Source organism: Pseudomonas sp. SAR267 (assembly GCF_052077595.1).
GTDB lineage: Bacteria > Pseudomonadota > Gammaproteobacteria > Pseudomonadales > Pseudomonadaceae > Aquipseudomonas > Aquipseudomonas vlassakiae.
Genome location: NZ_JBQIHU010000001.1, coordinates 942417 through 1056797, shown reverse-complemented (window position 1 = coordinate 1056797; position 114381 = coordinate 942417). Strand labels below are relative to the sequence as shown.

General features: G+C 63.3%; 99 protein-coding genes, 5 tRNA genes and 2 pseudogenes (1 of these 106 cut by a window edge). 55 read left to right on the top strand and 51 right to left on the bottom strand.

The window, feature by feature from the left end; all coding sequences use genetic code 11:
* Nucleotides 1-215: the 5' portion of an SOS response-associated peptidase family protein gene (locus ACTORR_RS05290; RefSeq protein ID WP_441343572.1), read on the bottom strand. Its footprint begins 490 nt before the window's first position; 215 of the gene's 705 nt are visible here — the first part of the coding sequence; it begins with the start codon at nt 213-215; its stop codon lies beyond the left edge, outside the window.
* Between the two features lie 200 nt (nt 216-415).
* Between ACTORR_RS05290 and ACTORR_RS05285 the strand changes: the two are divergent.
* Nucleotides 416-744 (top strand): annotated as a pseudogene (locus tag ACTORR_RS05285) (LexA family protein).
* Here the strand turns inward: ACTORR_RS05285 and ACTORR_RS05280 are convergent.
* From ACTORR_RS05280 to ACTORR_RS05270, 3 genes are all read right to left on the bottom strand, one after another.
* Nucleotides 741-1943 carry an MFS transporter gene (locus ACTORR_RS05280; RefSeq protein ID WP_313364969.1) on the bottom strand — a complete coding sequence of 401 codons (1203 nt, stop codon included), beginning with the start codon at nt 1941-1943 and terminating at the stop codon, nt 741-743. The pseudogene ACTORR_RS05285 and the gene ACTORR_RS05280 sit on opposite strands and share 4 nt — an antisense overlap.
* A 235-nt stretch (nt 1944-2178) precedes the next feature.
* Complete coding sequence (locus ACTORR_RS05275) at nt 2179-3462, bottom strand: arsenic transporter (RefSeq protein ID WP_054883534.1); 1284 nt, start codon at nt 3460-3462, stop codon at nt 2179-2181.
* A 155-nt stretch (nt 3463-3617) separates the two neighbouring features.
* Nucleotides 3618-4193: a biliverdin-producing heme oxygenase gene (locus ACTORR_RS05270; protein ID WP_054883535.1), complete on the bottom strand. Its 576-nt coding sequence runs from the start codon at nt 4191-4193 to the stop codon at nt 3618-3620.
* A 140-nt stretch (nt 4194-4333) separates the two neighbouring features.
* Here ACTORR_RS05270 and ACTORR_RS05265 point away from each other — a divergent pair, with 140 nt between their 5' ends.
* The gene (locus ACTORR_RS05265) at nt 4334-4873 is read left to right on the top strand and encodes a histidine phosphatase family protein (RefSeq protein WP_313364972.1); all 540 of its coding nucleotides are present in this window, start codon (nt 4334-4336) and stop codon (nt 4871-4873) included.
* Nucleotides 4874-4892: 19 nt separating this feature from the next.
* On the opposite strand, the gene ACTORR_RS05260 is transcribed toward ACTORR_RS05265, so the two are convergent.
* From ACTORR_RS05260 to ACTORR_RS05245, 4 genes and pseudogenes are all read right to left on the bottom strand, one after another.
* Complete coding sequence (locus tag ACTORR_RS05260) at nt 4893-5678, bottom strand: sulfite exporter TauE/SafE family protein (RefSeq protein ID WP_176506190.1); 786 nt, start codon at nt 5676-5678, stop codon at nt 4893-4895.
* Between the two features lie 171 nt (nt 5679-5849).
* On the bottom strand, nt 5850-6590 hold the full coding sequence (locus tag ACTORR_RS05255; protein WP_371263233.1) for a methyl-accepting chemotaxis protein: 741 nt from the start codon (nt 6588-6590) through the stop codon (nt 5850-5852).
* A gap of 117 nt (nt 6591-6707) precedes the next feature.
* Nucleotides 6708-7736 (bottom strand): annotated as a pseudogene (gene mcpA / locus ACTORR_RS05250) (methyl-accepting chemotaxis protein McpA); the annotation flags it as partial.
* 144 nt (nt 7737-7880) lie between these two features.
* Nucleotides 7881-8759 (bottom strand): LysR family transcriptional regulator, encoded by an 879-nt coding sequence (locus tag ACTORR_RS05245; RefSeq protein ID WP_054883538.1) that lies wholly within the window; start codon nt 8757-8759, stop codon nt 7881-7883.
* A gap of 98 nt (nt 8760-8857) precedes the next feature.
* On the opposite strand from ACTORR_RS05245, the gene ACTORR_RS05240 reads away from it, so the two are divergent.
* Entirely contained in the window at nt 8858-9286 is a 429-nt protein-coding gene (locus tag ACTORR_RS05240) for a PACE efflux transporter (protein WP_054883539.1), read from the top strand.
* Nucleotides 9287-9404: 118 nt separating this feature from the next.
* Here the strand turns inward: ACTORR_RS05240 and ACTORR_RS05235 are convergent, their stop codons facing one another.
* The 8 genes from ACTORR_RS05235 to folD all read right to left on the bottom strand — a co-directional run bounded on the left by ACTORR_RS05235 (nt 9405) and on the right by folD (nt 21174).
* A complete protein-coding gene (locus tag ACTORR_RS05235; RefSeq protein WP_054883540.1) occupies nt 9405-10469 on the bottom strand; it encodes a hypothetical protein in 1065 nt (354 codons plus the stop codon).
* Between the two features lie 87 nt (nt 10470-10556).
* On the bottom strand, nt 10557-11237 hold the full coding sequence (locus tag ACTORR_RS05230) for a GntR family transcriptional regulator (RefSeq protein WP_313364970.1): 681 nt from the start codon (nt 11235-11237) through the stop codon (nt 10557-10559).
* 16 nt (nt 11238-11253) lie between these two features.
* Nucleotides 11254-11958, bottom strand: a complete 705-nt coding sequence (locus ACTORR_RS05225) for a FadR/GntR family transcriptional regulator (RefSeq protein WP_099815307.1) — start codon at nt 11956-11958, stop codon at nt 11254-11256.
* A gap of 44 nt (nt 11959-12002) precedes the next feature.
* Nucleotides 12003-13313: a C4-dicarboxylate transporter DctA gene (locus ACTORR_RS05220; protein ID WP_099815308.1), complete on the bottom strand. Its 1311-nt coding sequence runs from the start codon at nt 13311-13313 to the stop codon at nt 12003-12005.
* 302 nt (nt 13314-13615) lie between these two features.
* Entirely contained in the window at nt 13616-18418 is a 4803-nt protein-coding gene (locus ACTORR_RS05215; RefSeq protein WP_313364971.1) for a dermonecrotic toxin domain-containing protein, read from the bottom strand.
* 66 nt (nt 18419-18484) lie between these two features.
* A complete protein-coding gene (locus ACTORR_RS05210) occupies nt 18485-18976 on the bottom strand; it encodes an Lrp/AsnC family transcriptional regulator (RefSeq protein WP_054883545.1) in 492 nt (163 codons plus the stop codon).
* A gap of 75 nt (nt 18977-19051) precedes the next feature.
* Nucleotides 19052-20116 (bottom strand): ornithine cyclodeaminase, encoded by a 1065-nt coding sequence (locus tag ACTORR_RS05205; RefSeq protein ID WP_054883546.1) that lies wholly within the window; start codon nt 20114-20116, stop codon nt 19052-19054.
* 203 nt (nt 20117-20319) lie between these two features.
* The gene (gene folD, locus ACTORR_RS05200) at nt 20320-21174 is read right to left on the bottom strand and encodes a bifunctional methylenetetrahydrofolate dehydrogenase/methenyltetrahydrofolate cyclohydrolase FolD (RefSeq protein WP_054883547.1); all 855 of its coding nucleotides are present in this window, start codon (nt 21172-21174) and stop codon (nt 20320-20322) included.
* 270 nt (nt 21175-21444) lie between these two features.
* On the opposite strand from folD, the gene ACTORR_RS05195 reads away from it, so the two are divergent.
* From ACTORR_RS05195 to ACTORR_RS05145, 11 genes are all read left to right on the top strand, one after another.
* Nucleotides 21445-21521 (top strand) — tRNA-Arg (locus ACTORR_RS05195).
* Nucleotides 21522-21564: 43 nt separating this feature from the next.
* Nucleotides 21565-21640: transfer RNA gene (locus ACTORR_RS05190), tRNA-His, on the top strand.
* 57 nt (nt 21641-21697) lie between these two features.
* Nucleotides 21698-21782: transfer RNA gene (locus tag ACTORR_RS05185), tRNA-Leu, on the top strand.
* Between the two features lie 36 nt (nt 21783-21818).
* Nucleotides 21819-21894 (top strand) — tRNA-His (locus ACTORR_RS05180).
* Between the two features lie 258 nt (nt 21895-22152).
* The gene (locus ACTORR_RS05175; protein WP_054883548.1) at nt 22153-22452 is read left to right on the top strand and encodes a DUF6388 family protein; all 300 of its coding nucleotides are present in this window, start codon (nt 22153-22155) and stop codon (nt 22450-22452) included.
* A 248-nt stretch (nt 22453-22700) separates the two neighbouring features.
* Nucleotides 22701-24014, top strand: a complete 1314-nt coding sequence (gene tig, locus ACTORR_RS05170) for a trigger factor (protein WP_176507439.1) — start codon at nt 22701-22703, stop codon at nt 24012-24014.
* 91 nt (nt 24015-24105) lie between these two features.
* The gene (gene clpP, locus ACTORR_RS05165; protein WP_003259400.1) at nt 24106-24747 is read left to right on the top strand and encodes an ATP-dependent Clp endopeptidase proteolytic subunit ClpP; all 642 of its coding nucleotides are present in this window, start codon (nt 24106-24108) and stop codon (nt 24745-24747) included.
* A gap of 108 nt (nt 24748-24855) precedes the next feature.
* Complete coding sequence (clpX, locus tag ACTORR_RS05160) at nt 24856-26139, top strand: ATP-dependent Clp protease ATP-binding subunit ClpX (RefSeq protein WP_054883550.1); 1284 nt, start codon at nt 24856-24858, stop codon at nt 26137-26139.
* A gap of 165 nt (nt 26140-26304) precedes the next feature.
* Nucleotides 26305-28701: an endopeptidase La gene (lon, locus tag ACTORR_RS05155; RefSeq protein ID WP_099815310.1), complete on the top strand. Its 2397-nt coding sequence runs from the start codon at nt 26305-26307 to the stop codon at nt 28699-28701.
* Between the two features lie 152 nt (nt 28702-28853).
* Nucleotides 28854-29126 carry a nucleoid-associated protein HU-beta gene (gene hupB / locus ACTORR_RS05150; RefSeq protein ID WP_054883552.1) on the top strand — a complete coding sequence of 91 codons (273 nt, stop codon included), beginning with the start codon at nt 28854-28856 and terminating at the stop codon, nt 29124-29126.
* Nucleotides 29127-29309: 183 nt separating this feature from the next.
* Nucleotides 29310-31181, top strand: a complete 1872-nt coding sequence (locus ACTORR_RS05145) for a SurA N-terminal domain-containing protein (protein ID WP_313364904.1) — start codon at nt 29310-29312, stop codon at nt 31179-31181.
* A gap of 167 nt (nt 31182-31348) precedes the next feature.
* Here the strand turns inward: ACTORR_RS05145 and ACTORR_RS05140 are convergent, their stop codons facing one another.
* Entirely contained in the window at nt 31349-32389 is a 1041-nt protein-coding gene (locus tag ACTORR_RS05140) for a patatin-like phospholipase family protein (RefSeq protein WP_099815312.1), read from the bottom strand.
* 167 nt (nt 32390-32556) lie between these two features.
* Here ACTORR_RS05140 and ACTORR_RS05135 point away from each other — a divergent pair, with 167 nt between their 5' ends.
* From ACTORR_RS05135 to ACTORR_RS05125, 3 genes are all read left to right on the top strand, one after another.
* On the top strand, nt 32557-32835 hold the full coding sequence (locus ACTORR_RS05135; RefSeq protein WP_054883555.1) for a hypothetical protein: 279 nt from the start codon (nt 32557-32559) through the stop codon (nt 32833-32835).
* A gap of 14 nt (nt 32836-32849) precedes the next feature.
* Nucleotides 32850-33617 carry a CHAD domain-containing protein gene (locus ACTORR_RS05130; RefSeq protein WP_313364903.1) on the top strand — a complete coding sequence of 256 codons (768 nt, stop codon included), beginning with the start codon at nt 32850-32852 and terminating at the stop codon, nt 33615-33617.
* A gap of 87 nt (nt 33618-33704) precedes the next feature.
* Nucleotides 33705-34502: an acyl-CoA thioesterase gene (locus ACTORR_RS05125; RefSeq protein WP_441343571.1), complete on the top strand. Its 798-nt coding sequence runs from the start codon at nt 33705-33707 to the stop codon at nt 34500-34502.
* Between the two features lie 3 nt (nt 34503-34505).
* On the opposite strand, the gene ACTORR_RS05120 is transcribed toward ACTORR_RS05125, so the two are convergent.
* The 3 genes from ACTORR_RS05120 to ACTORR_RS05110 all read right to left on the bottom strand — a co-directional run bounded on the left by ACTORR_RS05120 (nt 34506) and on the right by ACTORR_RS05110 (nt 37326).
* Nucleotides 34506-34874, bottom strand: coding sequence for an Mpo1-like protein (locus ACTORR_RS05120; RefSeq protein ID WP_313364902.1), 369 nt, complete (start codon nt 34872-34874; stop codon nt 34506-34508).
* An 87-nt stretch (nt 34875-34961) separates the two neighbouring features.
* The gene (locus ACTORR_RS05115) at nt 34962-36440 is read right to left on the bottom strand and encodes a methyl-accepting chemotaxis protein (RefSeq protein WP_313364901.1); all 1479 of its coding nucleotides are present in this window, start codon (nt 36438-36440) and stop codon (nt 34962-34964) included.
* Between the two features lie 88 nt (nt 36441-36528).
* Nucleotides 36529-37326 (bottom strand): TatD family hydrolase, encoded by a 798-nt coding sequence (locus ACTORR_RS05110; RefSeq protein ID WP_099815316.1) that lies wholly within the window; start codon nt 37324-37326, stop codon nt 36529-36531.
* 158 nt (nt 37327-37484) lie between these two features.
* Here ACTORR_RS05110 and ACTORR_RS05105 point away from each other — a divergent pair, with 158 nt between their 5' ends.
* From ACTORR_RS05105 to greB, 3 genes are all read left to right on the top strand, one after another.
* Nucleotides 37485-38891 carry a transglycosylase SLT domain-containing protein gene (locus ACTORR_RS05105; RefSeq protein ID WP_262108486.1) on the top strand — a complete coding sequence of 469 codons (1407 nt, stop codon included), beginning with the start codon at nt 37485-37487 and terminating at the stop codon, nt 38889-38891.
* A gap of 205 nt (nt 38892-39096) precedes the next feature.
* Complete coding sequence (locus ACTORR_RS05100) at nt 39097-39405, top strand: hypothetical protein (RefSeq protein WP_054883562.1); 309 nt, start codon at nt 39097-39099, stop codon at nt 39403-39405.
* Between the two features lie 11 nt (nt 39406-39416).
* The gene (gene greB / locus ACTORR_RS05095; protein ID WP_313364900.1) at nt 39417-39890 is read left to right on the top strand and encodes a transcription elongation factor GreB; all 474 of its coding nucleotides are present in this window, start codon (nt 39417-39419) and stop codon (nt 39888-39890) included.
* A 124-nt stretch (nt 39891-40014) separates the two neighbouring features.
* On the opposite strand, the gene ACTORR_RS05090 is transcribed toward greB, so the two are convergent.
* Together ACTORR_RS05090 and ACTORR_RS05085 are read right to left on the bottom strand one after the other, a co-directional pair.
* On the bottom strand, nt 40015-42522 hold the full coding sequence (locus ACTORR_RS05090; RefSeq protein ID WP_099815318.1) for an ABC transporter permease: 2508 nt from the start codon (nt 42520-42522) through the stop codon (nt 40015-40017).
* On the bottom strand, nt 42522-43205 hold the full coding sequence (locus ACTORR_RS05085) for an ABC transporter ATP-binding protein (RefSeq protein ID WP_054883565.1): 684 nt from the start codon (nt 43203-43205) through the stop codon (nt 42522-42524). The genes ACTORR_RS05090 and ACTORR_RS05085 overlap by 1 nt, the downstream gene beginning before the upstream one ends.
* A 10-nt stretch (nt 43206-43215) precedes the next feature.
* Here ACTORR_RS05085 and ACTORR_RS05080 point away from each other — a divergent pair, with 10 nt between their 5' ends.
* The 3 genes from ACTORR_RS05080 (at nt 43216) to ACTORR_RS05070 (ending at nt 45270) form a co-directional block, all read left to right on the top strand.
* Entirely contained in the window at nt 43216-43821 is a 606-nt protein-coding gene (locus ACTORR_RS05080; RefSeq protein ID WP_054883566.1) for an arylesterase, read from the top strand.
* Nucleotides 43822-43879: 58 nt separating this feature from the next.
* Nucleotides 43880-44161, top strand: a complete 282-nt coding sequence (locus tag ACTORR_RS05075; RefSeq protein WP_054883567.1) for a hypothetical protein — start codon at nt 43880-43882, stop codon at nt 44159-44161.
* Between the two features lie 131 nt (nt 44162-44292).
* A complete protein-coding gene (locus ACTORR_RS05070; RefSeq protein WP_054883568.1) occupies nt 44293-45270 on the top strand; it encodes a L,D-transpeptidase family protein in 978 nt (325 codons plus the stop codon).
* 138 nt (nt 45271-45408) lie between these two features.
* Here the strand turns inward: ACTORR_RS05070 and oprI are convergent, their stop codons facing one another.
* Complete coding sequence (gene oprI / locus ACTORR_RS05065) at nt 45409-45660, bottom strand: outer membrane lipoprotei OprI (protein ID WP_003259780.1); 252 nt, start codon at nt 45658-45660, stop codon at nt 45409-45411.
* Between the two features lie 520 nt (nt 45661-46180).
* Between oprI and ACTORR_RS05060 the strand changes: the two genes are divergently transcribed.
* Nucleotides 46181-46462, top strand: coding sequence for a GNAT family N-acetyltransferase (locus ACTORR_RS05060; protein ID WP_008095521.1), 282 nt, complete (start codon nt 46181-46183; stop codon nt 46460-46462).
* A 64-nt stretch (nt 46463-46526) separates the two neighbouring features.
* Here the strand turns inward: ACTORR_RS05060 and ACTORR_RS05055 are convergent, their stop codons facing one another.
* Nucleotides 46527-47603 carry a 3-deoxy-7-phosphoheptulonate synthase gene (locus ACTORR_RS05055; protein WP_054883569.1) on the bottom strand — a complete coding sequence of 359 codons (1077 nt, stop codon included), beginning with the start codon at nt 47601-47603 and terminating at the stop codon, nt 46527-46529.
* A gap of 200 nt (nt 47604-47803) precedes the next feature.
* Between ACTORR_RS05055 and ACTORR_RS05050 the strand changes: the two genes are divergently transcribed.
* From ACTORR_RS05050 to cysB, 3 genes are all read left to right on the top strand, one after another.
* A complete protein-coding gene (locus tag ACTORR_RS05050) occupies nt 47804-48751 on the top strand; it encodes a putative 2-dehydropantoate 2-reductase (RefSeq protein ID WP_054883570.1) in 948 nt (315 codons plus the stop codon).
* A gap of 103 nt (nt 48752-48854) precedes the next feature.
* On the top strand, nt 48855-49352 hold the full coding sequence (locus ACTORR_RS05045) for a universal stress protein (protein ID WP_054883571.1): 498 nt from the start codon (nt 48855-48857) through the stop codon (nt 49350-49352).
* Nucleotides 49353-49481: 129 nt separating this feature from the next.
* Entirely contained in the window at nt 49482-50456 is a 975-nt protein-coding gene (gene cysB, locus ACTORR_RS05040) for an HTH-type transcriptional regulator CysB (RefSeq protein ID WP_033699078.1), read from the top strand.
* Between the two features lie 54 nt (nt 50457-50510).
* On the opposite strand, the gene ACTORR_RS05035 is transcribed toward cysB, so the two are convergent.
* The 5 genes from ACTORR_RS05035 to rloA form a co-directional block, all read right to left on the bottom strand.
* A complete protein-coding gene (locus tag ACTORR_RS05035) occupies nt 50511-51245 on the bottom strand; it encodes a phosphoadenylyl-sulfate reductase (RefSeq protein ID WP_054883572.1) in 735 nt (244 codons plus the stop codon).
* Between the two features lie 89 nt (nt 51246-51334).
* Nucleotides 51335-52678 carry an aminodeoxychorismate synthase component I gene (gene pabB / locus ACTORR_RS05030; RefSeq protein ID WP_313365181.1) on the bottom strand — a complete coding sequence of 448 codons (1344 nt, stop codon included), beginning with the start codon at nt 52676-52678 and terminating at the stop codon, nt 51335-51337.
* A 224-nt stretch (nt 52679-52902) separates the two neighbouring features.
* Complete coding sequence (locus ACTORR_RS05025; RefSeq protein WP_054883574.1) at nt 52903-53883, bottom strand: alpha-L-glutamate ligase-like protein; 981 nt, start codon at nt 53881-53883, stop codon at nt 52903-52905.
* The gene (gene rloB / locus ACTORR_RS05020) at nt 53883-55418 is read right to left on the bottom strand and encodes an osmotic stress tolerance membrane protein RloB (protein WP_186600904.1); all 1536 of its coding nucleotides are present in this window, start codon (nt 55416-55418) and stop codon (nt 53883-53885) included. The genes ACTORR_RS05025 and rloB overlap by 1 nt, the downstream gene beginning before the upstream one ends.
* Nucleotides 55419-55423: 5 nt before the next feature.
* Nucleotides 55424-55960: a retropepsin-like aspartic peptidase RloA gene (rloA, locus tag ACTORR_RS05015; protein ID WP_054883576.1), complete on the bottom strand. Its 537-nt coding sequence runs from the start codon at nt 55958-55960 to the stop codon at nt 55424-55426.
* 299 nt (nt 55961-56259) lie between these two features.
* On the opposite strand from rloA, the gene ACTORR_RS05010 reads away from it, so the two are divergent.
* From ACTORR_RS05010 to prpD, 6 genes are all read left to right on the top strand, one after another.
* Nucleotides 56260-56976 (top strand): GntR family transcriptional regulator, encoded by a 717-nt coding sequence (locus tag ACTORR_RS05010; protein WP_054883577.1) that lies wholly within the window; start codon nt 56260-56262, stop codon nt 56974-56976.
* Nucleotides 56973-57863 (top strand): methylisocitrate lyase, encoded by an 891-nt coding sequence (gene prpB / locus ACTORR_RS05005; RefSeq protein ID WP_054883578.1) that lies wholly within the window; start codon nt 56973-56975, stop codon nt 57861-57863. Before ACTORR_RS05010 ends, prpB begins: the two co-directional genes overlap by 4 nt.
* Nucleotides 57864-57924: 61 nt before the next feature.
* On the top strand, nt 57925-59052 hold the full coding sequence (prpC, locus tag ACTORR_RS05000; protein WP_054883579.1) for a bifunctional 2-methylcitrate synthase/citrate synthase: 1128 nt from the start codon (nt 57925-57927) through the stop codon (nt 59050-59052).
* A gap of 164 nt (nt 59053-59216) precedes the next feature.
* On the top strand, nt 59217-61805 hold the full coding sequence (gene acnD, locus ACTORR_RS04995) for a Fe/S-dependent 2-methylisocitrate dehydratase AcnD (protein WP_313365182.1): 2589 nt from the start codon (nt 59217-59219) through the stop codon (nt 61803-61805).
* 13 nt (nt 61806-61818) lie between these two features.
* Nucleotides 61819-63009: a 2-methylaconitate cis-trans isomerase PrpF gene (prpF, locus tag ACTORR_RS04990; RefSeq protein WP_054883581.1), complete on the top strand. Its 1191-nt coding sequence runs from the start codon at nt 61819-61821 to the stop codon at nt 63007-63009.
* Between the two features lie 170 nt (nt 63010-63179).
* Nucleotides 63180-64664, top strand: coding sequence for a 2-methylcitrate dehydratase (prpD, locus tag ACTORR_RS04985; protein ID WP_054883582.1), 1485 nt, complete (start codon nt 63180-63182; stop codon nt 64662-64664).
* Between the two features lie 176 nt (nt 64665-64840).
* Here the strand turns inward: prpD and acnB are convergent, their stop codons facing one another.
* Complete coding sequence (gene acnB / locus ACTORR_RS04980) at nt 64841-67450, bottom strand: bifunctional aconitate hydratase 2/2-methylisocitrate dehydratase (RefSeq protein WP_054883583.1); 2610 nt, start codon at nt 67448-67450, stop codon at nt 64841-64843.
* 404 nt (nt 67451-67854) lie between these two features.
* Here acnB and ACTORR_RS04975 point away from each other — a divergent pair, with 404 nt between their 5' ends.
* Complete coding sequence (locus tag ACTORR_RS04975) at nt 67855-68322, top strand: DUF1289 domain-containing protein (RefSeq protein WP_099815325.1); 468 nt, start codon at nt 67855-67857, stop codon at nt 68320-68322.
* Between the two features lie 71 nt (nt 68323-68393).
* Nucleotides 68394-69017, top strand: a complete 624-nt coding sequence (locus tag ACTORR_RS04970) for a hypothetical protein (RefSeq protein ID WP_313364549.1) — start codon at nt 68394-68396, stop codon at nt 69015-69017.
* Nucleotide 69018: 1 nt separating this feature from the next.
* On the opposite strand, the gene queD is transcribed toward ACTORR_RS04970, so the two are convergent.
* Together queD and ACTORR_RS04960 are read right to left on the bottom strand one after the other, a co-directional pair.
* Nucleotides 69019-69375, bottom strand: a complete 357-nt coding sequence (gene queD / locus ACTORR_RS04965; RefSeq protein WP_099815324.1) for a 6-carboxytetrahydropterin synthase QueD — start codon at nt 69373-69375, stop codon at nt 69019-69021.
* Nucleotides 69376-69428: 53 nt separating this feature from the next.
* Nucleotides 69429-70508 (bottom strand): patatin-like phospholipase family protein, encoded by a 1080-nt coding sequence (locus ACTORR_RS04960; protein WP_313364548.1) that lies wholly within the window; start codon nt 70506-70508, stop codon nt 69429-69431.
* A 152-nt stretch (nt 70509-70660) separates the two neighbouring features.
* Between ACTORR_RS04960 and ACTORR_RS04955 the strand changes: the two genes are divergently transcribed.
* From ACTORR_RS04955 to ACTORR_RS04935, 5 genes are all read left to right on the top strand, one after another.
* The gene (locus ACTORR_RS04955; protein WP_054883648.1) at nt 70661-70969 is read left to right on the top strand and encodes a PepSY domain-containing protein; all 309 of its coding nucleotides are present in this window, start codon (nt 70661-70663) and stop codon (nt 70967-70969) included.
* Complete coding sequence (locus ACTORR_RS04950; protein WP_054883649.1) at nt 70969-71283, top strand: PepSY domain-containing protein; 315 nt, start codon at nt 70969-70971, stop codon at nt 71281-71283. The genes ACTORR_RS04955 and ACTORR_RS04950 overlap by 1 nt, the downstream gene beginning before the upstream one ends.
* Before the next feature lies 1 nt (nt 71284).
* Entirely contained in the window at nt 71285-71953 is a 669-nt protein-coding gene (locus ACTORR_RS04945) for a response regulator transcription factor (RefSeq protein WP_054883650.1), read from the top strand.
* The gene (locus ACTORR_RS04940) at nt 71950-73269 is read left to right on the top strand and encodes an ATP-binding protein (protein ID WP_441343568.1); all 1320 of its coding nucleotides are present in this window, start codon (nt 71950-71952) and stop codon (nt 73267-73269) included. Before ACTORR_RS04945 ends, ACTORR_RS04940 begins: the two co-directional genes overlap by 4 nt.
* Before the next feature lie 151 nt (nt 73270-73420).
* A complete protein-coding gene (locus ACTORR_RS04935; protein ID WP_313364546.1) occupies nt 73421-74578 on the top strand; it encodes an HPP family protein in 1158 nt (385 codons plus the stop codon).
* Here ACTORR_RS04935 and ACTORR_RS04930 read toward each other — a convergent pair.
* A complete protein-coding gene (locus ACTORR_RS04930) occupies nt 74552-75418 on the bottom strand; it encodes a LysR family transcriptional regulator (RefSeq protein WP_054883653.1) in 867 nt (288 codons plus the stop codon). The two genes, ACTORR_RS04935 and ACTORR_RS04930, sit on opposite strands and share 27 nt — an antisense overlap.
* A 180-nt stretch (nt 75419-75598) precedes the next feature.
* Between ACTORR_RS04930 and ACTORR_RS04925 the strand changes: the two genes are divergently transcribed.
* Entirely contained in the window at nt 75599-77488 is a 1890-nt protein-coding gene (locus ACTORR_RS04925) for a propionyl-CoA synthetase (RefSeq protein ID WP_313364552.1), read from the top strand.
* Between the two features lie 110 nt (nt 77489-77598).
* On the opposite strand, the gene zapE is transcribed toward ACTORR_RS04925, so the two are convergent.
* The gene (zapE, locus tag ACTORR_RS04920; RefSeq protein ID WP_313364545.1) at nt 77599-78675 is read right to left on the bottom strand and encodes a cell division protein ZapE; all 1077 of its coding nucleotides are present in this window, start codon (nt 78673-78675) and stop codon (nt 77599-77601) included.
* Between the two features lie 105 nt (nt 78676-78780).
* Nucleotides 78781-79023 carry a hypothetical protein gene (locus ACTORR_RS04915; RefSeq protein ID WP_054883655.1) on the bottom strand — a complete coding sequence of 81 codons (243 nt, stop codon included), beginning with the start codon at nt 79021-79023 and terminating at the stop codon, nt 78781-78783.
* A 271-nt stretch (nt 79024-79294) separates the two neighbouring features.
* On the opposite strand from ACTORR_RS04915, the gene ACTORR_RS04910 reads away from it, so the two are divergent.
* Nucleotides 79295-79369, top strand: a tRNA-Gln gene (locus tag ACTORR_RS04910).
* A gap of 129 nt (nt 79370-79498) precedes the next feature.
* Here the strand turns inward: ACTORR_RS04910 and ACTORR_RS04905 are convergent.
* The 3 genes from ACTORR_RS04905 to ACTORR_RS04895 are packed head-to-tail and all read right to left on the bottom strand — an operon-like array spanning nt 79499 to nt 84626.
* Nucleotides 79499-81886 carry a response regulator gene (locus tag ACTORR_RS04905; RefSeq protein ID WP_441343567.1) on the bottom strand — a complete coding sequence of 796 codons (2388 nt, stop codon included), beginning with the start codon at nt 81884-81886 and terminating at the stop codon, nt 79499-79501.
* Between the two features lie 13 nt (nt 81887-81899).
* Nucleotides 81900-82361 carry a response regulator gene (locus tag ACTORR_RS04900; RefSeq protein ID WP_054886264.1) on the bottom strand — a complete coding sequence of 154 codons (462 nt, stop codon included), beginning with the start codon at nt 82359-82361 and terminating at the stop codon, nt 81900-81902.
* 15 nt (nt 82362-82376) lie between these two features.
* Complete coding sequence (locus ACTORR_RS04895; RefSeq protein WP_313364543.1) at nt 82377-84626, bottom strand: ATP-binding protein; 2250 nt, start codon at nt 84624-84626, stop codon at nt 82377-82379.
* Nucleotides 84627-84897: 271 nt separating this feature from the next.
* Between ACTORR_RS04895 and ACTORR_RS04890 the strand changes: the two genes are divergently transcribed.
* From ACTORR_RS04890 to ACTORR_RS04860, 7 genes are all read left to right on the top strand, one after another.
* Nucleotides 84898-85425 (top strand): Csu type fimbrial protein, encoded by a 528-nt coding sequence (locus ACTORR_RS04890; protein ID WP_054886266.1) that lies wholly within the window; start codon nt 84898-84900, stop codon nt 85423-85425.
* Nucleotides 85426-85443: 18 nt separating this feature from the next.
* Nucleotides 85444-85980 (top strand): Csu type fimbrial protein, encoded by a 537-nt coding sequence (locus ACTORR_RS04885; RefSeq protein WP_186601152.1) that lies wholly within the window; start codon nt 85444-85446, stop codon nt 85978-85980.
* A gap of 19 nt (nt 85981-85999) precedes the next feature.
* Nucleotides 86000-86533 carry a Csu type fimbrial protein gene (locus tag ACTORR_RS04880; RefSeq protein WP_313364542.1) on the top strand — a complete coding sequence of 178 codons (534 nt, stop codon included), beginning with the start codon at nt 86000-86002 and terminating at the stop codon, nt 86531-86533.
* Nucleotides 86534-86548: 15 nt separating this feature from the next.
* Entirely contained in the window at nt 86549-87052 is a 504-nt protein-coding gene (locus tag ACTORR_RS04875; protein ID WP_313364541.1) for a Csu type fimbrial protein, read from the top strand.
* A 39-nt stretch (nt 87053-87091) separates the two neighbouring features.
* On the top strand, nt 87092-87868 hold the full coding sequence (locus tag ACTORR_RS04870; protein ID WP_313364540.1) for a fimbrial biogenesis chaperone: 777 nt from the start codon (nt 87092-87094) through the stop codon (nt 87866-87868).
* Nucleotides 87869-88033: 165 nt separating this feature from the next.
* Nucleotides 88034-90274 (top strand): fimbria/pilus outer membrane usher protein, encoded by a 2241-nt coding sequence (locus ACTORR_RS04865; RefSeq protein WP_313364551.1) that lies wholly within the window; start codon nt 88034-88036, stop codon nt 90272-90274.
* Nucleotides 90271-91230, top strand: coding sequence for a Csu type fimbrial protein (locus tag ACTORR_RS04860; RefSeq protein ID WP_441343566.1), 960 nt, complete (start codon nt 90271-90273; stop codon nt 91228-91230). Before ACTORR_RS04865 ends, ACTORR_RS04860 begins: the two co-directional genes overlap by 4 nt.
* Nucleotides 91231-91348: 118 nt before the next feature.
* Here ACTORR_RS04860 and ACTORR_RS04855 read toward each other — a convergent pair whose 3' ends face one another.
* Nucleotides 91349-92497 carry a M14 family metallopeptidase gene (locus ACTORR_RS04855; RefSeq protein WP_313364538.1) on the bottom strand — a complete coding sequence of 383 codons (1149 nt, stop codon included), beginning with the start codon at nt 92495-92497 and terminating at the stop codon, nt 91349-91351.
* A gap of 196 nt (nt 92498-92693) precedes the next feature.
* Between ACTORR_RS04855 and ACTORR_RS04850 the strand changes: the two genes are divergently transcribed.
* The gene (locus ACTORR_RS04850) at nt 92694-93908 is read left to right on the top strand and encodes an MFS transporter (protein ID WP_313364537.1); all 1215 of its coding nucleotides are present in this window, start codon (nt 92694-92696) and stop codon (nt 93906-93908) included.
* Here ACTORR_RS04850 and ACTORR_RS04845 read toward each other — a convergent pair.
* Nucleotides 93888-94403, bottom strand: a complete 516-nt coding sequence (locus ACTORR_RS04845; protein WP_099815373.1) for a DUF4880 domain-containing protein — start codon at nt 94401-94403, stop codon at nt 93888-93890. The genes ACTORR_RS04850 and ACTORR_RS04845 overlap by 21 nt on opposite strands.
* A 433-nt stretch (nt 94404-94836) precedes the next feature.
* Entirely contained in the window at nt 94837-95148 is a 312-nt protein-coding gene (locus ACTORR_RS04840) for a DUF6124 family protein (protein ID WP_054886275.1), read from the bottom strand.
* An 87-nt stretch (nt 95149-95235) separates the two neighbouring features.
* Between ACTORR_RS04840 and ACTORR_RS04835 the strand changes: the two genes are divergently transcribed.
* Nucleotides 95236-95943, top strand: coding sequence for a LexA family transcriptional regulator (locus tag ACTORR_RS04835; RefSeq protein WP_054886276.1), 708 nt, complete (start codon nt 95236-95238; stop codon nt 95941-95943).
* Between the two features lie 33 nt (nt 95944-95976).
* Here the strand turns inward: ACTORR_RS04835 and ACTORR_RS04830 are convergent, their stop codons facing one another.
* Genes ACTORR_RS04830 through ACTORR_RS04815 form a run of 4 tightly spaced genes read right to left on the bottom strand, consistent with a single transcriptional unit; the run spans nt 95977 to nt 101535 of the window.
* On the bottom strand, nt 95977-97929 hold the full coding sequence (locus ACTORR_RS04830) for an acetyl/propionyl/methylcrotonyl-CoA carboxylase subunit alpha (RefSeq protein WP_313364536.1): 1953 nt from the start codon (nt 97927-97929) through the stop codon (nt 95977-95979).
* Nucleotides 97926-98741, bottom strand: coding sequence for a gamma-carboxygeranoyl-CoA hydratase (locus ACTORR_RS04825; RefSeq protein ID WP_054886278.1), 816 nt, complete (start codon nt 98739-98741; stop codon nt 97926-97928). The genes ACTORR_RS04830 and ACTORR_RS04825 overlap by 4 nt, the downstream gene beginning before the upstream one ends.
* Before the next feature lie 3 nt (nt 98742-98744).
* Complete coding sequence (locus ACTORR_RS04820; RefSeq protein WP_441343564.1) at nt 98745-100352, bottom strand: carboxyl transferase domain-containing protein; 1608 nt, start codon at nt 100350-100352, stop codon at nt 98745-98747.
* 19 nt (nt 100353-100371) lie between these two features.
* The gene (locus tag ACTORR_RS04815; protein ID WP_054886280.1) at nt 100372-101535 is read right to left on the bottom strand and encodes an isovaleryl-CoA dehydrogenase; all 1164 of its coding nucleotides are present in this window, start codon (nt 101533-101535) and stop codon (nt 100372-100374) included.
* Nucleotides 101536-101857: 322 nt separating this feature from the next.
* Here ACTORR_RS04815 and ACTORR_RS04810 point away from each other — a divergent pair, with 322 nt between their 5' ends.
* Complete coding sequence (locus ACTORR_RS04810) at nt 101858-103534, top strand: AMP-binding protein (RefSeq protein ID WP_313365021.1); 1677 nt, start codon at nt 101858-101860, stop codon at nt 103532-103534.
* Between the two features lie 51 nt (nt 103535-103585).
* Here the strand turns inward: ACTORR_RS04810 and ACTORR_RS04805 are convergent, their stop codons facing one another.
* The 5 genes from ACTORR_RS04805 to ACTORR_RS04785 form a co-directional block, all read right to left on the bottom strand.
* Nucleotides 103586-103846 (bottom strand): hypothetical protein, encoded by a 261-nt coding sequence (locus ACTORR_RS04805; RefSeq protein ID WP_054886282.1) that lies wholly within the window; start codon nt 103844-103846, stop codon nt 103586-103588.
* Between the two features lie 59 nt (nt 103847-103905).
* Nucleotides 103906-104136, bottom strand: coding sequence for an acyl carrier protein (gene acpP / locus ACTORR_RS04800; RefSeq protein ID WP_054886283.1), 231 nt, complete (start codon nt 104134-104136; stop codon nt 103906-103908).
* A 266-nt stretch (nt 104137-104402) separates the two neighbouring features.
* Nucleotides 104403-104534 (bottom strand): hypothetical protein, encoded by a 132-nt coding sequence (locus ACTORR_RS04795; protein ID WP_256218664.1) that lies wholly within the window; start codon nt 104532-104534, stop codon nt 104403-104405.
* A 219-nt stretch (nt 104535-104753) separates the two neighbouring features.
* Nucleotides 104754-104990 (bottom strand): hypothetical protein, encoded by a 237-nt coding sequence (locus ACTORR_RS04790; RefSeq protein WP_256218665.1) that lies wholly within the window; start codon nt 104988-104990, stop codon nt 104754-104756.
* A gap of 97 nt (nt 104991-105087) precedes the next feature.
* Nucleotides 105088-105249, bottom strand: a complete 162-nt coding sequence (locus ACTORR_RS04785; RefSeq protein ID WP_177332413.1) for a hypothetical protein — start codon at nt 105247-105249, stop codon at nt 105088-105090.
* Between the two features lie 152 nt (nt 105250-105401).
* Between ACTORR_RS04785 and ACTORR_RS04780 the strand changes: the two genes are divergently transcribed.
* Genes ACTORR_RS04780 through glgB form a run of 3 tightly spaced genes read left to right on the top strand, consistent with a single transcriptional unit; the run spans nt 105402 to nt 112964 of the window.
* The gene (locus tag ACTORR_RS04780) at nt 105402-107420 is read left to right on the top strand and encodes an alpha-1,4-glucan--maltose-1-phosphate maltosyltransferase (RefSeq protein WP_313365020.1); all 2019 of its coding nucleotides are present in this window, start codon (nt 105402-105404) and stop codon (nt 107418-107420) included.
* 15 nt (nt 107421-107435) lie between these two features.
* Nucleotides 107436-110753: a maltose alpha-D-glucosyltransferase gene (gene treS, locus ACTORR_RS04775; protein ID WP_313365019.1), complete on the top strand. Its 3318-nt coding sequence runs from the start codon at nt 107436-107438 to the stop codon at nt 110751-110753.
* On the top strand, nt 110754-112964 hold the full coding sequence (gene glgB, locus ACTORR_RS04770; protein WP_099815382.1) for a 1,4-alpha-glucan branching protein GlgB: 2211 nt from the start codon (nt 110754-110756) through the stop codon (nt 112962-112964).
* Nucleotides 112965-113019: 55 nt separating this feature from the next.
* Here the strand turns inward: glgB and ACTORR_RS04765 are convergent, their stop codons facing one another.
* Nucleotides 113020-114099, bottom strand: coding sequence for an autotransporter outer membrane beta-barrel domain-containing protein (locus ACTORR_RS04765; RefSeq protein ID WP_099815383.1), 1080 nt, complete (start codon nt 114097-114099; stop codon nt 113020-113022).
* Nucleotides 114100-114381 lie beyond the last annotated feature (282 nt).

The window sequence follows — 114381 nt, the reverse complement described above, 5'->3', positions numbered from 1 at the left end:
CGCTTGCCCGTGGCCCAGAACGGCGCCCAACCCCAATGGCAGGGGGCGATGCGCAGGCCCTCGGTGGCCTGATGCAGGATCAGCACGCGGCTGCCGGGGGCGACGTTGTAGCGGCCGATCGGCACGTTGTCGGACCCGCTGATCACGTCCTGTTCGGCGTCCAGTTCACGCAGGTAGTCGGCCAGGCCCTGGTACTGGGCGAAGCGTCCACACATGGCATCTACCCCCACTTGTCGAAATATCCTGCGGCGAAATTGACCGGATACCTGCTACGGCGTTTACTGTATATGCATACAGCTAAACATCAAGGCCGTCGCATGACTTTCTTCCTGGCTCCCATCACGGGGGCCAGTGTGCCGTGCCGCGCTATCTGTTCCGTGTTCCGGCGGGCTTTGCGTCACCTGCCGCCGACCACATGGAGCAGCCCATCTCGCTGGACGAGCTGCCCAACCTGCGGGCACCGCACATTTATCTGGTCAGGATAGACGGCGACAGCCTGCAAGGTGCCGGCATATTTGATTGCGACCTGGTGCTCGTCGACCGTTCGATAGAGGCGCGCCATGGCCATATCGTGATTGCCGCAGTCAACGGCGAGCCGCCGTGCAAGCGGCTGCAGTACGTCGCCGGGCAAGTGCTGCTGCGCTCGGAAACCCGCGCTATGCGCCACGCTACCTCATGGAGGGTGACGACTTCATGATCTGGGGCGTGGGGACGTTCAGTTTGCGCAGCCATGACCCGGCTTAGCGCAGCAGCATCACTCCGACGAGGGTGGCGCCGGCAAAACCCGCCCCGACCAGGAAGGTCGCCTGGAACCCGGCGCCATCCCACAGCAGCCCGGCCACCACACTGGCGCCCAGCAGTGCCACCCCAGTCAGCAAGTTGAACAGGCCGAACGCGGTGCCACGCAGGCTGGCCGGTGCACGGTCGGCAATCAGCGCGGCGAAGATGCCCTGGGTGAACCCCAGGTGCAGGCCCCAGGCGGCAACCCCGAGCGCCAGCCCGGCCCAGCCTGGCAACAGGGCCAGCAACAGGTCAGCGGCGATCAGCAGGCCCAGTCCTGTCATCAGCACGCCACGGCGGCCGACGCGGTCTGACAGCGCGCCGGCCGGGTAGGCCGACAGCGAATAGGCCAGGGCCATGAGCACCAGCACCGCGGGCGCCCACAAAGGCGCCAGGCCCATATCCTGGGCGCGCAGCAGCAGGAAAGCCTCGCTGAACCGGGCCAGTGTGAACAGCATGGCCAGGCCGCTCAGGCGCCAGTAGGCCGGGCCCAGGCGCGCCAGTTCATGCCATGCCAGCGGCGAGCGCACCGGCCGCGCGCTGGGTGCTGTCTCGGGCTCACGGACGAAGGCAACGAGAATGTACACGGCGACGAACGCCGGGATCACCGCCACCCAGAACACCGTCTGGAAATGGCTCGCCGTCAGCCACATCAGCCCGATCGCCAGCAACGGGCCGAGGAAAGCCCCCACGGTGTCCAGCGCCTGGCGCAGGCCGAATGCCGCGCCACGCAGTTCGGCCGGCGTCACATCGGCGACCAGCGCATCGCGCGGGGCGCCGCGGATACCCTTGCCGATGCGGTCGACGAAGCGCGCCGCAGTCAGCCACTCCAGGCCGGAGGCCAGCGGGAACACTGGCTTGGTCAACGCGCCCAGGCCATAGCCCAGCACCGTCAGCAGCTTGCGCTTGCCGAGGCGGTCGCTGAGTGCGCCTGAGAACACCTTGGTGATCGACGCGGTGGCCTCGGCGATACCCTCGATGAAGCCAACGGCGACCACTGACGTACCGAGCACGGTGACCATGTACAGCGGCAGCAGGGCGTGGATCATTTCCGAGGAGATGTCCATGAACATCGACACGAAACCCAGCGCCCAGACGCTACGAGGGATCTTCGGCAGGGCCTTGGCGGTGCTGCCTTGTTCGGACTTTTCGGCACTGTGCATCGGGAGCCTCGATGGAGTTGTCACAGCTCGAAACTGTAGGACCGCGTGCGCAGGATGCAAATTGGATGAGTGGCTGGAGGCATCGGCAAGGCGTTGTGATTAACTGTATGTAGATACAGTATTGATGATATTTGCAATGAAGCCCGCAACGTACGCCCATCGTCGTGCTCAGCAACGACGGCTGTGTCGTCGCTCGCGGTGCCGAGGCCAAGCCTGTCCGGTATGCCCGGCGATCTCAAATGCTCAGCCGCACTGCCAGCGCCGCCAAGGTCACCAGCAGCACCGGCACTGTAAGCAGCACGCCAACCTTGAAGTAATACCCCCAGCCAATCGTCACTCCCTTGCGCGCCAGCACATGCAGCCAGAGCAAGGTCGCCAGGCTGCCGATCGGCGTAATCTTCGGCCCCAGGTCGCAGCCGATCACGTTGGCGTAGATCATTGCCTCGCGGACCACGCCGTGCGCCTCGCTGGCGTGGATCGACAGTGCGCCGATCAGCACGCTGGGCAGGTTGTTCATCACCGAGGACAGCAGCGCGGCAATCAGCCCGGTTCCCAGTGATGCCGCCCACAGGCCATGCCCGGCCAGGCCATTGAGCACGTGGGTCAGCGAGTCGGTCAGGCCGGCATTGCGCAGCCCGTATACCACCAGGTACATGCCCAGCGAGAACACCACGATGTGCCACGGCGCCTCACGCAGCACGCGGCGGGTCATGATGACGTGGCCGCGCGCAGCCACCGCGAACAGCACCAGCGCCCCCGCAGTGGACACGGCGCTGACCGGAATGCCGAGCGGCTCCAGCACGAACAACCCGGCCAGCAGGCCCACAAGCACTACCCAGCCGACGCGGAAGGTAGCGCGATCGCGGATGGCCAGGGCCGGTAGCTTGAGGTCCTCGGCAGTGTATCGGGCCGGGATGTCACGGCGAAAATACAACCCCAGCACCAGCAGCGTGGCCGCCACCGCCACCAGGTTCACCGGCACCATCACCGACGCGTAGGCATTGAAACCGAGGCCGAAGTAGTCAGCTGAAACAATGTTCACCAGGTTCGACACGACCAACGGCAGGCTGGCGGTGTCGGCAATGAAACCGGCACCCATGACGAAGGCGAGGGTCGCTGCGGGGGAGAAACGCAGGGCCAGCAGCATCGACATGACGATCGGGGTGAGGATCAGCGCTGCCCCGTCATTGGCGAACAATGCCGACACCGCAGCCCCCAGCAGCACCATGAAGGCGAACAGCCTGCGCCCGTCGCCGCGCGCCCAACGTGCCACGTGCAGCGCTGTCCATTCGAAGAAACCCGCCTCATCCAGCAACAGGCTGATGACGATCAGGGCGATGAAGGTGCCGGTGGCGTTCCAGATGATCGCCCATACGGTGGGGATGTCCTGCACTGAGACCACCCCGAACAACAGCGCCAGCACGGCGCCAAGGCTGGCGCTCCAGCCGACGCCGAGGCCCTTGGGCTGCCAGATGACCAGGGTCAGGGTGAACAGGAAGATCAGTGCGGCTGGGAGCATGGGCAAGGGATTCGTTGAGGGAGAGGGTCGACGTGAAGCGTCTGTGGGTTGTACCTGAAATCGTACCTTTCAACTACAAGGATCTGACCGGCCAATGGATGGCCAGGGTCGCTCGCGAGCATGCTGAAGACGCCGGTCAGGGCAAGCGGCAGTCGCTAGTGCAAGACACCGCGATGGTCCAGCCACGCTTCGAAGCGGGTAAAGGTGTCGATGGCGGCCTGCATGGTAGCGGCCTGTTCTGCAGCCGGTGCCCGGCCAAGCCGCTCCAGGAAGCTTCGCCAGTAGCTGCCGGTCCGTTCGCCATACACGTCGAGAAAGGCTGCACCGCTGTCGTGGCCGATGCCCAGGCGCTCGGCCATCGCCCGCTTGAGCACCTGGCCACCCAGGGTCGAACCCTCCAGCACGTACATAACACCCAGCGCGCTGGCCTCGTCGTGGATGGCCGGCAGTGCCTGGCACAGCGGCAGGGCGCCGATGTCGGCTTCGCTCAGGCCCAAGGCCAGCAGGTCGCGGGCCAAGGTTGGGGCCTTGTGGCGCTCTCGTCCCTGGTAATCGCTCAAGCGATGTTCCAGGGGAAAGTGAAAACCGTAGTAGGCCTGCAGCAGGCGCCGATAGTCAGCGCTATCGAAGCTGGGGCTGAAGAACGGCAGGCGCGCCTCCAGCAGCTTGTGGCAGTCACGGGTGCCTTGGCGCAGGGCAAGTAGCAAAGGGCTGGGCGTAGTGGTGGGCATCGATCTGGCTCTGGTGGCATTTCGCCTAGGTAGGAGTGGCGATGCTAACTCGACGTTCCGCCCTGGCGTGACTTTGTTGCGGTAAAAAAGTGGCTGGCATGTTAAACCAGTCGGCCTGACTTTCAATGAAGAACGCCTTGGTGAAAGCCGTACGCCTGACCTTGCTCTGCCATGCCCTGACCCCGGCCCAGAAAAGCGGGCGCCTGGCGCAGCCCGACGACGGCATTTTGCCTTCGGCCCTCGAGTCCTTGGCGTCTACTCCCGGCATGCAGCTGCTGGCTGCGCCTGAGCGGCGCGCGCAGGAGACGGCGCTGTGCCTCTCGTCGCTGGTGCAGTGCGTACCGGCATTGGCCGATTGCGCCCTTGGCCATTGGCAGGGTTTGCCACTCAAACAGTTGCAGGCCGAGCAGCCTCAGGCGTTGGCGCTGTGGCTCGCCGACCCGCTCAGTGCGCCCCCTGGCGGTGAGTCGTTTGCGCAGGTGTGCGAACGTGTAAAGGCATGGTTGACGGCCTTCGACGGGCCGGGTGAGTGGCTGGCGGTCACTCACCCGTGGGCGATCCGCGCCGCACTGGTGGCGGTGCTGGAATGCCCGCTGGCTGCCGCGCAGCGGATCGATGTGCTGCCGTTGTCGCGGGTCGAGTTGAGCTTTGCCGGGCAGTGGCGCTTGCGTCTGGATTGAGCAAGCGCCGGTTGCCAGGTCAGAACACCAGCTTGTAGCCGATCAGCAGCAACATGGTCGCCAGGCAAGGGCGCAGGACGCGATCGGAGATGCGCCCGGTGAGGTGGCTGCCAAGGTAGATGCCCGGCAGCGAGCCCAGCAGCAGGTAACCCAGCAGCGACCAGTCCATGTTGCCCATGCCGGCATGGCCGATACCGGCAACCAGGGTCAGGGGGACGGCATGGGCGATTTCGGTGCCAACCAGGCGACGGGTGGCCAGGAAGGGGTAGAGCAGGAACAGCGCCACGGTACCCAGGGCGCCGGCACCGATCGAGGTCAGGGTGACCATGACGCCCAGCAGTACGCCGGTCAGCACAGTGAGAACGTTCAGGCTGCGGTCGCTGAGGTGATAGTGGTCACCTGCATGACGGCTGGCGAACGCTTGCAGGCGGGATTTGAACAGGATTGCCAGGGCGGTGAGGATCAGCACCACCGCCAGGCCCTGCTTGATAATGGCGTTCAGCGCCGTGGTGTCGGTGTGCAGGGTGCTGAGGAACCACAGGGTCAGGGCTGCCGCCGGGACGCTACCGAGGCTGAGCAGGCCGGTGATCTTCCAGTCGATGTTCTTCTGCCGGGCATGCACCCAGACGCCACTGCCCTTGGTGATCGCCGCATACAACAAGTCGGTGCCTACGGCAGTCGCCGGGTTGATGCCGAACCACAGCAGGATCGGGGTCATCAGTGAGCCACCACCGACGCCGGTCATGCCGACGATGAAACCCACAACCAGTCCGGCAATGGTGAAACCGAAAGAACCTACATCCATACGCTACTCGACTGCCCAGCTTTGCCCGTTATCGGATGCGTGCAGCATATAGGGAGTTTTTATAGCCAAATAGACTTGTTCGTTATTAGGTTATAACCGGTTCTTGGGTTGATGCAGACGTGCGCTGGCGAAAGCCCTCGTCGGCAAGCGCCGACGAGGGGTTACACGTCATCAGATGCGGAAGCTGCCTACCAGCTGCTTCAGGCGCCCGGCCTGTTGAGCGAGCGCATCGCAATGCTGCAGGGTCTGGTTGAGGTTTTGCACCCCTTGCTGGTTCAGCGCGTTGATCTGGGTGATGTCCAGGTTCAGGCTCTCGACCACTGCGGTCTGCTCCTCGGTAGCGGTGGCCACCGATTGGTTCATGCCATCGATTTCACCGATGCGCTCGGTGACACTGGCCAGGCGTTCACCGGCCTGGTTGGCCACCTGCACGGTCTGTTCGCTCGATACCTGGCTGGTATTCATGGTGTGCACCGCCTCACGCGAGCCCACCTGCAGGCTGGTGATCATGCGGTGGATTTCCTCGGCCGATTCCTGGGTGCGGTGGGCCAGGTTGCGCACCTCGTCGGCGACCACGGCAAAGCCGCGTCCGGCCTCACCGGCGCGGGCGGCTTCGATGGCGGCGTTGAGCGCCAGCAGGTTGGTCTGCTGGGAAATGCCCTTGATCACGTCGAGAATCTTGCCGATCTCATCGGTGCTGGCATTGAGGGTTTCGATCTGCTGGCACGATTCGCTGATGCGCTGGGAAAGCGCAGTCATGGCGCTGATCGCCTGCTCGACCACTTCACGGCCGCCGTGGGCCTGCTCACTGGCACCGCTGGCGTGTTGCGAGGCGTCGGCCGCATTGCGGGCGATTTCCTGGGTCGCGGCGCCCAGCTGGTTGATGGCCGCGGCCACGCTGTTGGTGCGCATGCTCTGTTCTTCGGAACCGATGATCGAGGCGTTGGAGGCGTCGACGACTTTTTCCGACAGATCGTGCACCAGGCGGGTGGCCGAAGAGACTTCGCTGATCGAGGTGTGGATACGCTCGACGAAGCGGTTGAACGAGCTGGCCAGCTCGCCGAATTCGTCCTTGTGCTGCACCTCGAGCCGGCGGGTCAGGTCGCCTTCACCTTCGGCAATGTCACGCATGGCGCGGCCCATGGTGGTCAGCGGGCGCATCAGCACCGGGATCAGCAGGCCCAGCAGCACGGCGATGGCGACTACGGCGATGAGCATGGCGATGATCGCTGAAGTTCGGAACTGGCTGAGTGCAGCGTAGGCTTTGTCCTTGTCGATCGACAGGCCGATGTACCACTGCGCCGACGGCAGGCCGGCCACCGGGGCGAACGAGATCAGCCGTTCTTCACCGTTGAGGGTGACGTCCTGCATGCCAGCGGCCACCCGCAGGCCGCTGCCGGGGTAGATGTCCTTGAGGTTTTTCATCAGCTGGTCTTTGTCCGGGCTGACGATCACCTGGCCACTGCTGTCGGCGAGGAAGGCGTGGCCGATGCCACCGAAGTCGACCGAGTTGATGATCTCGACCAGAGTGTCAAGGGTCAGGTCACCGCCGACCACGCCGATCAGTTCGCCGTTACGCTTGCTTTTCACCGGTACCGCGATGGTGACCATGAGGCCACCGACTGCGCCCTGGTAAGGGGCGGTGAGCACGGTCTGGCCGGCGCTGGCCGCGCTGCTGTACCACGGCCGCTGGCGGGGGTCGTAGCCGGCCGGCATCTGTGTGTCAGGGCGCTGGGTGAATGCGCCGTTGGCCTGGCCCAGATAGGTGAAAAGGAAATTTCGCGTATAGGAAGGCTGCTCGATCAGCCCGCCCAAGGTTTCTCCTGCCCCTTGTTCGGCAATGTCCTGCGCCAGGTTTTCCAGCACCAGGATGCGCCCGCTCATCCAGTTCTGCACGCTGCTGGCAGTCAGCGCGCCAGACTGTTGCACGGACGATTCGATATTCTGGCGAAGGGTGTTGCGTTGCAGGTAATCGTTGTAGAGCGTGAACAGTGCAAAGGCCAGCACCACGACACCGCAGGCGCTGAGAAGGATCTTGTGGCGAAATTTCAGGTTCATGTTTCGAGACCTTGAGCCAAGGATGGGAAGGGCGCCGCGTGCTTGTGGCGAAAAGGCGAGTCCTGTCCTACCTGTTATCGGCGCGCTTGGTAAAAGGTTGAAACAATTAGCTATTTGCCTGGCTCACCGACGACGGACGGTGGGCTAGCCTGCTGCCAGCAGATCGATCAGCAGGCGAGCGCCCTGGTGCAGCGGATGCTGCTTGCGCCAGAGCACATGGATTGGCAGCTGCAGTTCGTTGCGGGTATTGCCAAATTGCAGGCGCACCAGGCGCCCGGCCGCGACCAGCGGCGCGACCCGGGCCAGGGGCAGGTCGCCCCAGCCAAGGCCGGCTTCGACCATCTGCAGGGCCAGGTCGAAACTATCGGTGGACCAGTGCGTGGCGCCGATCAGTGGGCGTGGGTCGAGCAGTGGCAGGTCGCGGCTGCGGACCAGGATCTGGCGCACGTTGACCAGGTCCTCGAGGTAGTGAATACGGCCCTCGAGCAGGGCCGGGTGGGTGGGCGACAAGGTGGCCACCAGCGTTTCCATGCCGATGTGCTGGAAACTGCGCCGGGCATCGACCTGCAAGCCGGCAAAAGCCAGGCACAGATCGACGCGGCCGCTGTCGAGCAGCTGCAGGGCTTCTTCCTGGGGAGCGCTGAGCAACTGGATGTCGAGCAACGGGTAGCGGGCGCCGAGGTTGGCAATGGCGGCGAGCAACGGGCGATGATCGATATCCGGGACCACGGCGAGGGTGAGGCTGCTTTCCAGGCCCTGGGACAGTTCCAGCGCGTGCACCTGCAACAAGCCCAGTTGCTCGGCGATCAGCCGTGCATGGGGCTCGAGTGCCAACGCCTGGGCGGTGGCGCGGACTTCGCGTGAGCCGCGCTCGAACAGGGTGTAGCCCAGTTCGGCTTCGAGGTTGCCAATGGCCATGCTCACCGCCGAAGGCACCCGGTGCAGGGCGCGGGCAGCGGCGGAAAACGAGCCGCGGTCGAGCACGGCAAGAAACAGCTGGATGTTATCGCTGGAAAAGTTCATGGCGGCCTCCTGTCAGCCAATCTGAAGGCTGTTGACTTTTCCTGTCAAGCCAGGTGAATCATCCTTGCGCTCTCGCAATTCGACACATGAGGTAACCCGTGCAGGGGGTCAAACGCAAACTGGTCTACGTGACCGCCTATGAACTCATCGGCCTGTGCATGTCGACGCTGGGGCTAGCCTACCTGTCCGACACCCAGGCTTCGCACACCGGGCCGCTGGCGGTGATGATCACCACCATCGCCATGCTCTGGAACCTGATCTACAACAGCCTCTTCGAGTACTGGGAGAGCCGCCAGGCCAAGCGTGGGCGCAGCGTGGCGCGGCGGGTGGCGCATGCCGTCGGCTTTCAGTTGACCTTGGTGGTGTACCTGATTCCGCTGATTGCCTGGTGGCTGGACATGAGCCTGGTGGAGGCGTTGCTGGTGGACCTGGCGTTCATCGTTCTGATCCCGTGCTACACCTTCGCCTACAACTGGGCGTTCGACCGGATCTTTGGCTTGCCGACTTCGGCGATGGCCGCTGCCTGAGGCAGGCAGGTCAGGCCTCTTCGCGGCTAAAGCCGCTCCCACAGGTATGTCACTGCCCTCGGGAACAGTGGTGTCCCTGTGGGAGCGGCTTTAGCCGCGAAAAGGCCGGAACAGGAACCTACGGCAAGCGAATCAGAAGAGGCTCCTGTCTTGTGGGTGCCTGGCGCTGTTCGGTCTGCTGCTCCATCGAAGGTTGTGGCATGGTCGCCAGCAGGCTGTCCTCGACCTGCCCAGACAGGTAGTACACCCCCGCCAGGGCGCCGCTCTGGCGGTTTTCCATCAGCTCCTGCCATTCCTGGTTGAGCGCGACGTTGAGGATGACCCGCAGTTGCTCGACCATCTGCGGCTGGTCACGGTTGTGCGACATGATGCCGTAGCCGGTCGCCGCGATCGAGATCATCGCGCCGGCCACCTTGCCCACGGCACTGGCGACGGCACTGGCGATGCCGCGAGGGGCCAGGGTGGCGCCGAGTTTCTCACTGGCATTGGTGGCCACGGACGACAAGCTCACATCGGTTTTCCCCGGGCCTTTGGCGGCCTGCTTGTGCAAGTGCTCGCGCAACGCCAGCCAGGCCGGTTGCTGCTCGAGCGGCTTGGCCCGCAGCAATTGATAGAGCGAGGCATTGCGGGCGGGTGGCGGCCCCAGGTTGATCGCCGGGATGCGATTCAGGCGCTGGCTGAACTGCTCGGGCGGCGCATGGAAGCGCTGGATGATCGCTGGCAGTTGCTGGCCGAACAGTTGCACGTACAGCTCGCAGGCACGATCGCGAATGCCTTCTGGGTTGATCTGTTCGGCCACGGGTTCGATCACCCGCTCGTGGTACTGCTCCTGCAGGTACAACGCCAGGCGCTTCTCTGCAGGCTCGCGGCCTTCGCCGCTGTCGAGCTTGTACCAGGCTACCTTCATGGTCAGCCATTGTTGGGTCCAGTAACCGGTGAACCAAGGGATAAAGTCGTTTTCGGTGCGTTGCTGCACCTGTTCCTTCCATACCCGCATCGAGCGCCGTGCATAGTCGTTGGCCGAGCCGGCCGCGCCGACCGAGGCCTCGATCAGCTCCTGGTCGATGCGCTGCCAGCTGGCGGGGTCGAGTACCACTGGCGGGGGCGGGGCCGGCGGGCGTTTGCCTGCGCAGCCGGCGATAGCCAGCAAGATGCACAGCAGGACCAGCAATCTTCGGCTCACTCGGCTGCCTCCCGGGGGTAGAGGCGGGGTGGTCATCCGAGTATAGGGCGCAGCTCAGGGGGCTGCCGTGCAGCCTATCGGCCGTGGTCAGCCAAGGTCGAGCTTGTCTTCCAGACGGTCGAGATGATCATGCATCAACGCCAGTGCCACCTCTGCATCACCGGCTTCCACGGCATCGATGATCGCGGCATGTTCCTCCCAGGCGCAGTGGTCGCAGCAAGGCGATTCATAGCGGGCGATGATCAGCGAAGTCATGGGTACCAGGCCGTTGAGGAAGCGCGCCAGCGGCGCATTGGCCGCCACCTGGGCGAGCTTGAGGTGAAATTCGCCACCCAGGCGGATGGCGGCGCAGCGTTCACCGCGTTCGTGGTGCTGGCGCTCGCGTTCGACCAGTTGGCGCAGCTGGCGAACCTGCACCGGTCGTGCGCGTTGTGCGGCCAGGCTGATCAGGGTGGTTTCGGCCAGGCGCCGGGCACTCAGTACCTGGCGCGCCTGCTGCGGGTCGGGCGCAGCCAGGTGGGCAGTGTGGCTGGGGCGCTGCACCACCACTTGCTGGTCCGACAGACGCCCGAGCACCCGGCGGATCACCGTGCGGCTGACGCCAAAGGCATTGCCCAGGGCCTGTTCGGGCAACAGGCTGCCAGGCGGCAGGCGCTGTTCGAGGATCGCGTCGAACAGACGCGGGTAGATCTGCTCGGCCGACAGGCGGGTCTCGCCGGCGGCGAGCAGGGCAGGCAGGCGGGGGGCGGCGTGGGCGCAGGCGGTCATGGTCGCTCTCCAAGGGTCATTGGCCGGGCTGGTCGTCCGGGATATTGAGTTGAATGCCCATGCGCTGGCCTTCGGCGAGAATGTGCTGGCGCATCTGGGCGCTGGCCTGGGCACTGTTGCGTTCGCGGATGGCGCGCACCACCGCTTCATTCTCCTTGAGCCGTGCGGCCAAGTGCTCGGGCGAGTTGCGCAGCATGCTGGCGCTCTGCTTGAGGGCGTTGCCGGTCTGCTGCACCACGCTCTGGAAGATCGGGTTGGTGGTCAGGGCGAATAGCGCCTCGTGGAACGCGATGTAAGCCTTGGCCCCGGCTTCGCTGTCATCGGCTTCCAGCGCTTCGCGCATGTCCATCAGGGTCAGGCGCAGCTGGCCGATGTCCTGGCTGTTGGCCGATTGCGCGACCAGCCCGACGATGAACGGTTCGAGGGTGTAGCGCAGTTCCAGCACATCGGCCAGGCTGGCCGCTGCGGCGCTTTCGCTGGCTGGGTCCTGGGGCACGGCATCGGCATCCAGTACCAGCACACCCTTGCCTGGCAACGCACGCACCAGGCCCAGGGTTTCCAGCACAGTCACCGCTTCGCGCAGGCTGGGGCGGCTGATACCCAGTTGTTCGGCCAGTTCGCGCTGCCCGGGCAGCATGTCGCCGGAGCGCCACTGGCCGCGGGCCAGGGCCTGGCGCAGTTTTTCCACCACTGAGTTGACGACGGTCGATGAGCTGATCACGGTTCGCTCCTGCAAGGGCCGGCGTCAGCGCCGGCCACGTTCGCTCAGAATTGCTGTTGATGGGGGTTGGCTTGCTTGCGTGGCGCAGGGGCGAAGCCGGGTTTGCCATCGAGCACGTTATGCGCACGTTCCAGGTCGATGTCCTTTTCCCAGCGGGCTATGGCGACGGTGGCCACGCAGTTGCCGATCAGGTTGGTCAGCGCCCGGCCAATGCCCATGAACCAGTCCACCGCCAGTACCAGCACCAGGCCCACCACCGGGATCGCCGGCACGGCGGTCAGGGTGGCGGCAAGGATTACCAGCGCCGAGCCTGGGATGCCGTGAGCACCCTTGGAGGTCACCAGCGACACCAGCAAAATGGTCAGCAGGTCGGTCATCTCCAGCGGTGTGCCGGTGGCGTTGGCAATGAACACGATGGCCAGGGTCAGGTAGATGGAAAAACCGTCGAGGTTGAACGAGTAGCCGGTGGGAATGACCAGGCCGACGGTGGAGCTGCCGATGCCCAGGTGTTCCAGCTTGCGCATGATCTGCGGCAGCACGGCGTCGGACGAAGCGGTGCCGAGGACGATGGTCAGCTCTTCACGCAGGTACTTGATGAACGGCAACAGCTTCAGGCCGGACACGCGCATCACGGTACCCAGCACAATCAGCACGAAGCCGGCGCAGGTCAGGTAGAACAATGCCACCAGGCCGCCCAGGTGCTGCAGCGATTCCAGGCCGTACTTGCTGGTGGTGAAGGCGATGGCGCCGAACACGCCGATCGGCGCCAGGCGCACGATCATGCCCATGATGCGGAAGATGACGTGGCTCAGTTCGTTGATCAGCCGCGAGATGCCAGCGGCCGAGTCGCCCACCAGGTTCAAGGCACTGCCGAACAGTACCGAGAACAGCAGCACCTGAAGGATGTTGTTGTCGGCGAAGGCACCCACCACCGACGTCGGGATCAGGTCCATGAAGAACGCCGTGGCCCCATGGATGTGCTGGCCGCGCTCGGCCAGGCTGCTGGCATCGGCGCTGGACAGCTGGTCGAGGTGTATGTTGGCGCCGCTGCCGATGCCGCTGCTGAAGGCGAACACCAGGCCGATGACCAGGGCGATGGTGGTCAGCACTTCGAAATAGATCACCGATTTCAGGCCGATGCGCCCGACCTTCTTCAGGTCGCCGGCGCCGGAAATGCCGCTGACCACCACGCAGAACACGATCAGGCCGATGAGCATCTTGATCAGCTTGATGAAGCCGTCGCCGAGGGGTTTGAGCTGCAGGGAAAGGTCGGGGAAGCTGAGGCCGCAGGCAATGCCGAGAGCAAGGCCGAGCACAACTTGCAGGAAGATCGAACGCGAGCACCATTTGAGCATGGGAGGGATCTCAGATCGGTGTCCTTGCTTCGGTGCCGCACGGGGCGAAAGAGCGCAGGACTTAATTATTGTGGTCTTACCGGTATGTTCAGCGCGGGATCATAAAAGCGCGAAAAATCCAAGTTTGCAAGCGATTTTGGCCTTACCGGTCTGACCAGTTGTAGGGCATTGGCACTGCCTTGGCTCTAGTTCGGTGCATGGGGCGCAGCTCCTGCCCCACGCTGTCCGCTGAAATCAGATCAGGACTGGCCAACGCCTGATCAACTGCTGCAATCAGCTTGCCAAGATGATGGGGCGCGGGTTCAAGGGCTGGCCGCGAAGGTATGCGGGTTGGCGTCGCTCAGGGCTTCAGTCAGTGTCCTCAGCAGCGCTTCCCGCGCCTGTTGTCGACTTTGCAGCAAAAGCTCCGAAGCCCGTAGGTAGAGGGCGTCGTCGTTGCACAGGTCAACGCGTTGCAGTACGCCTGCGCGGCGCCAGGTGATCTGCCCCATGTGCTGTTCCAGGCGGGTGATGTAGGCCTGCGGGACCTCGGGGCCGGTGTAGCTACCGGTCACGCTGGCGCTGTCATTGAGCGTGTCGAAATACTCTGAAGCACCCTCCCATTGCAGGTCGAACTGCTGGAATGCTTGCGGGCGCAAGCGCTGTAGCCAGCGCTGCCAGAAGGGTTGGTCGCTGACCCAGGCACTCAGGCGCGTCGCTGTCGCATCCGACCACACAGCCTGCTCCAACCGTTGCAAGGTGGCATCGCTCAGGCGTGCCAGGTACTCGAAACGCATCCCGTCGGGTTGTGGGGGCAGGCGCAGACGCTGCTGCAGGCGAATGCGTGCGTACAAGGCCATTTCCAGCTCATCCAGCAGGAAGCTCGCCTCGGTCAGCTGCGCATCACTGAGGTCATCATGCCTCGACAAGGCAGGTGCAGCCTCGCGCTCAGCGCTATTGCCGGCGTCGGCAAGTGCACGGCGCCTGGCGCGCCGAGCGTTGAACAACCCGCTAATTTGCTCGTCGAGCAAACGCTGACGCATCAGGCTCGCGGCGCTGTCGATGGCCACTTGTTCGTTGCCTGCACCCGGTTCTGCGCGGGCCACGGACTGCCAAAGCGAGACTTCTGTCTCGACCTGCTGAAACAGCAGGCTGGCCTGGTCGACGCATTCCTGGCCAGCGTCCACCAGAAGGTCATGGATCTGCTGTTGCAGTTGGGCAAAGCCTGTGCCGGCTTGATCTGACTGTGCGCCTTCAACCAGGGTCTGCAGCACTTGGCGCATCCGTTGGTCCATGGCTGCTGTGCTGACCCGGTATGCCTCCGTGTTGGGCAGTCGCTGGTACAAGTCGAACAAGGGCTGCCAGTTCGCGTCCATCCAGAACTCGGCCAGATGCGCCCGCAGGGCGCCAGGCCAGCCGGCGGACCAGTCGTCTTCCTCAAAGTCTTGCTGATCGGCAGGTAATCCAGCCTCTTCGAGGCGCTGCAAGGCCAGATCGTTGAAGGGGTTGTCGTCGAAGGCGTAACTCAGCTCCGGGTCGCGTTCGCGGTATCGGCGGGCGAAGGTGGTGTCGCGCAGGGCGGGTGCATCGCTCAGTTCATTGAGGCTCAAGTCGATGGCGCGGAGGTTGAGCGGTTCATGGCTCATCAAGGTGGTCAGCCCGGCAGGCCATTCGACGATCAGCGTGCGCTCCAGGTCGATTTGCTCAAGTGCAGCCCAGCCAGTCAGGTCGGGCGCCAGCTCCAGCGGGTTGCGACGCAGTGAAAGCAGACGCAGCCGATTCAGCCCGGCCAGTGCCGTGCGGCTTGCTTCGGTCAGCACGATCTGGTTGTGACCCAGTTCAAGGTGGGTGAGGCTCGGCCAGCCCTGCAGTGCCTGGAAGTGCTCTACACCGAAGCTCAAGGCGTTCCGGTCGGCCTGGAAAAACGTCAGCGCTGGCAGATTGGCAAGCCGTTGTAGGGCACTGACCGGCAGGTCCTGCAGGCATTGCGACAGATTCAGGCGCTGGAGGTTGGTCAGCCGCGTGAGGGTTGTGAGGTCGGTTTCCTGAGAGAGATCGAGCTCGTTGTACGAGAGGTCCAGTGATTGCACTTCGCCGAGTTCGCCCAGTGCCGGAGGAAGGCTGCGCAGGGCATTGCCTTCCAGGTCCAGGTAGCGGACCTGGGGGAAAACCCGGAGAAAGGCGTCCAGTTGCGTGTGAACACGTTCGGGAAGCTCGGTGATACGCAAGTCGCGAACGTGTGGCAGGGTCACGCTCAACCTGGGCAAGGTTTGCAGTTGTGCTGCGTTGATGTCGAGAATGATGTGATCGATCGAACCGGTGGGCTCGTCGGGGCTTTCCCTGCGCCAGGCTCGGCGAATGCGCTGGGCCTGGGTGTCTCGTGCGGTGCGCTGCGCACCCTGGCCATACTCGACCCAGCTCTGCAGCTCGCTATCCAGCTGCCGATAATCACTGCGCAGGCCATCCAGCAAGCGCATGAAGGCGCCCGGCCCATGGCCTGCCTGGTGGCGCAGGCGTTGACGCAGGAGCTGGCGCTCTTCCAGATTGCCGGCAGGGTAAAGCTGGTCGAACAATTGGTCGGCGGTCAGCACGCCGCGGCCGTGACCACTGAGCTGATAGCCAACCCGGTGGCTGCCCGGTAGCGAGCCGGGCGGGTTGTACAGCGGGCGCACGGGTGCCATGCCCAGGTCGCGTGCGGTTGCTTCGCGGTCTCTGTGGGCCAGTTCGAACAAGGCATCTCGCAGGGCTGGTGCGTCGTAAATGGCCAGCCCGAGTGCGTCGCGTTCGCTGTCTGGCAGGGCATGCAGGATGGCATTAGCAAGCGACTCCTGGTTCTCAAGGGTCTGGCCAGACGCGTCGACTGCCTGGTAGCCATGATTGCTGCGCAAGACGCGCTTGACCGTTGAGCCTGGCGCGCCAACAGCTTCGATGACTTGACCTTGCTCGACAAGTTCAAGGCGGATGTTGCCGGTCCACCCCGGCAAGCGTGGCAAGTTGGCGAACACCAGGGCATCGCGATCACTGCTGTTGGCCGAAGCTTGCCGGAGTTGGCCCAGTGCTCGATTGAGTCGCGCTTCGCGCAGGTACAGCCGGGCCTGTTCGGCCATGGCCAGCGGCAGTCGGCCGGTTTGCCTGAGCCGTGCCACGTCACCCGGCGATGCCGCAGCCAGGATTTCGTTGCGTGCGCGTGGGCTGAGCGAAGGAAAGTCCCTTGCCAGCACGGCGCTATCGCCCCTTTCAATGAGCGGCAGCGGCGTGGAACCAAAGGCTTCAAGTCCGTCCAGCAACAGCGCGGGCAGTGGCCGGTGATCGAGCAGCAGTCGCCTCAGCGCGGCGTCATCGTAGCCGCAGCTGCGCAAGGCGTTGGCCAGGGCGGCGTCGTCCAGGCCCGCGCACGCGCGGCCAAGGCGCCGCGGCAGTTCTGGGCTGCGCCAGGCCAGTGGCCGCTCATGCTCCAGTAGCCAGCTGCCGTCACCGTTGCCGAGCAGCCTGGGTTGATGGCGATGGCCTTCACCTGGCGCCAGGCGCCAGCCACCCTCTGCTTCTGGCGCCAGCGCCAATGCCTTGCCTTCGTGTTGCCACCAGTGCTGACCTTGCCATGCCTGCAGGCCATCGGCGGTCACTGGTGTATCCGCAGGCCATGGGCGAGACCGGGCGAACGCTGAAAGGTCGCCATGCCACAGGCGCTCGGTGTCGCCATGGCCAATGCGGTGCCATTGGTGCAATGGCCCCGGCGATTCGACATAGTGCCCGGCGGTACCCAGTGCGGCGAATAGCGCCAGGTTTTCGAAGACGCCGAACAAATGGGCGACAGCGGCGTCGGTATCGCTTTCATCGGCGGCATGGACACCTTCGAGGAATTCGTCGACCAGCTGCGCCCCGCCCACCACCAACATCACTTCTGCCAGGCCGGGTACGAAGAAGCTGGCAACATTGAGCAGGTTCAGGCCGGTCTGCAGCCAGCCTTCAATTCGCTCGAGCAGTGCCGCCGCGTCGCGTTTTTCGGTGGGCACTACAATGCTGGCGGCATCCTGTCGCTTGCGTTCGATCTGAGTGCGCACGCGTTCTGCAAAGCAGTCCCTGCGCCAGCGCGAAGCGCTCCAGGGTAACCGTGCATTCTTGTCCAGGGTTTCTTGCCACGGATGGTGAGGGTCAGGGAAAAGCCGGGTGATCCAGCTGACGTGCTGGCCTTTCTCCAATATCGGTGTGCCGGGTTGCACTGTGGCGTAGGGGTAGTGGGGGAACAAGGTCTCGCGCAGGCTCATGGCGAAGCGGGGCTGCTGGTCATGGCTGACGTAGCGCAAGAAAAACCGTCGTTCATCGTCGTCCCAGAGCATGCGGGTGAGGCTCTGACCCAGTGCTGCGAGGGAGGCGTACTGACGCAGGGGCCTGCTTGGGTGCCCGGGGAGGTAAAGCAGGCAGGGTTCAGTGTCGGCGTGAGCTTGCAGGGTGATGAGCAATGGCCCGTTCAGCGGGCAGTCGAGCAGGCTCAGATAACTGCACTGCAGATCGCGCTGGCTGGCATCGGGGCGAGTGAGCTGTGTAGCCCCCGCCAGTGCCGCTTCGCCCAATAACTCGCCACGGCTGTCGATATGACCGCGCAGCAGCGCCAGGCTCAACTCGGCGGCGAAGGCTGCGCGGTCCTGGTCTTGCTGCAGTTGGGCGGTCAGTTCGGAATCGAGCACGGCGGCCAGGTGATCTTGGTAACGGCGGCCGAGGTCGAGGTTGCGGACCATCTTCACGAAACGCTCGGTATCGATGTTGGTGGCTGCCGGCGCGTCCTTGCGCAGGTACAGCTGTACCTTGTCGGTTTCATCGAAGTTCAGCATGGCGGCTTCCAGCCAGGACATGCCGCGCCCCAGCGCTGCATGCCACAGCCAGCCCTGGCCGACGTCGGGTAGCTCGCGCTCGGCAAACCAGTATGCAAGTGCGTCGTTCAGGTGGGCGCGGCAAAATGCTTCTGGGGCTTGCAGCGTTGCCAGATGTTTGCGCAGCCGGTGGCTGGCGCGATGACTGCTGCGCACGCGCAGTTCAAGCTGTTTGCGTTGCCGGGGCGTAGACGATTTCAGCCACTGGGGCATGCGCCGCTGGATAAATGCCAGGTGAGGTGAAGGGGCTTGAGGCATGGGCCGTACTCCATTGCAAGGAGACGGCGAGGCTATTCAAGCTGACAAGGGCTTGGGGGTACAGGGTTAGCGCCCGATCTGCGGCGCCATGCACTTGATCGACGCCAGCTCAGGGTGTGCCACCAGCTTGTCGATGTGCAGTGCATCATTGTTCATCCAGCTTTCGCTCAGCACCCGATAGTGCTCCATGTCGCGGCAGCGCAGGCGCAGGCTGTAGTCGAAGTGGCCGCTGATCAGCTGGCATTCGTAGACGTCCGGGCAGGCCAGCATGGTGGCCTCGAAGGCCTTCTGCGCGGCGCGCCCGCTCTGGTTGGACAGGGCCACCAGCACCAGCAAAGACAAGCCAGGGGCGAGTTTCTGCAAGTCGATGATCGCGCCATAGCCGCGGATCACACCCCGGCGTTCAAGCTTGCGCACGCGCTCCAGGCAGGGGCGCGGGGTGAGGTGCACCAGGGTCGAGAGCTTTTCGAAGGTGATGCGACCGTCGTGGCGCAGCACCTCGATAATGGCCTCATCGATCCGGTCCAGAGGTTGGGCATTGGCGTCCTTGGTGTCCATGCGCAGGGCTTCTTTCGAAAGTGGGCACGGACAGGGTAGGCGTAATCCGGGGCTGCTGCTCGGCCCCGGGGTTGATCAGGCGCAGGCGGTATCTTCCTTGCGCATCGCGCGTACGCCAACCACGCGCGGCTGCAGCAGTGAATACAAGTCCTTCGGGTTCTCCAGCTTCGGTACCAGCGCGATGTCCTGGCCAATGCCCAGCATACGTGCGGTGTCCAGCACGTAGCGCAAGGCCGAGTAGTCTTCCAGGGCAAATCCGACCGAGTCGAACAGGGTCACTTGCCCTGCGTTCTCGCGGCCTTGAACAAGCCCCGCGACGACCTTCCACAATTCGACCACCGGCGAATCTTCAGGCATCTGCTGGATCTCGCCCTCGACACGGCTCTGCGGTTCGTACTCGACGATCACCCGCGCCTGTTCGACGATGTCGCGGTGTAGTTCGGTCTTGCCCGGGCAGTCGCCCCCCACCGCATTCAGGTGCATGCCCGGTTCGATCATGTCTGGCGTGAGGATGGTTGCATAGGCCTTGTCGGCAGTCACTGTGGTGACGATATCGGCACCGCGGATCGCTTCGGTCACGGAGCTGGCGACGCTCAACTTCAGGCCAGGGCGGCCGGCCAGGTTCGCCACCAGCTTGGCCGTGGCAGCAGGGTCGATGTCGTACAGGCGGATCTCGTCGATGCCCAACAGGGTATTGAAGGCGATGGCCTGGAACTCGCTTTGCGAGCCGTTGCCGATCAGGGCCATGCAGCGGCTGTTCTCCCGCGCCAGGTAGCGAGCTGCCAGTGCCGAGGTGGCGGCGGTACGGATCGCCGTGGTCAGGGTCATCTCGCTGAGCAGCAAGGGGGTGCCGGTGTCGACATCGGCCAGGGTACCGAAGGCCATCACCGTGGGCAGGCCATGGTGGGTGTTCTTCGGGTGGCCGTTGACGTACTTGAAAGCGTAAAGGCTCGCATCGGACACCGGCATCAGCTCGATCACCCCGTCGGGCGAATGGTTGGCCACCCGGGCGCACTTCTCGAAGGCCGGCCAGCGCAGGTAGTCCTGGCGAATGTACTCGGCCATCTCTACCAGGCAAGTGGCCAGGCCTTTGCGGTTGACCAGGCGGGCGAGGTCTTGCACATCGATATAGCGGGTCATGACGGGTCTCCTTGCGGCGACGCTTCCAGTGAGGTCTCTGGAAATATTGTCGGGCGCGGAGCGTGGCGATGCTGGCTGAAGCAGGGGATGCTGGCAGCGGGAGCGGCTGATCTTGCGCGCCCCTGCAGCCGAATCGGCTGCGCTGTGGCGCAAGCAAAAAAAAACGGCACCTGCCAGAGGTGCCGTCTTCATGTCACGCGCTGTTACTTGTGCAGTTCTTCCGCCGCATACAGCGTATTCTCCAGCAGGCAGGCGCGGGTCATCGGCCCGACGCCACCCGGCACCGGCGTGATCCAGCCGGCGCGTGGCAGGGCGGTCTCGTAGACCACGTCGCCGACCAGCTTGCCATCTTCCTGGCGGTTGATGCCGACGTCGATGACGATGGCGCCTTCCTTGATCCATTCACCCTTGACCAGGCCCGGCTTGCCGGCGGCCACGACCACCAGGTCGGCGCGGCCGACGTGGCCGGCCAAATCCTTGGTGAAGCGGTGGCAGACAGTCACGGTGCAACCGCCCAGCAGCAGTTCCATGGCCATCGGGCGGCCAACGATGTTGGAAGCGCCGACGATGACCGCGTTCATGCCGTACAGGTCCTGCCCGGTGCTTTCCAGCAGGGTCATGATGCCTTTTGGCGTGCACGGGCGCAGCAGCGGGATACGCTGGGCCAGGCGGCCGATGTTGTAAGGGTGGAAGCCATCGACGTCTTTGTCGGGGCGGATGCGTTCGAGCAGCAGCGAGGCGTCCAGGTGCGCCGGCAGCGGCAGTTGCAGCAGGATGCCGTCGACGGCCGGGTCGTCATTGAGGCGGTCGATCAGCTCGGTCAGCGCTTGCTGCGTAGTCTCGCTGGGCAGGTCGAATGCCTGGGAGATGAAGCCGACCTCTTCGCAGTCCTTGCGCTTGTGCGAGACATAGACTTGGGAGGCGGGGTCGGTGCCGACCAGGATCACCGCCAGGCCCGGCGTGCGCAGGCCTTGCTGGCGACGCTCCTCGACACGTTGAGCGATCTGCTTGCGCAGGTTGGCGGCGATCGCCTTGCCATCGATTAGGTGTGCAGTCATAGACGCGTGATTAACCATCGAGAAAGGAACAATAAAGAGGGCGCATTCTCGCACGAGTCCGCCCAAGGGCAAAGGCGGGTGGTCGGGCAAATCCTCTAACCCCTTAAATAATTTAAATTTTTCCGAGAAAGGTGTTGACGACCTGTAGGGTCGCCTATAAGATTCGCCGCACTTGTCGGGCACAGCCTAGCACTGGTTGGCGAGGTCGGGCAGAATGAGTGGTTTGGCAGTTATCTGTTAACGGCTTGTTCGGTTAGGCTTCAAGCTTAAGCGCCCGTAGCTCAGCTGGATAGAGCATCCGCCTTCTAAGCGGATGGTCGCAGGTTCGAGTCCTGCCGGGTGCGCCATTTAGGCAGCTTGGGCAAGCAAGTAAGGCTGTAATGCAATATGGTGGGCGTAGCTCAGTTGGTAGAGCGCCGGATTGTGATTCCGGTTGTCGTGGGTTCGATTCCCATCGTCCACCCCATATTCGACGAAGGCGCCGCTGATTGAATGGTCTGGCGCCTTTGTTTTTAAGCGTTACGCGGACGTGGTGAAATTGGTAGACACACTGGATTTAGGTTCCAGCGGCGCAAGCTGTAAGAGTTCGAGTCTCTTCGTCCGCACCATGCTTCTGTAAGGTTGTATCGCAACACCGCAATATGGTGGGCGTAGCTCAGTTGGTAGAGCGCTGGATTGTGATTCCAGTTGTCGTGGGTTCGATTCCCATCGTCCACCCCATATTTTCGAAGGCGCCTTGATCGTGAGATCGGGCGCCTTTGTCGTTTTCGGGGTGCCTGCCTTGAGGGGTTTGGCGTCTGTGGGTTCGAGCGCCGCCCGCGCGGCGCTCGATATGGCAGGCGCCACAACTTTCAGGGCAGGACTTCGCAGTCATTACTCAATCCCCCCTTGCAATCCTCTGGTGGCACCCCAATAAAAGCTGTTAGATTTCAGCCGGTTGAAACACCGGTCCATTTGGCCGGCAGAGGAATACCCCTGATGATTGCAAAAGAAGCCCGCCAGGCCATGGCGTTGCAGCGCTTTGCCGAAGCCAATCCGCAACTGCTCGAAGAAATTCGCGAGCTGGATGCGCGTGAGCAGGCCCAGCAGATCGAGTGGGCATTCGAGGATGCTGCCGATGAGCAGGGCCTTCAGCCTTGGGAGCTGGCGTTGCAGCTGATTGCCGAAAGCCCCGAGCAACTGCAGGCCATGCGCCTGGAGACCCATCGCGAAGTGGCCGAGGCGTTGGGCATGGAGTGGGAGGAGTACTGCCAGTTCAACGAGATTGATCCTGAATAAACGGGTCGCTCTCAAGCTGGTGGATGTTTGACAAGGTATTTCGGTTGTGTGCCGGCGTTGGCTGGTATGCGGCCTTCTATATAAAGAGGCTCGGCACTTTACCGTGCGGGCCATGCAAGTTAATCGACCGGCGTGGCTTCCCGTCGTCCCGGGTGGGGTGACTTCTGGTGCGTGACTCACTAGAATGTTCGCCCTTGATTCTGGAGTCGGGCTATCGCCGGCTAACGTCTGTGCAACGAGGAATATCCATGCAAGTTTCTGTTGAAAACACTTCCGCTCTCGAGCGCCGCATGACCATCGCCGTTCCGGCCGAGCGCGTCGAGAACGAAGTCAACAAGCGTCTGCAACAGACTGCCAAGCGCGCCAAGGTCGCGGGCTTCCGCCCAGGCAAGGTGCCGATGAGCGTGATCCGTCAGCGTTTCGAAGCCGATGCCCGTCAAGAGGCCTTCGGTGACCTGGTCCAGGCTTCGTTCTACGAAGCCATCGTCGAGCAGAAGCTGAACCCTGCTGGCGCTCCGGCCGTCGAGCCGAAGTCCTTCGAGAAGGGCAAGGACCTGGAATTCGTTGCTGTCTTCGAAGTATTCCCGGAGTTCACCGTTGCCGGCTTCGAGTCGATCAACGTCGAGCGCCTGAGCGCCGAAGTGGCTGACGCCGACCTGGACAACATGCTGGAAGTGCTGCGCAAGCAGAATACCCGTTTCGAGGCTGTCGAGCGCGCTGCGCAGAACGACGACCAGGTCAACATCGATTTCGTCGGCAAGGTCGACGGTGAAGTGTTCGCTGGCGGTTCCGCCAAAGGCACTCAGCTGGTACTCGGTTCCGGCCGCATGATCCCTGGCTTCGAAGACGGCCTGGTTGGCGCCAAGGCGGGTGAAGAGCGCGTTGTCAACGTGACCTTCCCTGAGGACTACCAGAACCTGGACCTGGCTGGCAAGGCCGCCGAGTTCACCATCACCGTCAACAGCGTCTCGGCGCCTGTGCTGCCAGAGCTGAACGAAGAGTTCTTCGCCCAGTTCGGCATCAAAGAGTCGACCCTGGAAGGCTTCCGCAGCGAAGTTCGCAAGAATATGGAGCGTGAACTGCGCCAGGCAATCAAGACCAAGGTCAAGAACCAGGTCATGGACGGTCTGCTGGCCGCCAACCCGATCGAAGTGCCAAAGGCCCTGCTGGAAAATGAAGTCAACCGTCTGCGCGTGCAGGCTGTTCAGCAGTTCGGTGGCAACATCAAGCCTGAGCAACTGCCGGCCGAGCTGTTCGAAGAGCAAGCCAAGCGCCGCGTGGTGCTGGGCCTGATCGTCGCCGAAGTGGTCAAGCAGTTCGAGCTGAAGCCGGACGAAGGCAAGGTTCGCGAAATGATCGAAGAAATGGCCTCGGCTTACCAAGAGCCTGAGCAGGTCATTTCCTGGTACTACAAGAACGACCAGCAACTGAACGAAGTTCGTTCGGTTGTGCTGGAAGAACAAGTTGTAGATACTGTTCTGCAGAAAGCGACTGTGACCGACAAGTCGGTCTCGTACGAAGATGCCGTAAAGCCAGCACAGGCCCCTGCCGCCGCTGAGTAACAGGCTTCTCTCGTAGGAAACCCCCACAAGCCAGCCTTCGAGCTGGCTTGTGCGTTATCAAGCCATGACTATTTGGGAGTGAGCGCAGGACATGTCCCGCAATTCTTATATTCAGCAGAGCTCTGACATCCAGGCCGCAGGCGGCCTGGTCCCGATGGTTATCGAGCAGTCCGCCCGTGGCGAACGTGCCTACGACATCTACTCGCGCCTGTTGAAGGAGCGAGTGATCTTCCTGGTTGGCCCGGTAGAGGATTACATGGCCAACCTGGTTGTGGCGCAGCTGCTGTTCCTTGAAGCGGAAAACCCGGACAAGGATATCCATCTGTACATCAACTCCCCAGGCGGTTCGGTGACTGCTGGCATGTCGATCTACGACACCATGCAATTCATCAAGCCAGACGTCTCGACCATCTGCATCGGCCAGGCCTGCAGCATGGGTGCGTTCCTGCTGGCCGCAGGAGCCAAGGGCAAGCGTCACTGCCTGCCGAACTCGCGCGTGATGATCCACCAGCCACTGGGCGGTTTCCAGGGGCAGGCCACCGATATCGAGATTCACGCCCAGGAAATCCTCAATATCAAGGCGCGCCTGAACGAGCTGCTGGCCTACCACACTGGCCAGGACCTCGAGACCATCAAGCGCGACACCGAGCGTGACAATTTCATGAGCGCCTCGCGCGCGGCCGAGTACGGCCTGATCGACTCGGTATACGACAAGCGGCAACTGGCCTCCTGAACCCAGGTGCCAGGGCAGGTAGGTGCGCAAAGCGCCTACCTGCGGACTTGAAAAAGCCCGCAATTGCCTTCATCTTGTGTTGCAAGCCTACCGGATTGGATCGATCGAATGACTGACACCCGTAACGGCGAGGACAGCGGCAAATTGCTTTATTGCTCCTTCTGCGGCAAAAGCCAGCACGAAGTGCGCAAACTGATTGCCGGGCCCTCGGTATTTATCTGCGACGAGTGCGTCGACCTGTGCAACGACATCATCCGTGAGGAGGTGCAGGAAGCCCAGGCCGAGAGCAGCGCGCACAAATTGCCTTCGCCGAAAGAAATCAGCGGCATCCTGGACCAGTACGTCATCGGTCAGGAGCGCGCGAAGAAGGTGCTCTCGGTAGCGGTGTACAACCACTACAAGCGCCTGAACCAGCGTGACAAGAAGGGCGACGAAGTCGAACTCGGCAAAAGCAACATCCTGCTCATCGGGCCTACTGGCTCGGGCAAGACCCTGCTCGCCGAAACCCTTGCGCGACTGTTGAACGTACCGTTCACCATCGCTGACGCCACCACCCTGACCGAAGCCGGTTATGTGGGTGAGGACGTCGAGAACATCATTCAGAAACTGCTGCAGAAGTGCGACTACGACGTGGAAAAGGCCCAGATGGGCATTGTCTACATCGACGAGATCGACAAGATCTCGCGCAAGTCGGACAACCCGTCCATTACCCGCGACGTTTCGGGTGAAGGCGTGCAGCAGGCACTGCTGAAGCTGATTGAGGGCACCGTTGCTTCGGTACCGCCGCAGGGCGGCCGCAAGCACCCGCAACAGGAATTCCTGCAGGTTGATACCCGCAACATCCTGTTCATCTGCGGTGGCGCCTTCTCCGGCCTGGAAAAGGTCATCCAGAACCGCTCCACCAAGGGTGGCATCGGTTTTGGCGCCGAAGTACGCAGCAAGGAAGAGGGCAAGAAGGTCGGCGAATCGCTGCGCGAGGTCGAGCCGGACGATCTGGTCAAGTTTGGCCTGATCCCCGAGTTCGTGGGTCGCCTGCCGGTTCTGGCGACCCTCGACGAGCTTGACGAGGCTGCACTGATGCAGATTCTCACCGAGCCGAAGAATGCCCTGACCAAGCAGTACGCCAAGCTGTTCGAGATGGAAAGCGTGGACCTCGAGTTCCGCACCGACGCCCTCAAGGCCGTCGCACGCAAGGCCCTGGAGCGCAAGACGGGCGCCCGTGGCCTGCGTTCGATCCTCGAAGGCGTGCTGCTCGACACCATGTACGAGATTCCTTCGCAGAAGGATGTCAGCAAGGTGGTGATCGACGAGAGCGTCATCGAAGGCACCTCGCAGCCGCTGATGATCTACGAAAACAGCGAGCCGCAAGCCAAGGCCGCCCCCGACGCCTGATTCCAGGCGTACACCGGGTGATGGCAGCAAAGCTAGAAGGGGCCTACGGGCCCCTTTCTGCTTTTCCTATGCAAGCGCTTGTAATTTCCCAAGCGTGCCCCCACATTAGGTCCAAGCATCATTTCCACCGGTTTCCGGCCATAAGGCCGCTGTAGAGGCGAAATCATGAAGACCACCCTCGACTTGCCTCTTTTGCCATTGCGCGATGTCGTCGTCTATCCGCACATGGTCATCCCACTGTTCGTGGGGCGTGAGAAGTCTATCGAAGCCCTTGAGGCGGCGATGACGGGCGAGAAGCAGATCCTGCTGCTGGCCCAGAAAAACCCTGCCGATGACGATCCAGGCGAAGACGCCCTGTATCGGGTCGGTACCGTCGCTACCGTATTGCAATTGCTGAAGCTGCCCGATGGCACTGTCAAGGTGTTGGTCGAGGGCGAGCAGCGCGGTGCGGTCGAGCGCTTCACCGAAGTAGAAGGGCACATCCGTGCCGAAGTTTCCCTGATCGATGAAACCGACGCCGCCGAGCGCGAGTCGGAAGTCTTCGTGCGCACGCTGCTCTCGCAATTCGAGCAGTACGTGCAATTGGGCAAGAAAGTGCCCGCCGAAGTGTTGTCGTCGCTGAACAGCATCGAAGAGCCTGGTCGCCTGGTCGATACCATGGCCGCGCACATGGCGTTGAAGATCGAGCAAAAGCAGGAAATCCTCGAGATCGTCGACCTGGCGACCCGAGTCGAGCACGTGCTGGCCCTGCTCGATGCCGAAATCGACCTTCTGCAGGTCGAGAAGCGAATCCGCGGCCGGGTCAAGAAACAGATGGAGCGCAGCCAGCGCGAGTACTATCTGAATGAGCAGATGAAGGCCATTCAGAAGGAACTTGGCGACGGTGACGAAGGCCATAACGAAGTCGAAGAGCTGAAAAAGCGCATCGAAGGCGCTGGCCTGCCGAAAGACGCCCTGGCCAAGGCCCAGGCCGAGCTGAACAAGCTCAAGCAGATGTCGCCGATGTCCGCCGAGGCCACCGTGGTGCGCTCGTACCTCGACTGGCTCGTGCAGGTGCCGTGGAAGGCCCAGAGCAAGGTGCGCCTGGACCTGGCCAAGGCCGAAGAGATCCTCGACGCCGACCACTATGGCCTGGAAGAGGTCAAGGAGCGGATCCTCGAGTACCTCGCCGTGCAGAAACGGGTGAAGAAGATCCGCGGCCCGGTGCTGTGCCTGGTCGGCCCGCCTGGCGTGGGCAAGACCTCGCTGGCCGAGTCGATCGCTGCCGCGACCAACCGCAAGTTCGTGCGCATGGCCCTGGGCGGCGTGCGTGACGAGGCCGAGATTCGGGGGCACCGTCGTACCTACATCGGTTCGATGCCTGGCCGCCTGATCCAGAAGATGACCAAGGTGGGTGTACGCAACCCGCTGTTCCTGCTCGACGAGATCGACAAGATGGGCAGCGACATGCGTGGCGACCCGGCCTCGGCGCTGCTGGAAGTGCTCGACCCAGAGCAGAACCACAATTTCAACGACCACTACCTGGAAGTCGACTACGACCTCTCGGACGTGATGTTCCTGTGCACCTCGAACTCGATGAACATTCCGCCGGCGCTGCTGGACCGGATGGAAGTCATCCGCCTGCCGGGTTACACCGAAGACGAGAAGATCAACATCGCGGTCAAGTACCTGACGCCCAAGCAGGTCAAGGCCAACGGCCTGAAGGTCGAAGAGCTGGAGATTGACGTCTCGGCGATTCGCGACATCATCCGTTACTACACCCGCGAAGCGGGTGTGCGTGGCCTGGAGCGCCAGATTGCCAAGGTCTGCCGCAAGGTGGTCAAGGAACATACCGGGCAGAAGCAGGTCAAGGTCAAGGTCACCGGTGAGCAGCTCGAGCACCTGCTCGGCGTTCGCAAGTTCCGCTACGGCCTGGCCGAGCAGCAGGACCAGATCGGTCAGGTCACCGGCCTTGCCTGGACCCAGGTGGGCGGCGAATTGCTGACCATCGAGTCGGTGGTGATCCCCGGCAAGGGCCAGCTGATCAAGACCGGCTCGCTGGGCGATGTCATGGTCGAGTCGATCACTGCCGCGCAAACCGTGGTCCGCAGCCGTGCCCGCAGCCTGGGTATTGCCGCCGATTTCCACGAGAAGCACGACGTGCATATCCACATGCCCGAGGGCGCCACGCCGAAGGACGGCCCGAGCGCGGGTATCGGCATGTGTACCGCGCTGGTGTCGGCGCTGACGCAGATTCCGGTGCGTGCCGACGTGGCAATGACCGGTGAAATCACCCTGCGTGGTCAGGTATTGGCCATCGGCGGTTTGAAGGAAAAACTGCTGGCTGCACACCGTGGCGGGATCAAGACGGTGATCATTCCTGAGGAAAATGTTCGCGATCTGAAGGAAATTCCGGAAAATATCAAACAGGATCTGCAGATCAAACCGGTCAAATGGATTGACGAAGTCCTCCAAATTGCGCTGCAATACGCCCCGGAGCCCTTGCCAGATGTGGCTCCGGAGATTGTCGCGAAAGATGACAAACGCGACGGCGATGCCAAGGAAAGAATTAGCACGCATTAGTAGTTTTTGGCCGGGGGGCTTTCCTTGACAGTTTTTTCGGGGCCTTGCTATAAAGCGGCACGCTATTGTCAAGCTGCCACCCGGCGCACGTTTCATAAGCTTTTCATTACATACTTAGAAACAAACTCAATAGAGAAATAAGGGGACTTAGAGTGAACAAGTCGGAACTGATTGACGCTATCGCTGTATCGGCTGACATTTCCAAGGCTGCCGCCGGCAAAGCTCTGGACGCTGTGATCGACTCCGTAACTGGCGCCCTGAAAGCAGGCGACGACGTCGTTCTGGTTGGCTTCGGTACCTTCTCGGTCAAAGAGCGCGCCGAGCGCACCGGCCGCAACCCGCAAACCGGCAAGGCGATCAAGATCGCAGCTGCCAAGGTTCCAGGCTTCAAGGCTGGCAAAGGCCTGAAAGACGCCGTCAACTAAGTCGTCTCTTTCAGCCGGGCCCGGCTTGGCCAGGTCCGAGCACGCTGATGGCGGGCCGCAAACGTTCCCGCCTGACACGTTTGCTAAGAAAAGGCGCATCCTCGGATGCGCCTTTCTTTTATCAGGATTCTACCCACGCTCCGCGGTTGTCGACGCAGTGGTACAGCCGTTTCTGGGGGACGCATGCTGCAAAATATCAGGGACAATTCACAAGGTTGGATTGCCAAGACCATCATCGGCCTCATCGTCGTGTTGATGGCGTTGACCGGTTTCGAAGCCATTTTCAAGGCCGCCACCCACAGCCAGGACGCGGCTAAGGTGAACGGCGACACCATCAGCCAGAATGAGCTGAGCCAGGCTGCCGACATGCAGCGCCGTCAGCTGATGCAACAGTTGGGCAAGGATTTCGACCCAGCGGTGCTGGATGACAAGCGCCTGCGCGACGCTGCGCTCAAAGGTCTGATCGATCGCAAACTGCTGCTGCAGGGTGCCAAAGACGCCAAGTTCGCCTTCTCTGAGGCCGCGCTGGACCAGGTGATTTTGCAGACGCCGGAATTTCAGGTCGATGGCAAGTTCAGTGCCGATCGTTTCGATCAGGTTATCCGCCAGCTGGGTTATGGCCGCATGCAGTTCCGCGACATGCTCGCGGAAGAGATGCTGATCGGCCAGCTGCGTACCGGTATCGCTGGCAGCAGCTTCGTCACCGACCAGCAGGTTGACGCCTTTGCCCGTTTGGAAAACCAGACCCGCGATTTCGCTTCCCTGACCTTCAAGGCCGACCCGGCCGCAGTCAAGGTAAGCGATGGCGAGGTCAAGGCGCATTACGACCAGCACGCCAAAGAGTTCATGACCCCTGACCAGGTGGTCATCGACTACATCGAGCTGAAGAAGTCGGCGTTCTTCGACCAGGTCAAGGTCACCGACGACGAGCTCAAGGCCCAGTACGAGAAGGAAGTTGCCAACCTCGCCGAACAGCGTCGTGCCGCGCATATCCTCATCGAGGTCAACGACAAGGTCACCGACGCCCAGGCCAAGGCCAAGGCCGAAGAGATCGAACAGCGCCTGGCCAAGGGCGAAGACTTCGCCAAGCTGGCCAAGGAGTTCTCCCAGGACCCAGGTTCTGCCAGCAATGGCGGTGATCTCGGCTTCGCAGGCCCAGGCGTGTATGACCCGGCCTTCGAAGACGCGCTGTACAAGCTCAACGACGGTCAGGTATCGGCCCCGGTACGTACCGAGTTCGGCTACCACCTGATCAAGCTGCTGGGCAAGCAAGCGCCGGAAATACCGAGTTTCGCCAGCCTGAAGGACAAGCTGACCCGCGACTTGAAGACCCCTCTGGTCGAGCAGCGTTACGTCGACGCCAGCAAGCAGCTGCAGGATGCTGCCTACGAGGCTTCCGACCTGGCCCAGCCGGCTCAGGACCTGAACCTCAAGGTGCAGACTTCCGCGCCGTTCGGCCGCGAAGGCGGCGAGGGCATCACCGCCAACCGTGGCGTGATTCAGGCGGCGTTCTCCGAAGAGGTGATGGATGAAGGTGCCAACAGCACCGCCATCGAACTCGACCCGGAAACCACCGTCGTGCTGCGCGTCAAGGAACACCGCAAGCCGGAGCAACTGCCGCTGGAAGCCGTGGCCAAGAACATCAGCGAACACCTGGCCAAGGAGAAGGCAACTGCCGAACTCAAGGCCAAGGCGGACAAGCTGATTGCCGGCCTGCGTGACGGTTCCATCGCTGCTGCTGGTGCGCACGACGGTCAGCAGTGGAAGGCTCACGAAGCAGTGACCCGTGGTCAGGACGGTATCGATCCGGCCGAGCTGCAGGCGCTGTTCCGCCTGGCCAAGCCGCAAGCCAAGGACAAGCCGGTGTACGGCAGCGTGGTCCTGGCCGACGGCAGCCTGGTCGTGCTGCAGCTCAAGGGCGTCAACGAAGGTGCCGCCGCCAGCGATGACGAGAAGCAGCAGATCCGCCGCTACCTCGCATCGCGTGCAGGGCAGCAAGACTTTGCAGCCTACCGCAAGCAACTGGAAGGCACTGCCGACATCACCCGTTACTGAGTGATGGTTGCATGACAAAACAGGCCGCCTTGTGCGGCCTGTTTCTTTTCTGTCGTCCTGTACCGGCCCTTTCGCGGGCAAGCCCCACAGGTACGGCACCGCTCTTGAAAGCTGTGCCGTACCTGTGGGGCTTGTCCGCGAAGAGGCCCGCAAAGGCGACTCAAGGCCTAGCGCTTGACTCCCTCATAGTTGTCCAGCGTATCCCGCGCAATCTCCCGCCCCAGCGCAATGAGTTCCGGCGCCTTGTAGAACTCGAAGAAGCGGCACACCCGCTTTGGCACGTTGATCAGCACATCCGGCGGATACCCGGCGATCTTGTACTGCGCCAGTGACGTCTGCATCACCTCGAAGCTCTGGTTGATCAGGTCGAGCAGCGAGGCCGGCCCGACGTTGTCGATGATGAACGAGCCGGTTGCTGACTTGGGCGCGCCTTCACCCTCGGGCGCTGCGGCGGGTTGCTGGGCCTCGGGGGCGGCCGTGTCGGCCAGCCACGGGTTGGGCGGTGCCAGCCCTTCGGCGACGATCTCCTGCTCGATGCGAATCAGCTCTTCGGCAGGCTTGCGCCGAAACGGCAGGCGCGAGCCCAGTGAGCTGAGCAGGGCATCGAAGCGCATCTTGAAAGCTGCCGGCCGCTCGATCACCGGCAGCTGGTATTGCTTCTGGTTGGTCGCGTTAAGGTTGACCGCGATGATCAAGTCACAGTGGCTGGACACCACCGGTACGATCGGCAGAGGGTTGAGAATGCCACCGTCGACCAGCATGCGATTGCCCTGCATCACCGGGGTGAAAAGGCTCGGTATCGCCGCCGAGGCACGCATGGCCTGATGCAGGCAGCCTTCCTGGAACCAGATTTCCTGCTGGTTGGTCAGGTCGGCCGCCACTGCCGTATAAGGGATGCGCAGCTGCTCGATGTTCATGTCGCCGACGATCTTGCGGATCTGGCCGAACACCTTGTCACCGCGGATGGCGCCAAGGCGGAAACTGACATCGACCAGGCGCAGTACGTCCAGGTAGTCCAGGCTTTCGATCCAGTTGCGGTATTCCTCCAGTTTGCCTGCCGCGTAGATACCGCCAATCACTGCGCCCATGGAGCAGCCAGCAATGCAGGCGATGTCGTAGCCGCGCCGTTCGATTTCCTCGATAACGCCGATATGGGCATACCCACGAGCGCCTCCCGATCCCAACACCAATGCCACGCGTTTGCTCATGAGCGATCCCCGGCTTGTGCCACCATGGTTCTACAATGCACTCATCGCTGCCTGTGCTTCAATCCAGACGGCGCTGAACTACGCTAAGCAAAGCATATCGAGCCGGGCACTTTTCAGTTGCACAGGCGTCGAACAGCCACTGTTTTTTGACCTTTGAGGTACTACCGATGAAAGCCTGGATCTGCCTTCCACTGATTGCCCTGGCCCTTGCAGGCTGCGCGGGCAAGACGGCCTACCGCGAAAGCTGCGCGACTCAGCTCGATGCCGCCTGGAAGGAGCTGGACCTGGCCAAGGCCGAGGGCTTCGCCGGCACTGTCAGCTATTCCAAGGCGCTGTCGTTGCTGACGGGTGCCAAGACGCAGCAGCAGTTCGAGGGGTACGAAGGGTGCACCCACAAGTCCGAGAAGGCCCGCTTCTACATTCGTGAGTCGCGCGCCGGGCGTTGATCAAGGAGTGTCACATGTCAGCCATGCTCGATCATATCGTTGCCCAGTTGCTGACCTTGCAGGTGCGTCTGCTGGCCTGCCGTGAGCGCCTGGCTGCCAATACTGACAGCGAGGCGCTGCACGACTTGCGGACCAGCCTGCGGCGCCTGCGCAGCCTGTTGCGGCCGCTGCGGGGGCTGCCAGGAGTGGAGCAGCTGGAGGAGGCGGCGCGGTCGTTGGGGGCGCTGACCACGCCCCTGCGGGATCGAGAGGTGCTGGCTGCCGAGCTCATCGGGTGCGGCCATGCCGAAGCCGGGCAACGGCGCCTGGCAAGGTGGGACAGTGCATTCGCCAGTGTTGCCGCCAGCCCGCAGCTGACCCGGGTGCTGGCGATAGTCGATGTGTTCCCGCTGTTTCTGCGGGCAGCGGAGCGCGAGGGGCTGGCCAAGTCGCTGGTCAAGCGGGTCGACAAGCGCCTGGTCAAGCAATGGCACAAGCTGCATGAAGCCCTGCAGGACCCCGGCCATGATCGCCATCGTTTGCGCCTGCTGATCAAGCGGGTACGGTACGGCGACGAGGCTTATCCGCAGCTCGACCATGCCGGCAAGAAGCTGCAGCGTCTGTTGAAGAAGGCCCAGGGCAATCTGGGTGATTGGCATGACCGCCTGCAGTGGTTGCTGCAAGCCAAGGATCACCCGGACCTGGCGCCATGCAAGGAAAGCTGGGAGCGGCAACTGCGCGACGCAGAACGCAACGCCGACCTCACCCTCGATGCGCTGCAGGCCTCGCTCAAGCGACGTTAGCCCGGCAAATGACCGATATGCGGGCTGATCGGTCGGCGTTTGCTGGCTAGTATTGGCAAACCTTTCGCTGTAGGCAGGAGCCGGCCGATGAATTTCAACCAATTGCTCGACGCGGTGCGGGAAAACCCCGAGGCGCTCAGCATTCCGCCCAGCTGGGCCCAGGGGCGTGCCGTGTTCGGCGGCCTGATGGCGGCCATGGTTTATGAGCGTATGCGTCTGAAGCTCGCCGATGATCGCCCGGTGCGTTCGCTGGCCATCTGCTTCGTCAGCCCGGCGGCAGCGGATGTGCCCATCCGTTTCGAGGTAGAAGTGCTGCGTGAGGGCAAGGCAGTCAGCACCTTGCTGGGCCGCGCCATTCAGAATGGCCAGGTGGTGACGCTGGTGCAGGGCAATTTTGGTGCGGGCCGACCGTCGGTGATCAATGTTGCCGCTGCGCCCGCCGTGGCGATGACACCGCTCGAGCAAGCGGCTCCGGAGTTACCCTACATCAAGGGCGTCACTCCGGAGTTCATGCGCCATGTTGCGTTGCGCTGGACGGTCGGAGGCCTGCCGTTCAGTGGCAACGCGTCGCGCCACATGGGCGGCTGGGTGCGCCTGCGCGATGTTGCTGAAGAGCAGATCAACGAGGCGCACCTGTTGGCGCTGGTGGACGCCTGGCCACCGAGCCTGATGCCGTTTCTCAAGCAACCAGCCGCGGGCAGTACCTTGACCTGGACCATCGAATTCATCCAGCCGACGGCGAAACTGTCAACGCTGGACTGGTGCTATTACCGTGTCGAGACCGAACATGCGCGCGATGGCTACGGCCACGCGGCGGCAGCGTTGTGGAGTGCCGAAGGGGAGTTGCTGGCGCTGAGCCGGCAGACGGTCACGGTGTTCGCCTGATCATCAGTGCCGGTGCTTGTGCCGCTCGCGCCAGGCTCTCCACCAGGCGCCGCTGAGCACGAAGCGTGGAAAGGTGACGAACTGCTCGGTCAGCAGCCGCTGCACCGCGTCCTTGCGATTGGCGAACGGTTCAGACTGCTCGGCTTCCAGGCGATGCCCTTGGCGCTGCAGGCCCAGGCCGGCAAACACGGCTATGACGCCGACGGCGATCTGGCCCAGGTCCAGGCCGAACAGGCCTGACAACACCAGTAGCGCACCGAGGATGAACAGCGGCACGGCAATCAGGTGCAACACCAGATTGGTCGGGTGCCGGTGATTGTGGTGGTAGCCACGCCATTGCCAGGCGTGCAGGTTGGGCAGTCGTTTGCTCATGGGCAGCTCCTCGCGCTTTTTCTTGCAGGCATGCCCAAAGCTTAGTGTGGCCCCGGTTACGGGGCCAATCGAGGCTGGCTATGGCGACTATAGCTTGAGCTGGCCAATGGCCTTGCTCAGCTCACCGGCCAGGGTCGCCAGGTGGCTGCTGGTGGTGGCCGAGTCGACGGTCTGCTGCACGGTCTCTTCGGTGACATCGCGGATGCTCACCACCGCGCGGTTCATCTCTTCGGCCACTTGGCTTTGCTGCTCCGCAGCGACGGCAATCTGTGTATTGCTCTCGCGCATCCGGGCAACCGCGCCGGTAATTTCGGCCAACGCCGCGCCAGCCTCCTGCGCCTGGCGGACGCAGTCGTCGGCCTTGTACGAACTCTCCTGCATGAACTCCACGGCGTCACGGGTGCCAGCCTGCAGGTCGGCGACCATGCGGGTGATTTCGTCAGTGGAGGTCTGCACGCGCTTGGCCAGGTTGCGCACCTCGTCGGCAACCACGGCAAATCCGCGGCCCAGGTCACCTGCGCGGGCGGCTTCGATGGCGGCGTTGAGTGCCAGCAGGTTGGTCTGCTCGGCGATACTGTGAATGACCCCGACCACGCTGTTGATCTTCTGGCTGTCGTCGGCGAGCTGACGAATCATCTCGGCGGTTTGCTGAACGCCACTGGAGAGCCCGGAGATCGAGTCCTGCACCCGGCTGACCACGTCCTTGCCACTGCCGGCCAGGGTGTCGGCGGTCTGCGACAAGTCACGGGTGGCGCCTGCATGCTGGGCAATGTGGTGCACAGTGGCCGACATTTCATTGATTGCCGTGGCCGCCTGGTCGGTCTCACTCTGTTGGCCGAGCATGCCATGGCGCACTTCGCTCATGCTTGCGGCCAGGCGCGCGGCACCGGAATCCAGCTGCGCCGCGGTCTGGGCGACGGTGCTGACCACACGGTGGTAGGTGGCCTGCATGGCATTGAAGGCACCGGCCATCTGGCCGACTTCGTCGCCACAGGCCAGCGGCACGCGGGCCGACAGGTCGCCGGTCTTTTCCACGTGCAGCATCACGTCCTTGAGGGTGTTGAGCTGGCTGAGCAGGAAGCGGATCAGCAGCTGCGATGCGCCGAGCATCGCGAGCATGAGGATAAGCACGCAGAAGGCGTAGTTGCTGAAGCGGTCTAAGAACACCTGGCGAAGGCTTGGCGCTACGGCCAGTACGGCCAGTTGCTGCGAACCATGGCGCAGCACCTGAGCGCCGCGCAGCGGGTTGTCGCCGAGGATCCAGGCCGCCGGCAAGGCTACCCAGCCTTGGGCAGTGGTCAGGGCTTCGAGGCCTTCACCCGCATAAGACGGGGTCTGCCCGGGCTGCCAGGTGATCAGGTTGGCTTGGCGCGGCAGGGCCTGACCGGTAGGCCAGGCCGCCAGCAGTTCGGCCTGGGCTTGCGCCTGGGCTTGCGCAGCCTCGGCACGGGCGCGTTGCTCAAGGTGCACCGCATAGAGCACCAGCAGCAATGTCGTGACAAAGGCCACCGCGTTGACGGCCCAGAATTTGTACTTCAGGGAAATATTGCTAAGCCAGGCACCCATGGGCAGGTCTTCTCTGAGTTGAGCGGAAACATTATTGGCAAGGTGCCATCATTGTGCCCGCGCACTCGAGAAACGTTCATGACATGCGTCAAGGAAGCTGGAAGAAGGCTTTGGCCGTGGCAGTGGTGTGTTGGGCGCAGTGCTCGATGCGCTCGTTGCGATGCAGCGCCACTTCACGCAACACCTCGGTGAGGAATGCCGGCTCATTGCGGCCGTTTTTCGGCTTTGGCCGCAGGCTGCGTGGTAGCAGGTAGGGCGCGTCGCTCTCCAGCATCAGCCGGCCTTCGGCGATGTTGCCCACCAGCGGATGCAGGTGGGTGCCGCGACGCTCGTCGCAGATCCAGCCGGTGATGCCGATGTGCAGGTCCATGTCCAGGTAGGCGAACAAGGCTTCGCGCGCGCCGGTAAAGCAATGCACCACGGCAGCCGGTAGGTGGTCGCGGTAATCCTTGAGGATGGCCAGCAGGCGCTCGCTGGCATCGCGCTCATGCAGAAACACCGGCAAGCGCAGTTCCGCCGCCAGGGCCAGCTGGGCTTCCAGGGCCTTTTCCTGGAGCGGGCGAGGGGAGAAGTCACGGTTGAAATCCAGCCCGCATTCACCCACGGCCCGCACCCGGGATTCAGCCAGCAGCTGGCGCAGATTCCGCTCGCTGTCGCCATCCCATGACTTGGCATCGTGTGGGTGCACGCCAGCCGTGGCGAACAGGTGCTGGCCGTCGCCATCGAGCTGCTGACACAGCTCCAGCGCCTGCTCGCTGACCTCCAGGCTGGTGCCGGTCAGGACCATTTGTAGCACGCCGGCTTCGATGGCGCGCTCGACGATGGCGGCCTGCTGGTCGTGAAAACTGCTGTTGGTCAGGTTGACGCCGATATCGATCAGTTGCATGGTGCTACCTCGTGCCGCGGGGCGGCCAGCATAGCAAAAAGCGTGATATTCGGAAAAAACCAAGAACTTCAGGCAGTTGTCGTGGTCTTCTAGCGTCATTTCTTACGACCGCACGTTCCGCCATGGCTGCTGCCCACCGACCACGGACACGATTTCGCATGCTGCGATACCTGCTGACCCTGATGCTGATGCTCGGGCTGACCGCGGTCGGTCCGGCCTACGCACGGCTGCCAGGGCCACAGCAGCACGTGCCGGTGAACAGTGCCCGAGACTTGCAGCAGATCCGCAGCACCAAGGTGCTGCGGGTGCTGGTCAACCAGAGCCGCAACAGCTCCGGTGAGATCAAGGGTGAACCGGTGGGTATCGAGTATTACCGCCTGCGTGGCCTCGAGCATTACCTCAATGCCCGGGCCGGTGATGGCCAGCAGATCAGCCTGAAGATCATTCCACGGGCCAAGGAGCAGCTGCTGGGTGCCCTGCAGCGCGGTGAAGGTGACCTGGCCGCACCAGGCGAGCTGCTCGACCCGGCCCTGACCGGCGGGGTCAACAGCAGTGCGCCAGTGCTCGACCAGGTGCCGCTGCTGCTGGTCGGGCGCAAGGGGGAGCGCAGCTATACCCGCGCCGAACAGCTCTCCGGCCGTACGGTGGCATTGACCAGCGCCAGCGCGGCAGGGGCGGTGATACAGCAGCTCAATCAGCAGCTGGCTCTGCGTAAACGGGCGCCGATCAAGATCGAATGGGTTGATGCGACGTTGGCGGTGGAAGACGTGCTGGAGATGGTCCAGGCCGGCATCTATCCGTTGACCATGGTGGAGCGCCCGATCGCCCAGCGCTGGGCCAGGGTCATGCCGAACCTGCGCCTGGACACCCGCGTGCAACTGGGGCAGGCGCAGGCCATGCGGTGGTATGTGCGGCGTGATGCGACGATGCTGTTGGCCACGGTTGATCGCTTTCTCCAGGGGTATCATGCGCCGGAAAACCAGGATGCGGCCTTCGAACGCATCTACCGACGCCAGTACCGGGTACACAACCCGTTGGCTGGCAAAGACCGGCAGCGCCTGAACTCACTGCGCCCGGTATTGCAGAAGCATGCCGAGGCGCAGCAGATCGACTGGCTGAACCTGGCGGCCCTGGCCTTCAAGGAATCCACCCTGAACCCTGCGGCACGCGGCAGCGGCGGGGCGCACGGCCTGATGCAGATCACCCCGTCGGCTGCGCAACGGGTGGGGGTCAGCGACACTGGCTCGGTCGATGGCAATGTCCAGGCCAGTGCGCGCTACCTGGCGCTGATCCGCCGCAAGTTCTTCGCCAGCCCGCAGATCAACGAGCGCGAGCGCATGGCGTTTGTGCTGGCGGCCTACAACCTCGGCCCGGAGCGGGTCCAGGCCATGCGCGCCGAGGCCCGCAAGCGCGGCCTCAATGGTAACCAATGGTTCTTCCAGACCGAGCGCATCGCCATGGAGCAGGTCGGCATGGGGCCGGTCAATTTCGTCAACAGCGTCAACAAGTACTTCCTGGCGTTCAGCCGCGAACGCACGGCGCTGGAACGTGTTGTCAGTCGTTGACCAAGCGCCAGCCGAACGCATTTCAGCGTGGGGCTTGCAGCTTGCGGCTGGTCGCTCTAGCATACCGCCTGCGCCGATTTAAACAGCTACTTGCGGGGCGCGGGACTGGCACGCTTTCCGGGTCGTCCGAAATACCGCTAAAGCGCTGGTTCGGTGACGCCTCCCACCGCTGCCCAGCGGGATTCGCGAGGCGGAGAGAAACTCCATGAGTTGTCCACGTACCAGTGTCTGTTTGAGCCCGTTGCCTGCCGGCCAGGCTTCCCGTACACCGCGCATTCTGCTCGGTGGCCAGCATCAACCAACGCTCTTGCGCCAACTTGAAGGCTTGTCGCGCCGCAAGGGGCAGGCCCGCGCTTTTCTCATCCAGTTCGCCGAAGACGCATGCCGCCTGGAGCAGTTCGGCAACGATCGCTTCGACCTGGCGGTGATCCAGGCGCCAACCCGCGAGGACGCGGCCGAAGTGATTGGCCAGCTGACCCGCATCGCGCGCCAGGGCCTGATTACCCGACGCTGAGGAGCGCGCCGTTGAGCACCAACATCATCACCACGGAAGGTCGCGAGGCCCTCAAGAAGGAGCTGGACCATCTGTGGCGGGTGTACCGCCCGGAAATCACCCAGAAAGTGGCCTGGGCCGCTTCGCTCGGCGATCGCAGCGAGAACGCCGACTACCAGTACAACAAGAAGTTGCTGCGCGAAATCGACCGTCGGGTCCGCTATCTGCGCAAGCGCCTCGAGGATGTGAAGGTGGTCGCCTACTCGCCGCAGCAGGAAGGCAAGGTCTTCTTCGGTGCCTGGGTCGAAATCGAAAACGATGACGGCGAGACCAAGAAGTTTCGTATTGTCGGGTATGACGAGATCTATGGCCGTAACGACTATATCTCGATCGACTCGCCGATGGCCCGGGCCCTGCTCAAGAAGGAGGAGGGCGACGAAGTGCTGGTGAATACCCCCACCGGTCAAGCAACCTGGTACGTGAACAGCATCCACTACGGGCAATGAATCAATATCGCCTGCGCCGGCCTCTTCGCGGGTAAATCCGCTCCCACAGCGATTGCACAACTTTCAGACTGGTGATGTACCTGTGGGAGCGGCTCTAGCCGCGAAGCGGCCAGCACAGGCGCTATCAACTTTCCCGTAGTACCGCCAGTGGGCTGGCATTCAGCGCTCGTCGAGTGCCTAAAACACCTGCCCCGCCCACCAGCATCGCCCCGATCAGCGGCAACAGCAGCAGCCACGGATGCGGGCTCCACTGCAAGTCGAACGCATAACGATACAGCACCAGGGTAATCAGCTCGCACCCCAGCGCCGCCAAGGCACCACTGGCCGCCCCCAGCAAACCGAACTCGATGCGCCGCGCCTTGACCAACAAGGGGCGCGCGGCGCCCAGTGCTCGCAGCAAGGCACCTTGGCGAATCCGCTCGTCCAACGTTGCCTGCAACCCGGCGAACAATACGGCAAGCCCTGCCGCCAGCACGAACAGCAACACATACTCGACCGCCAGGGTGACCTGGGCGAGGATGCTGCGCAGCTGCTCGAGCAAGGCATCGACCTGCAGGATGGTCACTGCCGGGAACGCCCGCGACAGCGCCACCACGTCCAGATCATGGCCGGGGGCGAGGTAGAAGCTGGTCAGGTACGTGGTTGGCAGCCCCTGCAGGGTGCCCGGCTGGAAGATCATGTAGAAGTTCGGCTGAAAGCTGTCCCAGTGCACGCTGCGCAGGCTGCTGACGCGCGCCTGGCGCTGCTCGCCACCAATGTCGAACGTCAGCAGGTCGCCCAGTTGCAGCTTCAGGCTGGCAGCCAGTTCGGCCTCGACCGACACACCGGGAGTTTCGTCGCTGGCAGGCAAGGCTTGCCACCAGTTGCCTGCGCTCAGCACATTGCCCACGGGCAGGTCGGCAGCCCAGGTCAGGCTGAGGTCGCGTTGTACCGCCCGCTCGCCGGCGGAATCCTTGCTGACGACCTGCTGCACCGGTTGATCGTTGATCTGAATCAGCCGGCCCGGTGTCACCGGATATAGCGGTGCCGAACTGGCGTTTACCTCGTGCAGGCGCTGGGCGAACGGTTCGCGGTCGGTGGGCAGGATGTTCAGGGCAAAGTGGTTGGGTGCGTCCTTGGGCAGTTGTGCCTGCCAGTTGTCGAGCAGTTCTGCCCGCAACAGCGCCACCACTGCCATTGCCAGGAGGATCAGGCCAAATGCCAGGGCTTGCCCGGCAGCGGCCATGGGGTGGCGCAGCAACTGGCCAAGGCCCAGGCGCCAGGCCAGTGGCGCGCCGGCGAGTGCCTTGCGCAAGCTCTGCAAACCGAGCAACAGCAGCCCGCCCAGCAGCAGTGCGGCGACCAGGCCACCGCCGAGCAGGGCGAAGGTCAGTAGCAGGTCGAGGCTCAGGCGCCACATGATCAGGCCCAGGGCGAGCAGGGCGGCGCCATACACCAGCCAGCTGCTCGGTGGCACGGGCAGCAGATCACGGCGCAGCACGCGCAGCGGTGGCACCTGGCCGAGCGCGGCCAGCGGCGGCAAGGCAAAACCGGCCAGGGCGACCAGGCCGGTGGCGATGCCGGCCAGTGCCGGAAGCATGCCCCCGGCCGGCACTTCGCTGGGCAACAGGCCATGCAGCAGGCGGAACAGGCCCAGTTGCGCCAGCCAGCCGAGCAGGGCGCCAGCCAGTGCGGCGACCAGCCCTAGCATCGCCAGTTGCAGGCAATACAGCCCCAAGGCCTGGTGCCGCGACAGCCCCAGGCAGCGCAGCAAGGCGCTGGCATCCAGGCGCCGCGCAGCGTAGCGGCTGGCGGACAGCGCCACGGCGACGCCTGCCAGCAGCACGGCCACCAGGCTAGCCATGTTCAGGTAGCGCTCGGCTTTGCCCAGGGCGCCACCGATCTGGCGGTTGCCATCGCGGGTGTCGAGCAGGCGCTGGTTGGCAGCAAGGTGCTTGGCCACGTTCTTGTGGTATTGCACGACGGCTTCGGCATCGCCGCGCCAGAGGTCGCGGTAGGTGACCCGGCTGCCGGGCTGAACGACCCCGGTCGCTTGCAGGTCGGCCAGGTTCATCATCAGCCGGGGCGTCAGGCTATAGAAGTTGTTGGCGCGGTCCGGCTCGTAAGTCAGCACCCGGCTCATGCGCAAGGTCTTCATGCCGACGTCGATGCGGTCGCCGACTTTCAGCCCCAGCGCCGCGAGCAGGCGAGGTTCGACCCAGGCTTCTCCAGGGGCCGGGCCGCCTCCAGGGGTTTCCTCGGCATACGGGGCTGCGGCACTGCGTACCTGCCCGCGCAACGGGTAGGCGCCATCGACCGCCTTGATGCTGGAAAGCTGGATGCCGGCATCGCCGCCCACCACGCTGGTGAATTCGACGACCTGGGCATGCCGCAGGCCCAGCGCCTGGCCAGCGCTGAGCTGTTCTTCCCGGGCAGCCGTGCTGCCTTGCAGTACCAGGTCGGCGCCGAGGAATTCGCTGGCGCGCAGTTGCATCGCGCCATTCAGGCGGGCGCCGAAATAACCGATGGCGGTACTGGCGGCGACGGCCACCAGCAAGGCAAAGAACAGCACCCGCACTTCGCTGGCGCGGATGTCGCGCAGCAGCTGGCGCAGGGCCAGGCCGCACAGGCGAGACAGTGGCATGTGCTTCATCAGGCCTCCACCTGCGCCACCAGGCGGCCTGCGTCCAGGCGGATCTGGCGGCGGCAGCGCCGGGCCAGGCGCTCGTCATGGGTGACCAGCACCAGGGTGGTGCCGCGCTCCTTGTTCAGCTCGAACAGCAGGTCGCTGATGCGCTCGCCGGTGTGGCTGTCGAGGTTGCCGGTAGGTTCGTCGGCGAACAGCACTGCCGGTTGTGCGGCGAAGGCGCGAGCGATGGCGACACGCTGTTGCTCGCCACCGGAAAGCTGGCGTGGGGTGTGGGCCAGGCGCTTGCCCAGGCCGACCCGCTCCAGCAGGGTGCGGGCATGCTCGCGGGCGTCGCGCCGACCGTCCAGCTCCAGCGGCAACATCACGTTCTCCAGGGCATTGAGGCTGTCGAGCAGCTGGAACGATTGAAAGACGAAACCGACATGCTCGGCGCGTACCCTGGCGCGTTGGTCTTCGTCCAGCGGGCCGAGGTCGTGCCCGGCGAGAATGACCTGGCCGGCGCTGGGACGATCGAGGCCGGCGAGCAACCCGAGCAGGGTCGACTTGCCCGAGCCGGAGGCACCGACGATGGCCAGGCTGTCGCCCTGGGCGAGGTCGAGGGAAAGAGCGTGGAGGATGGTCAGGTCACCTTCCGCGCTGGGGACCACTTTGCTAAGGTTCTGCGCAACGAGAATGCTGGGGCCCATGGAGAATCCGATGCGAATGTGGTGGTTGAGTGCCGGTCTGGCCCTGTATTGCCTGGCCCAGAGCGCGGCGGCGGGAACATTGCTGGTCGTCGGCGATAGTATCAGCGCCGGTTTTGGCCTGGATACCCGCCAGGGTTGGGTCTCTTTGTTGCAGACCCGGCTCAAGGACGAAGGTTTCGACGATCAGGTGGTCAACGCGTCGATCAGTGGCGACACCAGTGCAGGCGGCCAGGCCCGGCTGCCGGCGCTGCTTGCAGCGCATAAGCCGAGCCTGGTGGTGCTGGAATTGGGAGGTAATGATGGCCTGCGCGGTCAGCCTCCGCAGCAATTGCAACAAAATCTTGCCTCGATGATCGAGAGTGCCCGCCAGGCGGGGGCCAAGGTGCTGCTGCTGGGCATGCGCCTGCCACCGAACTATGGCGTGCGCTATACCACGGCCTTCGCCAACGTCTATGAACAGCTGGCGACGGAAAAGCAGGTGGCGCTTGTGCCGTTCTTCCTCGAAGGGGTTGGCGGTGTGCCGGGAATGATGCAGGCCGACGGCATCCATCCGGCACAGGCTGCCCAGCAGCGGTTGCTGGAAAATGCCTGGCCCAAGATAAAACCCTTGCTGTGACGCTTTAAACGGGGCCGGCTTTCGGCTAATGTTGCGCCCCCCGTTTCGAGAGCCCCCGATGCCGCGCCCTGCCTGGTCCTTGTTTGCCTATCAACTGATCGAGCCTGATGAGCAGCTCGACCTGTTCGCTTGCCAGGAAATCCGCGTCCACCTCGTGGCCCGTCAGCTCGAACTCGGCGTGCCGGTCGACCGCACCTTGTGCGGTGGCCTGCTGCCGGCGCAACCGCGCTGGTCCGGTGTATCGCGCAGCATTTACCGTGACGGACGCCTGTGCGACCTCTGCCGGGCGATCCTCGATGCCCAGCGCCGCGGCATGCGGCCGGTCTGGCCCGAACTCTGAGGTGAATGGCAGGTACGAAATTGCGCGCACCTTTCATCATCTGAAACGCACGTAAGACGCCAATGCCTCCCGCTTGCAGCGAGGCGGGTGTACAATCGTGCTTCTTGACTACCTTTCGAAGGATTTACCGGATGTTGCCGCGCTTTCCCGCCGTCACCCGTTGCCTGTCCCTGGCCGCCCTGCTGGTAGCGGGCCCCGCTGCTGCGCTGGAACTGCCACTGCCACCACCCGGTGAAGACGTCGTTGGCCAGGTCCAGACGATCAAGGCCAAGTACGAAGACACCTTTGCCGACATCGGCACTGCCAACGACCTCGGCTACCTGGAAATGATCGCTGCCAACCCGGGTGTCGACCCGTGGCTGCCGGGCGCTGGTACCGAAATCATCCTGCCGACCCGCTATATCCTGCCGCCGGGCCCGCGTGAAGGCATCGTAATCAACCTGGCCGAGTACCGTATGTACTACTACCCGAAAGGGCAGAACGTGGTGCATACCTTCCCGCTGGGCATCGGGCGCGAAGGCTGGGGTTCCCCGGTGGCCATGACCAAGATCACCGCGAAGACGCCGAACCCGACCTGGACGCCTCCCGCGTCGATCCGTGCCGAGCACGCCGCAGACGGTGACATCCTGCCGACCGTGGTGCCGGCCGGCCCTGACAACCCGCTGGGGCCGTTCAAGTTCACCCTGGGTGTGCCGGGCTACCTCATCCATGGTTCGAACAAGAAGTTCGGTATCGGCATGCGCACCAGCCATGGCTGCTTCCGCATGCTCAACAACAACGTGCTGGAACTGTCGAAGATGGTCCCGGTGGGCACGCCGGTGCGCATCATCAACGAGCCTTACAAGTTCGGTATCAGTGGCGGCAAGGTTTATCTCGAGGCCCATACGCCGCTGGACGATCACGGAAACCCGTCCGTGGTCGACAAGCACACGGCAGTCATCAATGCCTTGCTCAAGCGTGAAGACCTGGCCAACAACCTGCGCATGAACTGGGACATGGTACGTGACGTGGTGGCCGCAGAAGACGGCATGCCGGTGGAAATTGCCGTACCGGTCAATAACCAGGGCGCCGCACCGATGGTGTCGAGCATCCCACCCGAACTGCAGTAACGCTTTTGTAACACCTTCGGGCCCGCTCGGGTTTACAGCCTGATGCGGGCCTTTTGGTTTGCGCTGGAGGCCTTTCCTTCGGGCAATAAAAAAGCCGACCCACAAGTGGGTCGGCTCCATAACAATCCGTGAGGATTATTACTTGCGGCTGGCTTTGTCCAGCATACGCAGAGCGCGCTCGTTGGCTTCGTCAGCAGTCTGCTGAGCCTTCTGAGCGGCTGCCAGTGCGTCGTCAGCCTTACGGTAGGCTTCGTCAGCACGAGCCTGAGCGCGAGCTGCTGCGTCTTCAGTCGCAGTCAGACGAGCTTCGGTTTCTTTGGATACGCTGCTGCAACCGGTAGCCAGAACTGCGGCCAGAGCCAGAGCAGAGAATTTCAGAACGTTGTTCATCGTGTTCCCCTTCAAGGACTTTCTATTAAATAGCCATCTCTCGGAAAAGAGAAACTGGCCGGCGTACATAGTACCCATTACTTGTAGTAAGTAAACTGACAGAGCGCAAGAACTGCAAAAAAAATGTTGCTATGGGTCACGCCGACAAGATTTGCCGGGGTTTTGTGAAAAAACCGTACAGCCGGTGCAAGCGATTGTGCTGCAGGAACTTTTTTGCTGAACTAGCGGTGACTTTAACTGTCTCTCAGCGTCTTAAGCACAACAACATCCGGTTGCTGTTCAGGGCGTGATTGCTGTTGCAGGGTGTGCAAGCTCCAGGCGTGGCCTGCTGCTACTTTTTAACGCTGACCACCTTGAGCAATCCCGCTTGCGGCGCCTACTATTTGTGAGTGCCCGACCCGGTCGAACAATTGCTGTCGGCGGATGGTCCAAGGGGCATGAGGTGGCGTTGAGGTTCCTCCGCCGGATAAACCACACGGTTAAGGTAAGGGTCTGCCAGAAAGGCCTGCGAGGAGTAGTGATGAGTGAAGCGCTGACCATCCACCATGACCAGGCCGGTCATCAGTTCGAAACCAACGTGGACGGTCATCGTGCCTACCTGACCTACATGGACCTGGGCAAGCAGACACTGGACATCTATCGCACTTTTGTTCCCAACGCTCTGCGTGGCCGCGGGATCGCAGCAGCGTTGACCGAGAAAGCCCTCGAGTATGCAGACCAGATGGGCTACACGGTGATTCCTTCCTGCTCGTATGTGGAGCGCTACATGGAGCGCCAGCAGCGCCATTCGAGCAAGGCCTGAACGGGCAAGCGACAGCTGTTACAAAAACGCCGGGCAATGCCCGGCGTTTTTCATCGCGCTTGACTCAACCGCGCTTGCGTTGTGGCAGCACGTCCTTGAGCTTGGCGTGCATGCTGCGCAGGGTTTTTTCAGTAGTCGACCAGTCGATGCAGGCATCGGTGATCGACACACCGTACTGCAGTTCGTCGAGGTTTTTCGGGATCGACTGGCAGCCCCAGTTCAGGTGGCTCTCGACCATCAGGCCGATGATCGACTGGTTGCCTTCGAGGATCTGGTTGGCGACGTTCTCCATGACCAGTGGCTGCAGGGCCGGGTCCTTGTTGGAGTTGGCGTGGCTGCAGTCGACCATGATGTTGGCCTTGATCCTGGCCTTGGCCAGGTCCTGTTCGCACAGGGCGACACTGACCGAATCGTAGTTGGGCTTGCCATTGCCGCCACGCAGCACCACGTGGCCATAAGGGTTGCCCTTGGTGGTCACGATCGATACGCCACCTTCCTGGTTGATACCGAGGAAGCGGTGCGGTTTGGACACCGACTGCAGAGCGTTGATGGCCACGGTCAAACCGCCATCGGTGCCGTTCTTGAAGCCGACCGCCGATGACAGGCCCGAGGCCATCTCGCGGTGGGTTTGCGATTCGGTGGTGCGGGCGCCGATGGCCGACCAGCTGATCAGGTCCTGCAGGTACTGCGGCGAGATCGGGTCGAGCGCTTCGGTAGCGGTCGGCAGGCCCATTTCGGCCAAGTCCAGCAGCAACTGGCGGCCAATGTGCAGGCCGTCCTGGATCTTGAACGAGTCATCCAGGTATGGATCGTTGATCAGGCCTTTCCAGCCAACGGTGGTGCGTGGCTTTTCAAAGTACACGCGCATGACCAGGTACAGCGTGTCGGACACTTCCTCGGCCAGCACCTTCAGGCGCTCGGCATATTCGTGAGCGGCCTTGATGTCATGGATGGAGCATGGGCCGACTACCACGAACAGGCGATGGTCCTTGCCGTCGAGGATATTGCGCACAACTTCGCGGCCGGCAGTCACAGTCTGCAGGGCCTTGGCGCTGAGGGGGATCTCCTTCTTGAGCTGATCGGGGGTGATCAAGGTCTCGTTGGAGGCAACGTTAAGGTCGTCGATCGGTAAATCAGCCATCGTGTTACTCGTCAGGTCACGGGTGCCGGCCGCCAGCAATCCCCGTGCGGCCCAGCAGCAATAATGTTCGCAGCGGGGAGCCGAACCTTAGCGCGTTACAGGGGGCGCGACAATGGGATTTGGTACGTGTTGACACTTGTGTGTCCTCGAAAGGCCCAGATGGGTGTAAAAAAGCGAACCAACCTACTCAGGAGATTTCCATGGCTTCTCGCAAACCACGCATCGGCATCATTGGCAGCGGTGCTATCGGTGGCTTCTATGGGCTGATGCTGGCGCGCGCTGGTTTCGATGTGCATTTTCTGCTGCGCAGCGAATATGACGTGGTCCGCGAACAGGGCTTGACCCTGGAGCATGCCGTGCATGGCGTGGTGCAGATGCCGGTCAGCGCCTACACCAGTGCTGCCGACATGCCGCCCTGCGACTGGCTGCTGGTGGGTGCCAAGTCAACCAGCAATGTCGAGCTCGCACCGCTGATCATCCAGGCCGCCACAGCCGATGCCAAGGTGGTGCTGTTGCAGAATGGCCTGGGCGTGGAAGAGCAGTTGAGGGTGGCCTTGCCGGCTAACCTGCACCTGCTCGGCGGCTTGTGTTTCATCTGCGTCAACCGCCAGGCCCCGGGGGTGATCCGCCACCAGGCGCTGGGTGCGGTCAACCTCGGTTACCACAGTGGGCCGGCCGAAGATGGCGGTGCGGCGATCGTGGCGGCGGGCGCCGCGCTGTTCCGCGCGGCGGGCGTCGAATCCCAGCCGATGGCCAACCTGGCTCAGGCGCGCTGGCAGAAACTGGTATGGAACGTGCCGTACAACGGCCTTTCGGTTTTGTTGGGGGCCAGCACCGCGCCGCTGATGGCCGCTGACGAGAGTCGCGACCTGATCCAGGCGCTGATGGCTGAAGTGGTGCAAGGCGCTGCCGCGTGCGGGTATGAACTGCCGGCGGGCTATGCTGAGCAACTGTTCCGCATGACCGAGCAGATGCCTGATTACTGGCCGAGCATGTACCACGACCATGCCCAGCAACGCCCGCTGGAACTGCAGGCGATCTATGCCGAGCCGATTGCCCGTGCAGGGGCGGCCGGCTGCAGTCTGCCGCGGATGCAAATGTTGTATCAGGCCCTGGCCTTCATCGACCGCGCCAACCGAGCTGGCTGATGCTCTGCAGGCCGCATCGGCAGTGCGCCGGACGGCAGAGCGCGGGTCCGGTGCACTGCTAAGCTGAAGCTTGCTCTGCCGTCACGGCAGTCGAGGAGGTCGAATGATCCGCTCCATGCTGTACGCCACCGACCTCGGTGTCTACGCACCTTTTGTCATGCAGCACGCCCTGACCCTGGCTCGGGCCTTCAACGCAGAACTCTATGTGATTCACGCGGTGGAGCCCATGGGCCAGTTCGCTGAGTCGCTGCTGCAGAGTTACCTCGATGAGCAGACGCTGGATGCATTGCACAGTGAAGGCGTCAACACGGTGATGGCCAATATCGAACAGCGGGTGTTGGAGAACTTTCGTGACGAATTGGGCGAGGACGCTGACTTGGCGCTGATCAGGGCAGTGCGGGTGCGTCAGGGTGACCCGGCACAGGTCATCCTCGACCAGGCGCAGCGGCTGAGTGTCGACCTGTTGATCTTCGGCAGCCACAGTGCCGGTGCCGGGGTGGATGTGCCGATTGGGCGGACGGCGGTGCGTCTGCTGCAACTGTCGCCGGTGCCGGTGTACATGGTGCCGCTCTCGCAGCACTTAGGGCGTAGGAAATCGTGAAGCTGGCTGTAGTCTGTTTCGGAGGCGCGTGTAACAAAATAGTTCTAGTTTTATTTCGAGAACCACTAATATAGTTATATCTCGTCGCTGCCTGCTGCCGCTGACTTACCGCCGATTCGAGGGAAACCTATGAAGCTTCAACAACTGCGCTACATCTGGGAAGTGGCGCACCATGACCTCAACGTCTCCGCGACGGCGCAGAGCCTGTATACCTCGCAGCCGGGCATCAGCAAGCAGATCCGCCTGCTCGAGGACGAACTGGGTGTTGAAGTCTTTGCCCGCAGCGGCAAGCACCTGACCCGGGTGACACCGGCCGGTGAGCGCATCATCAACACCGCTGGTGAGATCTTGCGCAAGGTCGAGAGCATCAAGCAGATCGCCCAGGAATTCTCCAACGAGAAGAAGGGCACTCTGTCCATCGCGACCACCCACACCCAGGCCCGCTATGCGCTGCCGCCGGTGATCAGCAGCTTCATCAAGCAGTACCCGGAAGTCGCCCTGCACATGCACCAGGGCTCACCGATGCAGATCGCGGAAATGGCCGCCGACGGCACCGTCGATTTCGCCATTGCCACCGAGGCGCTGGAGTTGTTCGGCGACCTGATCATGATGCCGTGCTACAAGTGGAACCGTTGCGTGGTCGTACCGCAAGGTCACCCGCTGACCAAGCTGCCGAAGCTGACCCTGGAGGCGGTTGCCGAATACCCGATCGTCACCTATGTATTCGGTTTCACCGGCCGTTCGAAGCTGGACGAAGCCTTCAATCACCGTGGCCTGACGCCGAAGGTGGTGTTCACTGCGGCTGACGCCGACGTGATCAAGACTTATGTGCGCCTTGGGCTGGGCGTGGGCATCGTGGCCAAAATGGCGGTCGACACCAAGCTCGACAGCGACCTGGTGGCATTGGATGCCAGCGAGCTGTTCGAAGCCAGCATCACTAAGATCGGCTTCCGTCGTGGCACCTTCCTGCGCGGCTTCATGTGCGACTTCATCGAGAAGTTCGCGCCGCACCTGACCCGTGAAGTGATGGCCAAGGCCATCCAGTGCCACAACAAGCAGGAACTCGAAGAGCTGTTCGACGGCGTCGAACTGCCGGTGCACTGAGTGCGCCAGGGATGAAAAAACCGGCCCAATGGCCGGTTTTTCTTTACCTGTGAATCAGGCCTTGCTGATCAGGTTGCCGGCATGCAGCCCGCATTCCTTCTGGGTCGACTCTTCCCACCACCAGCGGCCTTCGCGCTCGTGCTGGTTTGGCAGCACCGGGCGCGTACACGGCTCGCAACCGATGCTGATGAAGCCGCGCTCATGCAGGCTGTTGTACGGCAATTCAAGCATGCGGATGTAACCCCACACTTCCTCGCTGGTCATCTGCGCCAGTGGGTTGAACTTGTAGAGGGGACGTTCAGGCGTGGAGAAGGCGCCGTCGATTTCCAGTGCTGCCACCTGGCTGCGGGTACCCGGGCTCTGGTCACGGCGCTGACCGGTGGCCCAGGCGCTGACGGTGGCAAGTTTGCGCCGCAGCGGTTCGATCTTGCGGATGCCACAGCATTCGCCGTGGCCATCCTTGTAGAAGCTGAACAGGCCTTTTTCCTTGACGAACGGGTCGAGCCTGGCGCGATCCGGGCTGAGGATTTCGATCGGCAGGTTGTAATGCTCGCGCACCTGGTCGATGAAGCGGTAGGTCTCCGGATGCAGGCGGCCGGTATCGAGGCTGAACACCTTGACCTGCTTGTTCAGCTTCCAGGCCATGTCGACCAGCACCACATCCTCGGCGCCGCTGAAGGAGATCCACAGGTCATCGCCAAAGTGCTCGAAGGCGAGCTTGAGGATGTCCTGCGGGGACTTGTTGGCATAGGTCGCGGCCAGGGCGGCGACGTCGAAGGGTTGGCTCATCAGGCGGTTTCCATCTTGGCTGTGGCGCTGTGCGCTCGTAATGAAGTGATGGTAACAAAAAATGGCCGGGCAGACGCCTGGCGAGAGCCTCAAAGGCTCTGCAGCGTTTCCATCAGTACCCGCACCTTGGCAATCGATTCCTCGTATTCGGCCTGCCAGTTCGAGTCGGCTACCACTGCGCCGCCGCCCCAGCAACTGACCTGGCCATCCTTGACCAGCAAGCTGCGAATGGCGATGGAGCTGTCCATCTCGCCGCGCACGTCCATGTACAGCAGCGAGCCGCAGTACAGTGCGCGGCGTGTCGGTTCCAGCTCGTCGATGATCTGCATGGCGCGGATTTTCGGTGCGCCGGTGATCGAACCACCCGGGAAGCTGTCGCCGATCAGGTCCAGGGCGTCCTTGTCGCGGGCCAGCCGGCCGGTGACGCTACTGACCAGGTGATGAACGTTGGGGTAGCTTTCCAGGCTGAACAGCTCCGGCACCTTCACCGAGCCGATTTCGCACGTGCGGCCCAGGTCGTTGCGCAGCAAGTCGACGATCATCAGGTTTTCCGAACGGTCCTTGGCGCTGTGGCGCAGCTCCTCGGCATTGCTGGCGTCCTCGGCGGGGTCGGCCGAGCGCGGGCGGGTGCCCTTGATCGGGCGGGTTTCCACCTGGCCTTGGCTGACGCGGATGAAGCGTTCCGGGGAGAAGCTCAGCAGGGCACTGCCATCAGCCAGTTGTTGGTAACCGGAAAATGGCGTCGGGCAGGCTTTGCGCAGGGCCTGGTAGGCTTGCCACGGGTCACCCTGGCAAGGGGCGCGGAAGCGCTGGGTGAGGTTGATCTGGTAGCAGTCGCCTGCCTGGATGTAGCGCTGCACCTGGTCGAAGGCGGCCTGGTACTGTTCGGGCTGCAAGTCGCCCCGCATTGGGGCAAGCAGTTGGAAATCGCCGCACATCGAAGTGTCGACAGCCTCGAACAGTGCCGTCAGGCGAGCCCGCTCTTCAGGCGCCAGGCTCGGGTGGAACACCAGTTGGCTGGTGCCAAGCTGGTGGTCGGTCAGCAGTGCCCAGGCGTACAGGCCCAGTTGTGCCTCGGGCAATGCCAGGTCGTCGCTCGCAAGGCAGGGCAGCTGCTCCAGGCGGCGGCCGAAGTCATAGCTCAGGTAGCCGATCAGGCCGCCGACGAAGGGCAGTTCGATGCCGGCGGGCAGCTGTGCTTCACCCAGTTGTGCCAGGCTGGCACGCAGGCGTTCGAGGAAGGCGCGGCCATCCTCGTCGGGCTGGGCCTGCAGGTGTTGCACGGGCCAGGCGCTGAGCAGGTCGAAGCGGCCGCGTTCGGCACCGGGGCGGGCGCTGTCGAGCAGGATCGCGCCGGGGGCCTGGCGCAGGCGGGCGAAATAGGCAGCGGGGTCGGGCTGATAGGGCAGGGGGTGAAGCGTACAGGTCGGCATCAGTGTGGACGGCGATGTAAAAGCGAGGAGGGCGATTGTAGACCTGTGCAGGAAATGCGCCTAGCCCTGTGGGGGCGGGTTTACCCGCGAAGAAAGCGGCGCGGTGTATGGCACCGGCTTCGCCGGTGTTCGCGGGTAAACCCGCTCCCACAGGCACAGCGAAGGCCTTGGGAGCAGTGCTTTGCCTGTGAGAGCCGGTTTGCCGGCGATAAGGCCCTTGAAGGTTAACGCGGATGCACGTGCCCGAACAGATTCTGGGTCACCCGCACACGTTGCTCGGCGTCTTCGGTAATCCCGTCCTTGGCCAGCGCTTCGATGTGCGCTTCGATGGCATGGGTGCGCTGAGTCAGCCCGGTATCGTTGGCGATCTGGATGTTCAGGCCGGGGCGGGCGTTGAGTTCGAGAATCAGCGGCCCCTTGTCCTGGTCCAGCACCATGTCCACGCCGATATAGCCCAGCCCGCACAGCTCATAACAGCCGGCGGCCAGTTTCATGAAGCCGTCCCAGTTCGGCAGCTGTACGCCGTCCACCGCGTTGGTGGTGTCCGGGTGCTTGCTGATGATGTTGTTCAGCCAGGTGCCGCGCAGGGTCACGCCGGTAGCCAGGTCGACACCCACGCCGATGGCGCCCTGGTGCAGGTTGGCCTTGCCACCGGACTGACGAGTCGGCAGTCGCAGCATGGCCATCACCGGGTAGCCCATCAGCACGATGATGCGGATGTCTGGCACACCCTCGTAGCTGATGCTCTTGAAGATCTGGTCGGGGGTCACCCGATACTCGATCAGCGCCCGGTCTCGGTGGCCGCCAAGCGAGTACAGCCCGGTGAGGATGCTCGACACCTGGTGCTCGATTTCCTCGTGGCTGATGATCTTGCCCGACACCGTGCGGTAGCGGTCCTCGAAGCGGTCGGCGATCACCAGGATGCCGTCACCGCCAGCGCCTTGCGCTGGCTTGATGACGAAGTCGTTGCGCCCGCCGATGATCTCGTGAAGCTTTTCGATCTGCTTCTCGGTCTCGATGATGCCGTACATCTCCGGCACATGGATGCCGGCAGCGAGCGCACGCTCCTTGGTGATGATCTTGTCGTCGACGATCGGGTACAAGTGCCGCTTGTTGTACTTCAGCACGTAGTCCGCGTTGCGCCGGTTGATCCCCATGATGCCCCGGGCCTCCAGGGCTTTCCATGTCTTGATCAGGCCAAACATTAGGCGTCAGCCTTCTTCAGGAATGCCTTGAAACGCACCAGCTCGGTCAGCCGGTAGCCGCGGTAGCGACCCATCGCCAGCATGAAGCCCACCAGGATCAACAGCACGGCCGGGAAGGTGAAGACGAAGTACACCAGCTCCGGCACCATCATCAGCAAGTGCGCCAGGGAGGCAGCGAACAGGGTTCCGATCGCCACTTTCATGGCATGGCCACCGCCGCGTTCTTCCCAGGTGATCGACAGGCGCTCGATGGTCATGGTCAGGATCACCATCGGGAACAGCGCCACCGACAGGCCGCGCTCCAGGCCCAGCTTGTGGCTGAACAGGCTGATGGCGGCGATCAATACCACGACAAAGGTCAGCACCACCGACAGGCGCGGCAGCATCTGCAGCTTCAGGTGTTCCAGGTACGAACGTAGCGACAGGCCCAGGGCGGTGATCACCGTGAACAGCATGATGCCGAAGCCCAGCTGGGTCTCGCGGAAGGCCAGGGCGATCAGCACCGGGGTAAAGGTACCCAGCGTCTGGATGCCGATCAGGTTGCGCAGGATCAGGATCACCAGCACGCCGATCGGGATCATGACCATGATCATGAAGGTCTGCTGGGTCTGCAGCGGCAAGCCGTACAGCGAGTATTCGAGGAAGTCGGCGTCGGTGTTCTCGTCAGTCAGCTTGGCCAGGCGGATGGCGTTCATCTCGCTGTTGTTCATGCTGAAGGTGACGTTGGCTTTCTTGCCGCCATCGACGGTAATCAGGTTGTCATCTCCGGTCCACCACAGCAGGCGGTCGGCCGGCAGGCCCTGTTCGCCGGTGTCCGGGTTGAAGTACAGCCAGTCGTTGCCATTGAAGCTGCGCAACCACAGCTCCGGGGTCTGGGGCGTGTCGGCAACCAGCCGGATGGTGTGGACCTTTTCCATCGGCACATGGGCGATCGACAGCAGCAGGTCGATGACCTGGGCCTTCTTCATCGGCGAGGTATCACCGGCCAGCAGCAGCTTGACGTTGTCGTCGTTGAGGTTGTTGACCCGTTTGATGGTCTCGCTGACAAAGGTCTCGACGTCGGCCGAGTGCTGGCGGATAGGGGCCATCAGGGCTTCGGCGGCGATTTTCTCCGGGCCTTCGATGGCCAGGCTGTCACGGAAGGTCGGGCCTTTGATGGCGGACTTTTCGTTGCTGTAGCGCTTGGTCAGCACCAGCCGGTAGTACAGGGTCTGGTTGCCGCTGACACGGCGCGCTGACCAGGTCACCTTGCGGTTGCCGTCGGCGCGGTTGACGCTCACCCCATAGTTGTTGGAGATGAAGCTCTCGTTGAGGCTGACGTAGTCGCGGTTCAGCGGCGGCACGAACATCTGGATCTTGACCGGGTCCTTGGAGCTGGCGACGAACTCGACCTTGGCGTCGATGTTCCACAGGTCGTCGGTCTCGTCTTCGGTCACCGGGATGCCGAGCACGAAGATCTGATAGGCCGTGACCGCCACGCCGAGCAACACCAGCACGGTGATCAGGACTTTCAGATGGAGGGTAAGAGAGCGCATCGGGATTACTCTGCTTTGGTAGCGTCGGTGGCACAGGCAGGTTTGCCGGCCGCGTATTTAAGGCTTGGGTCGACCAGCGCGTCGAAGTGCTTGAGCGCCTCGGAGCCGATCAGCAACGGGAACTGGAAGGCGCTGCGGTCGGTGAGGTTGACTTCGATGGTGCGCCGGGCCTGGCCCATGCAGATTTCAAGTTCGATGACCGGGCGGGCGGTATAGGCCTTGCCGGATTCCGCATCATAGTCGCCGGCGCGGCGTTTGATCTTGCTCACGCGGGCCAGAGGGCGCTCGATGGGGTGCGAATGAGCGGCGTCGATGGCCAGGTAGAAGCGCACCCAGCTTTCGCCGTTGCGCTTGAAGCGTTTGATGTCACGGGCACTGAGCGACGCGGTCTTGGCTCCGGTGTCGAGCTTGGCGGCCACTTCCAGGTCGAGGTCGCCAAGCCGGGCGTATTCGTTCAGACCGTACACGGTCTTGCCCGCCGCCTGGCCAAGGGCCGGCAGCAGGGTGAGGCATAACAGCAATAATACGGGTGTAAGTCTCATAGTCCTGGCGCGGTGCTGAGCTGTGCAGGGTTCGGGGTAAAGGTGACTGGCAACGGCTGCACAAGCTTCCTCGTTCATCTGTCAACAACATGAATTGATGACAAATACACTATCGATACCCCCTTGGAGGCGCGGCATTCTATCACGCCGACGTCTTGACGCCAGCGTGAAGCGATCTGACAACGCCATCACTGGGTAAGTTCGTTCTTAGACGATTGTCGACAATGTTGATTTTGTCTTTGACTGTGAGCCACTGATTCGCTAGTTTCTGCTCAAGCGCTTAGCAAGGTGTCGACAATATGCTGGACATCACCACCCCAAGCCCTGCCGAGGCAGACGAAACGGAAACCTTGTCCGAGAATGTCTTTCGGCGTATCCAGGCGGCGATCGTCAAGGGCGACATTGCCCCCGGCAGCAAGATCTCCGAGCCAGAGCTGGCACGTACCTATGGCATCAGCCGCGGCCCGCTGCGCGAGGCCATCCATCGGCTGGAGGGGCAGCGCCTGCTGGTGCGGGTACCGCACGTCGGCGCGCGGGTGGTTTCGCTCAACCACGCCGAACTGATCGAGCTGTACGAAATCCGCGAGTCGCTGGAAGGCATGGCCTGCCGCCTTGCCGCCGAGCGCATGAGCCAGGCCGACATCGACGAGCTGCGCCGGGTGCTCGATACCCATGAGCGCGATGCCGCGTTCCAGGCCGGGCTTGGCTACTACCAGCAGGAAGGCGACTACGACTTCCATTACCGCATCATCCAGGGCAGCGGCAACCAGACCTTGGTCAAGATGCTCTGCGGCGAGCTGTATCAACTGGTGCGCATGTACCGCATCCAGTTTTCCGCCACGCCCAACCGGCCGCGCCAGGCCTTTGCCGAACACCACCGCATTCTCGATGCCATTGCCGACCGTGACGGCGAACTGGCCGAACTCCTGATGCGCCGCCATATCGGCGCGTCCAAGCGCAACATCGAGCGTCACTATCTGGACGCCAACAACAACAGCCCACGAGGTGAGAAATGACTGTGAACAGCACCCCCGGTCAGCGTTTCCGCGACGCCGTTGCCGCCGAACACCCGCTGCAAGTGGTCGGCGCGATCAACGCCAACCATGCACTGCTGGCCAAGCGTGCCGGTTTCAAAGCCATCTACCTGTCCGGTGGCGGCGTTGCTGCCGGCTCCCTGGGCCTGCCTGACCTGGGCATCAGTGGCCTGGATGATGTGCTGACCGATGTGCGCCGCATCACCGATGTCTGCGACGTGCCCTTGCTGGTGGATGTCGACACCGGTTTCGGCGCTTCGGCCTTCAACGTCGCCCGCACCGTGCGTTCGATGTGCAAGTTCGGCGCTGCGGCCATCCACATCGAGGACCAGGTTGGCGCCAAACGCTGCGGCCACCGCCCGAACAAAGAAATCGTCAGCCAGCAGGAGATGGTCGATCGCATCAAGGCGGCAGTGGATGCCCGCACCGATGACAGCTTCGTGATCATGGCGCGCACCGACGCCCTGGCGGTGGAAGGTCTGAACGCTGCCCTGGACCGGGCTGCTGCCTGCATCGAGGCCGGCGCCGACATGATCTTCCCGGAAGCCATCACCGAACTGTCGATGTACAAGACCTTCGCCGACCGCGTGCAGGCACCGATCCTGGCCAACATCACCGAGTTTGGCGCTACACCGCTGTACACCACCGAAGAACTGGCCTCGGTCGACGTGTCGCTGGTGCTGTACCCGCTGTCGGCGTTCCGGGCCATGAACAAGGCGGCTGAAAACGTGTATACCGCGCTGCGCCGCGACGGTACCCAGAAAAACGTGATCGACACCATGCAGACCCGCATGGAGCTCTACGATGCCATTGGCTACCACGCCTTCGAGCAGAGCCTCGACGCGCTGTTTGCCCAGAAGAAAGGTTGAGCGCACCGCTCTCGAATCAGCCAGATCGCTTCCATAACAAGTTCAAGAAAGGAGAAACACCATGGCCGAAGCAAAAGTACTCAGTGGCGCTGGCCTGCGCGGCCAGGTGGCCGGCCAGACTGCTCTGTCGACCGTGGGCCAGGCCGGCGCCGGCCTGACCTACCGTGGCTACGACGTCCGTGACCTGGCCGCCGGTGCCGAATTCGAGGAAGTCGCCTATCTGCTGCTGTATGGCGAGCTGCCGAGCAAGGCGGAGCTGGCCGACTACAAACGCAAGCTCAAGGGCCTGCGTGACCTGCCGCAGGCGCTGAAAGAGGTGCTCGAACGCATCCCTCGCGACGCCCATCCGATGGATGTGATGCGCACCGGTTGCTCGGTGCTCGGTACCCTGGAGCCGGAGCTGACCTTCGACGCCCAGCGCGAGAAGACCGACCGCCTGCTGGCGCTGTTCCCGGCAGTGATGTGCTACTGGTACCGCTTCACCCACCACGGCGTGCGTATCGACTGCACCAGCGACGAGGACACCCTCGGCGGCCACTTCCTGCACCTGCTGCATGGCAAGAAGCCGAGCGAGCTGCACGTCAAGGTGATGAACGTGTCGCTGATCCTCTACGCCGAGCATGAGTTCAATGCCTCGACCTTTACTGCGCGGGTTTGCGCGTCGACCCTGTCCGACCTGTACTCCTGCGTCACCGCCGCCATCGGCTCGCTGCGCGGCCCGCTGCACGGTGGTGCCAACGAAGCGGCGATGGAGCTGATCGAGCGCTTCCAGAGCCCGCAGGAGGCCACCGCCGAACTGCTGCGCATGCTCGAGCGCAAAGACAAGATCATGGGCTTCGGCCACGCGATCTACAAAGAGTCCGACCCGCGCAACGAGGTGATCAAGGGCTGGTCGAAGCAGCTGGCCGACCAGGTCGGTGACAAGGTCCTGTACCCGGTCTCCGAAGCCATCGACAAGACCATGTGGGAGCAGAAGCGCCTGTTCCCCAACGCCGACTTCTACCATGCCTCGGCGTACCACTTCATGGGCATTCCGACCAAGCTGTTCACCCCGATCTTCGTCTGCTCGCGCCTGACCGGCTGGGCCGCGCACGTGTTCGAACAGCGCGCCAACAACCGCATCATCCGCCCGAGCGCCGAGTATGTCGGCGTCGAACAGCGCCAGTTCGTACCGATCGAACAGCGCTGAGTCGTAGATCGCCGGGGCTGCTGCGCAGCCCTTTCGCGACACAAGGCCGCTCCTACAGGCGCGGCGCAGTTCCTGTAGGAGCGGCCTTGTGTCGCGAAAGGGGCGCGCAGCGCCCCAAGGGCCAGACCTGCTTACCGAAGACCGTGACCGAGCCTGATAACGATATGAACACTGCCTACCGCAAGAACCTGCCAGGCACAGCCCTGGACTACTTCGATGCCCGCGCTGCCGTCGAGGCCATCAAGCCTGGTGCCTACGACAGCCTGCCGTATACCTCCCGCGTGCTGGCCGAAAACCTGGTGCGCCGCTGCGATCCGGCCACTCTCGATGCCTCGCTGGGCCAGTTGATCGAGCGCAAGCGCGACCTCGACTTCCCGTGGTTCCCGGCCCGCGTGGTGTGCCATGACATCCTCGGCCAGACCGCCCTGGTCGATCTGGCCGGCCTGCGCGATGCCATCGCCGACAAGGGCGGTGACCCGGCCCAGGTCAACCCGGTGGTGCCGGTGCAGCTGATCGTCGACCACTCCCTGGCCGTGGAGTGCGGTGGCTTCGACCCGCAGGCGTTCGAGAAGAACCGCGCCATCGAAGACCGCCGTAACGAAGACCGTTTCCATTTCATCAACTGGACCAAGAAGGCGTTCAAGAACGTCGACGTGATCCAGCCCGGCAACGGCATCATGCACCAGATCAACCTGGAGAAGATGTCGCCGGTGATCCATAGCGACCGCGGCCTGGCCTACCCGGACACCTGCGTCGGCACCGACAGCCATACCCCGCATGTCGATGCCTTGGGCGTTATCGCCATCGGTGTCGGTGGCCTTGAAGCCGAAAACGTCATGCTTGGCCGTGCCTCGTGGATGCGCCTGCCGGAAATCATCGGCGTCGAGCTGACCGGCAAGCTGGCGCCAAACATCACCGCCACCGACCTGGTGCTGGCCCTGACCGAATTCCTGCGCAAGCAGAAAGTGGTCGGCGCCTACCTTGAGTTCCATGGCGAAGGCGCACGCGCGCTGACCCTGGGCGACCGTGCCACCATCTCCAACATGGCGCCGGAATATGGCGCCACCGCTGCGATGTTCGCCATCGACCAGCAGACCATCGACTACCTCAAGCTGACCGGCCGCGATGACCAGCAGGTGCAGTTGGTGGAAACCTACGCCAAGGTCACCGGCCTGTGGGCCGACAGCCTGGCCAAGGCCGAATACGAACGCACCCTAAGCTTCGACCTGTCGAGCGTGGTGCGCAACATGGCCGGCCCGTCCAACCCGCACGCCCGCGTCGCTACCAGCGACCTGGCGGCCAAGGGCATCGCTGGCGCCTGGGAAGAAGTGCCGGGCCAGATGCCTGACGGTGCAGTGATCATCGCCGCCATCACCAGCTGCACCAACACCAGCAACCCGCGCAACGTGATTGCCGCAGGCCTGCTGGCGCGCAACGCCAACAAGCTCGGCCTCAACCGCAAGCCGTGGGTCAAGTCGTCGCTGGCACCCGGCTCCAAGGCCGTGCAGCTGTACCTGGAAGAAGCGGGGTTGGAAAAAGAGCTGGAGAAACTGGGCTTCGGCATCGTCGCCTTCGCCTGCACCACCTGCAACGGCATGTCCGGCGCACTGGACCCGGTGATCCAGCAGGAGATCATCGACCGTGACCTGTACGCCACCGCCGTGCTGTCGGGCAACCGCAACTTCGACGGGCGTATCCACCCGTATGCCAAGCAGGCGTTCCTTGCCTCGCCGCCGCTGGTGGTAGCCTACGCGATTGCCGGCACCATCCGCTTCGACATCGAAAAGGACGTGCTGGGCGTGGTCGACGGCAAGGAAATCCGCCTCAAGGACATCTGGCCGAGCGACGAGGAAATCGACGCGGTGGTGCGTGCGGCGGTCAAGCCCGAGCAGTTCCGCAAGGTCTACATCCCGATGTTCGCCATCGAGGAAGACCGTGGGCCGAAAGTCGCGCCGCTGTACGACTGGCGCCCGATGAGCACCTATATTCGCCGCCCGCCTTACTGGGAAGGCGCCTTGGCCGGCGAGCGTACCCTGCGCGGCATGCGCCCGCTGGCGGTACTGCCGGACAACATCACCACCGACCACCTGTCGCCATCCAACGCCATCCTCCTCGACAGCGCCGCCGGTGAGTACCTGGCGAAGATGGGCCTGCCGGAAGAGGACTTCAACTCCTACGCCACCCACCGTGGTGACCACCTGACCGCCCAGCGCGCCACCTTCGCCAACCCCAAGCTGTTCAACGAAATGGTGCGCAACGAAGACGGCAGCGTGAAGCAAGGCTCGCTGGCGCGCATCGAGCCGGAAGGCAAGGTGACCCGCATGTGGGAAGCTATCGAGACCTACATGGCGCGCAAGCAGCCGCTGATCATCGTAGCCGGTGGCGACTATGGCCAGGGCTCGTCCCGCGACTGGGCGGCCAAGGGCGTGCGCCTGGCCGGTGTCGAGGCGATCGTCGCCGAGGGCTTCGAGCGCATTCACCGCACCAACCTGGTGGGCATGGGCGTTTTGCCACTGGAATTCAAGCCGGGTACCGACCGCAAGACCCTGGGCCTGGATGGCAGCGAGACCTATGACGTGCTCGGCGAGCGCAAGCCACGGGCGACGCTGACCCTGGTGGTGACGCGACGCAATGGCGAGCGTGTCGAAGTGCCAGTGACCTGCCGCCTGGACACTGCCGAGGAAGTGTCGATCTATGAGGCGGGCGGAGTGCTGCAGCGCTTTGCCCAGGACTTCCTCGAAGCGACCGCTTGAACAGGACTTGAACATGGCACATGTACCACAAGTGAAAATCCCCGCCACCTACATCCGTGGCGGCACCAGCAAGGGCGTGTTCTTCCGCCTGCAGGACCTGCCAGAGCCTGCTCAGGTCCCAGGCCCGGCGCGCGATGCCTTGCTGTTGCGGGTAATCGGCAGCCCCGACCCTTACGCCAAACAGATCGACGGCATGGGCGGCGCCACCTCGAGCACCAGCAAGACGGTCATCCTGTCGAAGAGCATCAAGCCCGGGCACGATGTCGACTACCTGTTCGGCCAGGTCGCCATCGACAAGGCTTTCGTCGACTGGAGCGGCAACTGCGGCAACCTGTCTGCGGCGGTCGGCTCGTTCGCCATCAGCAACGGCCTGGTCGAGCCGGCGCGCATTCCCCGCAATGGCATCGCCACTGTGCGCATCTGGCAGGCCAACATCGGCAAGACCATCATCGCCCATGTGCCGATCACCGAAGGTGAAGTGCAGGAAACAGGCGACTTCGAACTCGACGGCGTGACCTTCCCGGCCGCCGAAGTACAACTGGAGTTCCTCGATCCGGCCGCCGACGAGGATGGCGACGGTGGGGCAATGTTCCCTACGGGCAACCTGGTGGACGACCTGGAAGTGCCGGGGGTGGGCACCTTCAAGGCGACCTTGATCAACGCCGGCATCCCGACCGTGTTCGTCAATGCCGCCGACATCGGTTACACCGGTACCGAGTTGCAGGATGCGATCAATGGCGACCCCCAGGCGCTGCAGCGCTTCGAGTCCATTCGTGCCTACGCAGCCGTGCGCATGGGCCTGATCGAGCATGTCGACCAGGCTGCCGGGCGTCAGCACACGCCGAAGGTGGCTTTCGTTGCGCCACCCAGCACCTACACTGCGTCCAGTGGCAAGGCGGTTGCGGCCGGTGACATCGACCTGCTGGTGCGTGCGCTGTCGATGGGCAAGCTGCACCACGCGATGATGGGCACCGCAGCCGTGGCCATCGGCACCGCCGCGGCCATTCCGGGCACATTGGTCAACCTCGCTGCGGGCGGGGGTGAGCGCAGTGCCGTGCGTTTCGGTCATCCGTCCGGCACCTTGCGGGTCGGGGCCGAGGCGCGCCAGGTGGATGGCCAGTGGACGGTGACCAAGGCAATCATGAGCCGCAGTGCTCGCGTGCTGATGGAGGGCTGGGTTCGCGTGCCTGGCGATAGCTTCTAACGCACCATTGGCGCTCGGCTTTAGTTGATGGGGCCGCTTTGCGGCCCTTCGCGGGCACGCCCGCTCCTACAGGTATTGCACGACTTTCAAGTTCAGTGTGATCTCTGTGGGAGCGGGCAAGCCCGCGAAGGGCTGCAACGCAGCCCCGGCAATTCTGAAGGGAGCTGGCTATGAGCGCCAACGTGGACCTGAACGACCGCCCGGACTACGACCGGGTGCTGCAAACCCTCGCCGACTACGCCCTCGGCTACCGCGTCGAATCCCCTGAAGCCCTGGACACCGCACGCAACTGCCTGATGGATACCCTCGGCTGCGGCCTGCTGGCCTTGCGCTTCCCCGAGTGCACCAAGCTCCTCGGCCCGCTGGTGGAAGGCACCGTGGTGCCCAATGGTGCGCGCGTACCGGGTACCGCCTATCGCCTCGACCCGGTCAAGGCCGCCTGGGACATCGGCTGCACCGTGCGCTGGCTGGACTACAACGACACCTGGCTGGCTGCCGAGTGGGCGCACCCTTCGGACAACCTTGGCGGCATCCTCGCCGTTGCCGATCACCTTTCACAGAAGCGCGTGGCCGCGGGTGAGGCGCCGTTGCTGATGCGTGAGGTGCTGCAAGCGATGGTCATGGCCCACGAGATCCAAGGCGTGCTGGCGCTGGAAAACTCATTCAACCGCGTCGGCCTGGATCACGTGATTCTGGTCAAGGTAGCCTCCACCGCCGTGTGCGCCCGGCTGATGGGCGCCAACCGCGAGCAGATGCTATCGGCCTTGTCCCATGCCTTCGTCGATGGCCAGGCGCTGCGCACCTATCGCCATGCCCCCAATGCTGGCTCGCGCAAGTCCTGGGCGGCCGGTGACGCTTCCAGCCGCGGCGTGCGCCTGGCCGATATCGCGCTGCGTGGCGAGATGGGCGTGCCGGGCGTGCTGACTGCGCCGCAGTGGGGGTTTCATGACGTCTCGTTCAGCCACACCAACAAGGACCTGGCGGTGAAGCCCTCCGGCCAGTATGAGCTGCGCCTGCCGCAACCCCTGGCCAGTTACGTGATGGAGAATGTGCTGTTCAAGGTCAGCTTCCCGGCCGAATTCCACGCCCAGACCGCCTGTGAGGCGGCGGTCACCCTGCATCCTCTGGTGCGTAACCGCCTGCATGAGATCGACCGCATTGTCATTACCACCCAGGAATCGGCGATCCGTATCATTTCCAAGAGCGGCCCGTTGGCCAATGCCGCTGACCGTGACCATTGCCTGCAATACATGGTGGCGGTACCGCTGATCTTCGGCCACCTGGTGGCCGAGCATTATGAAGATGCCTTTCATGCCAACCACCCGAGCATCGATCGTCTGCGCGAGAAGATGGAAGTGGTTGAAGACCCGCGCTTCAGTCGCGAGTATCTGGAGGCGGACAAGCGCTCGATCGCCAATGCCGTGCAGGTGTTCTTCAAGGATGGCAGCTGTACCGAGCAGGTGCTGGTGGAGTACCCGATCGGGCATCGGCGGCGGCGCGAGGAGGGGATACCGCTGCTGGAGGCCAAGTTCAGAAGCAACCTGGCGACGCGCTTTGTGCGGCAGCGGTGTCAGCAGATTTTCGAACTGTGCAAGGACCAGCAACTGCTGGAGCAGATGGCGGTGCACAGGTTTGTGGATTTGTTCGTGATTTGATGTGGCCTGTGACGGCCTCTTCGCGGCTAAAGCCGCTCCCACAGGGTTCTCTACAGGTCTTGAAGACTGTGGGGCTCCTGTGGGAGCGGGTTTACCCGCGAAGGGGCCGGCACAGGTGACAAAAAAAAGCCCCGGCATTTCTGCCGGGGCTTTGTCTTACAGCCTACAACCGATGCTTACGCCTGAACCACAGGGATCTTGGCGTTGGCAGCCGCTTCACGGAACTCGGCGATCTGGTCGAAGCTCAGGTAGCGGTAGACGTCGGCAGCCATGCTGTCGATGTCTTTGGCGTACTGCATGTACTCTTCGACGGTCGGCAGCTTGCCGAGGATCGATGCGACCGCGGCGAGCTCGGCCGAGGCCAGGTACACGTTGGTGGCGTCGCCCAGACGGTTCGGGAAGTTACGGGTCGAGGTGGAAACCACGGTCGAACCGGTCTGCACACGTGCCTGGTTACCCATGCACAGCGAGCAGCCTGGCATTTCCATGCGAGCGCCAGCCTTGCCGTAGATGCCGTAGTAGCCTTCTTCGGTCAGCTGATGGGCGTCCATCTTGGTTGGCGGGGCCAGCCACAGACGGGTCGGGATACCGCCCTTGACCTTGTCCAGCAGCTTGCCGGCAGCGCGGAAGTGACCGATGTTGGTCATGCACGAACCGATGAACACTTCGTCGATCTTCTCGCCTTGTACCGAGGACAGCAGGCGGGCATCGTCCGGGTCGTTCGGCGCGCAGAGCACAGGCTCCTTGACGTCGGCCAGGTCGATTTCGATGATTTCGGCGTATTCCGCATCGGCGTCGGCCGACAGCAGTTCAGGCTTGGCCAGCCAGGCTTCCATGGCCTGGGCACGACGCTCCAGGGTGCGGGCATCGCCGTAGCCTTCGCCGATCATCCAGCGCAGCAGGGTGATGTTGGACTGCAGGTATTCGGCGATGGCCTTTTCCGGCAGCTTGATGGTGCAGCCCGCGGCGGAACGCTCGGCCGAGGCGTCGGACAGCTCGAAGGCTTGCTCGACGGTCAGGTCGTCCAGGCCTTCGATTTCCAGGATGCGGCCGGAGAAGGCGTTCTTCTTGCCTTTCTTCTCGACGGTCAGCAGGCCCTTCTGGATCGCGTAGTAAGGGATGGCATGAACCAGGTCACGCAGGGTGATGCCAGGTTGCAGTTTGCCCTTGAAGCGCACCAGGATCGATTCTGGCATGTCCAGCGGCATGACGCCGGTGGCGGCGGCGAAGGCCACCAGGCCGGAACCGGCCGGGAACGAGATGCCGATCGGGAAGCGGGTGTGCGAGTCACCACCGGTACCTACGGTGTCAGGCATCAGCATGCGGTTCAGCCAGCTGTGGATGATGCCGTCGCCTGGGCGCAGCGACACGCCGCCACGGGTGCGGATGAAGTCTGGCAGGGTGTGGTGGGTGTTTACGTCGATCGGCTTCGGATAGGCTGCGGTGTGGCAGAACGACTGCATCACCAGGTCAGCGGAGAAGCCCAGGCACGCCAAGTCTTTCAGTTCGTCGCGAGTCATCGGGCCAGTGGTGTCCTGGGAACCGACGGTGGTCATCTTCGGCTCGCAGTAGGCACCCGGGCGCACGCCCTGGCCTTCCGGCAGGCCACAGGCGCGGCCAACCATCTTCTGCGCCAGGGTGAAGCCTTTGCCGGTGTCGGCAGGCTGCTCTGGCTTCTTGAACAGGTCGGAAGGGCCCAGGCCCAGTTCGGCACGGGCTTTTTCGGTCAGGCCACGGCCAACGATCAGCGGGATACGGCCGCCAGCGCGGACTTCATCCAGCAGTACTTCGGTTTTCAGCGCGAACTCGGTGACCAGCTCGTCGCTGCCGTGACGGCGCACTTCACCTTTGAACGGGTAGACGTCGATGACGTCGCCCATGGCCAGGTTGGTGCAGTCGAATTCGATCGGCAGGGCGCCGGCGTCTTCCATGGTGTTGTAGAAGATCGGGGCGATCTTGGTGCCGAAGCAGAAGCCACCGGCGCGCTTGTTCGGCACGTACGGGATGTCGTCGCCGAAGAACCACAGCACCGAGTTGGTGGCGGATTTACGCGAAGAACCGGTACCGACCACGTCACCGACGTAGGCAACCGGGAAGCCCTTGGCCTTGACCGCTTCGATCTGTGCCAGCGGGCCAACCGAACCAGGCTGTTGCGGTTCGATGCCATCACGGGCCATTTTCAGCATGGCCAGGGCGTGCAGCGGGATGTCAGGGCGCGACCAGGCGTCCGGGGCAGGGGACAGGTCGTCGGTGTTGGTTTCGCCAGGCACCTTGAACACGGTCAGGGTGTACTTGTCGGCGATGGCCGGACGCGAGGTGAACCACTCGCCGGCAGCCCAGGATTCCAGTACGGCTTTGGCGTGAACGTTGCCGGCCTTGGCTTTTTCGGCCACGTCGTGGAAGGCATCGAACATCAGCAGGGTGTGCTTGAGCTGTTCGGCCGCGACGGCGCCCAGTTCGGCGTCGTCGAGCAGCGCGACCAGCGTTTCGATGTTGTAGCCGCCCTGCATGGTGCCCAGCAGTTCAGCAGCGTGCTTGCGGTCGATCAGTGGCGATTTGGCTTCGCCCTTGGCCACGGCTGAGAGGAAAGCGGCCTTGACGTAGGCAGCTTCGTCGACCCCTGGCGGAACGCGGTTGGTGATCAGGTCTACGAGGAAGGCTTCTTCGCCGGCCGGCGGGTTTTTCAGCAGCTCGACCAGGCCTGCAGTTTGTTCGGCGTTCAGCGGCTGGGGCACGATACCCAGGGCGGCACGCTCTTCGATGTGTTTGCGGTAGGCTTCAAGCACAGTTATTACCCTCATCAGTGGTCCCTAAAGGGAGTCCGGGACGCTCATCCAGCATTCAATGCACCCATGCGCTGCCACGGCTTTGTGGGCCGCCCAGCCAGAGTCGCAGAGAATCCTTACAGAAGCTGCTTTCAAAGTTTTACGCCTGCAGAACGGGAGCTGATGAGGGCTGGCTCGGGCATGCGAGGGGTGCATGGCCCGGGCCAACGCCGTTCTACCGGATGAACTGTGCTCGTGACGCTTTGAAAACAGCTTCCAACGGACATTGTTGCCTTGAAAAGGCGGGGTGATTCTACGGCAAAAAAAGCCCGAAGGTAAGGCAGCGATCACGACTTTAACGGGTGACCCTGGTTAGACAAAGGGCTAACATGACCCCGTATTCCACCGCCAAGCCGTTGTTTTCAATGTCCAACCAGTCCATCAAGACCCCGTGTGTCGGCCTCTGTTCCACTGTCTACGGAGACACGGTTTGCCGTGGCTGCAAGCGTTTCCACCATGAAGTGATCAACTGGAACGGCTACGACGACGAACAGAAGCGCGCCGTCTGGCTGCGCCTGGAGCAACTGCTGGTGCAGGTGATGATGGCCAAGCTGGAAGTGTTCGACAAAGGCCTGCTGCGCCAGCAGCTGCAGCAGCGCTCGATCCGCTTCGTCGAGCAACAGTCCGAATACTGCTGGGCCTATCAGCTGATCGCCCGCGGGGCGCGGATGATCCGCGAGCTGGAGGCATACGGGATGGTGCTGCTGCCGGAGTTTCGCGACTGGGAGCTGCCACAGCTGCGCGATGCAATCGACCGTGAATTCTTCCTGTTGTCCGAGGCGCATTACCAACGCTACATCGCGCCTGCCTTTCTCAGGGATACGCTGGGGTAACGGCTTCTCGCTGCATGCCGTGAGTGCCTGCCCCTAGCCTGACGCTCCACGTTCAGGCAAGAGGACCGAGCATGTCCCTGTACTACGCATTCGAGCCCGCGCACTCTTTCATCGGCAGGTTTTACTGGCAACTCGACGACCAGCACATCTCGCCGGCCGAATGGCCAACAGCCGTTTCCAGGGTCAAGCCCATCTGGGTTCGATTCGAAAGCGGGGATGGCGAAGATGGTTACCTTCGCACCGAGAGCCGTGCCGGCTCGCTCGAGCCCTGGTCGGAGCGCCCGGCCAGGCATGCGGTAGCGATTCATCAGTTGTTCTGGTTCGGTGCCTACCAGGACGCGGGCAAGCGCTACTATCAGCTGCGCCCGTTGCAAAACGACCGCGACCTGCGCGCCAACCCGGCTTTGCTGCCGTGGGTCCTGGAGGCAGACCCGGTCGGCTATTTGGGGATGTACGCCACCTGGAGCGACCCTCCAGAGTGGGTCAAGTACACGGGGGGCGGCCTGTGGCAGTTCGAAGGCCTGGATCCCCGGGCACTGAAAGTCGGCGGGCGTTTCGCCAACCTGCGCATGCTCGACAGCGCTGGCAATCGGGTCACCCGAAGGTTCCAGGCCAAGCGCCCTTACCTGTCCTCGGGGGCCGTGGGCGGGGGCAGGGTCACGGTAGAGGTGCGCCGCTACCCCTGGTCGCCCTGAGTCAGTCGCCGCAGTATTCGCAGCCGCTGGTGCAGGTTTCGTGGATGCGCACTTTGGACAGCTCTGGCATCAGCGGTTTGACTTGCTCCCAGATCCACTTGGCGATCACTTCGCTGGTCGGGTTTTCGAGGCCTGGGATGTCGTTCAGGTAGTTGTGGTCCAACTGCTCGTAGATCGGCTTGAAGATCGCCTTGACCTCGGCGAAGTCACGAATCCAGCCGGTGTGCGGGTCGAGCGGGCCGGTCAGGTGCAGGCCGACCTTGAACGAGTGGCCGTGCAGGCGGCCGCATTTGTGCCCTTCAGGAACGTGGGGCAGGCGGTGGGCTGACTCGAATGTAAATTCCTTGAAGATTTCCACGCTGTCATAACTCTATGTGAATCAATAATGCGCGCAGTCTACCAGCATGGCCGCTACAAGGCTTGCAGGCGTTCGTGCAACCGCCCGGTGGCGATCAGCTCCAGCAACTCATCACCCAGTCGCTGGCTTTCGGCGATCGCTTTGTACCAATAACGCTTGCGACCGGGCGCATCGCCCATGAAACGCTTGAAGTCGTTGCGATCTGGCAACTTGCCGAAGGGCAGGGCGGCCAGGTACTGCGGGGACGGCGTCATCAGCAGCACGTTCTGCAGACGCGTGGGGTCCCCTTTGCGCCAAGGCAGCGCCTTGTCGAACCAGCCGGGCACGACCTTGTCGGTAAAGTGCGGGTAGAGCACCAGGTCGCTACCGCGGTAGGGCAGGTCGAGGTGGTAGTCGAGCAGGCCGCCATCGCGGTAGGTGCCGGCACCAGCACCGGGAATGTCGCGCACGCCTTCCATCACCATCGGTATCGAGCCCGAGGCGAGCAGGGCCTGGCGCAGGTTGCAAAGGTCCAGCGGCAGGCAGCGCGAGGGAAAGTCGGTGAGAGCGTCGAGCGGCGGTGCGCTGCGCGCATCGTGCAGAATGACCCGTTCGAAGTGCCGGGCCAGGCGCGCACGCCCCAGCAGGTTGCTGGCGACCACCGAACCCAGGCCCATGCCGAGGCGGCCGCGGTGGTCGTGAGCGAGCTGGCCGTGGCTTTTTACCACCAGGATGTTCAGGCGGTAGTGCGGGTTGGCGAGGATCTGCCCGTCACGTCCCTGCAGCAGGTCGTCGAGCATGCGCTGGCAACTGCGGCTGATCTCGGCGGGGGTGACGCCTTTGGCAAAGTCCTGCTCGGTATAAAGCTCGCCCAGGCGGCGGATGCCGGCGACCGGGTCGTCGAGGCATGCGCTGGCGAAGCGCCAGGAGCCGATCGAGGCGCCGATCAGCGCGCGCTGTCGGGGTGCCGAGGGCAGCCATTCACCGAACAGTGCCAGGTCCAGACCCTGGATGCCCAGGGGCTTTGGGCCACCTGCCGCGCCTGGCAGCACACCGACATCGCTTGCCTGCAGTCCCTTTTCCCGAATCTGGCGTATAGCGCGCTGGCCAGCCTTGAAAGTGAGTGCAGGGTATTTGATGTGAATGGCGCTCATGACGGATCTCGCAGGTAACAAGGCGGTCATTATAGGGGCTTGAGACCGTTTCAGCTGCGCTATCATGGCGCCAGCTGTTTTCAGGTTGAATTAAGGACCGCTGGTTAGTCTTAGCCCCGTAGACAACTTGAACCTCGCTCAGGAGAGCCCCCATGAAAACTTTGACTGCCCTGTTCACCGCCGCCGCACTTGCCTTGGGCGCCAATGCCGCCTTCGCTCAGGACGTCCAGCCTGACAAAGTGGTCGAGCTGGTCAATGCCAAGACCATCAAGTCGCTGGACGAGCTCAAGGCCGCTGCCGTGGCCAAGCACCCAGGCGCCACCGTTACCGACTCGGAGCTGGAAAACGAATACGGTCGTTACATCTACAAGGTCGAATTGCGTGATTCGCAGAACGTCGAGTGGGATGTCGACCTGGATGCCAAGACCGGTGAAGTGCTGAAGGACGAGCAGGACCACTGATGATCCACTTACCCCGGCCGGCGCGATACCTGGCGTTGTCCTTGCTGGCCGTGTGCTCCTTGGCCGTTGCCCGCGACCTGGACCAGGACGAAGCCCTGAAGCTACGGCAGAAGGGCATCATCCTGCCGCTCGAGCAATTGCTGGATACTGCCCTGGGGCGTTACCCCGGGGCTCGCCTGCTGGAGGCAGAGCTGGAAGAAGACGACGGCCGTTACGAATATGAAGTCGAGCTGCTGACCAGGGACGGCGTAGTGCGCGAGGTCAAGCTCGATGCCAGCAGCGGCGCGCTGCTCAAAGATGAGGAAGACGACTGACATGCGCTTGCTGCTTGTCGAAGACAACGTGCCCCTGGCCGACGAACTGACCACCAGCCTGCAACGCCAGGGCTACGCCGTGGACTGGCTGGCCGATGGCCGCGACGCGGTGTACCAGGGCCAGAGCGAACCCTATGATCTGATCATCCTCGACCTCGGCTTGCCGGGCTTGCCGGGCCTGGAGGTGCTGGCGCAATGGCGTGCCGGCGGCCTCGCCACGCCGGTGCTGATCCTCACGGCGCGCGGGTCGTGGGCGGAACGCATCGAAGGTTTGAAGACCGGGGCGGACGACTACCTCAGCAAGCCCTTTCACCCCGAGGAACTGCAGTTGCGCATTCAGGCCCTGCTGCGCCGTGCCCGCGGCCTGGCCAACCAGCCAACACTGGAAGCTGCAGGCCTGCAGCTGGATGAAAGCCGCCAGTGCGTGAGCCGCGATGGCGTCGACATCCAGCTCACCGCTGCGGAGTTTCGCCTGTTGCGCTACTTCATGCTGCACCCCCAGCAGATCCTGTCCAAGAGCCACCTGGCCGAGCACCTTTACGACGGCGAGACCGAGCGCGATTCCAATGTGCTGGAAGTACACGTCAACCACCTGCGGCGCAAGCTGGGTCGCAGCGTCATCGAGACACGTCGCGGGCAAGGCTACATTTATGCCGGGAGCACCGGGTGAAGTCCATCCAGGCGCGCCTGAGCCTGGGCCTGGTCGCCGTGCTGGTGCTGGTCGGGCTGGTACTGGCGCAATTGACCCTGTGGCTGTTCGAGGCAGGCTTGCAGCGCTACCTGGAAAACGGCCTGCGCAAGGAAAGCGAGAACCTGCTGGTGGCATTGGTACGCGGGCCGAATGGCCTGCAGCTGGATGAGCGGCGCATTTCCGCTGCCTATCAGCGGCCTTTTTCGGGGTACTACTTCCGTATCGATCTAGACCAGGGCACGTGGCGTTCGCGCTCGCTGTGGGACCTGGACATGCCCAAGCCGGCCACGCCGGGGTTGTCCGATAGCCACGAGCTGGGCCCGGAAGGCCAGCAGCTGTTGGCCTTGCGCGCCGATTACCGGCGCCTGGGCCAGGACATCTCGATCAGCGTGGCACAGGACTACTCGCCGGTTCGCGACGGTTTCCGCCGCTTGCAGCAGATCGGCCTGGGGATGGGGCTGGTGGCATTGCTGATCGTGCTGGTGCTGCAGCGCATCACCGTCACCCGCTCGTTGCGCCCGCTGGAGCGCGCGCGCCAGCAGATCGCCCAGCTGCAGCAAGGCCAACGCTCGCTACTCGATGCCGAGGTGCCCAGCGAGCTGGCGCCGCTGGTGGACCAGATCAACCACTTGCTCAGCCATACCGAAGACAGCCTGCGCCGCTCGCGCAATGCCCTGGGCAACCTCGGCCATGCACTGAAGACGCCGCTGGCGGTGCTGCTCAGCCTGGCGTCCAGTGAGCGCTTGCAGGGCCTGCCTGAGGTGCAGGCGCAATTGCGTGAACAGTTGGAGCAGATCCAGCAGCGCCTGGCCCGTGAGCTGAACCGGGCACGGCTGGCCGGCGATGCCTTGCCTGGGGCGCAGTTCGACTGTGATGCCGAACTGCCTGGCTTGCTCTCGACCTTGGCCATGATCCATGGCGAGGGCTTGCTGCTCGAGCACGATGTCCCACCGGGCCTGCTGCTGCCGTGGGATCGTGAAGACGTGCTGGAACTCCTCGGCAACCTGCTGGACAACGCCTGCAAATGGGCCGACAGCGAAGTGCGGCTGGGGATCGCGCCGACAGCCGGGGGCTATCGGCTATGGGTCGATGACGATGGCCCCGGGATTCCGCAAAACCAGCGCCTGCAGGTGCTGGAGCGTGGTTCGCGGCTGGATGAACAGGTCGATGGGCATGGGCTGGGGCTCGGCATCGTGCGCGACATCGTCGAGGCTTGGGGCGGGCGTCTGGCGTTGTTGGATAGCCCCTTGGGCGGGCTGCGGGTGAGCATCGAGTTGCCGCGCAAGGCGCGCTAGTGCCAGGGCACACCTGGTGCCCCCAGTGCCCAGTTCAGCACTGCAAAAAAATTGCAGTACAGGCGCATTTTTTTGAATTAGCCCCGTCTGCCTCCAACCGGCACAATTCCTTCGTTTTCAATCAGAAAAACTTCAGATCCCGATTACTTAAATGTCTGCCATGCGTTCTGAAAGTCGTCTTCAGCGGCTACTGCCAGCCCCCCTGAACATCCCTCCCAAACAAGGCGTGCGTGCCGCTATCGGTGCGTTGCTCGGCCTGTCACTCGCCGGCTGGCTGACCAGCCTTGCCTATGGGCCGGGCATTGCCCTGCACCTGCTCGGCCCGTTGGCGGCCTCGGCCGTGCTGGTGTTCGCCGTGCATTCCGGGCCCTTGGCGCAGCCGTGGCCAGTGCTCGGCAGCTATGCCTTGGCCGGTGCCGTCGGCCTGGCCCTGCGCCAGGGGTTTGGCCCAGAGCTCTGGGTAGCGGCCGTTGCCTTGGGGCTTTCGATTCTGGTGATGTGCCTGCTGCGTTGCCTGCACCCACCGGGTGGTGGGGTGGCAGTGAGTGCGGTCCTGGCCGACCCGGGCTTGACGGCCATGGGCGATCACCTGCTTGAACCGGTACTGCTCAACGCGCTGATCCTGGTGGCCGTGGCCGTGATCTACAACCGGCTCACCGGTGTGCAGTACCCGAAAGCCGGGGCGCCGCGCAAGGACGTGCACCACACCCACGACCCGCTGCCCAGCGAGCGCGTGGGCATCAGTGGCGCTGACCTGGACCAGGCCCTTGAAGAGTTGGGTGAGTTTGTCGATGTCACCCGCGGCGAACTGGAGCGCATCATTCTTGCCACGGAACAGCATGCGCTGCAGCGTAGCCTGGGCGGCATCACTGCCGGCGCGGTAATGTCCCGCGACGTGCAGTTCGCTACGCCGGACACCCCCTTGGAGCAGGCCTGGAAAATGCTCGCTGACCACCACCTGAAAACCTTGCCGGTGCTGCAGCAGGGCAAGCTGGTGGGCATTGTCAGCCTCAGTGACCTGGCGGGCGCGGCCATGCAGCGTGGCCAATTCAGCTGGCGTGGCCTGTTCGGTCGCCAGACAGTGCGCATGGCGCAGGTGATGAGCCGGCGGGTAGTCAGCGTCAGCAGCCAGCACCCGCTGGAGCGCCTGTTGCCGCTGCTGTGCGAGCAGGGTTTGCACTGCCTGCCGGTACTCGACGGCGAGCAATTGGTTGGCGTGGTCACCCAGACCGACCTGATCGCCGGCCTCAAGCGCCAGTTGCTCAGTGCGGCCGGCGATTCCTCAGACAGCCGGGTCCCAGCGTTGTGACCAATCGCTGGCGCCGGCTGCCACCTGCCGGCGCAGCATCGCGAAGGCCTGCTGCAAGGCTTCGCTGTCGCGCTTGCGCGAGTAGACCAGGTAGGTCGGGTAGGTAAATTCCGGCGCCTGTGGCACCCGCTCGAACACACCACTCTCCAGGTAGGCCTGGACCACGCGGGTACGGAAGTAGCCGCTGCCACCTTGCTCCAGGATGAACTGCAGGGCCAGCGGCCCGAGGTTGAAACTCAGCGCCGGGCGTGCGCAGTCGGGCAGGGCGGCGTCATGTTGGCGGCGGAAGGCTTCGCCCCAGTCAATGTAGATATAGGGCTCAGGTTGCGCGACCCGTCGCACGCGGATCAGCTTTTCTTCCATCAGTTGCTCCACCTGCAGCCCCGGGCCGTAGGTCGGCTGGTAGACCAGCGCGGCGTCGAGCAGGCCCATCTCCACCTTGTGCAGCAACGACTCGCCATCGCTCACCTCGCTGCGGATGGCATGGCTGGGCAGCTCGCGGTACAAGGCGCCGACCCAGTCGAGCAGCATCGGGTTGCCCAGGCTCACCTCCGCGCCCACATGCAGCACCTGCCGGCAGCCTGCGGGCAGCGGCAGGTCGCGGCGTGCCGCTTCCCAGGTCTGCACCAGCTGGTTGGCATAGCTGACGAAGGCTTCGCCGTCACTGGTCAGGCTGGCGCCATTGCGGCTGCGCACAAAGAGCTGGCAGCCCAGTTGCTGCTCCAGGCGCTGCACACGGGCGGTGATCGCGGTCTGCGAAACGAAGAGGCGTTCGGCAGCGGCGACCAGGCTGCCGCAACGCACGATTTCCAGGAAGGTCCGGGCCTGATCGATGTCCATGAGCTGCTCTGTGGCGGGAAGGGCGGCCTATTCTAGAGGCTTTGCACCGTTGTGGGGCATTTCTGTCAGGTCTGCAAATTTGCAGGTCCGTTGTGACTTTAGTCCCATGGCGGCCCCGGTGTGGCAGGCCATACTCACTATCCGCCCTTCAATAACAACAAGTACCGGGTTTTCATCGACATGACCTACCAGCACAGCTACGCCCAATCCATTGCCGACCCTGCGGCCTTCTGGGCCGAGCAGGCCAAAGCCCTGGCCTGGTATCGGCAACCCTCGCAGACCTTGCAGAACAACCCCGACGGTACCCACCGCTGGTTCGCCGACGGTCGCCTGAACAGCTGTTACCTGGCCCTGGACCGGCAGATCGAACTGGGCCGGGGTGAGCAGCTGGCGTTGATCTACGACTCTCCCGTGACCGGTGTGCAACAGACCTTCACCTACCATCAGTTGCGCGACGAAGTGGCGCGCCTGGCCGGCCTGCTGCGGCAGTTGGGCGTGGGCCAGGGCGACGGGGTGATCATCTACATGCCGATGGTGCCGCAGGCGGCCATGGCCATGCTCGCCTGTGCGCGAATCGGCGCGGTGCATTCGGTGGTGTTCGGTGGCTTTGCCGCCAACGAGTTGGCGCTGCGTATCGATGATGCCCGGCCCACGCTGGTGCTCACCGCGTCCTGTGGGCTGGAGTTCGACCGGGTGATCGAATACAAGCCGCTGGTCGACCGCGCCCTGCAGCTGGCCCGCCATCAGCCTCGCAAGGTGCTGGTGCTGCAACGGCCCCAGGCCCGTGCGCAGTTGCTGGCAGGCCGTGACCTGGACTGGCAGCAGGCCTTGGCCGGTGCCGAGCCGGTGGCGCCCGTCGAGCTGGAGGCCGGCGCCCCGCTGTACATCATGTACACCTCCGGTACAACCGGCAAACCCAAGGGCATCGTCCGCGAAAATGGTGGCAACGCGGTCGCGCTTTGCTATGCGATGCGTCATATCTACGGCATGCAGGCCGGGGATGTATGGTGGGGCATTTCCGATGTCGGCTGGGTGGTTGGCCATTCGCTGATCGTCTACGGGCCACTGATGAGCGGTTGCACCACGATGTTCTACGAGGGCAAGCCGATCCGCACGCCGGACGCCTCGGCGTATTGGCGGGTGGTCGAGCAGTACCAGGTCAATGCCTTGTTCTGCGCGCCGACGGCCATGCGGGCGATCCGCAAGGAAGACCCGGAAGGCGAGCTGATCCGCAAGCATGACCTGAGCTCGTTGCGCCAGCTGTTCCTGGCCGGGGAAAAACTCGATTCCAGTACGCACCAGTGGCTGGAGCAGGTCACCGGCAAACCGGTGCACGACCACTGGTGGCAAACCGAGACTGGCTGGCCGGTCACCGCGCCTTGCGTGGGGCTGGAAGGCAGTGCGGCGCGGCCGGGTTCGAGCAACCGTGCGGTGCCGGGTTATCACGTGCGCGTGCTGGATGACGACGGGCACCTGCTGGGGCCGGACCAACAAGGCTCCATCGTCATTGCCCTGCCGCTGCCGCCCGGGTGCAGCCAGACCTTGTGGGGCGACCATGAACGTTACCTGCAAGCCTACCTGCAGACCTACCCTGGCTATTACCACACGGGTGACGGCGGTTACCTCGACGAGGAGGGCTTCGTCTACATCATGGGCCGCACCGACGACGTGATAAACGTCTCCGGGCATCGGCTGTCCACCGGGGAGATGGAGGACCTGGTCGCCCGTCACCCGGCGGTGGCCGAGTGTGCGGTGATCGGTGTGCATGACGAGATCAAGGGCCAGGTGCCGCTGGCGCTGGTGGTGCTCAAGGATGGCGAGGGCATAGCCGAAGCGCAGTTGCTGGTGGAATTGGTCGGCAGGGTGCGTGAGGAAATCGGCGCGCTGGCGTGTTTCAACCGGGTGCGCCTGGTCAAGCGTTTGCCCAAGACCCGTTCGGGGAAAATCCTGCGGGCGGTACTGCGCAAGATTGCCGATGGGCAGGCTTACGTACCGCCTTCGACCCTGGATGACGCGGCGGTGCTGGGGGAGATCGAGGCGGTGCTGGCGGATCTGCCCAGGGCAGGTTGATCTGGGGCCGCTTTGCGGCCCTTTCGCGACACAAGACCGCTCCTACAGGATCGCGCGGTACTTGTAGGAGCGGCCTTGCGTCGCGAAAGGGCTGCGCAGCAGCCCCAATATCACGCAGGTCCTGCTTGATGCAATTGCCCCAACCGACTGCGGGTGCGCATCAGGTCGGCCAGCGGCCCGCCGAGGCTTTGTTCCAGTGGCCGGCGCCCGATCACGGTCACCTGCCGATCCTGGTCATAAAGCACGTCCACCAGGTTGACGAAGCGCTGCTGCGCCGCCAGCGAACACGCCGACAGATCATCCAGCCCATCGATGATCCACTCGTCGTACTGTGCGGCCAGCACCAGGTAGTCGATCACCGCTGTGGCCTTCTCGCACAGGTCCTCGAAGGCCAGCATCACGCGTCGGCCATCGATGGCCAAGGCGCGCAGCGGGCGCTTGTTCACTTCCAGCACCACGGGTTGCTCAGCGGGTAGGTCAAGCGCCCGGCGCTGCGCCGCATCGCCCGGCCACACATAGTGCCCTTTGGTAAAGCGCTGCTGCTCGCGGTTGGCCGGCAGGCTGCGAAAGTCCGTGTCGCCGCCCACTTCAAGCACGTCCATCGAATCGTTGATCAGGCGGATCACCGGCAGGAAGCGTTCGTGGTACAGCGGGTTGGGCAGCAGCCCTTCAGGCGCGTAGTTGGAGGTCACCAACAGGAAGACACCGCGGGTGAACAAGGCGTTGAACAGTCGGGTGAGCAGCATGGCATCGCCGATGTCATGCACGTGAAACTCATCGAAGCACAGCACCTGGCAGCCGCCCAGTAGTTCGTCCAGGGTGGCGCCCAACGCATCGTCCAGCAGGCGGTGCTGGTGCATGCCTTGGTGCAGGCGGGCAAAAAAGTCGTGGAAGTGCAGGCGCCGCTTGGCCGCTACCGGTACCGCCTGGAAGAAACCATCGAGCAGCCAGCTCTTGCCACGGCCGACCGAGCCGTACAGATAGAGGCTGCGAGGCTGGCCTCCCTCCAGCAGACGCGCGAGTTGCGCGGCCATGCTGTCGATGACCCGGCGCTGACCATCGCTGAGCTGATAGCCGCGGCTGGCGGCCTTGTCTTCGAACCAACTGAGCAATTCGCTCTGTTGAGGCGCGGCAGGGCGCAGGCGCTGGCCGAGCTGGCGCAGCGGTGCAGGGATCCAGGCGGGCAAGGTGAAGCCTCCTTGGGCAAATGCGGGCTGCGCGCAGCTTGCCCGAGGCGAGCGGTTTTGACCAATACAAAAAGTGCCAGGCATCTATCGCCTGGCACGATGTGTTCAGGCCTTGCGCTCCAGCTGGCGCTCGATCATGTATTTCACGGTCAACCGGCGCTCCTTCAGGTGTAGCAGGTCTTCGTCGACGAAGTTGCCGGCCGAGATCGATTCGGCAGCCAGCACCTGGTTGTCGATATCCACATACTCGTCGAGCAGCCGGTCCAGGGTCTTGTCCTGCTGACGCCGCTGCTGGACGATTTCGCGGGGGTAGTGCAGGTCCTGGTAAAGGTCGTGGGAAACGGGCATGGGGGTCCTCCTTGGTCAATAGAATTCGCTTATCTGATTGGAAGGGAGGAATGCGATTGCGTTGAAGCGCAGCGGTATAAATACGACGAACGGTTGCCCGAGCGGTCCGCAGAATCGGCGCGTGAACACTAACTTGCTGTTTTAAGGCATTTTTTTTCACGAAGGGGGTTTACAGGCTGAATCTATGTGTTAAAGTGCCGCGCATTCCAAGACAACAACCCGGTTGTCACTCGATTGGAATTGTCAGGTCAGCGTCAGCTGCATCCGATACAGGGGCGTCGCCAAGCGGTAAGGCAGCAGGTTTTGATCCTGCCATGCGTTGGTTCGAATCCAGCCGCCCCTGCCATTTTTCTCTTCAGTTAGCAAATTTCCCAATCAGTGCAGACGACTGTCAGCGCTGGTTTTGTCGTTTCCGTTTCCTGCACCAGCCTCTTCGCGGGTAAACCCGCGAAGAGGCTGGTGCAGGAAAACGAATCTAACCGGTTGCGCGCAGCAGTTCATTCAACATCCTGGCCAGTTCATCGGCCTGCACCGGCTTCTGCATCACCAGGCTCCCCGGTAACTCCAGCCCTTGCAGTTCCGCATACCCGGTCAGGAACACCACCGGCAATTGCGGATAGCGGTCACGCGCCGCCATGGCCAGTTGCCCGCCGTTGAATTCGGGCATGGCAAAGTCGGTCAGTAGCAGGTCGATATCATCGTCCAGCAAGGCCAGCGCCTGCTCCCCGCTGTGCGCCTGGCGCACCTGGTAGCCATACTGGCGCAGCACGTCACCGAGCAGGTCGCGCACCAGGTGATCGTCATCCACCAGCAGCACCGTGCGGTCCCTGCCACTGTCGTCGATGGTCAGTGCAGCGATCGGCGCGACGGGATCGATGGCCACCTCTTGCTTCACTGCCGGCAAGTACACCGCCACCAGGGTGCCATGCCCAGGCTCGGTATCGATGCGCACACCGCCACCGGACTGCTTGGCGAAGCCGAACACCTGGGCCAGGCCCAGGCCAGAGCCCTTGCCGATATCCTTGGTGGTGAAGAACGGCTCGAACACCTTGGCCAGCACCTCTTCGCTCATGCCGCAGCCGGTGTCGCGAATGCTCAGCATCACGTATTCGCCGGGCTCCGGGTCTTCCGGGCGTTGCGGGCGGTTGCTGATGCGTGTGTTGCGGGTCGACAGGGTCAACTGGCCGCCTTCGGGCATGGCGTCGCGGGCGTTGATCGCCAGGTTGAGGATGATCATCTCGGTCTGGGTCGGGTCGGTCAGCGCCTGCCACAGGCTATGGTCCAGGTCCAGGCGCACGCGGATATTGCCGCCGAGGGTGCGGCGCAGCAGTTCTTCCAGGCCGGTAAGGGTGCGGTTCAGGTTCAGCGGCACCGGCTCCAGGCGCTGGCGACGGGAGAACGCGAGCAGTTGCGAGGTCAGCTTGGCGCCGCGGTCACCGGCTTCGCGGATATGCGTGAGGCGGCTGCGGGCCTTGGCCAGGTCCCCCTTGGCCAGGTCGCGCTCAAGGAAGCTGGCGCCGGTGAGGATGACCGTGAGCAGGTTGTTGAAGTCATGGGCGACCCCGGCGGTGAGCTGGCCGACGGCCTCCAGCCGCTGCATCTGCTGCAGTGCCGCCTCGATGCGTTCACGCTCGGCGATCTGTTCGCGCAGGCGGTTGTTGGCTTCGGCCAGGCCCAGGGCGGTTTCCCGCTCGCTGGTGATGTCCCGCGCCACCACGTAGAGCAGGGTATCTTCCGGTACCACGACCCAGGACAGCCAGCGCAACTGGCCGCCGGCGTGCTGGATGCGGCCGACGAAGCGCGCACTGGTGCGGCCATGGGCGAGGGCGGCCAGTTCGGTCAGCAGCGCTTCCTGATCCGCCTCAGGCAGCAGGTGCAGCAGCGAAGCCTGGCTCAGACGCTCGCGGGAAAAGCCCAGGCTGGCCTCCCAGGCCGGGTTGAGGGCCACCGGGGTCAGGTCCTTGTTGAGCACTGCGAGCAAGTCCTGGGACAGCTCCCAGGCGCGGTCGCGCTCACGGGTACGGCGCTCGACCCGTTCGCCGAGCATCTCGTTGAGCTGCTTGAGCGCAAGGGTCGCCTGGCGTTGGGTATGGATGTCCTGCAATACACCGGTAAACCGCGTGCACTGGCCATCGACGAACTGGCACTGGCCGCTGCTGAGCAGCCAGCGCGGTTCCAGGCCATGAGGTTGGGCAATGCGGAACTCGACCCGGTACAGGCCGTCGCTGTCCGGGCGCATGGCCTGATCGACGGCCTCGCGCACCTTGGCGAGGTCGTCGGGGTAGATGCCGGCGTAGAACACCTCAAGGCTCATCTCGGTCTCGGCTGGCAGGCCGAAGAGGGTCTTGCAGCGCACATCCCAAACCAGTTGGCCCTGTTGCGGCCGGAAGTCCCAGGTGCCCATGCCGGCGGCATCGATGGCAATGCGCGCGCGCGCCTCGACATCAGCCAGGGCTTCTTCGGCACGGCGCCGGCGCTGGCGTTCCTGCACTTCGGACAAGGCCCGGCGCACGGCCTTGGGCAACAACGGCAGGTTCTTCTTCAGCACATAATCGGTGGCGCCCAGGCGAATCATCTCGACCGCATGCTCTTCGCCATAGATGCCCGAGAGGAAGATGAACGGCGTGTCAGGGGCCAGGCGCTGGGCGATGGCCAGCACTTCGGTACCGGACGATCCCGGCAGCACGCAGTCGCACAGGATCAGGTCGAAACTGCCTTCAAGCAGGGCGTGCTCGACCCCGACATGGTCGAAAACCAGCCGCGATTGCACCTGTAATCCGCTGCGCTCCAGGCGCATCAGGGTCAGCTCGGCGTCCATCGAGCTGTCTTCGACCATCAGCAACTTGAGTGGTGTGGGCAACATCTCTGCGGGGGCCTCAGTGGCTGCCACGGCGGTTCAGGCGCAGCGAACCGGGAGGCGGTTCGTTGAGCACCGCCCAGAATACGCCAAGGTCGGAAATCGCCGCGACGAACTCCTTGAACTCCACGGGCTTGACCACATAGGCGTTGACCCCAAGTTCGTAGGCGCGCAGCAGGTCGGGCTCTTCCCGCGAGGAAGTCAGCATCACCGTGGGTATGCTGCGCAGCTCGGGCGTGGTACGCACTACCTTGAGCACTTCCAGGCCGTCGACTTTCGGCAGCTTGAGGTCCAGCAGCAGGACGGCCGGGTTGCCGTCGGCACGCTCGTGGTAAGTGTTGCGGCGTAACAGGTAGTCGAGGGCATCGGCGCCGTCGCGCAGGACGATCACTTCGTTGGCCAGCTGGCTGCGTTCCAGGGCCAGGAGCGTCAGCTCCAGGTCCCGGGGGTTGTCTTCGACCAGCAAGATTGGTTTGAGCATGGTGATACGGGTACCTCAGGTGGTTGCGGGGTGACGGGGCAGGGTGAAGTAGAAGCAGGCACCCTGGTCGAGATGGCCTTCGGCCCAGACTCGCCCGTCATGACGCTCGATGATCCGCCGCACGCTGGCAAGGCCGATCCCGGTGCCTTCGAAGTCTTCCATGCGGTGCAGGCGCTGGAACACTCCGAACAGCTTGTTGGCGTAGGCCATATCGAAGCCTACACCATTGTCGCGGATGTATATCTGCGTCTCGTCGTGGTTTTGCTCGGACCCGATGGTGATGTGGGCGGGTTCACGGCCACGGGTGTACTTGATGGCGTTGGCGATCAGGTTGTGCAAGGCCAGGTTGATGAACGCCGGGTCGGCAATGACCCTGGGCAGCGGCGCGATATCCCAGACGATTTCGCGGCCTGCATAGTCCGGGGCCAGGTCCTGGCGGATGGCGTCGACCAGCGCATTGAGGTCGACATCCGACAGGCGCAGGGCCGAGCGGCCCATCTGCGAGAAATGGAGCAGGTTGTCGACCAGGCTGCCGGCAAAGCGCGCGGCTTCATCGATATGCTGCAGAAAGCGTTTACCGCGCTCGCTCAGGCCCTGGCCCTCGATCTCGCCGAGCAGCTCGGTGTAGCCGGCGATGTGGCGCAACGGGGCGCGCAGGTCATGGGACACACTGTAGGAGAAGGCTTCGAGTTCCTTGTTCGAGCGGCGCAGCTCGTTGGCCAGTTGCGCCAGCTCCTCGGCTTTGCGCAGCACGATACCCAGCACTGCCGTGCGCAATTCGAGCACGCCTTCGATGACCAGCGGGTCCCAGGGGGCGCTGTAGCCGCTGATCTCTTCTCGCCAACGCTCGAAACTGTGCCGCGGGTTGAGCGTACCCTGGGCGTCGATCTGCTTGTCGGGGCGCCCGGCCCAGTCGACGGTACGCACCTGCTCGGGGCGGAACCATAGCAGGTAGTGCGAGTGGATCTGCGAGATGGCCACGGCCAGCACGCCGCCGGCATATGCGGCCAGTTCTGGCAGTTCATCGATGTCACGGCGCAGGTTGTCGCTGTGGAATACCGTTTCTTCGCCGCGCTGCTCCAGCCAGTGCACCAGGGCCGTGACCTGCGCCGCAGGCGGGGTCTGGCCGATCAGCTCACAGCGGTCGGCAGAGATGATCGCCGCGCCGCTGGCGCCTGCGAACGCCAGCAGCACCTCGGGCAAGTCGTACAGGCCATCGCTGACGCTGTCATGGTCGGCCATCGACGAGATCATGCGCACGATGTGCTGGCGCAGCTCGAGCAACTGGCGGGTCTTGGCGTGCGATTCGCGGCTCTCGATCTGCAGCGACAGCACGCTGGCCAGCAGTTCGCAGGCCGTGCGGGTACGGAACTCGACCGCGCGCGGCTGGGCGTGGTGGCAGGAGATCAGGCCCCAGAGCTGGCCATCGACCACGATCGACAATGACATCGAAGCCAGGGTGCCCATGTTGCGCATGTATTGCAGGTGCACCGGCGACACGCTGCGCAGGGCGGCGAAGCTCATGTCCAGAGGCTTGCCAGTGCGCGGGTTGTTCGCCGGCAAGAGGGGGGAGGCGTGGTAGTTGGCATCTTCGATCACGCGGATGCGATTGACCCGGTACAGGTCGCGGGCCTGGCGCGGGATGTCCGTCGCGGGGAAGCGCAGGCCAAGGTAACTCGGGTAACCGGCGTCGGCCAGTTCGGCGAGCACTTGGCCATTGCCCTCGGCATCGAAGCGGTAGGCCAGGACCCGGCCGAAGCCGGTGATGCGCTTCACTTGCATCACGCATTGCTGGAGCAGCTCTTCGAGGCTGTCGGCGTTGTGCAGGCTGCTGACGAACCCGCGCACCAGTGGGTAGTAGTCGCCCTGGTCGGTTACGTCCGCAGGCAGGCGAAAGGGTTCGAACTCGGCGATCAGTACCTGGTCATGGCGGTGGGTCAGCAGGCGCAGTTTGTCGCTGCACGGCGCGCCCTCGCGCAAGCGCACATCGCCGATGTGGAACGGGAACGCTTCGTCCTCAGGCAGGCGTTCGAGCTGGACGCGGAGGTCGAAGCGCTCGCTGACCAAGTCAGCGAAGGTACAGCCGATCAGCTCCCTGGCCGGTACACCCAACCAGCGCTCGATGTTCTCGCTGGCCTGGAGGATACGCAGGTCGTGCTCATCCAGTACCAGCAGAAAGCCGTGCGGCTGGATACTGCCGGGCACTTGGATCGGCTCTTCGGCGCAGCGCTCCACGGCGGCGTCGAGCGCTTTGTCTGCAGTCATTGGTGGAAACGCTCCTGTGAAGTTCTTCCATGCATGCCGCCGGCAACGGACGCTGGCGGTTGGCTAACGGCCACCCTAGCAGAATGCCGATCGCTTTTGTCGGCCCATGGCCATTGGAGGCATGGGATGGCCCGGGGTTCGCCGGGATTCGGAAATTTCTTGTCGGCCTGCTACCGCTTTGGCGTTAGCACAAAAGAATGGCACCCAGCCATCACGGTTCTGTCACCTGCTGCTACGCTCAGAATCACACGAGAAAAACAAGGAACATCCAGTGACGGAACGCTTTCTGGCCGCGCTGTTTGGCCTGTTGTTGAGCGGCAGTGCCGTAGCGGCGGACTTCCTGGTCGAGGTGCGGGTACTGGTGCAGCGCGGCTGCATGCTGATTACCCAGCAGCGTGATGCGGGCGCCCAGGCCCTGGGTCGGATCGACCTGGGTGCTGCCGCACGCCTGGACGGCCCGGATGCGCCACTGAGTGGCGTATTGCTCAGCCAGCGCCCGCCACGGCTCGAATGCAACCCTGACACAGCTTACCAAGTGCGGGTCGACGGTGGCCAGCATGGCGGCGTTGGCGAGCTGCGCTTTCTGGCCAGCGACGACACCAAGGCCAGACCGATCCCCTATCGGCTTTTCCGTGATGCCGCCTGGCGCGAGCCGGTGGTTGTCGGTGAAGCGCATGCCGCGCGTGTGCCTGATACCGGCTCGGTTGAGCTGCCGCTCTACGCCCGCATCGACAAGCTGGCCTGGGTGCCACGCGCCGGCCAGTACGCCGACCGGCTCAAAGTCACGGTCACCTGGTAGCGAGGCACCCGGCACATGTTGAACCGTACTTCGATCCTGCTGCTCAGCCTTGGCCCGTTGCTGTTGCCCAGTGGCGGGGCACATGGCACCACCACTGGGTTCATCCAGGCGCGGCTGGTGATCAGCGCTGCCTGCCAGATCAACAGCGGTGACCAGCCGCCAGCCACGCTGGGCAATCCAGGCCTGATGGATTTCGGCGAGCGCGGCCCGAACTGGGACACGCCGCTGCGCAGTCGGGTCGACGAGGCGGGTGGCGAGGGCAGTTTGCGGATCAGTTGCACGCCAGAGGTGCGGGCGTTCAATGTGCGCATCAATGGTGGCCTGAATGGCGACGATGGCGTCCGTCGTCTCAGCAATGGCCGAGAAATGATCCCCTATCAACTGGCAGTCGACCCGGGTGGCAACAGCCGCTACGGCATCGGCCAGGCCCGTGCCTTTACCGTCAGCAGTTCCGAGCAGATCCCTATTCCCATCTACGGTGTGGTAGTGGCGCAGCCGCGCGCACTGCCGGCTGGGCTGTACCGCGACACCCTGAGAGTGACCCTGGACTGGTAAACGACGCAAGGAGACTCAGATGCGCACGACTTTTTCCCGTTGCATGCTCGCCGGCCTCGGCCTGGCCATGGTAGCTCACACCCAGGCCGCTACGGTGACCGGGACCATCTCCTCGACCCTGACCCTGACCTCGGCGTGCCAGGTCAACGGCGCCGGCGGCACCTCGGGGCTGAACTTCGGTACCCTGAACTTTGGCACCCAGGAAGCCCTGTTCACCACCGCCAATGCCCAGGTGCTGGGCGGTGGCGGTGGCGCCATGAGCATCCTCTGCTCGGCCGGCACGGTGCCGGCGATCCGCGTGCGGGCCGGGTCACATGATGGCCAGTCGACCGGCGGCACGCGTGCGCTGGCTGACGGCGCTGGCAATTTCGTGCCCTACGACTTCTACACCGATGCCGGGCGCACCACGCTGTTGGCCATCGACGGCACCATCACCTTGCCGACCAGCACTGGCGTGGCGCAGACCGTCAACCTGTATGGCCAGGCGCGGGGCAAGGCGGGCCTTCCGGCCGGGACGTACACCGATACCGTGGCAGTCGAGCTGTCGTTCTGAACCATGCCCAGCGCCATGCGTTGCTGGCTCACGGGTTGCCTGACGGGGCTCGGCATGTGGCTGCCCCTGCCCCTGGATGCCGCGACCAGCAGTACTTTCCAGGTCACCGCGCAGATCGTTGCCGGCTGCCTGGTGGTGGGCGGGGTGACCAATTACGGCGCGCTCGACTTCGGCACCCAGTCGGCACTGTCCACCGGCCTTCTCAGCACCTCGCTGGGCGGCGCCACGGTGACCTTCCAGTGCACCCCGGGGGTGACCATGAGCATGAGCCTGGACGGCGGCCAGAACAGCGCCAGTGGTACGCGCAACCTCAAGCGTACGGGCGGCACCCAGGTGCTGGCCTACCAGTTGTACCGGGACGCGGCCTATAGCCAGGTTCTGGGCATCGGCCAGGGCGTGACGGTGAGCTACTCCGACGCCACGGCCATCAAGTTGCCGGTGTATGGCCGTACCCAGTTGCCCGGCAGTTTGCCGGCCGGGACCTACACCGATGTGGTGCAAGTATCGGTGACCTGGTGAACACACCAGCACCCAAGAAAAAAGACCAAGGAGAGTGGTATGGGGGGAGGCGCGAAGTGGGCGCAAGGTGCGGTCGGTCTGTTGCTGTTGGCGAGCCTGCCGGCAGGGGCGGCCACCTCGGTGCTGATCTGGCCGATCGACCCGGTGCTGGAGGCTGACCAGAAGGCCGGCGCCCTGTGGCTGGAAAATCGCGGCACGGCGCCGGCCAGCCTGCAGGTACGGGTGTTCGCCTGGCGCCAGGGTGACTATCAGGAGCAGTTCCAGGCCCAGCGCGAGGTCATCGGCAGCCCGCCGGTGGCCACCATTGCTCCCGGGCAAAAGCAGCTGATCCGCCTGACCCGCACGGGCAGTTCGCCGGCCGGCCAGGAGCAGGCCTACCGCATCATCATCGACGAGATCCCCTCGCCTATCCCCATCGACACTGCCAGCCAGGGCACCACCGCAGCGATCCGCCTGCAGATGCGCTATTCGGTGCCGTTGTTCGTCTATGGCGAAGGCTTGTGGGGCAAGCCTGACCCGCAAGGCAAGCGCAACGCCGACGGCGTCGGCAAGCCGCAGCTCAGCTGGCGCGCGGTGACGGTGCAGGGCAAACCCTATGTGGAAATGCGCAATACCGGCCCGGTGCATGCGCGTCTGACCGATGTGGTGGTGCAGCAGGGTGGCCAGGGCAAACCCTTGGCCGAGGGCCTGCTTGGCTATGTGCTGCCCGGTGCCAGCATGCGCTGGCCGGCGCCGGTAGTGCCGAACGCAGGCAGTGTGATCAAGGGCAGGGTAAACGGCCAGGAAGTGGCCGAAGCGATCCGGCAAGGGCAATGAGCCCCCGGCTGGATGAAAGGCATGGCCCATGGAGCATCTGGCAATGGTCGGAATCCGTGTGTGAGGCGGCTGTCGCGGGCTTCGCGCCGCTGGTGCCTGGGGCTGACCTTGTTCGGCCCCTGGCTGGCGCTGGCCGACGACCTGCCACCCCCGCCCAGCGAAACCATGGCCGTGGCCGACGCTACGCTGTACCTCGACTTGCTGGTGAACCAGATGCCCAGGGCTGAGCTGGTGGCGGTGCAGCAACGTGCCGGGCGCCTGTACCTGGACAGCGATGTGCTGCGCAACCTGGGCATTCAGCTGCCGGGCGATCCGCAGGGTGAAATTTCGCTGGACGATGTGCCGGGCCTGCACAGCGATTACGACAGCCAGAACCAGCGCCTGCTGCTGCAGGTGCCGCCGGCCTGGCTGCCGGACCAGCAGGTCGGTGATCGCGGGCTGTACCCGGCCACCGAAGCGCGCAGCAGCTTCGGCGCCTTGTTCAACTACGACCTGTACCTCAATGACACCGACGAAGGCGGTTCCTACCTGGCAGCCTGGAACGAGCTGCGCGTGTTCGACAGCTGGGGCACGTTCTCGACCACCGGCCAGTGGCGCCAGTCGTTCAATGGTGCGCAGAGCGATGCCAATCGCCAGGGCTTTCTGCGCTATGACACCACCTGGCGGTTCACCGATGAACAGCGCCTGCTCACGTACGAAGCCGGTGACTTCGTGACCGGGGCCTTGCCCTGGAGCAGTTCGGTGCGGGTGGGTGGCGTGCAGTTGTCGCGCGACTTTGGCGCCCGCCCGGATCTGGTGACCTATCCGCTGCCGGCCTTTGCTGGCGAAGCCGCAGTGCCGACCTCGCTGGATCTGTTCATCAATGGCTACAAGTCCAGCACCACCGAATTGCAGCCAGGCCCCTACACCCTGACCAACGTGCCGTTCATCAACGGTGCCGGCGAGGCCGTGGTGGTGACCACCGATGCCCTGGGCCGGCAGGTGTCCACGACCTTGCCGTTCTATGTCACCAGCAGCCTGCTGCAGAAAGGCCTGTCGGACTTCTCCGTGGCCGCCGGCAGCCTGCGCCGCGACTATGCCGTTGAAGATTTCAGCTACGGCACCGGCGTTGCCTCGGCCAGCCTGCGCCATGGCCTCAGCGACAGCTTCACCCTGGAAACCCATGTTGAAACCGCACAATCACTGTTGCTCGGCGGCCTGGGCGGCAACATGCGCCTGGGTAACTTCGGTGTCCTCAATGCCGCCTTGGCACAGAGCCAGTTCGAGGGCGAGAAGGGCCACCAGGTCGCCCTCGGCTACCAGTACAACAGCCAGCGCTTCGGCTTCAATTACCAGCGCCTGCAGCGCCATGGCGAGTATTCGGACCTGACCCGGGTCGACACCCCTGACATGCAACTGAGCCAGCGCAGCGAGCAGGTGACCCTGAGCGTCAACCTCGACCAGTACGGCAGCCTCGGCGCCGGCTATTTCGATGTTCGCGCCGGCGACGACACGCGCACCCGGCTGATCAACCTGAGCTGGAGCAAACCGCTGTGGGGCAACAGCAGCCTGTACCTGTCGGCCAACCGTGAGGTCGGCGACAGCAACTGGGCGGTGCAGGCGCAGGTGGTCATGCCGTTCGACTTCGGCGGCACCCTGGCGGTGGGGACTGAACGCAGCAAGGATGGCGAGCGCCTGCAACGGGTCAATTACAGCCGCGCCGTGCCGGTGGGCGGCGGCGTCGGCTACAACCTCGGCTATGCCAGCGGCAGCGACCGCGATGCCTATCGCCAGGCTGATGTCACCTGGCGCCTGCAATCGGTGCAATTGCAGGCCGGCGTTTACGGCAGCAGCGGTGAGATGACCCGCTGGGCCGACGCCAGTGGTTCGCTGGTGTGGATGGATTCCGGCGTATACGCAGCCAACCGCATCGATGATGCCTTCGTGGTGGTCAGCACCAATGGCTACGCCGATGTGCCGGTGCGTTACGAGAATCAGGAAATCGGCCGCACCGACCGTAGCGGCCATCTGCTGGTGCCGTACAGCAGCGGCTACTACCGCGGCAAGTACGAAATCGACCCGATGAACCTGCCGCCCGACGTGCTGGCCGCCGAGGTCGAGCAGCGGGTGGCGGTGCGCCGTGGCAGCGGCTACCTGCTGGAGTTCCCGCTCAAGCGTGTGCTGGCGGCGAGCATCGAGCTGGTCGACGCCAATCAGCAACCGCTGAAGCTCGGCAGCAAGGTCAGCCATCAGGAAAGCGGCAGCCAGGCTGTGGTGGGCTGGGACGGGTTGGTGTACCTGGAGAACCTGTCGCCGCACAACCGCCTGCACGTGACGGTGGAAGGAGGAGGGCAGTGCCAGGTGGAATTCGATTTGCCCGATTCGCAAGGCAGTGTTCCGCTGATCGGCCCACTGGTGTGCCGATGAAGCGGCTATTGTGTGCCTTGATGCTGTTGCCGGCAGGTTCGGCCTGGGCGCTGTGCTCGTCGGTGGCCACCACGCCGGCGGCGTTCGGCACGATCAACTCGACCCTGGTACGTACCACGATACAGAGCGCATCGAGCACCAATGCCGGGCTGCAATGCACCGGTTCGCTGCTGAGCCTGCTCAGTGCCAGCGACCATTTCTACGCGACCATCACCTCGTCCACCAGCGGGCTGGTCGGCCCAACGGGGGACGTCATTGCGTACACCCTGTACGCAGACAACAGCACCAGCTATCCGATCACCCGCGGTGTCGCCTTCGATTTCGCCCGTAATGGCATCCTCGATCTACTGGGGTTGTTGAATGGCACCACGCCCAAGGCAGTGCCGCTTTACATGAAGACCCAGGTCGGCAGCAATGTCGCGGCGGGTTTGTACCAGGAAACCCTGACCATCGCCTGGAGCTGGAACTACTGCTCCGGGATCGGGGTCGGCGGCCTCTGCCTGGGGCGGGATATCGGTTCCGGCACCCAGACGATGACCGTCAACCTGACGGTGAGCAACGACTGCCAGATCACCACCCCCAGCATCAGCTTCGGCAGTGCCCCGGTGGTGGCCGGGTTTGGCACCGTGAGCCAGAGCGTGAGCCTGTCGTGCACCAAGGGCAGTGCCTATACGGTGGGCTTGAATGATGGGGAGAATGTGTCCGGCGGGCGGCGGCGAATGAAGTCCTCGGCGGGCAACTACCTGGCCTATTACATCTTCAAGAGCGCAGGCACCGTGCGCTGGGGCTCGCTGACCGCCGCCCGGCGGGCGAGCAGCGATGCCGATGTGAACCCCGGTAATGGCACCGGGACCGGAAGCCAGGTGTTCAACTACAACGCCAAGGTCTACACCGACCAGGCCACACCGCCAGCGGCCAGTTACATCGACAATGTGATTCTCGATGTGCAGTTCTGACTGGACAAGCCTGGTCTGGCCTCTTCGCGGGTAAACCCGCTCCCACAGGTTCCCACTCGCCTCAAGGCCAGTGCACTGCCTGTGGGAGCGGGTTTACCCGCGAAGAGGCCGAACCTGATCAGCGCAGATGGTCGACCATTTTCAGCAAGGTCTCCAGCACCGCCCCGGCCAACGCCTTGGACCGCGCCCCCGACCACTCGGCCAGCGGCTCCGGTGCATCGTCATGGTCCTTGAACGGCATCTCCAGCGTCAGTGACAGGCAGTCATACGCCATGCCCACTGCATTGCACGCCAGTGTGGTATTTGCCTGTCCCGGCTCGTCCCGCGTGTAGCCATGCACTGTCTGGAAGTCCTTGGTCACACTGCACAAGGTCGTGCGGAACTGCTCTTCCAGCTTGGCCAGCCGCGGTGTGTACCCCGGGTTGCCCTCACAGGCCGCCGTGAACACATGCGGGATTTCCTCATCCCCATGCACGTCGATGAACGCATCCACCCCGTACTGTTTCATCTGCGCCTGGGCGAAGAACACCTCCGGGCTGAACTCGACACTGGCATCCTGCCAGGCCCGGTTCAGGTCCTTGCCCTTGAAGTTGGTGCGCAGGTGGCCGAGGAAAGCGCCGTCCGGGTTCATGTTCGGGATCAGGTACAGGTCGGCTTTCTCCAGCAGCTTCTGAACGGTTGGGTCATTGGCTTGCAGCCGGTCGATCACCCCCTCCATGAACCACTCGGCCATGTGCTCGCCCGGGTGCTGCTGGGCAATCAGCCACAGCTTGCGCTTGCCCGCCGCGCCATCGCCTGCGCGCAGCAGCGGGATATCCCGGCCTTGCACGCTGCGGCCGTGGGCCAGCAGCTCGACGCCAGGGATCTGCTGGGCACGTTCGATCAGCTGGTTGTGGCGGGCACGCGAGTAAGGCTCGAAGTAGGCGAACCAGACCTGCTCCTGCTCGGCCTTGAGTTCGAACGACAGCGCCTTGCCATCGAACTGGCTTGGCACGCGGAACCAGCTCTGCTGGTCGTAGGAGGCCACGGCGTTGTAGCCGCTCCAGGCGTTCTTGTAGGAAGACTCGCTGGCGTTGTCCAGGCTGAAGCGATGGACCTGGCCCGGGGTGAGGCCGCTGACCTTGAAGTGGAACCACTGGAAGTGGCCGCTGTTCGTGTCCGGGCGGATGGCCAGGTGCACCTGGGCCGGGTTGCTGGCATCCAGGACCTGGATGTTGCCGGAGTCGAAATCGCAGTCGATTTGCAGGGGGGACAGCGTCACGGTCATGGGCGGGCTCCTTGGGATTTGTTGTGGGGGTACTGTACACCGCTTGAGAGGGAAGTGTGCGGGTGACTATCAGGCTCGCGAAGCTAGGGGGTAGACGTTTCCTACAGATATTTAAGGGTATTCGCTCTGTATTTTGTCTTGTGCATCTTGCTCGAATACATCCCAATTCCTCCGTTTGAAATTGAGGGTTGGCTATATGAAAAGGCGAGACACTCCGCGGTCCACTAATTGTTATGTTTTATTGCTCCTTCTCATCACGCTTCTGGGCGTGTTTCCGCTAGATGTGATCTTGCCCTCTGTGCCGTTGCTGGCCCGGGACTTTGCTGTTGATGCGCAGTACATTGCGTACTCAATCAGCCTGTTCGCCATCGGTGTTGCCATTTCACAAACTATCATCGGTCCGCTTTCCGACCGGATGGGGCGAAAACGTCTGCTGATTGTTGGTCTGGTGGTTTCCATTGCAGGTGCGGCGGGATGCATCTTTGCAACCCGTTACGAAGGCTTCATGGTCTTTCGTTTACTACAGGCAGTCGGATGCGGGTGCTTCGTGCTCAGCCAGGCTTTGGTGCAGGATAAGTTTAATGGCCATCAGCGCAATGCGATGCGTATCCTCTTGACCAGCGCAAGTGGTGTATTTATTTCTTTGTCGCCACTTGCGGGCAGCGTACTCCAGCGACATCTCGGTTGGGCAGGCAGCTTTCAGGTCTTTGTGGTGCTGGCCATTGCTGTGCTGGTGCTGGCTTTGAAGTTGCTGCAAGAGAAGCCGACATCTGCTGCCAGTGCAGGCGTATTGGATAGTTATCAGGCTTTACTCAAGGACCGCGCGTTTCTCGTCAGTTCGCTATTTTCTTGCTTGGCGTTCGCCTGCCATTTTTCATTTGTGGTCGTCTCCCCATTGTTACTAATCGAGCAACTTGGCCTGACGGAGTTCGCCTTCTCCATGGTCTTTCTCGGGTATGGGCTGGCGTACCTGATCGGCGGCTTCATTGCCAGCTGGCTGAATTGCCGCATCGCAATGCAGGCGCAGGTGGGTTGGGGATTCGCACTCATCGGTCTGGCTGGGCTTGCTCTTTGCCTGGTTGTCACCCTGCATGAGCTTGGGGTTTTCAGCCTTCTGCTTCCCTTGGTGCTCTGTACCATCGGCACAACCATTGTGCGGCCAGCTGCAACCAGCCATGCGCTGGGGCTGCACCCGCAGCGTGCAGGTGCTGCGGCTTCGCTCAGCAATACGATGCTGTTTGCATCCGGTGGGGGCGCCAGCATGCTGGTGGCATCTACGAGGTACAGCTTGCCGATGAGCCTGGCGCTGGGCTTTATCGTCTGCAGCCTTGCGGGCGGGTATTTGCTTATCTATCTGAATGGTTTGGAGCGGCGCCAGCGGGTTTGTAACTCAGGCCCAATACCCAAATAGCAGTAGCGCGGCCAAGCCCAAACCAACCGCTACCGAACACCCACCCACCGAAATCGCCGCCCGCCCTTGCCGGTACCAGCCATCCTGCCCCAGCTCCCGCGCCGGGGCGAGCAGGCTGCGCCAGCGCAGCTCGGTATCGTGAAACGCTTGCAAGTGTGCTGGTGCCGCATCCAGCCAACGGCGAAAATCGATGCGTTCGCACGACGTCACCTCAGGGCTCTGCAACCGCACATACCATTGCCCGGCCACGCTGGCCAATGCATCCCCGCGTGGGTGTACGACCTGCAGGGCCTGGTTCATGTTGCGTTCGATGCTGAGTAGCGGAAGGTCGAGGCGTTTGGCGATGCTGGCAAAGTCCAGCTGATCGAGACGGTTGAGCAGAAACACTTGCTGCACACGCCGAGGCAGGCGCTTGAGCGCATGCAGCAGTTCATTCTCGGCAGCCTGCTCGCGGGAAGGCGTGGGATGCTCAAGGGGCAGCAGCAGACGGCTCATGGACAGCTCCTTGCTCGGGGGTAGGGTGGGGGCATCGTCCTTGATGCAGAAACAGCCTAGATAAAACGAGATTGATTCTCAAGTGCTGATTCCGCAAAGATTTGTAATGAGCGTTCACGCTCTGAAACACTTTTGCTATCATGCGCGCCATCAACGATCTTCATTAGCCTGAAGAGCCAAAAAAAAATGACCCGGCAAAAAGCCGGGTCAAAAACCGTGATTAGCCTGATGAGGAGATAATCTGGAGCGACCTAAGCTCCGGGTTATCCAGCAGATCTCGCGATCAGCTGATTGCAATAATAATCGTTATCATTTGCCAGTCAAATGAATTTTCAGTTATCCGGTAAAAAGATTTTACCGGCGCGCTTCCCGATCCCGGCAAATGGGGCCTTTTGCCGTTACCCGGCCATCACGTTTCTCCCGCCTTTTTTGCCTATAAGCCGTTCTGCAGGGCGCGTCTGTGCTCCAGCAGGGCCCTGGCCATGTCGATCATGTGCATCAGCGCGAACGTCAATTCGCGGGTGCTGCCTTCCTGATGGGTGGCGGTTTCGTGGGCTGTGGCGGCGGCGCAGCGCAGCAGCTCGATGGCGTGATCCTGGGCCTGCTCGGCGGTGACGCCTTCATGCAGGGTCCAGATCCGGTTGTTCGCGCTAGGGCGCGTGGGGTTCGGATTGAGGTAGTAATCGAGCGCGCGGCGGGCTGCTTCGCTGTCGAGATCTGTTACGTCGTCTTTCGGTGGTTTCATCCTGATACCTGCGCAGGCCAATGGGAAAGGGTTCTGCCTCAGTTTAATACCTTGGGTATTTATGTGCTTTTCTAGAAATAATACTGAATGTTTATTGAGCGCCAGAAGGCAGTCCGTATCGTGCCAGCGATGAATATGGATAAATGGATTGCCCTCGTCCGTGACCGGATGGAGGAGCTGAAGCTCACTCAGGAGCAACTGGCCGAGCGCGTTGGCGTGTCTCAAGGCAGCGTGGGGCATTGGGTGAACAAGCGGCGCCAGCCGAAGATCGAGTCGATGAACCGCACCTTCGTCGAGATTGGCATGCCTCACTACAGCGTCAGCCTGCAGTTGCGCATTCAGGGGCAGGTGGGTGAGGAGCGCGGCATCTACGAGGTGGATGACGACGATGACGAACTTGACCTCATGCAATACATCGTGTGCTTTCGCTACCCGGTGTTGGCTTGGGATGAGCTTGGAACTGCAGAGATGGCTGAGCCCGGCGAGTTCGAGCAGACGGATTACCTGGCACAGGGCAAGGCGTTCTGGTTGACCGTTGAAAACGACACGATGAGTTCAGCCAGTGGCCGCAGCGTGCCCCAGGGCATGCGGATACTGGTGGATCCGGGGCTGGAGGCGGAGCCGGGGCGGTTGGTCATTGCCCGGCAGCCGGGGAAAACGGCGATTCTGCGTGAGCTGGCCGAGGAGGGTGGGCAGCAGTACTTGAAGGCGCTGAACCGCAGTTATCCGACGCTGGTGTGTGAAGAAGGCTGCGAGTTTCTCGGCGTGGTCGTGCGGGTGCACGGCGTCTTCTAGATTGCTGGGGCCGCACAGCGGCCCCTGTATGCCTCACTCAGCCAGTTCGACCAGCACTGTCCCTTCGCTGACCATATCCCCTTCCTGGCAGAACAGCGCTTTCACCGTCCCGGCATGGGGCGCACGAATGCTGTGCTCCATCTTCATCGCCTCCAGCACCACCAGCGCCGTTCCAGCCTCAACTGCCTGCCCAGGCTCTACCAACACCCGCACGATACTGCCGTTCATGGGCGCGCCGAGCCCGCCCTGATGGCTGTGGCTGGCCTCGGCTTCGGCAATCGGGTCGAAGGCTTCGACGGCATGCACCTCGCCATCCCAGTGCAGGAACAGCGTGCCCCCGCGACGTACCGCCAGAGAGCGACGACGGATACCGCCAGCGTCATGGCCCAGCTGTTCGCCCTCCAGCTGCCAGGTCGATGCGGCACTGCACTCCAGGGCAACCGCCTGGCTTTCACCGCCACAGACCAGGTGCAAGCTGCTGCGCGCCGGCAGCCCCAGGCGCAGGCCATTGCGTTCGGCCCACGGCGAACGCGCATCGTCGGCGCGCTGGTGCGGCGGCTGGCCTTGCAGCCAGGCTTGTGCCGCGGCCTCCCAAAAGCCCGCAGACAGTGCCTGGGGGGCTGGCAGCAGCACCTCCTGATGCCGGGGAATGAAGCCGGTGTCCAGCTCGGCGGCGGCAAAGGACGGGTGGGCCAGGATGCGGCGCAGGAAGGCGATATTGGTCTTCAGCCCGCCGATGGCGAACTCGTCGAGCATGGCCAGCAAGCGCAGGCGTGCCTGTTCGCGGTCCTGGCCCCAGGCGATCAGCTTGCCCAGCATCGGGTCGTAGAAGGGCGATACCACGTCGCCTTCGCTGACCCCGCTGTCCACCCGGCGGCCTTCGCCCGCTGCCGATTCGCGGTACAGCGTGAGCGTGCCAGTGGCCGGCAGGAATTCATTGGCCGGGTCCTCGGCATACAGCCGCACCTCGATGGCATGGCCGATCAGCGGCACCTGTGCCTGGGTGATCGGCAGCGGCTCGCCGCAAGCCACGCGAATCTGCCAGGCCACCAGGTCGAGGCCGGTGATGGCTTCGGTGACCGGGTGCTCGACCTGCAGGCGGGTGTTCATTTCCATGAAGAAGAACTCGCCACGGGCGTCCAGCAGAAACTCGACGGTGCCCGCGCCGACGTAGCCGATGGCTTGGGCCGCGCGTACCGCCGCTTCGCCCATGGCCTGGCGCAACTCGACGGACAGGCCCGGCGCCGGGGCCTCCTCAACCACCTTTTGATGCCGACGCTGGATCGAGCAATCCCGCTCGTTGAGGTACAGGCAGTTGCCGTGCTGGTCGGCGAACACTTGGATTTCCACATGGCGTGGCTTGAGCACGTACTTCTCCACCAGCATGCGCGCATCGCCAAAGGACGACTGCGCTTCACGCTGGGCCGAGGCCAGGGCGTCGGCCAGCTGGCTTTCGTCCTCGACCACTTTCATGCCCTTGCCACCGCCACCGGCGCTGGCCTTGAGCAGCACCGGGTAGCCGATGCGCTCGGCGGCGGCGCGGAAGGTGTCCAGGTCCTGGGCTTCGCCGTGGTAACCGGGCACCAGTGGCACCCCGGCCTCTTCCATCAAGGCCTTGGCCGCCGACTTGCTGCCCATGGCATCGATGGCGCTGGCCGGCGGGCCGAGGAAGATCAGCCCGGCCTGTTCGATGGCGCGGGCAAAGCCGGCGTTCTCGGACAGGAAGCCATAGCCCGGGTGGATGGCCTGGGCGCCGCTGGCCTTGGCCGCAGCGAGAATCTTGTCGACCACCAGGTAGCTGTCGGCGGCCTTGCTGCCGCCCAGGTCGACGCGAATATCCGCTTCGCGGCTGTGGCGGGCGTCACGGTCGGTGGCGCTGTGCACGGCGACGGTGGTCAGGCCCATGGCCTTGGCGGTGCGCATCACCCGGCAGGCGATTTCGCCACGGTTGGCGACCAGCAGGGTGGTCAAAGCGGGGCGGCTCATGGGCGCGGCTCCTTCTTGTCGTCGGTTTGCCAGGCGGGGCGGCGTTTTTCCAGGAAGGCGCGCAGGCCCTCCTGGCCTTCGGCGCTGACGCGGATGCGGGCGATGGTGTTTTCGCAGTAGCGGCGCAGGGCCGGGCTGAGTTCGCCGTCGTCCACTTCGCGCAGCAGGTCCTTGGTGGCGCGCAGCGCTTGCGGGCTGTTCTGCAGCATATTGCTCACCCAGGCTTCGACCTGCGCGTCCAGTTCACTGGCCGGGTACACCTCGGCCAGCAGGCCCAGCTCGCGGGCCCGCGCGCCGCTGAAGCGCTCGGCGGTCAGGGCATAGCGGCGTGCGGCGCGTTGGCCGATGGCCTTGACCACGAACGGGCTGATCACTGCCGGGGCCAGGCCGATGCGCACTTCCGACAGGCACAGTTGGGCGTCTTCGGTGCCAATGGCCATGTCGCAGCAGCTGATCAGGCCCAGCGCGCCGCCGAAGGCCGCGCCTTGCACCACGGCCAGGGTCGGTGCCTTGAGGCGGTGCAGGGCGTACATCAGTTCGCCGAGCTCGCGGGCGTCATCGAGGTTGGTGTTGAAGTCCAGCTGCGCCGATTGCTGCATCCAGGCCAGGTCGGCGCCGGCGCTGAAGTGCCGGCCGCGGCCGCGCAGCAGCAGGAAGCGCAGGCTGGCATCTTCGGCCAGTTGGTCGAGGGCAACGATCAGTTCGCGGATCATCAGCGCGTTGAAGGCGTTGTTCTTGTCCTCGCGGCTCAGCCACAGGGTGGCGAAGCCGCGAGGGTCGCGGATCACTTCGAGGGTGCTGAAATCGCTCATGGATCACATCCGGAAAATGCCGAAGCGGCTCTGTTCGATCGGCGCGTTAAGCGCGGCGGACAACGCCAGGCCGAGCACGTCGCGGGTCTGCGCCGGGTCGATGACACCGTCGTCCCACAGGCGAGCGCTGGAGTAGTAGGGGTGGCCCTGGTGTTCGTACTGGTCGAGGATCGGCTGCTTGAGCCTGGCCTCGTCCTCGGCGCTGAAGGCCTGGCCGCTGCGTTCGCTCTGCTCGCGCTTGACCTGGGCCAGCACCCCTGCTGCCTGCTCGGCACCCATCACGCCGATGCGCGCGTTGGGCCACATCCACAGGAAGCGTGGGTCATAGGCGCGGCCGCACATGCCGTAGTTGCCCGCGCCGAAGCTGCCGCCGATGATCACCGTGAACTTCGGCACCTGGGCACAGGCCACGGCGGTGACCAGCTTGGCGCCGTGCTTGGCGATGCCGCCTTCTTCGTACTTCTTGCCGACCATGAAGCCGGTGATGTTCTGCAGGAACAACAGCGGGATGCCGCGCTGGCAGGCCAGTTCGATGAAGTGCGCGCCTTTTTGCGCGGCTTCGGCGAAAAGGATGCCATTGTTGGCCAGGATCGCCACTGGGTAGCCATGCAAGTGGGCGAAGCCGCACACCAGGGTGGTGCCGAACAGGGCCTTGAACTCATCGAACACCGAACCGTCGACCAGCCGCGCGATCACTTCGCGCACGTCGAACGGCTGCTTGGCATCGGCCGGCACCACGCCATACAGCTCGTCAGCGGCATACAGGGGGGCCACCGGTGCCTGGCATTGCAACTTGCCGAGCTTGTGCCAGTTGAGGTTGGCCACACTGCGCCGGGCGATGGCCAAGGCGTGCTCATCGTTGTCGGCGTAGTGGTCGGCAACGCCGCTGGTGCGGCAATGCACATCGGCGCCGCCGAGGTCTTCGGCGCTGACCACTTCACCGGTGGCGGCTTTCACCAATGGCGGCCCGGCGAGGAAAATGGTCGCCTGCTGGCGCACCATGATCGCTTCGTCGGCCATGGCCGGCACATAGGCGCCGCCCGCCGTGCACGAGCCCATCACCACGGCGATCTGTGGGATGCCCAAAGCGCTCATGTTGGCCTGGTTGAAGAAGATGCGCCCGAAATGTTCGCGGTCGGGGAACACTTCGTCCTGGCGCGGCAGGTTGGCGCCGCCGGAATCCACCAGGTAGATGCACGGCAGGCGGTTCTGCAGGGCAATGGTCTGCGCGCGCAAATGCTTCTTCACCGTCAGCGGGTAGTAGGAACCGCCTTTGACCGTGGCGTCGTTGGCGACGATCATGCATTCCACGCCTTCGACGCGGCCGATGCCGGCGATCACCCCGGCGGCCGGCACGTCTTCGTCGTACACCTCATGGGCCGCCAGCTGGCCGATCTCGAGGAACGGCGAGCCTGGGTCGAGCAGCCGGTCGATGCGCTCGCGCGGCAGCAGCTTGCCACGCGAGGTATGCCGCTCCTGTGCCCTGGGCCCGCCGCCCTGGGCCACCTGGGCGAGCAGCCCGCGCAGGGCCTGGACCTGTTCGAGCATGGCCGCGCGGTTGCCGGCGAACTCCGCCGAACGCGGGTTGATCTGGGTGTGCAAGGTAGCCATGTGCGCCCGTCCCTTGTACTCAGCGGGTTTCGTTGAACAGTTCGCGGCCGATCAGCATCCGGCGGATTTCGCTGGTGCCGGCACCGATCTCGTACAGCTTGGCGTCGCGCAGCAGGCGGCCAGCCGGGAATTCGTTGATGTAGCCGTTGCCACCGAGAATCTGGATCGCTTCAAGGGCCATCTGCGTGGCGCGTTCGGCGGTGTAGAGGATCACCCCGGCGGCGTCCTTGCGGGTGGTCTCGCCACGGTCGCAGGCCTGGGCCACGGCATACAGGTAGGCGCGGCTGGCGTTGAGCTGGGTGTACATGTCGGCGATCTTGCCCTGGATCAGCTGGAACTCGCCGATGCTCTGGCCGAACTGCTTGCGGTCGTGGATGTACGGCACCACCAGGTCCATGCAGCTTTGCATGATGCCGGTCGGTCCGCCGGACAACACCACGCGCTCGTAGTCCAGGCCGCTCATCAGCACCCGCACGCCGCCGTTGAGCTGGCCGAGGATGTTTTCTTCCGGCACTTCGACGCTGTCGAAGAACAGCTCGCAGGTGTTGGAGCCGCGCATGCCCAGCTTGTCGAACTTGTTGCTGCGGCTGAAGCCTTTCCAGTCACGTTCGACGATGAACGCGGTGATGCCGTGCGGCCCCTTGTCCAGGTCGGTCTTGGCATAGATCACGTAGGTGTTGGCATCAGGGCCGTTGGTGATCCAGGTCTTGCTGCCATTGAGCACATAGTGGTCGCCGCGCTTTTCGGCGCGCAGTTTCATCGATACCACGTCGGAGCCGGCGTTGGGTTCGCTCATGGCCAGGGCGCCGATGTGCTCGCCGCTGATCAGCTTGGGCAGGTACTTGAGCTTCTGCTCGTGGGTGCCGTTGCGGTTGATCTGGTTGACGCAGAGGTTGGAGTGGGCACCGTAGGAGAGGGCGACCGAAGCCGAACCGCGGCTGATCTCTTCCATCGACACCACATGGGCCAGGTAACCCAGGCCGGCGCCGCCGTATTCCTCGGCAACGGTAATGCCCAGCAGGCCCATGTCGCCGAACTTGCGCCACATGTCGGCGGGGAACAGGTTGTCGTGGTCGATCTGTGCAGCGCGCGGGGCCAGTTCGGCGGCAACGAAGGTACGCACCTGGTCGCGGAGCATGTCGATGGTTTCGCCCAGGGCGAAGTTCAGGGAGGGGTAATGCATGCTGGGGCACCTTGTTGTTCTTGAAATTGGGTTACACCGTAGCTCAAGGACAATCCGCCGGCCCTGTGGGAGCGGGTTTACCCGCGAATGCATTGGCAGGGTCACCGTCATTGCCTGACAGATCGCATTCGCGGGTGAACCCGCTCCCACAGGGTCGGCGCTGTACCGAAGATCCGGGTGTCGTTCATCACCTTTACGTTAACGTAAACCTGCAATCGGTCACTGTCAATCCGCTGGTCACCTTTACGTAAACGTAAATCTGCGCCACAGTATTCCCAGCTCGCTTCAGCCGTGCCCAGAACAACCACAAGAAGGGACACCCATGAGTCAACCAAGCTACACCCGCGGTCGCCAGGACCAACCGTTGCTGACCCTGACCATCGGCCAGGCCTTCGATGCCACCGTGGCCCGTTGCGCCGACGGCGAAGCGCTGGTGGCGCGCCACCAGGGCCTGCGCTACAGCTGGCGGCAGCTGGCCGAACAGGTCGACACCCATGCCTGCGCCCTGATGGCCCTGGGCGTGAACACTGGCGACCGGGTCGGCATCTGGTCGCCCAACTGCGCCCAGTGGTGCATCTTGCAATTGGCCAGCGCCAAGGTCGGTGCGATCCTGGTCAACATCAACCCGGCCTATCGCGTGGGTGAACTGGAGTACGTGCTACGCCAGTCTGGCTGCCGCTGGCTGGTGTGTGCCGATGCGTTCAAGACCTCTGATTACCATGCCATGGTCCAAGCGTTGGTGCCGGAGCTGGCGACCGCCAACCTTGGCGAGCTGGCCAGTGAACGCCTGCCCGAACTGCGCGGGGTGATCAGCCTGGCGGCCAACCCGCCCAGCGGCTTCCTGCCCTGGCAAGCGCTGGCCGAGCGGGCAGGGCAAACGCCGCTGCAAGCCTACGTGGCTCGCCAGCACAGCCTGCAGTTCGACCAACCGGTGAACATCCAGTACACCTCCGGCACGACCGGTGCGCCCAAAGGTGCCACGCTCAGCCACTACAACATCCTCAACAACGGCTTCATGGTCGGTGAAAGCCTCGGCCTGAGCGACCGCGACCGCATGGTGATCCCGGTGCCGCTTTACCATTGCTTCGGCATGGTCATGGCCAACCTCGGCTGCATCACTCACGGCAGTACCATGGTCTACCCCAATGACGCCTTCGACGCCGAACTCACCCTGCGCGCCGTCGCCGAAGAACGTGCCAGCATCCTGTATGGCGTGCCAACCATGTTCATTGCCATGCTCGACCACCCATCGCGCACGCAACTGGACCTGTCGACCCTGCGCAGCGGCATCATGGCCGGCGCCACCTGCCCGATCGAGGTGATGCGCCGGGTCATCGAGCACATGCACATGGCCGAGGTGCAGATCGCCTACGGCATGACCGAAACCAGCCCGGTATCCTTGCAAACCGGCCCGGACGATGAACTGGAGCTGCGCGTGACCACCGTTGGCCGCACTCAGCCGCAGCTGGAAACCAAGCTGGTGGACGCCGATGGCTGCATCGTCGCCCGGGGTGAGATCGGTGAGCTTTGCACGCGCGGCTATAGCGTGATGCTTGGCTACTGGGGCAACCCCGAGGCCACGGCGGATGCCATCGACCCGGCTGGCTGGATGCATTCGGGCGACCTGGCGGTGATGGATGAGCACGGGTATGTGCGCATTGTCGGGCGCAACAAGGACATGATCATTCGCGGTGGGGAGAACATCTACCCGCGCGAGCTGGAGGAGTTCTTCTACACCCACCCGGCAGTGGCCGACGCACAGGTGGTGGGCATTCCGTGCAACCGATACGGCGAAGAGATCGTGGCCTGGATCAAGCTGCACCCGGGGCACAGCGCCACGGCTGAGGAGCTGCAGGACTGGTGCAAGGCACGTATTGCGCACTTCAAGGTGCCACGGTATTTCCGCTTCGTTGACGAATTTCCGATGACGGTGACCGGGAAGGTGCAGAAGTTTCGCATGCGGGAGATCAGTATCGAGAGCTTCTCCTTGCGGGAATGATGACGATGGAAACAGGTCGGTGTTCCGGCCTGTTTCCTGTCAAGCAATCGCTCAAGGCGTGCAGAGCGTTTCGATCACATCGCCAACGGTCATCGCATCGCTATAAGTTAGCGGTTTCCGGGTGGCCACCCGAAGCGCTTTCAAGTACAAGCGTAGTGTCTTCTCGCCGAGTGCTTCCCTTAGCAGCAGTTCATCGTGAACTTTGAAATCCTGCAATAACTCGCTTACGCCATAGGCTCTGGTGTGTTGCAGCTGTTTGTTGGACAGAATCTTCTGAAGGCTTCTGACTACGAGCTTGCGATATTGATCCATGATGGCGTCTCCGGAGGGCGCGAAGGCTTGGTTTGAGGTCGCATGGGCGGACTTCTGGCCTATTGGGCGCTGATGTAATCGATTGCGTCTTGCACGGTGGAGAGTTTTTCCGCGTCTTCGTCGGGTATTTCCATCTCGAACTCTTCTTCCAGCGCCATGACTAACTCTACGGTGTCGAGCGAGTCTGCGCCGAGGTCCTCGGAGAATGATGAAGAGAGCGTGACCGCATCAACTTTGACGCTCAATTGCTCTGCAACGATTTGCTTTACGCGTTCCTCGATGGTGCTCATCTCATGCTCCCGCTGATGGCTGGTGTGCCTTGTATAGCGCGCAGGAGAAAGTACCGAAACTGGTAAAAATGACAGTTGTCGAAGGCACATTGCGTGCTTGCTGTCTTTGGTTCTTGCCGGTTGACGTATTTGCGCTACCGGCCCTTTCGCGGGCACGCCCGCTCCCACAGGTATTGCGCCGGACTTGATTCGGCGCGGTACCTGTGGGAGCGGGTTTACCCGCGAAGAGGTGCAGCCTGGCGGCGGAATGTGCTTGAAAGGCGGACTCAACCCATCGACTCCAACTGGCTATAGTAGGTCTGCGCCATTTCCTTCACTGTTTTACACGCTTTCATGGCGCTGCCAGGAGCCTCGTTGAACTCCTTAAAGTCCAGGTCAATTTCGTTCAGTGCCTTCATGACCTTGTCCCGACCCATTGCATCTACCGTGTCGGTCAGACTCGGGTCGGGAATCCCTGCTTCTTTGAGTTTTTTAATGACATAGGCCAGAGCATCCGGTTGTCATCATCAGACATGGTGTAGCCTCTTTGAGTATTGAGGAGGCTTCAGTGTCAGAGTGAGCCGTTAAAGGCACAACTGGCATTTTTGTCAGTTCAACAGGCGAGCTGACTGGAAGGGTCAGCTCAGTTCCATTGCCTTGCAAAGCCCCGCGGCAAGCTCGGCAACGGTCTGGTAATCACGGCGCAAGTGCACGCCGTAACGTGCCTCCAGCGCCATCAGCGCGAATTCGCATTTATCCTTGTCCTGATGGGCCAGCCAGGTTCCCAGCCATGGGTCGACCACCCCGGCATCCTGCAAGTAGTCGATCACTTGTCGCTCGAACTCCATGCGCAGCCAACGGGTCGCGATATGCATGATAGGGGGCTCCTTGGCATAAATAGGGAGCCCTCATCTTCAGCAACGGCGGCAAACCGCGCTACTGGCAAAAATATCAGTCCGCCGTCGTCTACCCTTAAGCCTTCACCGGTGGTTCATCACTCGGCGGATCCCCCACCGTTGGCGGCATGGTCGGCTTGATCGGCAGCTCGTCCGGGTCGTCCTCCGGCACGGGCGGCGGCAGGCTCGGGTCGTCGATATTAGGGTCGGGTGTTTCCGGTGGAATGGGAATGTTCATGGCCGGGCTCGTGTGAATGCGCGTGGGTGGAATTGAAGAGGTCCTGCAGGCTCTGACCGCTGGCAGCAGCCATTCGCTCCAATTTTTTTGAACCCCTTGACGTGCGCCCGGCTCTGAACCCTTACCGCCACCAGCCTGAGGGAGCAAGGTCGATGTCACGCAACGAGCCCTTTGAACATGCGCCCACGGCGAATGATCACCCGGACCAGGCCATCAGCCTGTCCCAGGCGCTACTGGCGCCACGCATCGTCATCGAAGACACCCAGCCGGTGCTCGACGCCGGCAGCTTCGCGGCCAAGGCCATCAGCGGCCAGCCTGTGGCGGTCAGCAGCAAGGTCTATACCGATGGCCATGACCGCATGGCCGTGGTGCTGACCTGGCGCCAGTCGCAAAGCCGCCGGGTGCACTGCGTGCCCATGCAGTCGCCGGGCAATGACCTGTGGCTGGCCGAGTTCACGCCCACCGAGATCGGCCCGCACGTGTTCAGCATCGAGGCCTGGATCGACCCGTTCGCTACCTATTGCCATGATCTGGAGAAAAAGTACCACGCCGGCGTCGACGTCAAGCTGGAGCTCGAAGAGGGCCGGCTGATGCTCGGCAAAGGCATCGAACTCAGTGAAGGTGTGCTTCGCGACGAACTGCAACGCTTGCAACAGCAATTGGGCGAGCTGCACACCGATGATCAGGTAGCACTGTTGCTGGGCGCCGAAGCGTCGCGGCTGATGGCCGAAGCCGAGCACCGTAGCTACCTGACCCGCAGCATCGAATTCCCGCTGGATGTCGACCGGCCGGCAGCGCAGTTCGCCAGTTGGTACGAACTGTTCCCGCGTTCGATCACCGACAGCCCCGAGCGCCACGGCACCTTCAACGACGTGCACCAGCGCCTGCCGATGATTCGCGACATGGGTTTTGACGTGCTGTATTTTCCGCCGATCCACCCCATCGGCAGCAAGCACCGCAAAGGCCGCAACAATGCACTGCAGGCCGAGCCCGGTGACCCGGGCAGCCCCTATGCCATCGGCAGCCCGGACGGTGGTCACGACGCGATCCATCCGCAGCTGGGCAGCCGTGACGACTTCCGCCGCCTGGTGTCGGCCGCCGCCCAGCATGGCCTGGAGATCGCTTTGGACTTCGCCATCCAGTGCTCCCAGGACCACCCGTGGCTCACCGAACACCCAGGCTGGTTCAGCTGGCGGCCGGACGGCACCATTCGCTACGCGGAAAACCCGCCGAAGAAATATCAGGACATCGTCAACGTCGATTTCTATGCGCCCGACGCGGTACCCAGCCTGTGGCTGGCCCTGCGTGACGTGATCATCGGCTGGGTCGAGGAGGGGGTGAAGACCTTTCGTGTCGATAACCCGCACACCAAACCGTTGCCCTTCTGGCAATGGCTGATCGCCAATGTGCGTGCTCAATACCCCGACGTGATCTTCCTCGCCGAAGCCTTCACCAAGCCCGCGATGATGGCGCGCCTGGGCAAGGTCGGGTACGCCCAGAGCTATACCTACTTCACCTGGCGCAACACCAAGCAAGAGTTGCGCGAGTATTTCGAACAACTCAACCAGCCGCCATGGAGCCAATGCTACCGGCCGAATTTCTTCGTCAACACACCAGACATCAACCCGTACTTCCTGCAGCATAACGGCCGCGCCGGTTTCCTCATCCGGGCGGCGCTGGCGACCATGGGCTCGGGGCTGTGGGGCATGTACAGCGGCTTCGAGCTGTGCGAAAGCGCAGCGCTGCCGGGCAAGGAGGAATACCTGGACTCGGAGAAGTACGAAATCCGCCCCCGGGATTTCACCCAGCCTGGCAACATCATCGCCGAGATCGCCCAGCTCAATCGCATCCGTCGCCATAACCCCGCGCTGCAGACCCACCTTGGGGTGGCGTTCTTCAACTGCTGGAACGACAACATCCTGTACTTCGCCAAACGCACGCCAGCGCGCGACAACTTCATCCTGGTTGCGGTGAGCCTCGATCCGCACAACGCCCAGGAGGCGCATTTCGAATTGCCGCTGTGGGAACTGGGCCTGGATGACAATGCCGAAACCCATGGCGAAGACCTGATGACCGGCCATCGCTGGTCCTGGTACGGCAAGACCCAGTGGATGCGCATCGAACCCTGGAACCTGCCGTTCGGCATCTGGCGCATCAGCAAGGCCCGATAGGGCAAGGAGTCGCACATGGCCAAGCGGTCCCGCCCGGCAGCCTTCATCGATGACCCGCTGTGGTACAAGGATGCCGTGATCTACCAGCTGCATATCAAGTCGTTCTTCGATTCGAACAACGACGGCATCGGCGATTTCGCTGGCCTGATCAGCAAGCTCGACTACATTGCCGAGCTGGGCGTCAACACCCTCTGGCTGCTGCCGTTCTACCCCTCGCCACGGCGCGACGACGGTTACGACATCGCCGAGTACAAGGCTGTGCACCCGGACTACGGCAGCATGGCCGACGCCCGCCGCTTCATCGCCGAGGCGCACAAGCGCGGCCTGCGGGTGATCACCGAACTGGTCATCAACCACACCAGCGACCAGCACCCGTGGTTCCAGCGCGCCCGCCACGCCAAACGCGGCAGCAAGGCGCGGGACTTCTACGTGTGGTCGGACGACGACCAGAAGTACGACGGCACGCGGATCATCTTCCTCGACACCGAAAAATCCAACTGGACCTGGGACCCGGTAGCCGGGCAGTACTTCTGGCACCGCTTCTATTCGCACCAGCCGGACCTCAACTTCGACAACCCGCAGGTGCTCAAGGCGGTGATCGGGGTGATGCGCTTCTGGCTCGACCTCGGCGTCGATGGCCTGCGCCTGGACGCCATTCCGTACCTGATCGAGCGCGACGGTACCAACAACGAGAACCTCGCCGAGACCCACACGGTGCTCAAGGCAATCCGCGCCGAGATCGATGCCAACTACCCTGACCGCATGCTGCTGGCCGAGGCCAACCAGTGGCCCGAAGACACTCGGCCGTATTTCGGCGAGGGGGATGGCGACGAATGCCACATGGCCTTCCACTTCCCGCTGATGCCGCGCATGTACATGGCGCTGGCCATGGAAGACCGCTTCCCGATCACCGACATCCTGCGCCAGACCCCGGACATTCCGGCCAACTGCCAGTGGGCGATCTTCCTGCGCAACCACGATGAGCTGACCCTGGAAATGGTCACCGACCGCGAGCGCGATTACTTGTGGAACTACTACGCCGAGGACCGTCGCGCCCGTATCAACCTCGGTATCCGCCGGCGTCTGGCGCCGTTGCTGCAACGTGACCGGCGGCGCATCGAGCTGCTTACCAGCCTGTTGCTGTCGATGCCGGGGACGCCAACGCTGTACTACGGCGATGAACTGGGCATGGGCGACAACATCTACCTCGGCGACCGCGACGGTGTGCGCACGCCGATGCAATGGTCACCGGACCGCAACGGCGGTTTTTCCAGAGCCGACCCGCAACGCCTGGTGCTACCGCCGATCATGGACCCGTTGTACGGCTACCAGACCGTCAACGTCGAGGCCCAGGCCCACGACCCGCACTCGTTGCTGAACTGGAACCGCCGGCTGCTGGCAGTGCGCAAGCAGCAGAAGGCCTTTGGCCGCGGCAGCCTGCGTACGCTTACGCCGAGCAACCGGCGCATCCTGGCCTACATCCGCGAGTACACCGACGCCGACGGCAATATCGAAGTCATCCTTTGCGTCGCCAACGTCTCCCGCGCCGCCCAGGCGGCGGAGCTCGAACTGTCGCAATACGCGGGCAAAGTGCCGGTGGAGATGCTCGGTGGCAGCGCCTTCCCGCCGATTGGCCAGCTGCCGTTCCTGCTGACGTTGCCGCCGTACGCCTTCTACTGGTTCCTGCTGGCTGCCCATGACCGCATGCCCAGCTGGCACATCCAAGCCACCGAGGGGTTGCCGGAATTGACCACTTTAGTGCTGCGCAAACGCATGGAAGAACTGCTGGAATCGCCCTCCAGCGACACCCTCAACGACACCATCCTGCCGCAATACCTGCCCAAGCGTCGCTGGTTCGCCGGCAAGGAAGGCCCGATCGATCAGGTGCGCCTGCGCTACGGCGTGCGTTTCGGCACCGCTACCACCCCGGTGCTGCTCAGTGAGATCGAAGTGCTCAGCGATGGCATAGCCACCCGCTACCAGTTGCCGTTCGGCCTGCTTGCGGAAGAGCAGATCAACTCGGCGCTGCCACAGCAGTTGGCGCTGTCGCGGGTGCGCCGTGGCCGTCAGGTCGGCCTGATTACCGATGCCTTCGTCCTCGAACCGTTCATCCGTGCGGTACTGCGGGCCTGCCAGGACGGCACGCAGCTGCCCTGCGGCAATGGCCAAGGCGAGTTGCGCTTCGCGTGCACCGCTCAGCTGGCCGGGCTGGAACTGAACGAGCAAAGCCAGGTGCGCTACCTCAGCGCCGAGCAATCCAACAGCTCGGTGGTGGTTGGCGACCGCGTGGTGCTCAAGCTGATTCGCCGGGTCAACCCAGGCATTCACCCCGAGCTGGAAATGAGCGCCTATCTCACCGCCGCCGGCTTCGCCAACATCTCGCCGCTGCTGGCCTGGGTCAGCCGCGTCGATGAGAAGGGCGCGCCGCACCTGTTGATGATCGCCCAAGGCTACCTCAGCAACCAGGGCGATGCCTGGGCCTGGACCCAGAACACCCTGGAGCGGGCCATCCGCGACGAGATGGAGCCTGGCACTGCCGACCCAGAAGCGCATACCGACGCGCTGGCCGAACTCACCGGTTTCGCCGCCTTGCTCGGTCAGCGCCTGGGCGAGATGCACCAGCTGCTCGCAGCACCGAGCGACGACGAAGCGTTCCAGCCGCGCCCCAGCGACGCCGACGACTGCCAACGCTGGAGCGCGCAGATCAGCGCCGAACTGGATCATGCCCTCGACCTGCTGGCGCAGCACCGCGAACACCTCGACAGCGACAGCCAGGCCCTGGTCGACGACCTGCAACAGCAGCGGGACGGCCTCGCCCAGCACGTCGCCAGGCTCGCCGAACAGGCCCAGGGCGGCCTGCTGATGCGCGTGCACGGCGACCTGCACCTGGGCCAGGTGCTGGTGGTGCAGGGCGATGCCTACCTGATCGATTTCGAGGGCGAACCTGCCCGTCCGCTGGACGAACGCCGGGCCAAACATAGCCCGTACAAGGATGTCAGCGGCGTGTTGCGATCCTTCGACTATGCTGCTGCGATGATCTTGCGCAGCGCGTCTGCCGTAGACCTTTCCGACCCGGCCCGGCTAGCCCGGCAACGGGTTGCCCGGCGGTACCTGCACCAGTCGCGGCATGCCTTCGTCGAAGCCTACGGCCTGGCAACCGCCGCCGTGCCCCACGCCTGGCAACATGCCGAGGGCGAGCGCGCCGCGCTGGAGTTGTTCTGCCTGGAAAAAGCCGCCTACGAAATCACATACGAAGCCGAAAACCGTCCAAGTTGGCTGGCCGTGCCTTTGCATGGCCTGCATGGACTGATCAGTACCTGGGGAGATTCATAGATGAACGCAACCACGCGTGAAAACGGCGGCCTTCGGCAACGGGACCTGGATGCCCTGGCCCGCGCCGAGCACGCCGATCCATTTGCAGTGCTGGGCCCCCATGGCGACGGGCAGGGCGGCTTGTTCGTCCGTGCCTTCCTGCCCAATGCCCTGAGCGTGCGGGTGCTGGCGCGCCATGACGGGCGTGTCCTTGCCGACATGGTGCAGGGCAGCCTGCCTGGCCTGTTCACTGCGCACCTCGATGAGGCACAGCCGTACTTGCTGCAAATCGGCTGGGCCGGTGGCGAGCAGGTGACCGAAGACCCTTACAGCTTCGGCCCGCAACTCGGCGACATGGACCTCTACCTGTTTGCCGAAGGCAACCACCGCGACCTTTCCGGGCGCTTCGGCGCTCAGCCGACCCAGGTCGAGGGTGTCGATGGCGTGTGCTTCTCGGTGTGGGCACCGAATGCGCGGCGGGTGTCGGTGGTCGGCGACTTCAACAACTGGGACGGCCGCCGCCACCCCATGCGCCTGCGCCACAGCGCTGGCGTGTGGGAGCTGTTCGTGCCGCGCCTGGGTGTGGGCGAAACCTACAAGTTCGAAGTGCTCGGCAAGGACGGCATACTGCCGCTCAAGGCTGACCCGCTGGCCCGCGCCACTGAGCTGCCACCGAGCACCGCATCCAAGGTGGCCGCCGAACTGAGCCATGCCTGGCAGGACCACGACTGGATGGAGCACCGCGCCCAGCGCCACGCCTACAGCGCCCCGTTGTCGATCTACGAACTGCACCCCGGCTCCTGGCAATGCGAGCTTGACGAGCTGGGTGAAGTGTCGCGCTACTACAACTGGCGTGAGCTGGCCGAACGCCTGGTGCCTTACGTGCAGCAACTGGGGTTCACCCATATCGAGCTGCTGCCGATCATGGAGCACCCGTTCGGGGGCTCGTGGGGTTACCAGCCGCTGTCGATGTTCGCACCGACCTCGCGCTACGGCAGCCCTGAGGACTTCGCGGCCTTCATCGATGCCTGCCATCAGGGTGGCATTGGCGTGATCCTCGACTGGGTACCGGCGCATTTCCCCACCGACGAACACGGCCTGGCCCGCTTTGACGGCACTGCACTGTACGAGTACGACAACCCGCTCGAAGGCTACCATCAGGACTGGAACACGCTGATCTACAACCTCGGCCGCAACGAGGTGCGTGGTTTCATGATGGCGTCGGCCCTGCACTGGCTCAAACACTTCCACATCGACGGTTTGCGCGTCGATGCGGTGGCCTCGATGCTGTACCGCGACTACTCGCGCAAGCCCGGTGAATGGGTGCCCAACCGCCACGGTGGGCGCGAAAACCTCGAGGCCATCGACTTCATCCGCCACCTCAACGGTATCGCCGCCCATGAGGCACCGGGCGCACTGATCATCGCCGAGGAATCCACTGCCTGGCCGGGTGTGAGCCAGCCGACCGAGCAGGGCGGCCTGGGCTTCGCCTACAAGTGGAACATGGGCTGGATGCACGACACCTTGCACTACATCCAGAACGATCCGGTGCACCGAACCTATCACCACAATGAGATGAGCTTCGGCCTGATCTATGCCTATTCCGAACACTTCATCCTGCCGATCTCTCACGACGAGGTGGTGCACGGCAAGCACTCGCTGATCGACAAGATGCCAGGCGACCGCTGGCAGAAGTTCGCCAACTTGCGTGCCTACCTGACCTTCATGTGGACCCACCCGGGCAAGAAGCTGCTGTTCATGGGCTGCGAGTTCGGCCAGTGGCGCGAGTGGAACCATGACCACCAGCTGGACTGGTACCTGCTGCAATATCCTGAGCACCAGGGCGTGCAGCGCCTGGTAGGCGACCTCAACCGCTTGTATCGCGAGCTGCCGGCGCTGCATGAACAGGACTGCCAGCCCCAGGGTTTCCAGTGGCTGATCGGCGATGACGCGCACAACAGCGTGTACGCCTGGCTGCGCTGGAGCAGCCAGGGTGAGCCATTGCTGGTGGTGGCCAACTTCACCCCGGTGCCGCGCGAGGGTTACCGGATTGGTGTGCCATTTGGCGAGCGTTGGCAGGAGTTGCTGAACAGCGATGCCGAGCTGTATGCCGGGTCGAACGTGGGCAACCTGGGGGCGGTGGCGAGTGATCAGGTGGCCAGCCATGGGCAGCCACTGTCACTGGCACTGAACTTGCCACCGCTTGGCGTTCTGGTGATGAAGCCGGCCTGATTTATTGCCCGTACTGGCCTCTTCGCGGGTTCACCCGCGAAGAGGCCAGACCTGCCTACCACCGCATCCGCACCCCAAGGCTGCCTATCAGCCCATTGAGGTCGTTGCCATCCACATCACTGCTGTAGTCGGCACTGACGAACAGCGCCACCTTGGGTGTCACCCGTGCCACCAGGCCCAAGCCCAGTTCTACCGTGGTCGAGTATCGCGAGCTGGAGATCTTGTCGACCTGGTCCAGCTTGACATCGCTGGCGTCGTTGAAGTCATACCAGACGTTGGTTCGCACATAGGGCTCGATCGGCATGCCTTTCACGTCGTAGCGCCCGGACAGCTTGGCACCGACCCGGCCGCTCCAGCTCGGCTGGCTGTCGAAGGCCTGCAAGGTCTCCGCCTGAACCTGGTTACCCGGGAAGAACTGCTGGTTGATCAATTGTGCCTGGGGCTCGATCACCCAGCCGCCACCCAGGCCGATCGGGTAACCGCCTTCAATCGAAAAAGTCATCGCATGGCCACTGTCATTCAGGCGTTGGCCACTGTCGCCGCGGCCCATCACCTCGATGCGCGAGCCCATGGCCACGGCATCCAGGTGCCAGCCTCGCTCATGGGTCATGCTCCAGAATACCCCCAGGCTTTCGCCACTGAGGTTGACTGCGTTGCGCTGCTTGTCACCCAGCAACGGCCGTACGCCATTGAAGCTGCTTTGCAGGTTGTTATGGCCGACGAAAATCCCCGCACGGTGGACATTGCCATCGGCGGTTTCACGCACGAACAGGTCCGGGCCGATCATCAATTGCTGGCTGGGCGCTTCCAGTTGCTCTGGCGCTCGCGCCCCAGGCCGAGGCATGGTGCCAGGGAAGAACTGTGCCCACTGGCCGCCTGCCCGCTCGGGGGCCGACAGGTTGTGGCGTTCGCCCATTTTCTCGCTGAAGGCGTTCAGTGTCCCCATGTTCAGCCCGCTGGCAGTGACCGGGTCTAGCGACAACGTCGGCACCGTCGCTTGTTGCAAGTAGCTGGGCGAGATCGGATCTTCCTGCAGTTCGAACGCGAAAGTTTCCACTGGGGTTGCCAGAAGCATCGACGTGGAAACCGCATAGAAAATAGGTTCGAAGCGCAAGGGATTCGAGGTTCTTTTCATGGCGGATCTCCTCTGTTTTTTTTGGTGTGAAGCCCAAGGACCTGGCCTGTTGTCACGAGCTGTACGTCAAAAACAGAGGGCGACAAAAACCAGCACGCCGGCGTTCACGAGCGCGCACAAAGGCGCGAGCTAGAGGCCCGGCGCGAGTTCTTACATCTAGTGATAGTGTTCAGCTAAGGAGAGACAGGCGCTTGCGTCAAGAAAACGTGAAATGTCTGTTCAAACCCTGTGTTCAGCAGTAAGTCATTGATTGAAATAATTAACTTTCCATATATAGCGATG

Coding starts and splice junctions, on each gene's coding strand:
- ACTORR_RS05115 (WP_313364901.1), bottom strand. CDS start 36,440: ATGGGTGCCTGGCTTAGCAATATTTCCCTGAAGTACAAATTCTGGGCC.
- glgB (WP_099815382.1), top strand. CDS start 110,754: ATGAACGCAACCACGCGTGAAAACGGCGGCCTTCGGCAACGGGACCTG.
- ACTORR_RS04790 (WP_256218665.1), bottom strand. CDS start 104,990: ATGCATATCGCGACCCGTTGGCTGCGCATGGAGTTCGAGCGACAAGTG.
- ACTORR_RS04870 (WP_313364540.1), top strand. CDS start 87,092: ATGGGGGGAGGCGCGAAGTGGGCGCAAGGTGCGGTCGGTCTGTTGCTG.
- ACTORR_RS05260 (WP_176506190.1), bottom strand. CDS start 5,678: ATGGATGTAGGTTCTTTCGGTTTCACCATTGCCGGACTGGTTGTGGGT.
- ACTORR_RS04825 (WP_054886278.1), bottom strand. CDS start 98,741: ATGAGCGATTTCAGCACCCTCGAAGTGATCCGCGACCCTCGCGGCTTC.
- ACTORR_RS04925 (WP_313364552.1), top strand. CDS start 75,599: ATGACCTACCAGCACAGCTACGCCCAATCCATTGCCGACCCTGCGGCC.
- ACTORR_RS05145 (WP_313364904.1), top strand. CDS start 29,310: ATGCTGCAAAATATCAGGGACAATTCACAAGGTTGGATTGCCAAGACC.
- prpF (WP_054883581.1), top strand. CDS start 61,819: ATGGCACATGTACCACAAGTGAAAATCCCCGCCACCTACATCCGTGGC.
- clpP (WP_003259400.1), top strand. CDS start 24,106: ATGTCCCGCAATTCTTATATTCAGCAGAGCTCTGACATCCAGGCCGCA.
- cysB (WP_033699078.1), top strand. CDS start 49,482: ATGAAGCTTCAACAACTGCGCTACATCTGGGAAGTGGCGCACCATGAC.
- ACTORR_RS04915 (WP_054883655.1), bottom strand. CDS start 79,023: ATGCCCGTTTCCCACGACCTTTACCAGGACCTGCACTACCCCCGCGAA.
- acnD (WP_313365182.1), top strand. CDS start 59,217: ATGAACACTGCCTACCGCAAGAACCTGCCAGGCACAGCCCTGGACTAC.
- ACTORR_RS05120 (WP_313364902.1), bottom strand. CDS start 34,874: ATGAGCAAACGACTGCCCAACCTGCACGCCTGGCAATGGCGTGGCTAC.
- pabB (WP_313365181.1), bottom strand. CDS start 52,678: ATGCCGACCTGTACGCTTCACCCCCTGCCCTATCAGCCCGACCCCGCT.
- rloB (WP_186600904.1), bottom strand. CDS start 55,418: ATGCGCTCTCTTACCCTCCATCTGAAAGTCCTGATCACCGTGCTGGTG.
- oprI (WP_003259780.1), bottom strand. CDS start 45,660: ATGAACAACGTTCTGAAATTCTCTGCTCTGGCTCTGGCCGCAGTTCTG.
- ACTORR_RS05130 (WP_313364903.1), top strand. CDS start 32,850: ATGTCAGCCATGCTCGATCATATCGTTGCCCAGTTGCTGACCTTGCAG.
- ACTORR_RS05110 (WP_099815316.1), bottom strand. CDS start 37,326: ATGCAACTGATCGATATCGGCGTCAACCTGACCAACAGCAGTTTTCAC.
- ACTORR_RS04930 (WP_054883653.1), bottom strand. CDS start 75,418: ATGGACATCGATCAGGCCCGGACCTTCCTGGAAATCGTGCGTTGCGGC.
- ACTORR_RS04805 (WP_054886282.1), bottom strand. CDS start 103,846: ATGGATCAATATCGCAAGCTCGTAGTCAGAAGCCTTCAGAAGATTCTG.
- ACTORR_RS05055 (WP_054883569.1), bottom strand. CDS start 47,603: ATGGCTGATTTACCGATCGACGACCTTAACGTTGCCTCCAACGAGACC.
- ACTORR_RS05255 (WP_371263233.1), bottom strand. CDS start 6,590: ATGCGCACCAACAGCGTGGCCGCGGCCATCAACCAGCTGGGCGCCGCG.
- treS (WP_313365019.1), top strand. CDS start 107,436: ATGGCCAAGCGGTCCCGCCCGGCAGCCTTCATCGATGACCCGCTGTGG.
- acpP (WP_054886283.1), bottom strand. CDS start 104,136: ATGAGCACCATCGAGGAACGCGTAAAGCAAATCGTTGCAGAGCAATTG.
- ACTORR_RS04855 (WP_313364538.1), bottom strand. CDS start 92,497: ATGACCGTGACGCTGTCCCCCCTGCAAATCGACTGCGATTTCGACTCC.
- ACTORR_RS04785 (WP_177332413.1), bottom strand. CDS start 105,249: ATGAACATTCCCATTCCACCGGAAACACCCGACCCTAATATCGACGAC.
- ACTORR_RS05175 (WP_054883548.1), top strand. CDS start 22,153: ATGATTGCAAAAGAAGCCCGCCAGGCCATGGCGTTGCAGCGCTTTGCC.
- ACTORR_RS05100 (WP_054883562.1), top strand. CDS start 39,097: ATGAGTTGTCCACGTACCAGTGTCTGTTTGAGCCCGTTGCCTGCCGGC.
- ACTORR_RS05205 (WP_054883546.1), bottom strand. CDS start 20,116: ATGACCCGCTATATCGATGTGCAAGACCTCGCCCGCCTGGTCAACCGC.
- ACTORR_RS04975 (WP_099815325.1), top strand. CDS start 67,855: ATGTCCAACCAGTCCATCAAGACCCCGTGTGTCGGCCTCTGTTCCACT.
- folD (WP_054883547.1), bottom strand. CDS start 21,174: ATGACTGCACACCTAATCGATGGCAAGGCGATCGCCGCCAACCTGCGC.
- ACTORR_RS04780 (WP_313365020.1), top strand. CDS start 105,402: ATGTCACGCAACGAGCCCTTTGAACATGCGCCCACGGCGAATGATCAC.
- ACTORR_RS04845 (WP_099815373.1), bottom strand. CDS start 94,403: ATGAGCCGTCTGCTGCTGCCCCTTGAGCATCCCACGCCTTCCCGCGAG.
- ACTORR_RS05210 (WP_054883545.1), bottom strand. CDS start 18,976: ATGGACACCAAGGACGCCAATGCCCAACCTCTGGACCGGATCGATGAG.
- ACTORR_RS05035 (WP_054883572.1), bottom strand. CDS start 51,245: ATGAGCCAACCCTTCGACGTCGCCGCCCTGGCCGCGACCTATGCCAAC.
- ACTORR_RS05045 (WP_054883571.1), top strand. CDS start 48,855: ATGATCCGCTCCATGCTGTACGCCACCGACCTCGGTGTCTACGCACCT.
- ACTORR_RS04830 (WP_313364536.1), bottom strand. CDS start 97,929: ATGAGCCGCCCCGCTTTGACCACCCTGCTGGTCGCCAACCGTGGCGAA.
- ACTORR_RS05270 (WP_054883535.1), bottom strand. CDS start 4,193: ATGCCCACCACTACGCCCAGCCCTTTGCTACTTGCCCTGCGCCAAGGC.
- ACTORR_RS05085 (WP_054883565.1), bottom strand. CDS start 43,205: ATGGGCCCCAGCATTCTCGTTGCGCAGAACCTTAGCAAAGTGGTCCCC.
- ACTORR_RS04840 (WP_054886275.1), bottom strand. CDS start 95,148: ATGAAACCACCGAAAGACGACGTAACAGATCTCGACAGCGAAGCAGCC.
- ACTORR_RS05125 (WP_441343571.1), top strand. CDS start 33,705: ATGAATTTCAACCAATTGCTCGACGCGGTGCGGGAAAACCCCGAGGCG.
- ACTORR_RS04795 (WP_256218664.1), bottom strand. CDS start 104,534: ATGAAGGCACTGAACGAAATTGACCTGGACTTTAAGGAGTTCAACGAG.
- ACTORR_RS05245 (WP_054883538.1), bottom strand. CDS start 8,759: ATGAACTTTTCCAGCGATAACATCCAGCTGTTTCTTGCCGTGCTCGAC.
- ACTORR_RS05050 (WP_054883570.1), top strand. CDS start 47,804: ATGGCTTCTCGCAAACCACGCATCGGCATCATTGGCAGCGGTGCTATC.
- ACTORR_RS05275 (WP_054883534.1), bottom strand. CDS start 3,462: ATGCTCCCAGCCGCACTGATCTTCCTGTTCACCCTGACCCTGGTCATC.
- ACTORR_RS04860 (WP_441343566.1), top strand. CDS start 90,271: ATGAAGCGGCTATTGTGTGCCTTGATGCTGTTGCCGGCAGGTTCGGCC.
- ACTORR_RS04835 (WP_054886276.1), top strand. CDS start 95,236: ATGTTTATTGAGCGCCAGAAGGCAGTCCGTATCGTGCCAGCGATGAAT.
- ACTORR_RS04970 (WP_313364549.1), top strand. CDS start 68,394: ATGTCCCTGTACTACGCATTCGAGCCCGCGCACTCTTTCATCGGCAGG.
- ACTORR_RS04900 (WP_054886264.1), bottom strand. CDS start 82,361: ATGCTCAAACCAATCTTGCTGGTCGAAGACAACCCCCGGGACCTGGAG.
- ACTORR_RS05090 (WP_099815318.1), bottom strand. CDS start 42,522: ATGAAGCACATGCCACTGTCTCGCCTGTGCGGCCTGGCCCTGCGCCAG.
- lon (WP_099815310.1), top strand. CDS start 26,305: ATGAAGACCACCCTCGACTTGCCTCTTTTGCCATTGCGCGATGTCGTC.
- ACTORR_RS04815 (WP_054886280.1), bottom strand. CDS start 101,535: ATGCATTACCCCTCCCTGAACTTCGCCCTGGGCGAAACCATCGACATG.
- ACTORR_RS05280 (WP_313364969.1), bottom strand. CDS start 1,943: ATGCACAGTGCCGAAAAGTCCGAACAAGGCAGCACCGCCAAGGCCCTG.
- ACTORR_RS04765 (WP_099815383.1), bottom strand. CDS start 114,099: ATGAAAAGAACCTCGAATCCCTTGCGCTTCGAACCTATTTTCTATGCG.
- prpB (WP_054883578.1), top strand. CDS start 56,973: ATGACTGTGAACAGCACCCCCGGTCAGCGTTTCCGCGACGCCGTTGCC.
- ACTORR_RS04820 (WP_441343564.1), bottom strand. CDS start 100,352: ATGGCTACCTTGCACACCCAGATCAACCCGCGTTCGGCGGAGTTCGCC.
- ACTORR_RS04880 (WP_313364542.1), top strand. CDS start 86,000: ATGCGCACGACTTTTTCCCGTTGCATGCTCGCCGGCCTCGGCCTGGCC.
- ACTORR_RS04935 (WP_313364546.1), top strand. CDS start 73,421: ATGTCTGCCATGCGTTCTGAAAGTCGTCTTCAGCGGCTACTGCCAGCC.
- ACTORR_RS04960 (WP_313364548.1), bottom strand. CDS start 70,508: ATGAGCGCCATTCACATCAAATACCCTGCACTCACTTTCAAGGCTGGC.
- ACTORR_RS04955 (WP_054883648.1), top strand. CDS start 70,661: ATGAAAACTTTGACTGCCCTGTTCACCGCCGCCGCACTTGCCTTGGGC.
- ACTORR_RS04875 (WP_313364541.1), top strand. CDS start 86,549: ATGCGTTGCTGGCTCACGGGTTGCCTGACGGGGCTCGGCATGTGGCTG.
- prpD (WP_054883582.1), top strand. CDS start 63,180: ATGAGCGCCAACGTGGACCTGAACGACCGCCCGGACTACGACCGGGTG.
- ACTORR_RS05220 (WP_099815308.1), bottom strand. CDS start 13,313: ATGCTCAAATGGTGCTCGCGTTCGATCTTCCTGCAAGTTGTGCTCGGC.
- ACTORR_RS05080 (WP_054883566.1), top strand. CDS start 43,216: ATGCGAATGTGGTGGTTGAGTGCCGGTCTGGCCCTGTATTGCCTGGCC.
- ACTORR_RS04850 (WP_313364537.1), top strand. CDS start 92,694: ATGAAAAGGCGAGACACTCCGCGGTCCACTAATTGTTATGTTTTATTG.
- ACTORR_RS05010 (WP_054883577.1), top strand. CDS start 56,260: ATGCTGGACATCACCACCCCAAGCCCTGCCGAGGCAGACGAAACGGAA.
- clpX (WP_054883550.1), top strand. CDS start 24,856: ATGACTGACACCCGTAACGGCGAGGACAGCGGCAAATTGCTTTATTGC.
- rloA (WP_054883576.1), bottom strand. CDS start 55,960: ATGAGACTTACACCCGTATTATTGCTGTTATGCCTCACCCTGCTGCCG.
- ACTORR_RS04905 (WP_441343567.1), bottom strand. CDS start 81,886: ATGTTGCCCACACCACTCAAGTTGCTGATGGTCGAAGACAGCTCGATG.
- ACTORR_RS05075 (WP_054883567.1), top strand. CDS start 43,880: ATGCCGCGCCCTGCCTGGTCCTTGTTTGCCTATCAACTGATCGAGCCT.
- ACTORR_RS04895 (WP_313364543.1), bottom strand. CDS start 84,626: ATGACTGCAGACAAAGCGCTCGACGCCGCCGTGGAGCGCTGCGCCGAA.
- ACTORR_RS05230 (WP_313364970.1), bottom strand. CDS start 11,237: ATGACCGCCTGCGCCCACGCCGCCCCCCGCCTGCCTGCCCTGCTCGCC.
- ACTORR_RS05215 (WP_313364971.1), bottom strand. CDS start 18,418: ATGCCTCAAGCCCCTTCACCTCACCTGGCATTTATCCAGCGGCGCATG.
- ACTORR_RS05105 (WP_262108486.1), top strand. CDS start 37,485: ATGCTGCGATACCTGCTGACCCTGATGCTGATGCTCGGGCTGACCGCG.
- ACTORR_RS05025 (WP_054883574.1), bottom strand. CDS start 53,883: ATGTTTGGCCTGATCAAGACATGGAAAGCCCTGGAGGCCCGGGGCATC.
- ACTORR_RS05070 (WP_054883568.1), top strand. CDS start 44,293: ATGTTGCCGCGCTTTCCCGCCGTCACCCGTTGCCTGTCCCTGGCCGCC.
- ACTORR_RS05140 (WP_099815312.1), bottom strand. CDS start 32,389: ATGAGCAAACGCGTGGCATTGGTGTTGGGATCGGGAGGCGCTCGTGGG.
- ACTORR_RS04865 (WP_313364551.1), top strand. CDS start 88,034: ATGGCCGTGGCCGACGCTACGCTGTACCTCGACTTGCTGGTGAACCAG.
- ACTORR_RS05135 (WP_054883555.1), top strand. CDS start 32,557: ATGAAAGCCTGGATCTGCCTTCCACTGATTGCCCTGGCCCTTGCAGGC.
- ACTORR_RS04810 (WP_313365021.1), top strand. CDS start 101,858: ATGAGTCAACCAAGCTACACCCGCGGTCGCCAGGACCAACCGTTGCTG.
- ACTORR_RS04950 (WP_054883649.1), top strand. CDS start 70,969: ATGATCCACTTACCCCGGCCGGCGCGATACCTGGCGTTGTCCTTGCTG.
- ACTORR_RS04945 (WP_054883650.1), top strand. CDS start 71,285: ATGCGCTTGCTGCTTGTCGAAGACAACGTGCCCCTGGCCGACGAACTG.
- prpC (WP_054883579.1), top strand. CDS start 57,925: ATGGCCGAAGCAAAAGTACTCAGTGGCGCTGGCCTGCGCGGCCAGGTG.
- ACTORR_RS05060 (WP_008095521.1), top strand. CDS start 46,181: ATGAGTGAAGCGCTGACCATCCACCATGACCAGGCCGGTCATCAGTTC.
- tig (WP_176507439.1), top strand. CDS start 22,701: ATGCAAGTTTCTGTTGAAAACACTTCCGCTCTCGAGCGCCGCATGACC.